Raw genomic sequence first — 114,458 nt, 5'->3', positions numbered from 1 at the left:
CGGTCTCGATCGCATGCACACGGTCCCGGCATCGCCGCAGCAGCGCCTGTCCACTGGGGCTGAGCTCGATATGCTGGATGCGCCCATGTACGGCGTGGGGCTTGCGCAGCAGCGAGCCGGCGCGCTCCAGATTGGTGACGATGACGCTGAGCGTTTGCGGGGTGAGCAGCGCCAGCCGGGCAAGATCGGCGTTGGAGAGGCCGGGATAGGCCGCCAGCATGGTCAGCGTGACGAATTGCGGCTGCGTCACGCCGAGGTCGGCCAGCGCCCGGTCGACCCTCAGCCGATGCGCCCCGGCGGCCTGCCGCAGGAGATAGCCGAGATAGCCTTGCTCGCCGCGTTTGCCTTCGCCCGGAGCCGGAACCGAGGCATGTTGATCTGGCTTGCGCATGATATAAGAGCTCTTATATGTTGTTCGAACCCTGAGATTATAGCAGAGCAAGGACGATGACGATGGCCTATCGGATTTTTCTCGCCGGCGCTTCGGGCGCCATCGGGCAGCGGCTGATCCCGCAACTCCTGGCCGCCGGCCATCAGGTGACGGGCACTACGCGCAATGCCGACAGAGCCGCCAAATTAGGGACCCTTGGCGTCGAGCCAGCGGTTGTGGACGTGTTCGATGCCGACGCACTGTCGCGGGCGATGCGTGCTGCCCGCCCCGACATCGTCGTCCACCAATTGACCGACCTGCCGGCAGGCCTGGACCCGAGCCGCATGGCCGAAGCTGTCGTGGGCAACGCCCGCATCCGCGAGGAGGGCACACGCAATCTGGTCGCCGCGGCCGTCGCATCCGGCGTCAGGCGCATGGTGGCGCAAAGCATCGCCTGGGCCTTCGCGCCAGGCTCCGAGCCGCATGCCGAGGCCGATCCGCTGGATAGCGGCGCGAGCGGCAATCGCGGAATCAGCGTCGGCGGGGTCATCGCGCTCGAAACGGCCGTGCTCAATGCACCATTCGCCGGCATCGTCCTGCGCTATGGCCAGCTCTACGGCCCCGGAACAGGAGCGGACACGCCCGCCGGCGCGTCGCCGCTGCATGTCGATGCGGCTGCCTATGCGGCGCTGCTTGCACTGGACAAGGGCGCGCCAGGCATCTTCAACATTGCGGAACCCAATGAGGCCGTCTCGACGCGAAAGGCGGTCGAGGAACTCGGCTGGCGCGCCGATTTCCGCTTGTCCGCCTGAACCAATCCGCTCGGAGACATCGACATGATCACCCATCAAGCTCGTTTGCGGACCGGCCAGTCCCTGATCGCCGTCAGTGCCGTCGCGGTTCTGTTCGCGCTGGCGGCCAAGTGGACCGGTCCGGGTTTGATGGCTGTCGAGCCGGTCGGCATGGAAACGCACATGAACATGGAAGGCGCTGCCGAGGGTAGCTCCGCCGCACGGCCCAAGACGGTCGTCACGCCTGTCTCCTGTGAAAGGCTACCCAACGTGCCGGGCAAGTCGATCACCACGGTCGTCGTCGCATTTCCTCCAAATGCTTATACGCCCCGCCATCGGCATCCGGGCTCGGTCAGCGCCTTCGTGCTGAAGGGTACGCTGCGTTCACAACTGGCGGGCGGCCCCGTCGGCACCTATGCGCAGGGACAAACATGGTTCGAGCCGCCCGGGGCGATCCATCTCTTCGCCGAGAATGCCAGCACGACGGAGCCGGCCGAACTGCTGGCGACCTTCATTGCCGACGACGATTGCGGCCCGCTGACGATCCCGGATTGACCACCGCGCCGGTGGCTTTCCGATCCAGGGCTGGAAAGGCTGGCGGCATCGCGGCCATATTGGCGCCTTCGATGTCGGCATTGTGGTTGTCACGACGTGCCGCCCGGCGTATCAGGCGGGCCTTCCTTTGCCTTTGATATCGGCGAGCCGCCCCGTGCTTTCCAGAAACCAACCCCAAGTCTACGCCCGCCGGCTGCGCGCGGTGCTTCTGAGGTCAATCCCTCTGCTGGAGGCGCGCGGCATTGCCGTGGTCATCCTGGCGGGCGTTGTCGGCGTCATGGCAGGCATGCTGGTCACCGCGATGAGCCAGATCGTGCAGGATCTGCACGGGCTTCTTTTCGGTGTCCAGCCCGGCGGCCGGCTGTCCGGCATGTTCTCACTTGCCGATCCGATGCAGGCACTGATCCCGGCGATCGGCGGCATCCTGCTCGGGATATCGGTGGTCTGGCTCAGGCTTCGGAAATTCCGCACGCCGGTCGACCCGATCGAGGCCAACGCGCTCTATGGCGGGCGCATGTCACTGACCGATACCTTCATCATCGTCGTCCAGACGATGATTTCCAGCGGCTTCGGCGCTTCGGTCGGCCTGGAGGCCGGCTATACGCAGGTCGGCTCCGGCGTCGCCTCGCGGCTGGCGCGCGCCTTCCGGTTGCGCCGCAACGATGTCCGCATCCTGGTCGGCTGCGGCGCCGCCGGCGCCATAGCCGCCGCCTTCGATGCGCCGCTGACCGGCGCCTTCTACGGTTTCGAACTGGTCATCGGCATCTACTCGGTCGCCAATGTCGCGCCGGTCATGACCGCGGCGATCTCCGCCTCGCTGACGGCGGAAGTGTTCGGCGGCGTGCCGTTTCCGCTCGAGCTCTCAGGGTTGCCGCAACTCACCGCCAGCCAATATGTGCCGTTCCTGCTGCTCGGCCTGCTTGGCGGGGCGGCCTCGATCGCCATCATGCAACTGGTCACGCTGATCGAACGCGGTTTCAACAGGCTGTCGGTCGATGCCTCGCTGCGCCCCGTCATCGGCGGTGTCCTGGTCGGGCTCCTGGGGCTGATCACGCCGCAGGTCCTGTCCAGCGGCCACGGCGCGCTGCATCGCGAGTTCGCCATGAATTACGGGCTGGCGGTGGTGGCGAGCGTCTTCGTGCTGAAACTGGCGGCGTCGGCCATCTCGCTTGGCTCGGGCTTTCGCGGCGGATTGTTCTTCGCCTCGCTGTTCCTCGGCGCGCTGCTCGGCAAGGCGTTTGCCGGTGTCATGGCGCTCGTCTCGCCGGCCACTGGCATCGACCCCTCCGTCGCCGCCGTCGTCGGCATGACGTCGCTTGCCGTCGGTGTCGTCGGCGGTCCGCTGACCATGACCTTTCTGGCGCTGGAATCGACACGCGACCTGACGCTCACCGGCGTGGTGCTGGCCGCCTCGATCATGGCGGCGATCCTGGTGCGCGAGACCTTCGGCTATTCGTTCTCCACCTGGCGCTTCCACCTGCGCGGCGAGACGATCCGCAGCGCCCACGATGTCGGCTGGATGCGCAGCCTGACCGTCGGCTCGATGATGCGCAAGGATATCAAGACCATCGATGCGTCGACGACGCTGGCCGCCTTCCGCAAGGAATTCCCGCTGGGGTCGGCCCAGCGCGTAATCGCCGTCGATCCGGGGGATGAGTATGTCGGCGTGCTGATCGTGGCCGAACTGCACAGCGATCCTTCCGGAGGCGAGGCGACCGTGCGCGATCTTGCCCAGTACAAGGATGCCGTGCTGGTGCCGAGCATGAACGTGCAGGCCGCCGCCGAGACCTTCCAGCGCGCCGGCGCCGAGGAACTGGCCGTGGTCGAGGATTTCGCCGACCACATCGTGCTCGGTCTGCTGACCGAGGGCCATTTGATGCGGCGCTATGCCGAGGAACTCGAAAAGGCGCGCCGGGACCTGTCGGGGGAGGGATAAAGGCGCGGGCCTGTGGATGGCACTCGGATGAATCGTTACCTGAAGATTGTATATCCCATCTCACCTTTGGGATGCTCCTGTGTCCATTGAAGCACCAGCTGGGTTGGCACTATCAAGCTGATCTGCCCCTTAGGATGATAACAGTTCTTGCCGTGCTTCATGTAGAACGCTCCGTGACCTTTCACGTAAACGCGCCCTCGGGCTGGATTGGTCCCCTCGATTTCAGCAACGTGATAAAGGAGACCGTGGCCTTGCGTGTTTCGGACGACGGCGCTCATACCCAGGAGCGCGGTGCGGTAATAGGCTTCGATCTCGGCTTCAGTCTGATCTATACATGGTGACCTAGGCGTTGGGTGAGCGTTCCGATATTCCTCCAATTCTTTTTTGAAAGCCTCTGGAACTCGACGAAGCCGTGGTAGAGGAAGTTTGGTCATCCTGCGTCCTTCAGGGTTTAGCTTTACGTACTTGCGAAAACTGGGACAGGGTTTCAGAACAAACTTCCTTGGGCTTTCTCGGCCCCCGAAAGCTCGTCAAGCCGAAGTACTCCGAGAAGCTGCCATGTTTGCGGACGCTTCGCTTGGTTTCCCACGGCAAAAGCCATACCCCTTGCAGGGTATTCAACGTTAAATGTACGATTCATCCATTCGAGCACATCTGCTTCAGACTTACCGCTGCGGATACCGTTGTAGAACATTGCATGTGCTTCCCAATCACCATCCACATAGGTGTGCTCAGCCTCATCGTCGCGGAACCTGAACCTGAACTCGTATGGGGTGGGTTCCAACGCCTCCAATTCCCTGTCGAGTAACGATCCTTGACGTGCAGCTTTCGCGTAAGCTTCACGCTCCTCTGCCATCGCAGCGTCGGTTTTTCGTTTCCATTGGAAGTTCGGGTCAATTGGCCGGATCAGTGCCAAAGATTGACCGCGACGTGCGGCTTCGGCGACGGAGGGGAGGATCAGTGGATCAAATGCCCGGGATCGCTCTTTACGCGAAAGCTCGCCAAGTATCTCGATACTCTCCTCATGGACGTGACAGCTTTCCTCCCGCTTGTCTCGGCGAGGTTTGGAATAACGAAATCGAACTTGGTCCCATCGTTTGAAACTAGTTTTGCCGGAAAGGTGTCGAAACCGAATGGGGTAGAGGCGCTTCCATTTCCCGTCGGGCGTTACACCTGCGCAGCAAACAGTCTCACCATACAGCTTGCTAGGCTGCGGCAACGCCTTCACGAGGATGGTAACGCGGCATTCTTGGGGCGTTCCGGACATAGCGTTCGGGGCTGTCTCCATAAAGATCGCAGACCTCGAACTCCGCCGACTCCGTCATGGCCCCCGCGACGATGGACCTATGACAGGTCACCGGATCGCGTTCGAAGCATAGCAGGCACGTAGGCTTTTCCCCCGCCACGACCACTAGCTCCCTGAGGGACGATTGAGCATCGTCAGAATCAAGGTGTGCTGAGTATATAGCACGGAATTTGTCAAAAAATCCCGCGCGGGCGGCGTCCCTTCCGGGTTTTGGATCGCCGAGATCAATGAAGTGCAAATATTCGATGCCCTCTGCTTCGAGCCGAGTCGATAAAGCCTTCTTAGAGAATCCCTTCTTGCGGGAGAGCGCAACCGCGCGGACGTCTGCCAGACGCTCTATGCCCACCGCTTTTAAAGTTGCGACAAACCGTTCAATGTCCGTCCCTTCGTATCCAATCGTGTAAACGACGCTCATTGCGATTCCTCAACCTCGGTGTCTCGAATACTTGCATTTAGAGCTGGCGTCGACCTGAGGCGATCACGCATGGCGTCACAGATTGTTTCACTTGCCCCTGAAGAAAACGTTTCAGATCGTCATAGAACCACTGTCAGTGCTCGATCGGTCCCTTGGCCGGCACCAGAGCCGTGCCGGCTGTCGTCGGGCGCTCGATGACGCGGCGCACGCGCGGCGGCTCGTCGCCCGAGTGCAGCGCCCGCAAGCGTTCGCCGACCATGGCATCGGCATGGGTGATGCGGCCGTTATGCCTGACATATTCGAGCCAGGTCGGCGTGTGGTAATGCTCGATCCAGATCGACGGATTTTCGAGATCGCGCGCCAGCGTCCAGTTGCGGGCGCCGTCACGGCGGCGGATGCGGCCGCGCTCGGCCATGGTGGCGAGGAATTCCGCCTCGTCCTCGCGCCGGATCACATATTCGATCATGATGGCGATCGGGCCGCTGCGCGGCTTGAGGTCGAGCGCGAGGTGCGGTTCCTTGAAGCGGTTGAGTGGGTCGAGGTTGAGCACCTGCTGCTGCGGCAGCGGCAGCACGAGGCCGATGGCGCCGCCGGCCAGCATGGCGATGGCCGCGGCGATCAGCGCCGTCTCGGCGCCATGCGCATCGGCAACGACACCCCAGATCCAGCTGCCCAGCGCGATGCCGCCGAAGGTGGCGGTCTGGTAGACAGACAGGACCCGGCCGACCACCCAGCGCGGTGTCGCCATCTGCACGGTGACGTTGAAATGGGACAGCGCGATCACCCAGCAGGCACCGCCGACCAGCAGGCCGAGCGAGGTCTGCCAGGCATGCTGGCTGATGGCGGCGTTGAAGGCGCAGGCAGCGAAGCCGGCGAAGGCACAGCGCACCATCGTCTCGCTGGAGAGCAACTGCCGCAGCCGCACGCTGATCAGCGCGCCGCCGACGGCACCGATGCCGAAGGCGCCCAGCATGATGCCGTAGGTCAGCGCGTCGCCCTTGACGACGTCGCGCGCCACCAGCGGCAGCAGCGCCAGCACCGCGCCGGCGCTGAAGCCAAAGGCCGCGCCCCTGACCAGCACCTTGCCGATGTTGGGCGACATGGCGACGTAACGCAGGCCGGCGCCCATGGCGGCCCCCAATGACTCGCGCGGCAAGGTCGAGACCGGTAGATCCGGTTTCCAGCGTGCCAGCACGACGATGAGGCCGATATAGCTCACCGCGTTCGCCGCGAAGGCGGCGGCCGCGCCGGCGGCCGCGACGATGATGCCGCCGATCGCCGGGCCGACGCTGCGGGTCAGGTTGAACCCCATGGAATTCAGCGCCACGGCGGCAGGCACCTTGTTGCGCGGAACGATGTCGCCGACGGAGGCCTGCCATGACGGGCTGTTGAGCGCCGTGCCGCTGTCGATCAGGAAGGTAAAGGCCAGCAGCGTCCACGGCGTGATCAGGTCCAGATAGGTGAACGCGGTCAGAAGCACCGAAACGACCAGCATGAAGGTCTGGGCGACCAGCATCACCTTGCGGCGGTCGAAGCTGTCGGCGATGGCGCCGGCGACAAGCGCGAACAGCATGATCGGCAAGGTGGTCGAGGCCTGGACCAGGGCGACCTGATAGGGCGAGGTGGCGATGGTGGTCATCATCCAGGCGGCGCCGACGCCCTGGATCAAGCCGCCGAAATTGGAGACGAGACTTGCGCCCCATACGGCGCGGAAGATGCCGTGCCGGAACGGCGCCAGCGCCGAGACGCTTTCGCTATCCGGCTTTTCGTCAATCATCGGTGGGTTCCTGCCACGGCGCGCTGATCCTTGCGGTGATCCGTTTCCCCGCATGATTTGCCGAAACTATGGCATCGCGGCGCAAAGCGCGAATGCCTTGCGGGGAAGATCATGGTCCAACAAGGGGATAGCGAAGGGCCACACGCCTCTGACGTTTCAGCGCGCCTCGGCGACGGCCGCGTGCAGTGCCTCGGTCAGGTGGCCGGTGGATTGGCCGCCGGCATGGAGACGAAGGAAAAGCTCCATTCCCACCAGCCGAAGCCTCGAGGCCTGATCGCGCCTGGCGAGGTCGATCAGGTCCGCGACCGAAGATGCCGGCCACTTCATCGCATCGCGCAGAAAGCCGCCATGCAACAGGGACTCGGTGCCGGCTGTGAAGTTCGCCGATACCTGGAAACCGTTCTTCCTGGCCCTCACGTTCTGAAGTGGAATGTGTTTTTCCGCGACTTTCTTCAAAAGCCATTTTCCTTGCTTCTGGCGGTATTTGTGTCGCCGAGGCAGATGGATCGCGAAGTCGATCAGCCGGTTCTCGAGGAACGGCACCCTGAGCTCAACCGAGGCCGCCATGCTGAGCCGGTCATGCCGGTTCAGCAGATCCTGCAGATGCGAATACATGTCGTGAAGGCAGCATCCGAGGAAGGCGCGGTCGCCAAGCGGCGTCACCGGCTCGAGCCGGTCGAAAATCTTCGCCTGAAGGAAATTCAATTCCGGCGAAAGCGCCCTGAGCACGACGTTGCGATCCCAGGCATGGCCACCCGCGATCGATGTGCGGAACGGGGCATGACGCTGGCGCTCGAATTTGCGGGTCAGGCTTCGCTTCGAAAGAAACAGCCGCCTCGGCCAGGACCAGGGCCGCCACAATTTCAGGCTGGCTTCCTGCCAGTCGTAGCCGCCAAAGAGTTCGTCGGCGCCTTCACCGGTCAGCAGCACCTTGATGCCATCGGCCCGGCACTGCTCGGCGAGCGCGAGCAGGCAGACATGGCTTGCATGCCAACCGTCGCTTTCCAGATGCCAGATGGTCTTCGGCCATAGGTCGAGGAACCGGTCCTTGTCGACCGGCACCCTGTTCAGCGGCACATGGGCTTGGCTGGCGGTGCGCTCGGCGTCATCGGCTTCGCTGTGGCCAATGCCGGGATCGACGACATAGGCCGTCATCTCCGGCCTGAACCGTTTGGCCAGCGTGGTGACGAGACCAGAATCGACACCGCCGCTGCAGGCCGCGGCCAAGCTGGTATCGGCGATGCAATGGAGCTCGACGCTGTCCTTGATCAGCGCTTCCAGCGTTGCCATGTGCTCGGCGTCGCTGGCCGTATCGCCAACGATGCGGGCGGGGTCGAGCGCATCGAGGACATGCCAGAAACAGCGCTTCTCAATGCCGGCATCGTTGATCTTCCACAGGCCTGCCGGCGGCAGCCGCTCTATGCCCTGGAACAGGCTGGAACAGGAGTCACGGCTCTGCCAGGCAAGGCGCAAGGTGATCTCGCGCGCATCCACGCTCCGTGCAACGCCATCGCAGGCCAGGATCGCCTTGTCCTCGGAGGCGAACAGGATTCGCTCGCCCGTCTCGGCCACCGACATCGGCTTGATGCCGAGACGATCGCGCGCGAGCCACAGGGCGCCGGCACGCGCGTCGAAATAGGCGATGGCGAACATGCCGTCGAACATCGGGATCGCCTTGTCCGGCCCCCAGTGATGCAGCGCTTCGAGAACCACCTCTGTATCCGAGACCGTCCGGAACCGCCTGCCATCAGCCTCCAGCGCGTCCCGCAGTGAGCGATAATTGTAGACCTCGCCATTGTAGACCAGCACGCCCTTGCCACAGGCCGTGAGCATGGGCTCGCGCGCCTGCGCGGACAGATCGATGATCGACAGCCGCCGGTGACCGAGCGCCAGCCGGCCGTCGTTCCAGCTGGCATGGTCGTCGGGCCCGCGATGGCCCAGCGCCTGCATCATGCGGGTGACGTCGGCGATGTCGCCGCCGCTGATCGGACCGCGTTTGCGCCAGACGCCGGCTATGCCGCACATGGCGTGCCGGCCGGTCTGGGCTGGTCCGGGGTTCTGCGAGAAGCCATTGGGACAAAACGATCGCCTGGCCGGGAGTGGCCAACACGGCAATCTAGCCGGAACCGGGTCAACCGCAAGCGGGCCACCGCTTTCAGGGCATTCCGAATGGAAGCCGCACCGTCCCGGAAGGTTCTAGATCAGAAACCGTTCTGGATGCGCTCGAAGATGACATTGGTGAAGGCCGATATCTGGCCGCCGATGAAGGGGCCCGTAAGCGCCACCACCAGCATGATGGCAACGATCTTGGGCACGAAGGTCAAGGTGATCTCCTGGACCTGCGTCAGCGCCTGGATGAGCGCGATGCCGATGCCGACCGCCATTGCGACCAGCACCACCGGCGCGGAGGCGGTCAGCACCGTCCACACCGCATACTGGACGATGTCGAGAGCGTCGGCCTCATTCATGTGGCGGTTGGCCTAGCTCGCCGGCTTGATCGATACGCCCGCGCCGACGGGGACCGTGGTGCCATCCTGCAGCACCGCGATCAGTCCGTTGCTGCCAAGCGTCACCGACGCCACCGTGCCCGTGGTCTTGCCATCGGCCGAGGTGATGTTGCGGCCTATGAGAGCGTCGGCCTGCGACAGCGCCGACGACTGCATGATCTGGTCGAGCTTGGTGTTGGTCTGCACCGACTGCTCGACCTGCGAGAAGGTGGCGAGCTGGGCGACGTACTGCGTCGAATCCATCGGCTTGGTCGGATCCTGGTTCTTCATCTCGGCGATCAGAAGTTTCAGGAACGAGTTGTAGTCGACAGCGGTCTTGGCGGTCTGCGTGGTGGTCTGGTTGGCGCCAACCGGTATCGAAGTCGTCATGTCCACGGTCATTGGTATCGTGCTCCCACGGCCAGCGGGCGCGCGGCGCCCGGAACGTCGTCATTGCCGCCAAGCGCGCGGCGTTCGAGAGGATAAAGCGAACGGATCGCCTTCAAGGCCTCGTAGATGTGATCCTCGCCGACCATGCGGTCGACCTGTTTCAGCGCGTTGCCGATCTCGGCGTCTTCGAAGCTTGCAATGAGCAGCGGCAGCGAGTGGCGGAACATCTCGCGCGCTTCATCGGCACCAGCGGGATTCATCAGCATGACCTGCACGATGAAATAGAGCTGCCGCAAAGGCGTCGACGCCTCGTCGGCCTGGATCACGTGGCTCTCGAGCAGGAACTGCACGTCGTTCATCAGCTCGACGGTGACCTTGCGGTCGACGCGGATGACCGCACCGTTGATGTAGATCTTCTCGTTGGGCTTCAGTGATATCTTCAGCGTGTTGGTCATTGAATGCCGTCGCGGATGATCTGGGATACTTCGATCAGCCCCTCGAAATTGTCGGTGCGGCCCTGGCGGATGTCCTCCGCCTCGCGCAGCAGCCACAGGCCGATGGAAATCAGGTTGGCGCGCAATTCCTTGGGGAGCGCATTGTCGCTGGAGCCAAGGTCTTCGACGAAGACGGTCCAGACGCGATTGGTGAAATTCAGTGCCTCCACGGCCTCCATCGAATCCCGGCCGGCCGCCGCCGCGGCCGACAGCATGTCGATCGAGCGGGTCAGCAGCTCGCGCTCGCGGTCCTTGGCGTCCGTGACGGAGGTGCTTTGGACGTCGGCGTAGGAGAATTGGTACATCGTTGGCTCTAACGTTCCGGTTCAGAGTGCTTTCAGGTCAGGTAATTCAACAGGCTGAGCTGCTGCAGGCGCGCCGTCAGAGCAAAGGACGTCTCGATATGCTGCGTCAGGTCGGCGACGCGGGTCGCGGCTTCCGCCGGATCGACTGCTTCGAGATCCAGAATGTGCCGTTCGAACAGGTCGATCTGCGTTTTCATACGGTCGCTGGCGTCGGACACGCGCTTCTGGACGATACCGGTCTGGGATTGGTCCTGCGCGATGCCGCTCAGCGCCTCGCCGACCAGTTTCTGCGAGTGGTCGATGATGCTGTCCTTTGCCGCCTGGCTGATATTGGTGGACATCAGGCTGGAGACCATGGCCGCCGCCATGGCGAGCTTCCTGATGCCGTCGTTGTTGGCGCCGGTCGAGGTCTCGGTTGTTTCGTTGAGCGCGATGCGGCTGACGATCTGCTGGTCGGTGGCATTCGACATGTTGGTCTGCCAGCCCGCGCCGAGGAACTGCGGCGTGACATAGTTGGTGATGAAATCGTCCATCTGGGCCGCGGTGATGTTGGCCGCGAGCGGGTCAGCGGGCGTGAAGCCGAATTTGGCGACGAAGGAGGCGTCGAAGGCAGCCTTGGCGGGAGAGCCGGCGGCGGTGAAATCGTTGATCGGCTTGACGTCGGTGTTGGTGCCAGCGAACAGATATTCGCCGTTGACGCTCGTGTTGAGGATCGACGTAAGCTGCTGGATAGTTGTCTGGCCGGTCGATTGGGTCAGGCTGTCTGAGTTGTCGCCCGACGATGCGGTGGTCAGGCTGGACAGGAAAGTCTGCGCGACGTTGGAGAGCTGGCCGAGCGAGGTCTGGGTCGACGAGAGCCGGGCGGCCACCAGTCCGTTGGAATCGACAATGACGTTGAGCCGGTCGAGGTCGCGCGAAAAGGTAACGGACTGGGCGGTACGTCCACCAAGTGCTAGACCGACATCGGCGACCTTGCCGGTCGAAGACTCCTTCGTGGCTTTGACGAGATCGGCTTGCATGCGCATCTGCTGATAGCGCATGGCATTCGTAAGGGCAGCAGAGGAGACGAAGGTCATGGCTTATCCCACCGCGTTCAACAGCGCCGTCATCATGTCGTCGACGGTCTTCATCATCCGGGCGGATGCCTGATAGGTGTGCTCGAGATCGAGCATCAGCGACATCTCCTGATCGACATTGACGCCGGTTGCGTTGGACAAGGCATCGGCACTGCGCTGTGCCAGGGCTTCCTTGGCGTCGGCTGCGGTCGAAGCCTGCTGACGAATGCCCTGCAACCAGCCGATCGAATTGGCGGCGTAGTCGGCAACGCTGGAGGTTGCCGAAATCCCGGCCGAGGGATCGAACGTCATCGGCTTGTCGAGCTGGTCGCCATAGGCGACCAGAAGATTGGAGTATGAAGCTCCGCCAGTGGTGTTGGCGACGTAGGCGGCGCCGTTGGCGCCCCCATCGCGCAGCAATGTCGGGTTGCCGCCGGCGCTGGGGTCCATCGCGGCATTGATCTTGATCGTTCCAGCAAGGCCATCGACGAGCGTGCCTGCGGCTGGCACCGCCGGTGCGCCCGGCCAGGTGAACAGGCCGGCCGCGTTGGGCATGGACGGTGCGGTTTCGGCAAAGGCGGTGATCAGGCCGCGCGCGGTTTCGTCGAGCTGGCCCTGCATTGTCGAGGCGACGCCGTCACGCAATTGCAGCAGGCCGGCAATCGTGCCGCTGGCGGTGGTGTTGCCGCCGCTGCCCGCCGAGACCGGTACGTTGTCGATATAGACGGTGTTGCCGGCCGCACCCGCGGCATAGCCCGAAGATGGGGCGAAGCTGACGGTGCGTGGGATCGTCTCGAACAATGTCGTGCCGTCACCCGTGGTGATGACCATGTCATTGTCGCCACGCGTGAAGGTCGATACCGGAATGTAATTGGCGATCTTCTTCAACAATGCGTCGCGTTGGTCTAGCGCATCGGAAACGTCGGTGCCGGAACGGGTTCCGGACATGACCGCCGTGTTGGCATCCTGGAACTGGTTGAGCAGCGAGTTGAGATCTTTGACGGCGATATCGATCTGGCCGTCGGTTTGGGTACGAAAGTCCTGAATGGCCTTGGAGCCTTCATTCAGGGACCGCACGACCTGTTTGGCCGCGTCGATGACGCTCGCGCCAAGATTCTGGTTGGACGGCGAGGTCGCGTATAGTTGCAGCGCCTGCTGCAGGTTGCCGATCGCAGTCGAAGGTGAGGAGGCGTTGTCTACGCCATTCACTGAAACGTCGAGCTGATCCATGCCGCTGTAAAGCGCGCTCTGGCCGGCGTAGGCGGACAGGGCGCCGAGGTTCTGGCGAAACAGCAGGTCGTTGGCTGCACGCTGGACATCAACCGAACGTGCGCCGGGGCTCGTGCTGGTGACGAGCGCGATGCGGCGCGAATAGTTCGGATTGTCTGCGTCTGCCACATTGCGCGTGACGACGCTTGTCTGCCGCGAGGTGGCCAGAAGCGCCGATTGGGCGATGCTCAGTGCGGTGGAAAGCGACATGCTGGTCTTTCACGGGCGGAGCCCGGTTATCTCTTCAGGTTGACAAGGACGTCCATCAGATCGGAACCGGTCTGGAAGACTTTCGAATTGGCGGTGTAGCTGCGCTGGGCCGCGATCATGTCGGTCAATTCCTCGGCGATATCGACGTTGGAATTCTCGAGCGCGCCGGAGATGATCGAGCCGGCCTTGCCTTCATTGGCAAAGCCGACACGGACCGCGCCGGACTCAGTGCCTTGCGCGTAGACGTTGCCAGGCAGCGCCTTGAGCTGGTCGGGGCTCTGCACGTCGGCCAGCGGAATCTTGTAGAGCGGCTTGGAGGTGCCATCCTTGTACTGAGCGTAGATGGTGCCATCCTTGCTGATCTGGATCTTGTCGATGGTGCTCGGCGCATTGCCGTTGACCTGGGCATCGGAAACGGTGAATCCGGTCCCGAGCTGGGTCAGCTTCGACAAGTCGAGATTGAGGCTGGCGCCACCCGGCACGGTGAATGAAATGCCTGTGGGTGTGCCGGTCAGCTTGCCCGTCGTGGTATCGAAGGTCAGGTTGGCTGAGCCGAGCGCGCCGCCGACGGCGTAGGGAAAACCGGTTCCGGGCGTTGCCTTCGACTGATCGAAGACTGCTACCTCCCAGGTGCCGGTGCCGGTGTTGGTGAAATAGACGTCAAGCAGCTTCTTGTTGCCGAGATTGTCATAGGCGACCATCGACGTTTTCTGAGTGTACTGTGCGGTGGCGGCGTTGGCGCTGGGCAGGTTGGCGGCAGCGACCGGTGTCGCGCCCGCCGGCAGATTGCCGCTGAAATTACCCTCGGTGCTCGGTGTCGCGGTCAGTCCCTGGTCGGAGATGACGACCGGCTCGAGACCTTCGAAGCCGTTCACCGTCGCTGCCGGCGTGCCGTTGGCGTAGCTGTAGGCCATCAGCTGGAAGCCGGCGGCATTGACCAGCCGGCCCTGTGCGTCGGGCACGAAGGCGCCGGCGCGGGTCAGGAAAGGCGTGCCGCTGGGATCCTGGACGACGAAGAAGCCATCGCCGCTGACGGCAAGGTCGGAAACCGATGTCGTGTATTGAAGCACGCCCGGATCGCTGACCGCCTGGCGGATCGTCGTGGTGACGCCGCCGGAATTATAGGCGCCGCCGGTCGACGGCATGATCAGCGTCGAAAATTCGGCCGAGGACCGCTTGTAGCCGGTGGTGTCGGAGTTGGCGATGTTGTCGGCTGTCGTCGACAGGCGGTTTGCCTGTGCGTTCATGCCGGAAACGCCGGTCCGCATCATTCCGTAGAGGCTCATCGAGATGTCTCCGCAATATCCATGCCACTGGCTTCGAGGCTACGCGTCCTGTCTTGCGCGAGGCTGGCGCGGCGCCGCATCAGAACACGAGCCGGTAGCCGAGGAAGCGCTTGGAATCGATAGGGTCGGTGCCCAGCTTCTCGCGCAGTTTCTTGCGCAACTTGCTGATGTGGCTCTCCACCACGTTCTCCTCGACCTCTTCGTCGAAGATGCCGTAGATGGCGTTGAACACCTGGGTCTTGGTGACGCGGCGGCCGCGGTTGCTCGCCAGATATTCCAGGATACGGCGCTCGCGGCGCGGCAAGGGCAAAGGCTGGCCGTCGATCTCGGGATCGCGGCCGTCCATGAAGATGCGCATGGCGCCGATCTCGGTATAGGCGACGTCTTCGCTGGCGCGTCGGCGGATGGCGGTGATGCGGGCCAGGATTTCACGGATGTGCACCGGCTTGCGGATGACGTCGTCGACGCCGCTCTCGAACAACCGCAGCGTGTTTTCCAGCGAATGCTGCTCGCTGAGCGCAATGACCGGAGCCCCGGTGCGGTCGCGGATCTGGCGCGGCGAGATCGCGCCGTCACGGCAGTCGCCGATCAGGAAGGCCCGGACCGAGCGCAGATCGGTGTCGGCGGCCGAGTTGACCCACTCGCCGAATTCGCCCGGTGCGAAACCGGCGCAGGCGATCCCCTCGCGGTCGAAAAGTGAATTGTAGCCCTCTGTCACGAGCTCTCGCTCGTCAACGATAACGATCATCGGCCCCGCCTCCGAATCAGCACATTTGCCCCGTGGGGAAAGGCGTATCCGCTGCCGGGAATCCTGAACAACCGTCATTTCTTATAACTAGTTTCTTGGGAGTCTGGAATCGGATCGGTTGCATTAGCGTGCAGCCAGATATGCTTGCGGGTGCAAGTCTTGACCAAGTCGTGCCGAACCGCTCCGCAGTCGGGGATTGATGTATTAGAAGCAGAAAATGCGCTTACGGGTTGCAGAAGGTGCGCGCGTTCGTGGTCCATTTGCCAAAGCCGGTGGCAACCATGTTGGCGATCACCCTGCAGACATAGACCTTCTGCGCCGGGTCGTTGTCGGGACCGGCATGATAGCGGGCGACGGCCATCGACCAGGTCTCGTGGCGGGCATGGAGGCTGGCCAGGAAGCGCGCCGCGTAGTCGACGTTCTGGCGTGGGTCGAGCATGTCCTCGACGCTGCGGAAATGCGAGGCGTGGTAGTGATGGTTGATCTGCATGCAGCCGAGATCGATCAGCGTCTTGCCCTCGCGCTGGGCGTTGGCGAAGGCGGCAAGCGCTTCGGTTCGGCTTCTCGGAAAGACTGCTTTTCCTTCTATATTCAATGCGTTGGGCTGAAGACTGCCCTTGTTGCCGGTTTCCGTCAACCCGACGGCATAGAGGATGCCGGCGGGCACGCCATAGCGGTCGGCGGCACGCAGGATCTCGGGTTCGCAGGGATTGGTGGCGGCGCCGGCGCTGCTCGCGAGGCTAGATAAATATATCGCCGCCAGCGCGCTCGCGAGAAGGCGAAGCGACGCGGCCGTGTGTTTGCGCATCATCATGGCTACCCCTTGCGGAATGCTGACCCGACTGCTGGCCACCGGCCCCATTATTGCCGCCGCCGGAGTTTCCGGGCTGGAAGGATGATGGATCGCGGCCGGGTGCCGCGCTCACGGAGGCGGTTGTATCCGTCCGGATTGTGGAGGTGACTGCAATCGATGGTTGCAAGATGGTCACCTTGTCAACCTCGAAACCGAGCCCGCGCAGCGACTTGACGATCGCTTCGCTGTCGCTGGAAAGCCGGCGATAGGCATCGTGTGTTTCGGGCTTCAACTCAATCGACAGTTGTTCTCCGGAGAGCCGAAGATGGGCCGTGACCATGCCCAGTTCGGCCGGGTGAAGTTCGATCTTCAAGACATGTGTCGGAACGGCAACAGAGCCCGTCAGCTGAGCGGTCGCGGACGCCGTGGCGAGCGCCTGGTTCGGGCCGCCGTCGGCTGAAATGGCGCCGATCACGTTGAGGGCCGCCTGGCTCATCGGGGCCTGCGGCGGCGCGGGGAAGCTGCGCTCGGAAACGACGTCGATGCGTGCCGCCGCCGACTGCTGTTTTCCTGGTTCGGACCGCAATGAAGACTGAAGGTCGGCGATGGATTTAAGCTGCGGCGCCGCCTGCTTCGTCTCGACGCCCGGCACCTCCGCGGATGTCTCGGGCAGGGGGCCGGCCTCGATCGTATTGTCGTGTCTTGGCGCGCCGGCGGCATCGCGGACGAGCTGACCGTCGAGTTTGGTCAACGGCCCGTCGACGAGCGACACCCGCTCAGGCTTGGACATGGGGTCGAGACCGTCACTCGGGGCGGCGGATTTCTGCCGATAGGCCTTCGTGGGAAGCTGTCCAACGACAGCCGCGTCCTGTCCTGTTTCGCTCGCGCTCGAGTCGGCCGACTTGGCTGATGTCGAGAAATGGCGCAGGTCATGAAACGCCATCAGCAGCGGCAGATGCTCGTCGAGCGCGGCTGCACCCGGTTCGATGGCCGACGCGTCGGCATCGGCATCCTTGTCCGTCCCGGTGTCCTTGCCGTCCTTCATGGATTTCGCGGCAGATGATCCACTCGGCGTGGTCCTTGCCTTGCCTGCGGGCATCGGCTCATCCTCGCCAGTCTTCGCCGCAAGGTCTGCCGCAAGCCTGCTCCAGCGCGGATCGCGAGAGCCGGCCTCGGCCGGTGGCTGCTTTTCCGAATTGGCAGGGCTCGCGCCGCCGTGCACCATCTTGCCGAAACCGGTGTCGTCCTTCTTTCCAGGCGCGGCCTGCTGCTCGGCCGTGCGCGCGGCGGTAAATCCTGGCAGGGCCGGGCCGAGGCTGGGGGTCATTTTGGGGCGGCTCCAAGCATCTGGTCGATCAGGTCGAGCTGTCGACGGGTTTTTGTCATGGCGGCGTCGGTCGGGTCTGTCGTGTCGGCGCTGGCCGAAGTCGCCGGCGCCGATGCCGGCAGGGCGGTTGCCGCGTCGGTTGCCGGCGCGGATGCGTTCGGCGCAGCAGGCGCGGCGGCCAGGGATGGCGCCACGGCCGGCCGTTCGGAGACGGCGCCCTCGACGGGGGGCAATCCGGCGGCATCAGTGGTCGGCACCGCCGCAGCCTCCGGTTCGGGTGCCGGCACCACTGGTGCGGGCGCCGGGTTTGCGGCCGCAAGTGAGGCAGGCGGCGCCACCACTTCGCCGGCGATGGCCTGGGCCGCGTCGAGCAAGGCGCGGTCGCTGTCCGACAATTTGCCGCGGTCGATCTTGCCCAGTTTGGCGCGCACGTCCTCGATGGTATCGGAGGTCACCGTGGACAGGCTGGAATAGAGCAGGGCGCGCGGATCGCCCTGATTGGTGTTGCCGTCGCGACCCTGTTCGGCCCGTGCCGAGGCGAAGGCCGATAAGTCGCTCATGCCGTCGATCGCGGCGCGGCGGGCGATGCGCAGATAGATCACCTTCTCGCGCTCGGGATCCATCATCGAGGTGATGTCGGCAAGCTTGTCCTGGCTGATCGACATGTGCAGTGCGATGACGCCGGAGACGAAGGAGTCGGCGAACTGGCTGGCGTAAGGCGAATAGAGATAGCGCTCGACATATTGGGTCGAGGCAAGCGCGAACCGTGCCGCGTCGCCTTGCGTCACCGCAATGCCGACCGAGCGCCGCAAAGCCGCTTCCTCGACCAGAGTGCCGGGGCTGAGCAGCTTGGCCTCATCGAGCAGCATCAGCGCGGCGGCCGGCTGGTCCGTGGCGAGCAGTGACCCTTTGACCAAAGCGAGGAACGCGCCGAGATCGCTTGGCTGGGTCATCGGGTCGATCGGCCTCAAGGCTTCGATCGCCTCGCCGGGCCGGCCGTTCAGATAGCCGATCACGCCTTTGGCGATGGCAAGGTTCCGCGGATCGGAGGCGGCGCGCGATACGGCCGCCTCGACGGTCACCGGATTGCCGCCGCTCATGCCGTAGACCAGCAGCGCGCGAAAATTCTTGGGGTCCTTGAAATCCTCGGCATCCGCGGCGCGCAACCGGGCATCGGTCATCTCGAGCAATTTGGCCTGCATCGGCATCGCGGCATGATCGCCGGCCGCGATACGGTCCTGGACGAGCTGCAACGAGCGCACCAGCTGATAGGGCTGCAGCGTATCCTGGGCGAGGCCCGCCGACGGACATGCCGCGGCCAGCAGCAACAGGCCTGTCAGGCGGCTGGTCAGCGCCGCCCGCTTCATCCGCCGGTCGCCATCAGGATCTCGATGCGGCGGTTGGCCGCCGACATCGGGTCCGCCGGATCCTTGGGCTGGCGATCCGCGAAACCGGCAACCTCGGTGATACGGCGTTCATCGACGCCACCACGCACGAGCATGTAATAGGCCGAATGCGCGCGCGCCGTCGACAGCCGCCAATTGTCGTAGCTGTCGCTGCGGAAAGGGCGCGCATCGGTGTGGCCGTTGATGCTGATGGTGCCCTTCTGGCTGTTGACGATGCGGCCGATCTTTTCCATCGCCAGCACCAGTTCACGGCTCGGCACCGCCGATCCGACCTCGAACATGCCGAAGTCGAGCTGATCGGTGATGGAGATGACGACACCCTTGTCAGTGGCTTCGACCGAGACACCGTCATGCAGCTTGTCGCCGGGCTTGAAGGCATCGGCGAGCTGCTGCTTGACGTCGGCAGCCGCCTTCACCGCGGCGGCGGTCGGAGCCCTGTCCGCCGCCTCGGGCTTTGCGGCCTCCTGCTTCGCGACGGCCGTGCCCGCCTTGGCCGTATCCGCGGCCTTGCTGTCTCCAGCCTTGGCGTTGCCCGCCTTGGCATCCCCGGCCTTGGCATCCCCGGCCTTGGCATCCCCGACCTTGGCATCCCCGGCTTTCACATCGCCGGCCTTGGCCATTGCCGCGGCGGCATCCTTGGCATCCCCGGCCAGGGGTTCCAGCGGTGCGTCCTGGACCGGCGGTGCCGGCTGCACGGCCTTGACCTTGGCGATCTGCGTCTCGGCAGCCTTGTCGCCGGGCTTGAGCGGGTCGCCCTCGACCCTGGGGCGCTGGGCACTCGCCTCGGCGCCGGGCGCGGCAACCTGCTGCGACCAGAAGTCAGGCTCGAAGGGATCGCGGTAGGACGCGCCGCCCGAGGCGCCGGTCGCCGGGCCGGAATTCTGCGCGCCGCCATCGCCCTTCTGGCTGACATTCTGCATGACGCCGGTATCAGTGGCGATCTCTGACAGCACCGCATAGGGGTCGGCGAAGAGATGCTCGTCGGACTGTTGCGACTGCTGCGCCTCCTGCTTGTTCTGCTTACGGTTGGATGAGCCCGCTGCGCCGATGCCGTCCTGTCCGGCCTTGGTTGTCGCTTCCTGCGGGTCGTCGGCCGTCAGCCCGACCGCGCGCGGTCCGTTGCCGAGATCCTCGAGGCCCTTGCGGCTCGACTCACGGTCGACCAGCTTGACGGGGTTGAAGTAGCTGGCGACGGCCGCCTTGGTCTGCTCGTTGGCGGCATTGATCAGCCACATGACCAGGAAGAAGCACATCATCGCGGTCATGAAGTCGGCGAAGGCGATCTTCCAGACGCCGCCATGATGACCTTCGTCGTGGTCGTCATGCCCGCGCCGCACGATGATGATCTCGTGCCTGCCGTGATCGGCATCGGCGACGCTCATGACAGGACCTCGGAAAGGGTTGCCGACCATTCGGCCATGCGCGTCTCGAACACGGCCTCGTCGATGGTGACCGTCAGGTCGAAGCCGGGCGCCTCGATGAAGTCGAGATTTTCGGCGCGCGGCCCAAGCGATGCCTTCAGCGTTTCGAACAGCGAGAGTGGCCCGCGGACGGCGATGCGCACGGCTTCGCCATCGCGAACGGCTTCGCGGATCGCGCCGGCGAGCGCTTCAAGCGAGCGCTTGCGCAGATCGTCGCTGACAACGCCGCCGATGACGCGGGCGACCGTGGCGCCGACAAGATCCGTCACGCGCGCCTCCATGGCGTCGAGCCGCGACGAAACCGCCTTACCGACATCGCCACCGAAGCTGTCGAGAAACGCCCTCGCTTCCTCGGCATTTGCCTGGCGTTCCGCTTCCAGCGCTGCTTGATGGGTCGCGGCAAGCCGTTCGCCGAGCGCCGCCTCCGCCTGGGCAACCGCCTCGGCGATCAGCGTGCCGATATCGGCCGGCGGTGCCGCCGCCTCGGGCATGTGCTCGGCGGCGGGCTGGGGCTGGCTGGCGCGTTGCGCGCGCGCGCCGAAGTCCGGAAGAAGATCGAAGAGGGCTGCGGAGGGCATGGTCTACGCCGCGACTTCCTGGGCCGCCCATTTGCGCAGGATCTGCGCGGTGCGTTCCTCGTTGATGTCGACCATGCGGGCAAGCCGCTCCTGCGGGGCCGGCCTGATCTTCTGGCGCAAATCGTCGAGCGGGGTGGCGCCGGCACGCGTGCCGGGCAAGGCGCCGACGGCGGCACCCGCATCGGCGGAAGCGGCTGCCTCCGGGGTCGGCAGAGAGCGTTGGACTTCATCGAAATTGGGGCCTGCTATGGCGGGCGTCGCCTTGGCCGTCAGCGCGGCCGCCATCGGCCGCAAGCCGAAGAAGGCGACCAGGAACACCACGACAATGAAGGCGCCGGCATTGATCAACGTGCCGGCATGCTGGCCGATGGAATCGAGCATTCCCCCCTGCGGGATCGCCTCGCCGTCCAGCCCGTCGATGAACTCGACCGCCGAGACGTCGATGACGTCGCCACGCTTGTCGTCGAAGCCGGTGGCGGAACTCACCATCTTCTGGATTTCGGCGACGCGCTTGGCGATCTGGTCGGGCGTCGCGTCCTTGCCCAGGATCGCCTTCAGCCGGTCCTGGTTGACGACGACTGCGATCGACATCTTGGTGACGCTGTAGCCATTGGAGACGGTGGCGATCTTCTTGGAGTTGATCTCGTAATTGGTGATTTCCTCCTTGCGGTCGTTCGCCGAGGAGGTCTGCGGACCCTCGGTGCTGGTCGCCTGGGTCTCGGGCAGGTTCTGCTCGACGCTGGCCGGGGTGGAGGCCTGTTTCTGATTGCTGTTCTCGTTGGCGCGCACCGACTGCACCGAGCGTTCGACGCGGGACTCCGGATCGAAGATCGTCTCTTCGGTCTGGCGGGTGTCGGTGTTGACGTCGGCCTTGACGCTGGCGCGGAAATTGTCAGGCCCGAGATAGGGCGTCAGCGCGCGGCGGATGTTGTCGCCGATCTGCGCCTCCACGGTCTGCTCGACGCCGAGTGTGCGGGCGGCGCTGGTGTTGGAGGGATCATCGCCCGCGGCCAGCAGATTGCCGTTGGAATCGAGCACCGTCACCTTGTCGGCCGACAGGCCAGGGACGGCGGCGGCGACGAGGTGGCGGATCGACATGGCGCTCTTCTCCGCGTCGATGCCGGAGTAGCGAATGACGACCGAGGCGGATGGCTGCTGTTCATCGCGGCGGAAATTGGCGCGCTCGGACATGACGATGTGGACGCGTGCCGCCTTGATGCCGGCGATGGACTGGATGGTGCGGGCGATCTCGCCTTCGAGCGCACGCACGCGGGTAATCTGCTGCATGAAGGAGGTGAGGCCCATCGCGCCGACATTGTCGAACAGCTCGTAGCCGGCATTGGCGCTGGTCGGCAGGCCCTTCTCGGCAAGCAGCATGCGGGCCTGCGCCGTGGTGCCGGCCGGCACCAGCACGGAGGTTCCGTCGGAGCCGACGTCGAAGCCGATGCCAGCCTCGCCCAGCACGAGGCCGATCTGGTTCACGTCGGAGCGGTCGAGCCCGACATAGAGCGTGTCATAGGCCGGGCGGTTGAGGTAGACCGAGGCAATGCCGATGACGCCCATCACCAGGACAGCGATGCCCGCCAGCATGGCGAGGCGCCTGACGCCAAAGCCGCGGAGATTCGAGATGATGCTCTGGATCTGTTGCGGCACGGTTGAGCGACTCCCAGCATGACTGTCCGCCGGAACACTAAGCCTCGAAGCTTGTGCGAAAATGAAATCGGGCCGCGCTTGCGGCGCGGCCCGTGAATTGGAAGTCGAAGTATCCGTCGGCTAAGGCTGAACTAGCCGTTCTTGAACAGCGACAGGATCGACTGCGAGGAGCTGTTGGCGATAGACAGCGACTGGATGCCGAGCTGCTGCTGCACCTGCAGCGCCTGGAGGCGGGTCGATTCCTTGTTCATGTCGGCATCGACGAGCTGGCCGACGCCGCGGTCGATGGAGTCCATCAGGCTCTGCGTGAAGGTCTTCTGCAGATCGATGCTGCTCTTGGCCGAACCGAGGATGGTGGCCTGGTCGGTCAACTGAGCCATGACGTTGTCGATCTTGCCGATCATCTGGGTGATGATGTCGTCGGTCACGCCGGCCGCGGTGATGTCGAGATTGAACGCGGAGACGTTGTCGATCTTCGTGGCCGTGCTCGCCGCGGCCGCGGTCTGGCCAGCGGTGTTGGCGGCGGCGTCCGTGCCGCCGCCAGCGAGTGCTGTCGCATAGGCGGCGTCGTACAAGGCCTGGGCGGCGGCGGTGGAGTAGACCGAGGTCTGGCGGTCGAGCGTGCCCTGGTTCTTGACGACGGCAGGAAGGCCGGAATCGAACAGCTTGGTGCTCTCCAAATTGATGTCGATCGTTCCGAGCGAGATGGCGCCCGAGGAGGAGCGATTGAAGGACGAGACGATCTTGGCGTCAGATTGGACGCCACCATTGGCGGCGTTGGACGTCACCGAAAGATAATTCGAACCAGAAAAAGTGGCGGCGTCGGCGAAGGACTTCATCTGCGCCTGAAGCGTCGTGATCTCGGTCTGCGTCTTTGCCTTGGCGGCTGCCGTCTGGCCAATGGTCGAAAGCAACTTGGTCTTGATCTTGCCGATCGTATCCAGCGCATTGTTCATGCCAGTATAGGCAATGTCCACTTTCGAGGCGCCGAGGCCGAGCGCGTCCTGCACTGTCGACAGCGCCTGGTTGTCGGAGCGCATCGTCGTGGCGATCGACCAGTAGGCGGCGTTGTCGGATGCTTCGGAGACCCTGTAACCGGTCGAGATCCTGGCCTGGGTCTGCTCGAGCGACTTGTTGGTGGCGTTAAGGCTTTGAAGTGCGGTCAACGCCGCGGCGTTTGTCATGATGCTCGCCAAGAAACTCGCTCCTTTTTTCAGACCGGTCTTTCTCAAAGACCGGCGTTGCCCTCGCGAGCCGCTCGACCCGCCCCTGGATTGCCGCCACCCCGATCGGGCCGATTCGGCAATCCGTTGTAGTCATTGGTTAACCATGACTAGCTCGTTATGGTTAATGGCCTGTTAAAAGCCAGCTTCAGAGGGTTAAGGAACGAGGGTTGCGCGGGGCTGGAGCAAACGCAAAACGGGCCGCGCTTTTGGCGCGGCCCGTTTGCCTGGTTTGGTCGGTCGAGAGGGATCAGCCGCGGAAGAGCGACAGGATCGACTGCGAGGAGCCGTTGGCGATCGACAGCGCCTGGACGCCGAGCTGCTGCTGGACCTGCAGAGCCTGGAGGCGGGTCGATTCCTTGTTCATGTCGGCATCGACGAGCTGGCCGACGCCGCGATCGATGGAGTCCATCAGGCTCTGCGTGAAGGTCTTCTGCAGGTCGATGGAGCTCTTGGCGGCGCCGAGCTTGGTAGCGGCGGTCGTCATGTCCTTGAGCGCGGCGTCGACGACGGTCATCATCTGCGAGATCTGAGCGTCGCTGGCGGCCGTGGTGCCCGAGAAGATGGCCAGGCTGGCGACCGAATAGGTATCGCCGGCAACGATAGGGCCACCAAGGGTCGGGGCCTGTGCTGTGGTGGTTGCAGCGCCAGTGGTGCCAAGGCGGGCTGTGTCGAGGATACCCTTGGCGGTCGGCGCGGCGCCGGAGTCATAGAGCTTGATGCTTTCGACTTTGACGTCGATCGTCGAGATCGAAACCGCGCCGGCGGAGGTGCGGTTGAAAGCCGAAACGACCTTGACGTCGGCTGCCGTGCCCGAGGCGGTGGACACCGACAGCATGTTGGTGCCGGAGAAGGTGGCGGAGTCGGCGTAACCCTTGAGCTGTGCCTGAAGGGCGGCGATTTCGACCTGGGTCTTTTCCTTGGCGGCGTCGGTCTGACCGTAGGACGCGGTCAGCTTCTGCTGGATCGAGTTGATGGTGGTGATCGCGCTGTTCATGCCAGTGTAGGCGGTGTCGACCTTCGAAGCGCCGAGGCCGAGCGAGTCCGAAACGGTGGACATGGCCTGGTTGTCGGAGCGCATCGTGGTGGCGATCGACCAGTAGGCGGCATTGTCCGAAGCCTGGGAGACGCGATAGCCCGTCGAGATGCGGGACTGGGTGGTGTCGAGGCTCTTCTGGGTGGCGTTCAAGCTCTGCAGCGCGGTCAACGCTGCGGCGTTGGTCATGATACTGGCCATGGCTACTCGTACCTTGTTTTTACAGGTGTTTTTTGCATACCGGTTTGTCCGGTATGACGGAGCGGCATCATGCCAATGACCGTTGCGTTTGGGTCACCCGCCATCTGCGAGCGACTATGGCGGCGAGTCCCTACCAAAGGACTAAATCGGACGGTTAATCGAAAATAATTCGGAGAAAATTCGATGATGCTCGCGCCGTCCGATTCCTCGGGCGCGCGATGCCTGATGTCGAGCGCGGACGATCAGGTGAAAGAGCGCACCAGGCTGCCGACGAGCAGGTTCCAGCCGTCGATCAGGACGAAGAACAGGATCTTGAACGGCAGCGACACCACTGTTGGCGGCAGCATCATCATGCCCATCGCCATGGTGATGGTGGCCACGATCAGGTCGATGACCAGGAATGGCAGCACGATCAGGAAGCCAATCTCGAAGCCGCGGCGTATCTCGGAGATCATGAAAGCAGGCACCAGGATGCGCAGGTCGACCGTCTCCTTGGCAACGACCTGGCCGCGCTCGCGGGCGAGGTCGGCGAAAAGGTCGAAGTCCTTGTCGCGCACATTGTGCAGCATGAAGGTGCGGAAGGGATCGGAAATCTTCTCGAAGGCCTCGGTCTGGCTGATCTGGTTGTCCATCAACGGTTTGACGCCGGTGTTCCACGCCTGATCGAAGGTCGGCGCCATGACATAGAAGGTCATGAACAGCGACAGCGAAATGAGGATGAGGTTCGCCGGCGTCGATTGCAGGCCGATGCCGGCACGCAGGATCGAGAAGGCGATGACGAAGCGGGTGAAGCTCGTCACCATGATCAGAAGCCCCGGTGCAACCGACAAGACGGTAAGCAGGCCGAACATCTGGATGATGTAGCCGACGGTGGTGCCATCGGCCTTGCCGATGCCACCGAGGTCGAGTTGCTGGGCCGCCGCGACAGAGGTGGCGGCACCGATCAGTACCGCGGCAAGAAGGAATTTTCTCATTCGAGCAGCAATGTCCTGATAAGAACCTGTTTGACGTGCCCCTGACTGCGGATCGAGGCGCGTTCGTCGAGATCGGCCTTCAGGTGCTGGTAGCCGCTGGCGCCTTCGATCTGGTGCATTTTCAGGGTGCGCACGAAAGCCAGAAGATCCTGTTGAATATCCTCCGCCATGGCCGGCGGCTGCGGCGCGTCATAGACCACGGATACTTCCATCCTGATCCATGTATCGGCAGGCGAGGCGATATTGGTGGTGATCGGCGCCAGTGCGACAAGCGTCGGGCCCGTGCCCGGTTGTTGCGTGGCGGCGGGCTGCGCGACCTTGCCTTCATTTTCAGGCGCAACCGGCACCGATGATGGTGCGCCGACGCCTTTGAGATAGCCACCCGACATCCAGCCCATGCCGATGGCGGCGGCCGTCACCACGAGCAGCATGGCGCCCTGGATGGCAAGGGAAGGACCCTTGCGAGGCTGAACCTGTTCGACATTGGCCACGGTGCTTTGCTCTCCAATCCCCAGAAGGCCAAGACCTAGAACGGCAGAACCTGGTCGAGGACCTGCTGGCCGTAGGCCGGCTGCTGGACCTCACTGACGCGACCGCGGCCGCCATAGGAGATCCGCGCCTCGGCGATACGTTCATAGGAGATGGTGTTCTCCGCGCCGATGTCCGACGGACGCACCATGCCGGCGATGGTGAGCACTCTGAGTTCGTAGTTGACGCGCACTTCCTGTGAACCCCTGATCATCAAATTGCCGTTGGGCAGGACCTCGGTGACGACGGCGGCGACGTTGAGCTCAAGGTTCTCCGAGCGCTTGATTTCGCCGTCGGCGTTGGTCTCGGTGCTGGAGCTCAAGCCGGCGTCGCCCTTGCCGCTCGTGCTGTTGCCTTCCCATCCCAGCGTGACGTCATAGCCCAGCTTGCGCGCGGCAGTCCGGCTCCTGTCGTTCTGGTTCTTGAAGTTGGCCTTGTCGTTGAGCTTGATCCTGACGGTCAGGATGTCGCCTTCGCGCAGCGCCCTGGGATCGGTGAACAGCCGGCTCTGACGATCGTCCCACAGAGAGAACTTCTTGACCGGCGTGGCGGGCGGCTGAGGATAGCTGTAGGGCGCTGCCCCGTCGCTGCCGATGCCCGACCCGACCGGCGACATGGTCGGTTCCCTGCCGATCTCCTTGAAGTTGGTTCCGCAGCCCGACAGCGCTGCGGCCGCGCACAGGATGAGCATTTTGCGGATCATGACGGATCTACCCTTCGGGCTGCGCTGGCCATGATGCCGGTGAGCGTCGCCGCCGCCTTCTGGTCCATTTCGTTGAGGATGACGCCGGCCTTGCGTGAATCGAGCTTCATCAGGATGGCCGCGGCGAGGTCCGCATTGACGATTGCCAGGCGTTCGGCAGCCGCATCGGGCTTCATGCCGGCATAGATCTTGACGACGCCGTCCTCGGCCCTGGCCAGGAACACTTCGCGCCGCTTCAGCCAGGTCTCGTATTCGGCTTTCTTTGCGTCCAGCGCCTTCATGCGCTCGTCAATGCCGGCCTGCAGCTGCTTCAACTCCTCCGCCTGCAAGGCATAGCGGCGGTCGCGGGCGGCGTCGGCGATGTTGGAACAGAAGCGCTCTATCTCGCTTTGGTCCGGTGCTTTCTCCCGCGTCAATTGCTGCGGCGCGACCGTGGGCTGCCCACCGGGCAGAACCTGCCGCACGGCATCGTCCGCGTGTGCGCCGCCAAGGACAGGCATGGCCGCCAGCGCGGCCGCCAACAGGAATATGCGGGAGCGGCGTCTTTCACGAGACGAGAGGGAGGAGATCATCGGCATCGCTATTGGAGAACCAGATCGGCTTGCAGGGCGCCGGCCGACTTGATGCCTTGCAGGATGGCAATGATGCCGTCCGGCTTGACGCCGAGACGATTGAGGCCGGAAACGAGGGTTTGCAGGTCGGGTCCATCGAGCACGGCAACGCGGGCGTCGGGCCGGCTGGCATCGATGGCGGTGAACGGCTCGACGGCGGTTTCACCCTTGGAGAAGGGTTCCGGCTGCACGACGCGCGGCGCTTCCGTGATGCGCACCGTCAGCGTGCCGTGGCTGATGGCGACACGCGAGATCTTGACGTCGTTGCCGATGACGATGGTGCCGGTGCGCTCGTCGATGACGACGCGAGCCGGCGTGTCGGACTCGACCACCAGATTCTCGATCTCGGCATAGAAGCGGGCCGCCGACACGCTCTTCGGCCGCCTGATCTGCACGGTGCGGGAATCGCGCTCGGCCGCCACGCGCATGCCGAAGCGCTGGGCGGTGTAGTCGTTGATCGCATCGGCGATGCGGATGGCGGTCGAAAAATCTGGATTGCGCAATTGCAGCGTCAGCGTCGACTGGTCGTCGAATTCGGCCTTCACCTGCCGCTCGACGATGGCGCCGTTCGGCACGCGGCCGGCGGTCGGCACGCCTTGCGTCAACTGCTCGGCCTGGCCCTGCGCGGTGAAACCGGAAACGATGACCGCGCCCTGGCCGACGGCGTAAATCTCGCCGTCCGCCGCCTTGAGCGGCGTCATGATCAGCGTGCCGCCGGCAAGCGAGGTGGCGTCGCCCATCGAGGAGACGTCGATGTCGATGCGTGCGCCCGACTGCACATAGGGTGGCATGTTGGCGGTGACGATGACGGCGGCGACGTTCTTGGCGCGCGCGCTGCCGCCTTCGGTGGCGATGCCGAGATTTTCGAGCATGGCGCGGATCGACTGTTCGGTGAACGGCGAGTTGCGCAGGCTGTCGCCGGATCCGGCGAGCCCGATGACGAGGCCGTAGCCGACGAGCTGGTTGTCGCGCGAGCTCTGCAGCTGCGCGATGTCCTTGATGCGCGAGGCGACCTGGCCTGGCGGCAGCGAACTCGGCCCGGGCGAAACGCGGAACATGCGCGTGGTGGTGGCCGGATCATATTCCGGATCGTCGTAGACACCGCCATTCTTGGCGGCGAGCTCGCGCTTGGCCTTGGGCGTTAAGCCATCGGCCAGCGCCGGCTGCAGGCCAAGTGCCGCCGCGAGCAGAAGGGCAAACGGCCGCATCATGAAGCGCCGACCTGGATGGTGCCGTCGGCCATCACCGTGCCGGAGAGGATCTTGCCGCTGTCGCTGTTGCGAACCTTGATGAAGTCGCCGGCCGAGCCCGGTTGCAAGGTCACGGCGGTGGCCGTGATCGTCAGCCCGCCGGCGACGAAGAAGACCTGCACGGCCGCACCCTGTTCGACCAGCCAGGCCTCGCGGATGGCGGCGGAAGGAATGTAGCGGCCCGGCAGCAGCGTGCGCTTGGCGATCTTGCCCTGGAGTTCCTCGGAACGGGTCGCTACCGCATCGGGCTTGTGCTTGCCCGTGATGAGGGTGACCTGTTTCAGCGCGGCGAGTTCGATGGTCTCACCGGGATAGATGACGCGGTTGGGAATCAGCACGACCTCGCCGGCGGGCTGATTGGTGGCAATCTGGTTGGCCGACTGGCCCGTCGATTGGCTTGCCGATTGACTCGTCGATTCCTGGGCGAAAGCCGGCATGCCGCCGGCCACCAGCGCAAGGGTCAGCGCGGCGCGGCGGAATGCGGAGCGGGAGATCGGCATGGCCATCCGTTACCTGATGTTCTTGGACACAACGGAGGCCATGTCGTCGGCGGCCTGGATGACCTTGGAATTCATCTCATAGGCGCGCTGCGCCGAGATCAGTTCGGTGATTTCCTTGACCGGATCGACGTTGGAAGCCTCGAGATAGCCTTGCTGGATGGTGGCGAAGCCTGGATCGCCGGGCACGCCGACATTGGCGGGACCGGAGGCTGTCGTTTCCTGGAACAGATTGTCGCCGAGCGGTGCCAGGCCTGCCTCGTTGGCGAAGTTGACGATCTGGAGCTGGCCGAGATTCTGCAGGTCGGTCTGACCGTCGATGCGGGCAAAGACCTGGCCGGTCTTGTTGACGATGACCTCGACCGCGTCGACCGGCACGGTGATGGCCGGAATGACGTTGGCGCCGTCGACCGTCACCAGCTGGCCGGTGGCGTTGGTGTTGAAGGCGCCGGCGCGCGTATAGAGCGTGCCGCCATCCGCACCTTCGATCTGGAACCAGCCCCTGCCGGTGAGCGCCATGTCGAAACTGTTGCCGGTGCTGGTCAGTTCGCCCTGTGTGTGGACGTTGCGCACGGCGGTCGTCTTGACGCCGAGACCGATCGAAACGCCTTCCGGCACCAGCGAGGCGTTGGAACGGTTCGGCACACCTTGCGTGCGATCGACCTGGTAGAGCAGGTCGGAGAATTCGGCGCGCGCGCGTTTGTAGCCGGTGGTGTTGATGTTGGCGATGTTGTTGGCGATGACTTCCAGATTGGTCTGCTGGGCATTCATGCCGGTGGCGGCGATGGCGAGTGCTTTCATGGCCTGCTCCTCAGATGCCCATACGACTGACTTCGAGATAGGCCGAAACGACCTTGTCGCGGATAGCAACGGCGGTCTGCAGCGCCTGCTGGGCGCTCATCACGGCATCGACCACCTGGCGGGTGTCGGCGTCGCCCTTGAGCGCCTGCAGCGACACCTGCTCGGCATTCTGCATGGTGCTGACGGTCTTGGAGGCTGCCTGGCTCACCGCCTCGGCAAAGGAGGTGCCGAGGTTTCCCGATGCCGCCGGCGCAACGCCACCCTGCAGCAGGTCGGTGGCCGTGTCGCCCAGCCCAGGCTTCAGGTTAAGCGCGCCGATGCCGTTGACGATCATTGGTTCCTCATCAGGTCGATGGTCATTGAAATGAGGTCGCGCGCCTGCTTCACGACTTGCAGGTTGGCCTCGTAGGAGCGGTTGGCCTCGGTCATGTCGGCCATTTCGATCAGCACGTTCACATTGGGCATCTTGACATAGCCCTTGTCGTCGGCGGCCTCGTTGCCGGGCTGGAATTCGACGGGAAAGTCGCTCGGGTCGCGGTCGATCGAGTTCACCTCAACGGTCGAACTGCCGGAGGCCCGGTCGAGTTCGGAGACGAAGCTGATGGTCTTGCGGCGATACGGGTCGGCGCCCGGCGTGGTTCCCGTCGACTGGGCGTTGGCGAGGTTTTCCGAAACCACGCGCAAGCGCTCGGACTGGGCGCCGAGGCCTGATGCTGCGACTTTGAGGGCTGCGGTCAGCGCGTCCATGGTCAGCTCTTCACCGCCATCATCATCATTGAATGGAATGCCTTGACGATGGCCGTGTTGAGCTCGAAGGAGCGGCGCACCTCGCCGGCCTTGAGAAGCTGGTCTTCAAGCACGACCGTGTTCTTGGACGGCAAGATCACGCCGTCGTCTTCCTGCGGCTTGATGGCGAAGCCGGCATTGGTGGCAGCGCTGCCGAGATGGCCGGGCTCGGTGATCTCAAGCGACACCGCGGTACGGTCGAGCACCTTCTCGAACGGCTCGACATCGTTTGCCGTGTAGCCCGGCGTGTTGGCATTGGCGATGTTGCCGGCCACGGCCGACTGACGCACGGACAGCCACTGCGCTTGCTTGGCGGCGAGATCGAAAAGGGAAACAGGCTCCATGGGAATCTCCGGGCATGTGCCCAAAGACTAGGCCGCCAGTCTTGCGTGGACCTTGCGGACGGTCGCTAGAGCAGGATGCCGAAAAGTATGAAGCGGTTTTCGGACGATATTCTGCTCTATCTTGGATCCGGCTCTGGGCAAGGCCGAGACGGCATTACCTGGAAAGCTCGATCACCTGGTTGGCGCTGGTGAGCATGACCCATTTGCCGTTGCGCTGTTCGATCGCCGAGACCTTGCTGGAATCCGGCAGCGTCGAACCGCGTTGGACCATCCACAGGCCGGTGTCGTCCTCGATCATGGCGCGGCCGTTGGCGACATGGACCATGCGGAACTTCGCGATATCGGCGGGGAAGGGCTGGTCGCCGGGCGGCTCCGTTTTGGCATCGTCCTGCACCGCGCCGGTGGCGAGCAGGTCGACACCTGCGTTGGGAACGTCCTTGGCGGTCAGCGGCGCGCTGCGTGCCGCGACCACGCCGCCGCCCACGCGTCCTGAATTGGTGCCGGTGCCGCCGAACTTGATCGCCTGGACGCCGAACTGGTCCTGGTTGAAGAAAATGTACCAGGGAAACAGAGCGCAGATCAGGCCGAGCGTGATGCCGAGCGCGGCGATGACGACGTCGCTGCGACGGTCCGCCTTCTTTCGCAATTTTGGAAATTGCGCCTTTGGCGGTTGCGGCCATTCGGCGACCGGAAAAAGGTCTTCGATCAGCAATTCGCGGCTGGCCTGCATCATCTCCGGAGCATCGACGCCGGGAGCCACATGCGTTGATGAAAGGGCGGTCCGGCCCAGAACAGGTTCGGATCTGGGGAGAGCCGGTTTGACGGCCCTGGCCAGAACAGCCGCGGTCCTGGCAGCAATGGCGCCGGCGGCGTTTGCTTTGGCGACCCTGGCCTCCTCCGCTCGAGCCTGTTCCGCGGCGTTCGCCTCGGCGATCATCTCGTTCAGGAGGCGCTCCGTGTACTGGCGTTCAGTCTCCTGGTTCGACATTCTGCTTTCCCTTGAGATGGCGGGCAAGGTCGGAGAACGGATCGGCGGACGGACGGTCCCTGGGTGATTGCGTCAGCGCCTCATAGATCAGGGGCACCTGGCGCACCGCCATGTCGAGTTCGGCGTCGACGCCGCCCTGATAGGCGCCGAGCAGGCGGATGTCGCGGGTGTCCTCGAAGCGGGAGATCATCGACTTCAGCCGCGTCACCAGGGCTCGCTGCTCGATGTTCCAGGCCTTGCCTGCCAGCCGCGATATGGATGACAGCGGATTGACGGGCGGATAGCGGCCCTGTTCGGCGATCGCGCGGTCGAGCACGACATGGCCGTCGAGAATGCCGCGGACGGAATCGGCGACCGGATCATTGTGGTCGTCGCCGTCGACCAGCACGGAAATGATGGCGGTTATAGAGCCTTTACCTTCGGCCCCGGGGCCGGCGCGCTCGAGCAGCTTGGGCAGTTCGGTGAAGACCGAGGCGGGATAGCCGCGCGCGACCGGCGGCTCGCCGGTTCCCGTCGCCACCTCGCGCAGCGCGTGAGCGAAGCGGGTGATCGAATCCAGCACCAGAAGCACACGGTGGCCCTGGTCGCGAAAATGCTCGGCCACACGCATGGCGGTGTCGGGCGCGCGCCGGCGCATCATGGCGCTCTCGTCGCTGGTGGCGACGACGGCGACGGTCTTGGCCATGCTGTCGCCGATCGTGTCCTCGAGGAATTCGCGGACCTCGCGGCCACGTTCCCCGATCAGCGCCACGACGACGGTGTCGAACGCGTCGGCGCCGGCGAGCATGGCTAACAGCGTCGACTTGCCGACGCCGGAGCCGGCGAAAACGCCCATGCGCTGGCCAAAGCAGAGTGGCGTGAAGATGTCGATGACCTTGACGCCGGTCATGAAGGCTGTGCCGACACGCTGCCGCGCCATGGCGCCGGGCGTCGCGGCTATCGCCGCCATGTCGTCGCCCCTCATCAAGGGCGGACCACCATCGATCGCCCGGGTGAGCGCGTCGATGGCGCGGCCGCGCCACGAGGCATGCGGCGCCACCGCGAGCGGACCCCTGCGGAACACGGCATCGCCGATGCCGGCGTCGGCACTGCGTTCGAAGGGGGCGATCACAACCTCGTCACGGCTGATCTTGACGATCTCGCCGCGACGCGCGCCGGCCTGGCCGCGCTGTTCGACAATGTCGCCCAGCCGGGTGAAATCGGAAAGGCCGCGCACCTTGTAGTGCGTGGGCGTGACTTCGGTGACGAGGCCGCCGCGCTTGACCAGCCCGTCACCATCGCCGAAGCGTCTGATGACCCGCTCCAAAGCGGCAAGCCGATCTTTCGGCGCCGGCTGGAGCTGTCTTTCGGGTGCGCGGATGGTTGGCTGCTCTGACGACATGCTACGACTTCGAGCCGAGCGTCTTTATCGCCTCATCGGTGGAGGAATCGGTCTGCCGCATCAGCGCGGCGGTGTTCTCGAAGGCGCGCTGGACCATGATCAGCCGGGTCATTTCCAGCACCGGATTGACGTTGGATTCCTCGACGAAACCTTGCGCTATGCCGACATCGGAACGGTCGGTGACCGGTTCGGGCGTGCGTGCGGGCACAATGCCGGAATTGCCGTAGCGCACGAAATTCTGGCCCGGGTCGAAATTGTAGAGGCCGATCGAGCCGACGAGCTGTTCGTTCTGGCGCAGCGAGCCGTCGGCGCCCGCCTTGGGCGGGCCGTTGCGGGGATCGAGCTGGATCGGCGCGCCGCCGGCGTCGAGCACCGGGTGGCCCTCGACCGACATCAGCTCGCCATTCTCGTTCATGGAGAAGCGGCCGTCGCGAGTCATGATGGTGCCGGCCGGCGTGTCGATGGCGAACCAGGCGTCGCCCTGGATGGCGAAATCGAATGGGTTGCCGGTTTCTGTCATGGCGCCGTGAGCCCCCGACAGATAGGTCTTGCCGGAGGAAGCGAACGATACCGACTTCTGCCCTGCACCCGACACCACATCCTCGAATTTCACGCCGGTGGCGCGAAAGCCGACGGTGCTGGCGTTGGCGACATTGTCGGCGATCGTATCGAGCCGCCGCTCGAGGGCCATCTGCGCGGAGAGGGCGACGTAAAGACTGTCTCGCATGATCAGAACTTCAGTTTCTGCATGGCCATCATCAGGTCGGTGGAGATGCCCGATGTGACCGGTTTGGCGAAGAGCACGCTGATCGATGTCACGGCCGTCGAGGTCGGGTTGTTGATCTCGTACATGCTGGTGAAGCGGGTCAGGAACTTGTTCAGTTTCACGGGATCCGTGAAATCCGAGATGTCGAGCTTCTGCTCGAACAGTTGCGCCTGCTTGTCGATGTCGGCGGTGGCGAAGGAATCAGGCAGCCCCAGCGCGGTGCGCACCACGCTGGCCAGCGCGGTGTCGGCCAACACGTCGTACCAACTGGTGATGTCGGGCGCCTTGCGGTTGAAATAGAGCGCCAGCCGCACGCCCTCATTGGTTTGGCCGGCATCCTCTTCCAGCGTCTGGCGCATGTATTTGTCGACGGTCGGCTGCTGCGCCGGATTGATGGTGGTGGCATTTTCGCCGTATTGTTCGAAGTTGAGGGCCGTGGCCAGTCCCGCGTAAGCCGGGTTCGTCTGCTTGTTGGCGACACTGTTGGGGTCGCGCACGCCACCCTGCAGGACCTGCTTGATAAGGTCCTTGTTCTCCGTCGCCGAATCGAGGCCGTACGCCGCCAGCGCGTAGGTGTAGAGCCGGCTGTTCGACATCAGATCGTCGACCGACTTCACCTTGGTGATGTTGGCAAGATAGTAGGTCGTCTCGCCCTTCACATAGGCGGAATTCGGATCGAGGCCGGCGATTTGCGCCTGCGTGGCGTAGTTCTTCGCCACCAGCTGCTGCGCCTTGTTGTAGATGGTCGCATCGGCACCGTTGGCGGCGAAGTTGAAGGCGGTGACGAATGCGGCGTAGCGCTTGTCGGTGAGCTTGTTGGCGAAACTGTTGGGGTTGGAAACGCCTTCCTTGAGCGCCTTGACCATGAAGGCCTTGGCGTAGTCCATGTCCTCCAGCCCGTAGGCCTTCATGGCATATTTGAACAAGCGGTCGTTGTTGACGAAATCGTCGATCGATTTCACCTTGGTGATGTTGGCGAGATAATATTTGGTATCGCGATCGACCGTCGGCTGTTGCTCGATACGGTCGATCGACTTGTTGATGTCTTTGGTGATCAACTGGTAGCTGGTGTAGGTACTGAGCAAGGACGCGCCTCCGGCCGAAGCTATGCCAGCACAATAAGCTCACTTCCTTGCGCGAAACTGAATCGCCAACATTCGACCCCATGACGGCTCCGATTCAAGCCTCACACAAGGCACGGGGGCTATCCCATGTCCGACGTGAAATGCGGAAGGACCGGTCGTGGGCATTCTGATTGGACTTGTGGTGACGCTCGGCTGCGTCCTTGGCGGCTTCATGGCCATGGGCGGGCATCTGCACGTGCTGGTGCAGCCATGGGAAGCCGTGGTCATATGCGGGGCCGCGCTCGGCACCTTCCTGGTCGCCAATCCGATGAAGACGGTCAAGGATACCGGCAAGGGCATTCTCGAAGCTTTCAAGCAGGCTGTGCCGAAGGAGCAGGACTATCTGGAAACGCTTGGCGTGCTGCACAGCCTGATGCGCGAGCTGCGCTCCAAGTCGCGCAGCGAGGTCGAGGCGCATATCGACAATCCGGAGGAGTCGGCGATCTTCCAGGCCTTTCCAACCGTGCTCAAGAATCACGACCTGATGAATTTCATCTGCGACTACTGCCGCATCATCATCATCGGCAATGCCCGCTCGCACGAGATCGAGGCGCTGATGGACGAGGAAATCCAGACCATCAAGTCCGACAAGATGAAGGCCTATCACGCGCTGGTCGCGGTCGGCGACGGCCTGCCGGCACTCGGCATCGTCGCCGCCGTGCTCGGCGTGGTCAAGGCGATGGGTGCGCTCGACCAGTCGCCGGAAATCCTCGGCGGCCTGATCGGCGCCGCGCTGGTCGGCACCTTCCTCGGCATCTTCCTGTCCTATGCGGTGGTTGGACCTGTCGCCACCAAGATCAAGACGGTGCGCGAGAAGAAGAACCGCCTCTACATCATCGTCAAGCAGACGCTGCTCGCCTACATGAACGGCGCGCTGCCGCAGGTGGCGATCGAGTTCGGCCGCAAGACCATCTCCTCCTATGAGCGGCCGACCATCGACGCCGTCGAGCAGAGCACGATGAACACCGGCAGCGCCGAGAAGAAGGCCGCCTGAGCGATGCGCGACAGACCGGTGCCAAAACTGTCATGACGAGTCCGGGCAGCCCCTCGCAAGCGCGTTCGCTGATCATCGAGCGCCTGGTCGGCGACAGCGGCGAGGCCGACCAGGTCATCGACGCCGGCCGCGCCATGGCCGAACGGGCCGTACCGCTGCTGCAGAAGGCGCTCTCGAGCGAGCTTGGAACTCCCGTGAGCGTCGACCTCAGGACCGTGGAAATCAGCCGTGTCCCCGAGGCGCGTTCGCGCGCCGGCGAGACGTTCGCCATGACCGTTGTCGGCTCACCGGCATCCTCCGATGCGATGACCCTCGTCATCGACGCTGCCGCGATCGCGATCATCGTCTCGACGCTGTTCGGCGGCGACCCGGACATGCCGGTGTCGCCGATCGAGCGCGACCTGTCGCAGATCGAAGCCGATGTCTCGTCCATGGTGTTCCAGGAGGTTGCGCAGGCGCTGAACGGATCGGGGCAGCGCTCGCTCGAACTGCGGCTGCCCGCGCCGCGCGCAATGTCGGGCCTCGAGGCCAGGCGGCACGTGTTGCGCGACGGCGCCGCGATCCGCATCGTCCTCGGCATCTCGACGCCGGTCGACAGCGGCTCGATCACGGTGATGATGCCGCAGCGTATCGTGCTGGCCGGCCGCGACGGTACGGCCGGCGTCAGCGAGGACGATCACGTCACCAGCTGGCGGGCTCGCTTTTCGGAAGAGGTGATGCGCTCGACCGTGGCGCTCGAAGCCACCATGCCGCTGACGCGGCTGACGCTTGGGGACCTCGCCAATCTCGAAGTGGGCCAGGTCATCGATTTCGATGAGACGGCGCAATCACGGGCTCGCCTCGGCGCGCGCGGCCAGACGCTGTTCGTATGCGAGTTCGGCAAACTGGGGCAGAATTACACCGTCCGAATCAGGCATCCTTTCGATGCCGGGCAGGACTTCATCGATGGGCTCATGCCGGCCGGTGCCGGGCGCGCCTGAGCTTTTGGAGACGACGCATGGCCAAGACCAAGGTAGAACCAGAGCTCGATCAGCCGGACGAGCAACTCGATCGCGCCATCGAGGAATTGCGCGGGGTCCTGCATGAGGAAGAGCAGCGCCCCGAGATGGCAGCCAGGGCCGCGGCATCGGCCAATTCCAGCGTCATCATGAATATCCCCGTCGATGTCCAGATCATCCTCGGCAGCACCGAGATGGCGGTTGCCGATCTGATGGCGCTGCAGAAGGGTTCGACGGTCGCGCTCAACCGCCGCATCGGCGAACCGGTCGATGTCGTGGTGAATGGCCGCAAGATAGCGCGCGGCGAGATCACCGTGCTCGAAAGCGACCCTTCGCGCTTCGGCATCAGGCTGACCGAAATCATCGCCGGCACGAAGGGCGCCTAGACATGGCTGGCAGGGCTTGCCGATGGCAGCGGAGGCGAAAGGCATGACAACGCCGCTGACGACCCTGACACGCGCACAGAAGGCGGCCGCCATACTGGTGGCGATGGGCAAACCGTCCGCCAGCCGCCTGCTGAAATTCTTCAAGCAGGAAGAGCTGAAGGCGCTGATCGAGGGCGCCCGGCTGCTCAGGACCATTCCACAGAGCGATCTCGAGCGTATCGTCGCCGAATTCGAGGCCGAATTCACCGAAGGCGCGGGCCTGCTCGATTCCGCCGACAGGATGGACACCATCCTCAACGAGTCGCTCTCGCCCGAAGAGATGAGCGCCATCATGGGCAACAAGAAGCCGGAGGCTGCGCCCGAAGGGCCGCCGCCGATCTGGCCCGATCTCGAAAAGCTCGAACCCGCGCGGCTCGGCGCCTTCCTCGCGGGCGAACATCCGCAGACGGCGGCCATGGTGCTGTCGAAACTGGCGCCGCAGGCGGCGGCAAGCGTGCTTTTGACGCTGACGAAGCCAATGCGCGGCGAAATCATCAAGCGCATGGTGACGATGGCCAACGTTCCGGCCGCCGCCACCAGGATCGTCGAGAACAGGCTGCGCGCCAGCGTGCTGTCGGACACCTCGACCAAGGACACGTCGGCCGGGCAGGCGCGCGTCGCCAGCGTGCTCAACGAGTTGGAAAAGCCCCTGCTCGACGAGGTCATGCAGGATCTCGAAGCCGCCGGCACGCCCGACCTCGACGGTGTTCGGGCCCGGCTGTTCGCTTTCGACGACCTGCCGCTGCTCACCCAGAAGGCGCGCGTGCTTTTGTTCGACGGGCTGTCGACCGAGCTTGTCACGCTGGCGCTGCGCGGCACGTCGGCGGCACTGGCCGAAGCGGTGCTGTCGGCGATCGGCGCCCGCTCCCGGCGCATGATCGAGGCCGAACTCGGGCAAGGGTCGGAGGGTGTCCCCGCCGCCGACATCATGGCGGCACGCAAGACGATCGTGACCACCACCATCCGGCTGTCGCGCGAAGGCGCATTCGAACTTCCCTCGACGCAGAACGCCGCCTAAGGCATGTCCGACGCCGTCGACAAGGATTCGAAAACCGAAGAGGCGACGGAAAAGAAGATCCGCGACACCATCGAACAGGGCAAGTTGCCCCATTCGAGGGAAACCGCGATCCTGGCCTCCTTTGTCGCCATACTGGTGTTTACCGTCTTCTATGCCAAGGACGCCATCGTCGAGCTCGGCATGTTCCTGTCGATGTTTCTCGAGAAGCCCGAGGCCTGGCCGATGGACACCGAGACCGATGTCATCGACCTCTACAAGATCGTGATGCTGGAAGTCGGCCGCGCCGTGCTCAGCCTGCTGGTGCTGCTGACCGTTGCCGGGATCGGCGCCTCGGTGCTGCAGAACATGCCGCAATTCGTCGGCGAGCGGATCAGGCCGCAGATGTCACGCATCTCGATCGTCAAGGGCTGGAACCGGATGTTCGGCGCCCAGGGCTGGGTCGAATTCCTGAAGTCCCTTGCAAAAGTCGGTTTTGCCATCGCCGTGCTCGCCTTCACGCTGTCGGAGGATCACCGCAAGCTGCTTGCCGGGATGATCACCAATCCGGTCGCTTTCGGCCTCGTCATCCGCGGCATCGCCGTCGACATACTGGTGGCGATCGTCTTCGTCATGGGACTGATCGCAGCGGTCGACATCGTCTGGTCGCGCTTCCACTGGAGGCAGGACCTGCGCATGAGCAAGCAGGAGGTCAAGGACGAGTTCAAGCAGTCAGAGGGCGACCCGATCGTCAAGTCGCGGCTGCGTTCATTGGCCCGCGACCGGGCGCGCAAGCGGATGATGACGGCAGTGCCGCGCGCGACGCTTGTCATCGCCAACCCGACCCACTTCTCGATCGCGCTGAAATATGTGCGCGACGAGGATTCGGCGCCGCTGGTGGTGGCGAAGGGGCAGGATCTCGTGGCGCTCAAAATTCGCGAAATCGCCAAGGAACATAACATCCCGATCTTCGAGGACGTGGCGCTCGCCCGCTCCATGTACAAGCAAGTTTCGGTCGATAATGTGATCCCGTCGCAATTCTACCAGGCCGTCGCCGAACTGGTGCGGATCGTCTACTCGAAAAAGGCTGAGCGCAGACAGATTTCATGAACCGCCAACCGCACGCAAAATCCCGCGAGATCATCGTCGCCAGCGCCATCGAACAGGTGGTGGTGGAACTCAGACTGATCGACGTCGCCGACTATATCGCCTTCATCCGGCTGGAGCATTTCGCCTGCCTGTCGGATCTGGTCGATTCAGCGGCGGAGCTGTTCTTCATGCCGGGTACGCTGAGGCTCGGCCATGGCGGCGAAGCGCATGTCGACTGGAGCGGCAGCCCGCGCATCGTGCTCGACCTGGAGCTCAGGCCACCCGGCGTGACCGTCTATTTCCAGCTGACGCTGAGCGAGACCGGCAACACGGTCGTGGTCAACTACGTGTCGTTTGAAAAACCGGGCGAAGACCCCCAGCATAATACGGCGCTGCTGGAGGCTGTGATTGAACAGGCCCGCATCCGCAAGGTCGAAGCTCTTACTCGATAAGCCCCAGCCGCAGCGCCTTGGCGACCGCCTGGTTGCGGTTGACGGCATTGAGCTTCTGGGTCGACTGGGTGAGGTATTGGTTGGCGGTATGCACCGACAGTTTCAGCAGCCGCGCGATCTCCTCGCTGGTGTTGCCGTTGGCGGTCAGCTTCAGGCATTCGAGCTCGCGCTTGGAGATCGAGCGCATTCTGCCGGCATCGCCCGGACGCATGCGCGCGACGGCGGCGAACAGCGAGAAGCAGCGAGCGTGGATTTCGTAGAGCGCATCCTGCGGCAGCGCGATCTCCGATCCCAGGAAGACGACGAGCCCGCATTGGCCGCGATCGGCATGGACGGGAAAGGCAATGCCGCTCGATCCGGGTGTCAGCGGCGCCATCTGTCCGGTCCAGGCGAGACTGCCGAACATGCCGGCCATGGCCGCCACGCCATCATCGGTCCACCAGCGCGGCTCGGTCGAAATCCGGCTATGGCGCACGATCTCCTCGCCATTGGCGCCCGAAATGAACTTCGTCGCCACCGCGGTGCCGGGATAATCGGAATCAAAGCACGGGACCAGCCGGGCGCGCTCGGGCGACGGGCTGACGAAGAACAGGCCGAAGGCCGAGGCGTTGATGTCGACTGATATCCAGCGGCAGCGGCGCACCGCATCGGGAATGGTGACGGCGTGATGCGTTTCGGAGCCAAGCGAGAAGGCGCCGAAAGGGCTGCGCTGCTCGTTGAAAAGGGCTTCCGCGGTGTCCTTGATGTCGGCGTGTTTCAAATGATGCCACTCCTGATCGCCGTGGCGATGGCCATCGCACGGTTCGAGGCCGCGAATTTCTGGATGGCGTGGGTGATGTAGCTGTTGACGGTGTTGGAGGAGACGCCAAGGATGACCGCCACCTCGTCGGTGGTCTTGCCTTCCGAAACCCAGAACAGGCATTCGCGCTCGCGGTCCGACAGCGGATCCTGCATGGCGGCGGCGGCGATCAACTGCGGAATATGCGAGAGCGCGTAGCAGCATTTCAGCTGCGCCCTCATCAGCGCCGGCTGGTCGATCCGGCCGGCGGCCGCCGCCGAGAACAAGGCGAACAGGCGCTGACGGCCGACATTCAGCCGCAGTGAATAGATCTCGGCATGGCCGAGCACGTCGAGGAGCCGGGCTTCTTCGCCCGAGACCAGCCCGTCGGCCTCCGGCGCCTGGGCCGCCACCAGCGGTGTCGGACGGATACCGGGTGCCGCGGTGAGCGGTCCCTGGGCAAGGCCGGCGATCAGCCGCTTGCCGATCAGCTCGATGACGTCGAAGATCCAGTTCGAGGAGACGATACGCGCATCGTTGCGGTCCTGGTCATGGACGATGGCGACCAGCATGTAGCTGTCGGCGCCGATCTCGGCGGTCAGCTCCATGAAGAAGCTGGTGAGATCACCGCGCGACGTCAGGCGCGAGCCTAATGTGTCGGATTGAAGAGGCGCGGCGGGACTGCTCATCTGCTGCTTTTGGCCGGAATCGGTTCTGATGTCCGGTTGCTGGAGAGCCAGCCGCCGAACTCGAAAACGCGTTACTTTTACGAGACACACACGAGGCGCGGGGCCGCGCCCAACCAGACGGAATCCATTCAGGGAACGCGAAGACGTCCGCGTCTGGCGCCGGAAAAATCCGGAACGTGAGACTTTGGGTGGTCGCCGCGCCCCCCGAGGACCGGCTGATTCGGGTCTAATCTACCCGCAGATGAATCTGACATCAAACGCGATTTGACAAAATCGAATCTGGGGGACTCTGCCTGCGACTCAGCGGCCGGTTTCCGTGCCTTTCCATGGCGGGAACGTCGAGCCGCACGGGCCGGCCATGGCGTTTGCGATGGCCTCATGGGGTGCCGGTGGATGCAAAAAAGGGCGGCTGACGCCACCCTTCCTTTGTCCGTCTTCCGCGCAGCCGGCTGCGTTCCCTGGACGACGATCTACCGGTCCTCGAAGCCGGTCAGCACGCCGACGGCATTGATGCCGATCTCCTCGACGGCATAGCCGCCTTCCTGGACGAACAGCGTCGGCAGGCCGAGCTTGGCGATGCGCCGGCCGATCTTGGGATAGTCTGATGTCTTCAGCTTGAACTGGCTGATCGGGTCCTTCTCGAAAGTGTCGACGCCGAGCGAGACGACGACGATGTCGGGCGCGTAGGCGGCGAGCCTGGCGCAGGCGTCTTCCAGTGAGACGTTCCAGGCGTCCCAGCCGGTGCCGAACGGCATGGGATAGTTGATATTGAAGCCTTCGCCGGCGCCGGCGCCACGCTCGTCGGCATGGCCGAGGAAGAACGGGTACTCGACCATCGGATCGCCGTGCAGGTTGATCACCTGCACGTCGGCGCGGTCATAGAAGATCTCCTGCGTCCCGTTGCCGTGGTGATAGTCGACGTCGAGGATCGAGACGCGTTTGGCGCCCTGGTCGCGGAACCATTGCGCGGCGACCGCCGCGTTGTTGATGTAGCAGTAGCCGCCCATGAAGCCGGCCCCGGCATGGTGGCCGGGCGGTCGGCAGAGCGCAAAGGCCGCTCTCTCGCCGTCCTTGACCAGGCCGGCGGCGGTCCGCGCCGCGTCATAGGATGATTTGATCGCGGCCCAGGTGCCCTCGACGAAGGTGGCGCCGCCGTCGAAGGAATAATAGCCGAGCAGGGCGTCGATGCGCTTGGGCGGCACGTCGCCACGCAGGCCGCGCGTCGGCCAGGTGAAGGGCATCGCCGTACCCGTGTGGCCCTCGGCGATCCATTGCGGCCAGACGGTCGGCAGGAAGTCGATATAGTCTGACCTGTGGACGCGCTTGGCCGCGGCAAGGTCGTGCTCGACCGGTGCGATGATCGCGCCGAGCTTCTCGCTTTCGACCCGCGCCTTGATGAACTCCGCCCGCGAGGGCTTCTCGAAGCCGGGCACGATGGCTGAAGTAACCAGTTCCATCTGGCCGGCATGGCCGGCGTGAAGCGGCGAATAGACAGTCTTCATGAAATTCCTCTCGAAGTACAAAATCAGCCAAGATTGAGATAGGGGCTCAGCAGAGCGAGCCACATGGTTTCGACATCGTCCTCGATGAGGTCGAATGTCCTGCGGTCCTTCTTCAGCCCCACGAGCCGGCAGGCATGCCCGACCTCCATCATCACAACGCCGAGCCGGCTGGCGATCTTGCCTTCGAGCGCCGGATTCACATGCTGGAGCCATGCGGCATAGAGGGCGATGATCTGGTCGTCATATTCGTTCTGGATCGGCCGCAGGTCGGCATTGCCCGAAATGGCCTCGATCACCGGCATCAGGGTGGCGTTTTCGAGGTAGAGCTTCGAGGTGTCGATGAAGAGCTTGCGCACTTCACGCCGAAACTCTTCCCGGTTGGTCGGCGGGGCGACCTTGATGCGCCGCGCGATCACTTCGGGAAAGGATGACAGCCAGCGCCTGGCGAGGTCCAGAAGAATGGCTTCCTTGTTGGGAAAGTACTGGTAGACCGAACCGACCGACAGGCCGGCGCGCTGCGCGATGGCGAGCGTCGTCGGCGTCTTGGTTCCTTGCTCCCGCGTCAGGATCAGCGCGGCGTCGAGAATCCTGTCGACCACCTTGCTGGACCGTTGTTGCCGCGGCTGCTTGCGCGGTTCAAGCGCTATCCTGGTTTTGCGGTCGAGACTGCGCTTCACTGCTTGATGCCCTCGTTCCCCCCCTGGTCCCAACACAGGCGGAGCGTGCTGTCCACAATACATTCTAAATCCGGCATGTTGACAAACGCGAATAATCAGTCGCATTCTTTTATCCACACTGTCTCTCGGGATAACAAGGGGAATCTCGAAGACAGCGCGCCGGCATCATTCGTTGTCCGATAGCCCACGCTCCGTGGTGTGGCGGGTCGTTGGGCACGAGCTTTGCCGGTCTCAGTCAGTCGTCAAAAGCGCGGAGTCGCGATGTCGGTCACGGGTGCGGGTCATAGTGCGGATCTGATTGTCCTCAACGGTCGTGTGCTGACCATGGACAATGACAATCCCGCCGCCGAAGCCGTTGCCGTCAAGGACGGCGCCATCATCGCCATCGGCAGCAGCACCTCCATCGAAGAGTTCAAGGGACCGGCTACCAAGGTCATCGATGCGCTTGGCGGATCAGTCCTGCCCGGCTTCATCGAAGCCCACATGCATCTGTTTTCCGGCGCCGCCGAGCTCGCCCATCTGCAACTGGCTGGCGTGCATGGGTTCGAGGCGCTGCAGAAGGCGATCCGCGACTATGCAGCGACGCATCCCGACGCGCGGATGCTGGTTGGGCAGAGCGTCGACTACACCGTGCTCGACGACGAGCGGGTGACGCGCCACCATCTCGACGCGATCCTGCCGGACCGGCCTTTCGTCATGGCCGCCCCCGACCACCATACGATGTGGGCCAACACCAAGGCGCTTGAACTGGCCGGCATCCTCAATGGGCGCACGCTTGGGCCGGGCAATGAAATCGTCATGGGCGACGATGGCCTGGCGGCGGGCGAACTGCGCGAAGGCGAGGCCTTCGGCCCGGTTCTCGACCTCGCCGGCGAAGGCCGCGTGCGGCTGGGCCTGGCGACCGGCGGCGAGCCCGACCCGATGCCGTCGGCGGAAGAACGGGCTTTCGACCGCGACATCATGCGGCGCGGGCTTGCCTGGTGCGCGCGCCACGGCATCACCTCGATCCAGAACATGGACGGCAACCTCTACCAGCTCGAACTGCTGGCCGAGATCGAGGCCGAGGAAGGCCTGCCATGCCGCGTGCAGATGCCTTTCCACTACAAGAATTTCATGACGCTCGACATGCTCGACAAGGCGTCCGTCATGGCCGAACGCTACGACAGCGAGTGGCTGTCATCGGGCATGGTCAAGGTGTTCTACGACGGAGTGCTCGATTCCTGGACGGCGGTCATGATCGAGCCTTATGCCGATCGACCCGACTGGGTCGGCGAGCCATTGTTCACGCCGCAGCAGTTCATCGATCTGGCAGTCGCCATCGACAGGCGCGGGCTGCAGATCGCGGTGCACTCGATCGGTGACGGCGCGGTGCGCGCCGTGCTCGACGGCTACGAGGCGGCGCAGAAGGCCAATGGCAAGCGTGACAGCCGGCATCGCGTCGAACATATCGAGGTCACCACCGCCGCGGACGTGCCGCGTTTTGCCGAACTCGGCGTCATCGCTTCCATGCAGCCGCCGCATCCGCCCGGCGCCATGGATTTCCCGCTGGAGCCGACCGTATCGCGCATCGGGCCGGCCCGCTGGCCGCTCAGCTATGCCTGGCGGACGTTGAAGGATGCCGGCGCCCATGTCGTGTTCGCGTCGGACTGGCCGGTATCGCCGATCGATCCGATCCTGGGCATCAAGGCGGCAGCGCTGCGCAAACCGTGGGCAGAAAACGATCCCGACCAGAGCTTCTCGCTGCATGAATCGATCGCCGCCTACACGGTCGAGGGCGCCTACGCGGAATTCGCCGAGCATCGCAAGGGCATGCTGAAATCAGGCTACATGGCGGATCTGGTGGTGCTGTCGGTCGATATCGAGAAGACGGCGCCGGCCGATCTGCACAAGCTGCGGCCGGTGACGACGATCTGCGGCGGCAAGATCACCTATCAGGCCTGACAATGGCATGAGGCTTGCTGTCTAAGGACTGACTGAACTGTGATTCAATGCCGGGCTTGCCATCCTACCGGCCATGTGGTCACATCCAACAGGGGACAAACTCCGCCAGCAAGAGCGGGGTCAACAGTGAGGCGTAATCGTGCCGGACAAACCGGATCGGAATGCGATTGAAGTAGTAAACGTCAGCAAAATTTTCGGATCGGGTGAAGGGCAGGTTGCTGCCCTCGACAAGGTCTCGGTGTCCATCCGCGAAAACGAGTTCTTCACGCTGCTGGGACCGTCCGGCTGCGGCAAGACCACCTTGCTGCGATTGATCGCCGGCTTCGACTTTCCAACAGCCGGCGAGATCCTGCTCTACGGCCAGGACATCGCGCCATTGCCGCCCTTCAAGCGGCCGGTCAACACCGTCTTCCAGTCCTACGCGCTGTTCCCGCACATGACGGTCGCCGACAATATCGGCTTTGGCCTTGAAATGCTGGGCAAGCCGAGGGCCGAGATCAAGGCGCGCGTCGCCGAGATGTTGAAGCTGGTCAAGATGGAAGCGCTGGCCGGTCGTCGCACCGGCCAAATTTCCGGCGGCCAGCAGCAGCGCGTGGCGCTGGCCCGGGCGCTGGCGCCGCAGCCGAAGGTGCTGTTGCTCGACGAACCACTCTCGGCGCTCGACTACAAGCTGCGCAAGGAGATGCAGATCGAACTGAAGCGGCTTCAGCACGAGACCGGCATCACCTTCATCTTCGTCACCCACGACCAGGAAGAAGCGTTGACCATGTCGGACCGCATCGCGGTGATGTCGTCGGGCAAGATCCTGCAGGTCGGCTCGCCTTGGGACATCTACGACAAGCCGGCGGAACGCTTCGTGGCCGACTTCATCGGCGAAACCAATTTCCTCACCGCCGCCATCTCGGGCGTCGGCAGTGGCAAGGCGCGCGCGACGCTCAAATCCGGTACCACCATCGAGGCGACCGTTGCCGAAGGCTTTCAGCCGAAGGACAACGCCACCGTGGTGGTGAGGCCCGAACATGCCAAGCTGACCAAGGACAAGGGCGACCTGTCGGGCACGGTCGAGAACATCGTTTATTTCGGCACCGACACGCATATCCATGTCCATCTCGACAGCGGCGAGGCCTTCACCGTGCGCCAGCAGAACACGCGCAGCGCGGGCTGCGGTTTCGAGCGCGGCGACAAGGTCGGCATCATCGTCGGCAACGACGCCGCGCAAGTGCTGAGGGACTGATGGCGACCGCGGAAGAAGTCGCCAAGGCAGCGGAACGGCGCGATGTCCGTGACCGCTGGCTTTTGTCAGCGCCGGCGCTGCTGGTCATTCTGTTTGCCGCGACCGGCCCGTTGCTGATCGTGCTGGTCTATTCGTTCCTGACCCCCGGCGCCTATGGCGACGTGAAATGGCAATTCTCGGCCGATGCCTGGACGTCGGTATTCCTGGAACGTGATATTTTCGACGATACGCTGTCGCTCGCGGCGGCGCATGTCACCATCTTCTGGCGCTCGATCAAGCTTGCGGTGGTGACGACGCTCGCCACGCTGGCGCTCGGTTTCCCGACCGCCTATTTCATGGCCACGCGTAGTGAGAAAACACGCGACCTCTGGCTGTTCCTGATCACCATCCCGTTCTGGACGAACCTGTTGATCCGGACCTTCGCCGTGCTGCAGATCATCCGCAACGAAGGCATCGTCAACACCATCCTTCTGAAGCTCGGCATCGTCTCGGCGCCGATCCAGATCCTCTATACCGACACGGCGATCCTCATCGGCATGGCCTATGTCTACCTGCCGCTGATGGTGCTGCCGATCTATGCCAGCATGGAAAAGCTCGACTTCCGGCTGGTCGAGGCGGGGTACGATCTCTACGCGACGCGCTTCAAGGTTTTGCGCAAGATCATTTTCCCGCTGGTCAAACCCGGCGTCATCGCCGGCTCGATCCTGGTCTTCATTCCGGCGCTCGGCGCCTATGTGACGCCGAGCGTCCTCGGCGGCGGCAAGAACATGATGCTGTCCAACCTGATCGAATTGCAGTTCGGACAGGGCCGCAACTGGCCGCTCGGCTCGGCCCTGTCGATCACGGTGATGATCATCGTCATGGCGGCGCTGCTTGCCTATGTGCGCAATGCCGGCAAGTCAGGGGTGCGGCATGGCTAGCAACTTCTCCATCAAGCACCAGCCGGGCTTCACCGCGATCGCGGCGACATGCTTCATCGTGCTCTACCTGCCGATTTTCGTGCTGGTGGTCTATGCCTTCAATGCGGCAAGCTCGACCTCGGAGTGGGGCGGCTTTTCGCTGAAATGGTTCCAGTCGGCATACCAGAACACGCAAGTCATCGATGCGACGCTGCGCTCGTTCCAGATCGGCGCCATCGCGGCGGTGCTGTCGACCATCTTCGCCACCATGGCCGCGCTCGCCACCACGCGCACCGCGTCCTATCCCGGCCTTACCTTCAAATACGCGGCGATCAACCAGCCGCTGATGGTGCCCGAGATCGTCACCGGCGTGGCGCTGCTGATCTTCTTCTCGCGCATCAAGATCTTCACCGGCTATTCCGGCATCGGCTATCTGGTCGCCGCGCATACGGCGTTCTGCATTCCCTTTGCCTATCTGCCGATCCGGGCGCGGCTGGAGAACATGGACCTGACGCTCGAGCGCGCCGCGGCAGATCTCTACGCCACGCCGTGGAAGACCTTCCGCCGCATCACGCTGCCGCTTTTGTGGCCCGGCATCCTGGCCGGGCTGATGCTGGCCTTCGTCATCTCGCTCGACGACGTCGTCATCACCGAATTCGTCAAATCGGGCGGCCAGGACACGCTGCCCACCTACATGCTCGGCCAGATCCGCCGCGGCATCACACCCGAGATCAACGCGATATCGACCGCCTTCCTGCTGCTTTCGGTCGCGATCGTCACGTTGTTTTTCTTCGTCAGCAGGAAACGAGACTGAAACCGATAATGGGAGTTAGAACGATGAACTGGAAAACCACAGCGACCGCCATGGGGTTGGCGCTGCTCGCTTCGACGGGCCTCGCCCGCGCCGATGGCGTGCTCAACATCTACAATTGGGGCAACTACACCAGCCCCGACGTGATCAAGAAGTTCGAAGCCAAATACAACATCAAGGTGACGATCACCGACTACGATTCCAACGACACGGCGCTGGCCAAGGTTCGCCAGGGCGGCACCGGCTTCGACATAGCCGTGCCTTCGCAGACCTACGTGCCGATCTGGATCAAGGAGGGCCTCGTCCAGGAGACCGACCCGGGCCAGATGGAGAACGCCAAGAACATCGCGCCCGAATGGGCCAATCCCGACTTCGACCCCGGCCGTAAATACACTGTTCCGTGGGCTTGGGGCACGATCGGCGTCGTCGTCAATACCGATGCCTACAAGGGCCCGGCCAACACCTGGGGCATCATCTTCAACACGCCTGACGAACTGAAGGGCAAGACCAACGTCGTGCCGGAGATGGGCGACGTGATGTTCGCCGCGATCAAGTATGTCGGCGGCCAGCAGTGCACCAACGACAAGGCGGTGCTGAAGAAGGTGCGTGATCTCCTGGTGGCGGCCAAGCCGAACTGGATCGCCATGGAATACAACACCATCGAGAAGATGGGCGCCGGCGACTTCAAGGCAACCAGCGACTGGAACGGCTCGGCGCTGCGCCAGCGCCTGGCCAATCCGGCCATCCACTTCAACTATCCGAAGGAAGGCTACGGCCTGTGGAGCGACAACGTCGTCGTCCTGAAGGAAGCCAAGAACGTCGAGAACGCCAAGCTGTTCCAGAACTTCATCATGGATCCGGAAAACGCGGCGGGCCTGTCGGCCTTCCACCGTTACGCCAATGCCATCACCGGTTCGGACAAGTATATGCCGGCCGACATGAAGGACGCTCCGGAAGTCGTCATCCCGGCAGACGCCAAGCCGCTTGGTGAACTGCAGCAGATGTGCGCGCCAGAGACGCAGGAGCTCTACACCAAGATCTGGACCGAACTGCAGAAGTAATCGCTGCATGACGAACCCGGCGGCGGATGCCGCCGGGCTTTTTCTTTCCGGGAATGGCCTTTCATGCACTCCTATCGCAACAGCGATCCGCGGCCGCCGATCATGCAGGGCTCGCCGCCCGCCATGGTGCCGCCGAAGCTCGATTGGGACAGGCCGCCATGGAACCGCTGGGCCTTCCAGCACATCAGGGAAATTCTGCCGACCGTTGAAGTCTGGCGCGGCACTGGCCACCGCCGTCGTCTCGAACGCGCCGAGGTCGATCTCGACGGACTGGCGGTCGAGGACAGCGAGGGCAGGCCCTCGACGCTCGCCGGCTTGCTCGACGAGACCTATACGGACGGGTTCCTGGTGCTCAAGCACGGCAAGGTCGCCTATGAGCGTTATTTCAACGGCATGGACGAACGCACGCTGCATCTGTCGCAATCGATGGCCAAGTCCGTCACCGGCTCGGTGTTCGGCATACTGGCCGGCCGCGGCCTGATCGACCCGGCCAGGCCGGTCACCGATTATCTGCCGGAGCTCGGCGCTACCGGCTGGGCCGGGGCCAGCGTCCAGCACGTGCTGGACATGACGACGGGCGTGCGCTTTTCCGAGGAATACACCGACCGCTACTCCGACATCGGCCAGGTCGATGTCGCCACCGGCTGGAAGCCGGTGCCACCGGGCAGCGATCCGGATTTCCGCTGGCCCTCACACATGTTCGAGCTGATCCTGGGCTTGAAAGAGACGGTGCGCCCGCACGGCGCTCAGTTCGAATACCGCTCGATCGAGACGGATGTGCTCGCCTTCATCATGGAACGGGTGACCGGCAAGCGGCTGGCGCAACTGGTTTCCGAGGAACTCTGGCAAAAGCTCGGCGCCGACGAAAGCGCCTGCTTCACCGTCGACAGCGCCGGCTATGCGCTGGCCGATGGCGGCTTCAACGCGACGCTGCGCGACTACGCCCGCTTTGGCCAGCTGATCCTCGACAATGGCGGCGGCATCGTGCCTGCCGACTGGATCGAGGCGACGCGCACTGGCACGCATGGTCCGGATTTCTCCGCCAGCCTGCCCGATGGCAGCTACCGCAACCAGTTCTGGATCGAGAATTCCAGGTCGCGGGCACTGATGTGCCGGGGTGTGTTCGGGCAGTTGATCCACATCGACTGGAACACCGGAATGGTGGTTGTGAAGCTGTCGACCTACCCGGATTTCAGCAACATGGCCTATTCCCTGGCGACGCTGAAGGCCGTGCACGCCATCGCCGCGGCGCTCGCCTGAACCTCAAGAAAGAAATGACTGGGAGGAAACGCCATGACCGGCAAGACCGCGTTCGAGACCCGCTACGGCTTCCGCCGCAACGAGGTGCTGCTCGGCAACTGGCGCGAGAACCCGTTCAACCGCTGGTCATTCCAGAATCTCGGCGAACTGGTGCCGACGGCACGTGTGGCCGCGGCACCGGGCGTCGTCGAAGCTCCTGTGCGGGACTTGGCCGGCTTGCTCGGCGAAAAGGTTTCGGTTGCCGGTGCGCCAGAGACGGTGGCCGAGTTTCTCTTGCGCTCCAGCACCGACGCGCTGACGGTGATGAAAGGCGGCAAGATCATAGGTGACTGGTTCGCCCCGTATATGGATTTCGGCGCCCGCCACATCATCTTCTCGATCAGCAAATCGGTGACCGCCATCATCGCCGGCATACTGGAAGGCGAGGGGGTGTTCGACCCCAAGGCGCCGGTGACGCACTATATCCCCGAAGCCGTCGGTTCGGCCTATGGTGATGCCAGCGCGCGGCATGTGCTCGACATGAGCGTCAGCCTCGATTTCGAGGAGGCCTATCTCGATCCGGAAAGCGCCTTCGCCCGCTATCGCCGCGCGACGCTGTGGAATCCCGGCGGCGGCACCGAAAGCCTGCGCGAATTCATCCTGACCTTGCAGCGGCTTGCCGAGCCGCATGGCCAGACCTTCCGCTACCGCTCGCCCAATTCCGACCTGCTCGGCCTGCTGTTGGAGCGGGCGTCGGGACAGCGCTTCCCCGATCTGATGCGCGAGAAACTGTGGCTGCCGCTCGGCGCCGTCAGCGAAGCCTCGATCGGCGTCGACATGGAAGGCACGGCACGCACCGCAGGCGGCATTTCGGTGACGCCGCGTGACCTGGCGCGCATCGGCGAGATGATGCGGCAAGGCGGCACGGCCAATGGCCGCCGCATCGTGCCCGAGGCCTGGGTGCGCGACACCACGGTCACCGGCGGCAGCTCGGAAGCCTGGCAGCGCGGTGCGATGCTGCCGTTGTTCCCGAAGGGCCGCTACCGCAACAAATGGTATCAGACCGGCTTCGAAAATGGCGCTTATTGCGGCATCGGCATCCATGGCCAGTGGCTTTATGTCGATCCCAGGACCGAAGTGGTGATCGCCAAGATGTCGTCGCAGCCGGAGCCGGTCGACGATCCGCTGGATGTCGAGATCGTCGCGTTCTTCGAGGCGCTGAGCCGGATGATTTGAGTTGGGGGTGGTGAGCCGGTTTATCAAACGGTAGCGCCGCCCCTCATCGCCCTGCCGGGCACTTCTCCCCGTATAGGGACGGGGAGAAGGAGCTGGCAGCAATGTCGGCTCACTTCTTGCGACGTTGGTGATTGGCGAAGCCAGTGAGACAGCGCCCTCTCCCCGTCACTATACGGGGAGAGGGCGCCGGCAGGCAGGTGAGGGGCAACGCTGACGTTCGATAGCAGACATGCTTTCCTGTGGACCTCGCGCACCGGCGAAGCGCTCAGCAGTTGGCGATGTGAACGTCGGCGCCTATGGTCGCCGCTCTTTTCGAAAAGAGTGGGAATAACATGGCATCCGACATCAAGCGCATCGCAGCCATCATCGCGGCCGAAATCAAGGCGCGGCCCGAACAGGCGGCCGCAGCGATCGGACTGCTCGATGAGGGTGCGACGGTGCCGTTCGTGGCGCGCTACCGCAAGGAAGTGACCGGCGGGCTGGACGACACGCAGCTGCGCGACCTTGCCGAGCGGCTCGCCTATCTGCGCGAGCTCGATGCGCGCCGCGCCACCATCCTTGGCTCGATCCGCGAACAGGGCAAGCTGACCGAAGAGCTTGAAACCAAGATCGCGGCGGCGGCCACCAAGGCGGAGCTCGAAGACATCTACCTGCCCTACAAGCCGAAGCGCCGCACCAAGGCCGAAATCGCCAGGGAGCGCGGGCTGGGGCCGCTGGCGGAGGCCATTCTCGGCAATCGCGCCCTGGTGCCCGCCGAATTGGCGCTGGCCTATGTCACCGAGGAGGTGGCCGACGCCAAGGCGGCGCTCGAGGGCGCGCGCGACATCCTGTCGGAGCAGTTCGCGGAAAATGCCGATCTGGTCGGCAAGCTGCGGACCTACATGAAGGAGCGCGCCTTCCTGCGCGCCAGGGTGGTCGATGGCAAGCAGGAAGCCGGCGCGAAATTCTCGGACTATTTCGACCACGTCGAGCGATGGTCCACGGCGCCAAGCCACCGCGCGCTGGCCATGCTGCGCGGCCGCAACGAGGAAGTGCTGTCGCTGGACATCGAGGTCGACGCGGATGACACCTCGCCGGTGAAGCCGGTCGAGCGGATGATCGCCAACGCCTATGCCATCGGCGGCAGCCTGCCGGGCGACCGCTGGCTGATGGAGGTCGCCGGCTGGACCTGGCGGATAAAACTGTCGCTGCACCTGACGCTCGATCTGATGCGCGACCTGCGCGAACGGGCCGAGGAAGAGGCGATCCACGTCTTTGCCCGCAACCTGAAGGATCTGCTGCTGGCAGCACCCGCCGGCTCGCGGCCGACGATGGGGCTCGATCCCGGCATCCGCACCGGCGTCAAGGTGGCGGTGGTGGATGGCACCGGCAAGCTGGTGGCGACGACAACGGTCTATCCGTTCCCGCCGAGGAACGATGTGCGTGGCACGCAGGCCGAGCTTGCCGCGCTGATCCGCCAGCACAAGGTGGAACTGATCTCGATCGGCAACGGCACCGGCAGCAGAGAAACGGAAAAGCTGGTGGCCGACATGCTGTCCGACATGCCCGCGGGGGCAGGTCCGAAGCCGCTCAAGGTGATCGTCAGCGAGGCGGGTGCCTCGGTCTATTCGGCCTCGGCGGCGGCGGCGGCCGAGTTTCCCGGCCTCGACGTGTCGCTGCGCGGCGCGGTGTCGATCGCTCGGCGCCTGCAGGACCCGCTGGCCGAGCTGGTCAAGATCGAGCCGAAATCCATCGGTGTCGGCCAGTATCAGCACGATGTCGACCAGTACCGGCTCGGCCGCTCGCTGGAAGCTGTCGTGGAGGACGCCGTCAACGCGGTCGGCGTTGATCTCAACACCGCCTCGGCGCCGTTGCTGGCGCGCGTCTCGGGCCTCGGCGCGTCGCTCGCCGACGCCATTGTCGCACATCGCGATGCGACCGGACCATTCGCCAGCCGCAAGGAACTGCTCAAGGTGGCGCGGCTTGGACCGCGCGCCTTTGAACAGTCCGCCGGCTTCCTGCGCATTGCCAATGGCAGCGAGCCGCTCGATGCCTCGTCGGTGCATCCGGAAGCTTATGGCGTGGCCAAGAAGATCGTGGCGGCCTGTGGGCGCGACGTGCGTTCGCTGATGGGCGACAGCGCGGCGCTCAAGGCGCTCGATCCCCGTGTCTTCGTCGACGAGCGTTTCGGCCTGCCGACGGTGCGCGATATTCTGGCGGAGTTGGAGAAGCCCGGCCGCGACCCGCGCCCCGGCTTCAAGACCGCGACCTTCGCCGACGGCATCGACGACATCAAGGACCTGAAGCCCGGCATGCTGCTGGAAGGGACGGTGACCAACGTGGCGGCGTTTGGCGCCTTCGTCGATATCGGCGTCCACCAGGACGGGCTGGTGCATGTCTCGCAGCTTGCCGACCGTTTCATCAAGGACGCGCATGAGGTGGTCAAGGCCGGCGACGTGGTCAAGGTGCGCGTCGTCGATGTCGACATCAAGCGCAAGCGCATCGCGCTGTCCATGCGCAGGGATGGCGGCGAGGGCGGCGCATCGAAGGGCGGACCGCGCGACAATGGCGGCGGCAGGCCGGCGCCACGCTCGCCGGCGCCGCAGCGCCAGCCGGAGCGGCCGGCAGAGCAAGGTGCGTTTGGCGCGGCGCTGGCGGACGCGCTGAAGCGGAAGTAGCTACCACGCCAGAACAGCCGGCTCCTTCTCGAGCCGGCCCAGCAGCCAGTCTCGAAAACTGGCAACCGGTGGATAGCCGCGCTTGTCGCGGGGAACGACGAGGTAATAGGCGCTGCGGCTTTGCATCGGCTGGCCGGGCGCTGGCACAAGCTGGCCGCGCTGTAATTCACCCTCGATGAGGAGCAGCGGCAACAGCGCCACGCCGAGCCCCGCCATGCAGGCCTGGGCGGCGGTGCCGAACTGTTCGAACTGCATTCCGGGTCCGGTCGGAGCGCTCAGAGCCTGATGCTCGAACCATTCCGTCCAGGCGCCTGGGCGCGTCGTCATGTGCAGCAGCGGCAAACGGCCGATGTCGGCCGGCGTGGCGATGGCGCGGCCGGCGAGGAATTCGGGCGACACCACCGGCGCCACCGTTTCGCGCACCAGAAGCGTCGAGTCGGCTTCCGGCCAGTCCGGCAGGCCGAAGTGGATGGCCGCATCCAGCCTCTCCCGGGCGAAGTCGAAGCGGCCGACACGGGTGACGAAGTTGATGGTTATGTCGGGGTTGCTTTCGACGAAATCGGGGATCATCGGCATCAGCCAGCGCGTGCCGAAGGTCGGCAGAATGGCGAGGTTCAGGATGCCGCTATGCTGATTGCTCATCAATCCGAGCGCCGCGTCGCGCAATTGGCCAAGGGCCGAACGCACCGTCTCGGCATAGATTTCGCCTGCCGTGGACAGGCGGACGTTGCGGCTGTCGCGCTCGAACAATCGGCGGCCGAACTGATCTTCCAACAGCCGGATCTGCCGGCTGACCGCACCCTGGGTCAAATCCAGCTCCTGGGCAGCGGCGGTGAAGGAGCCGAGCCGGGCCACCGCCTCGAAGGCGGCGAGGGCACTGATGTTGGGCAAAAGGCGACGCTGGACACTCATGATCCATTCCTAACGCTCATTGATCGGTGAAGCAATTTCGTTTGATTTTTTCAAGGCACAGGCCGATAAGCCGGGCTTCACCCTTCGAAGGATCGAAAAGCCATGGCCGCTGACAAGAATGCATTCGTCTGGGAAGACCCGTTCCTGATCGAGGGCCAGCTTTCGGAAGATGAGCGTATGGTGCGCGACGGCGCTGCCGCCTTTGCCGCCGACAAGCTCGCGCCGCGCATCGAGGAAGCGTATCTCAACGAGACTTTCGACACGGCGATCTTCCGCGAGATGGGCGAGGCCGGCCTGCTCGGCATCAACATCCCGGAGGAGTTCGGTGGCCTCGGCGCAAACTATGTCACCTATGGGCTGGTGGCGCGGGAAGTCGAACGTGTCGATTCCGGCTACCGCTCGATGATGTCGGTGCAGTCGTCGCTGGTGATGTATCCAATTTACGCCTATGGCTCGGATGAACAGCGCAAGAAGTACCTGCCGAAGCTCGCCAGTGGCGAATGGATCGGCTGTTTTGGCCTGACCGAGCCGGATGCCGGCTCCGACCCCGGCGGCATGAAGACCCGCGCCGAAAAGACCGCCAACGGTTACAAGCTGACCGGCTCCAAGATGTGGATTTCCAATGCGCCGGTCGCCGACGTGTTCGTCGTCTGGGCGAAGGTGAAGGGCGAGAACGGCAAGGACGAGATCCGCGGTTTCGTGCTGGAAAAGGGCATGAAGGGGCTTTCGGCCCCCAAGATCGGCGGCAAGCTCTCGCTGCGCGCTTCGATCACCGGCGAAGTGGTGATGGAAGGCGTCGAGGTCGGCGAGGACGCGCTGCTGCCCAATGCCAAGGGCCTCGGCGGACCGTTCGGTTGCCTCAACCGGGCCCGCTTCGGCATTTCCTGGGGCTCGATGGGAGCGGCGGAAGATTGCTGGCATCGCGCTCGCCAGTATGGCCTGGACCGCAAGCAGTTCGGCAAGCCGCTGGCCGGCACCCAGCTTTACCAGAAGAAGCTCGCCGACATGCAAACCGAGATCGCGCTTGGGCTGCAGGCATCCTTGCGCGTCGGGCGGCTGCTCGACGAGGGCAAGATGGCGCCGGAGATGATCTCGATCGTCAAGCGCAACAATTGCGGCAAGGCGCTCGATATCGCCCGCCAGGCCCGCGACATGCATGGCGGCAACGGCATCCAGATCGGCTACCACGTGATGCGCCACGCGCAGAACCTCGAGACCGTCAACACCTATGAGGGCACGCATGACGTGCATGCGCTGATCCTTGGACGGGCGCAGACGGGGATACAGGCGTTCTTTTGAGCGACTTTAAGCCGGCAACGGGTTCTTTAGTTTAGGTGCGCCGCAACATCCGCTTGGAGAATGGCGGCCAGATGTGGCAGGGTTCGGCCAGCTAAACGCCGATCCCGGGGCCCCATGGCAATTCTGGCAGCCGTCTATCACCTGACCCACTACAAATATGACCGGCCGGTGGTGCTCGGCCCTCAAATCATCAGGCTTCAGCCTGCACCGCATTCCCGCACCAAGGTGTTGAGCCATTCGCTGAAGGTCGAACCGGCGAACCATTTCGTCAATCTGCAACAGGATCCCTACGGCAATTTCCTCGCCCGGTTCGTCTTTCCCGAGCCGGTGACGGAGCTGAAGATCGAGGTCGACCTCGTCGCCGACATGACCGTCTACAATCCGTTCGACTTCTTCGTCGAACCGTCGGCGGAGGCGTTCCCGTTCGATTATCCCGAGGAAATCAGGGAGGATCTGGCCATCTACCGGACACCGGAGCCGGCGGGGCCGCTTCTCTCGGCTTTCCTGGAATCCGTCGACCGCAGCGCGCCCAACACGGTCAATTTCCTCGTCGACCTCAATGCAAGGCTGCAGCGCGAGATCGCCTATATCGTGCGCATGGAGACCGGCGTCTTCTCACCGGAGGAAACGCTGGCCGCGGGCAAGGGTTCGTGCCGCGATTCAAGCTGGCTGCTGGTGCAGATCCTGCGCAATCTCGGCATCGCCGCGCGCTTCGTCTCGGGCTACCTGATCCAACTCAAGCCCGACCTTGTCGCGCTGGATGGGCCCGCAGGTACATCGGTCGATTTCACCGACCTGCATGCCTGGTGCGAGGTCTATCTTCCCGGCGCCGGCTGGATCGGCTTCGACCCGACCTCCGGCCTGCTCACCGGCGAGAGCCATGTGCCGCTGGCCGCGACACCGCATTTCCGCAATGCGGCACCGATTTCGGGCATGGCGAGCTTTGCCAATGTCGAGTTCGGCTTCGACATGCGGGTCGATCGCATCGCCGAACATCCGCGCATCACCAAGCCGTTCTCGGATGAAAGCTGGCAGGCGCTGGACGCGCTCGGCAACAAGGTCGATGCCGCGCTCGCGGCCGGGGATGTGCGGCTGACGATGGGCGGCGAGCCGACCTTCGTGTCGATCGACGATTTCGAATCCGCCGAGTGGAACACGGCCGCCGTCGGGCCGACCAAGCGCGAAAAGGCCGACGCGCTGATCCGCCGGCTGCGCGAGCGCTTCGCGCCGGGAGGCTTTCTGCACTACGGCCAGGGCAAATGGTATCCCGGCGAAAGCCTGCCGCGCTGGACGTTTTCGCTCTACTGGCGCGCCGACGGCGAGCCGGTATGGAGCGACCCGTCGCTGATCGCGCGGGAGAAAAGCTCGGCCGATATCGGGCCGAAACAGGCCGAAAGCCTGCTGACGGCGATCGCCGGCGAGCTCGGCATCGACACCTCCATGGTCAGCGAAGCCTATGAGGACCCAGCCGAATGGCTGCTCAAGGAAGGCAAGCTGCCCGACAATGTCGACCCGTCCAACTCCAAGCTGGAAGACCCGGAAGAGCGCAGCCGCATGGCGAAGGTGTTCGAGCGCGGGCTGACCAAGCCGTCCGGCTATGTGCTGCCGGTTCAGCGCTGGAACAGCCAGGCGTCCGGCCAGCGCTGGCGGTCGGAAAAATGGACGACGCGGCGCGGCCGGTTGTTCCTGGTGCCCGGCGATTCGCCGGTCGGCTATCGTCTGCCGTTGGGAACGCTGCCCTATGTGCCGCCGGCGCAATTTCCCTACATCGTGCCTGTCGATCCGTCGCTGCCGCGTGGGCCGCTCCCCGTGCGGGAAGCGATCTTGCCGACGGCCGCTCCGGCCGAACTGGAAGGCGCCGACGAAATGGCCCGCCGCCAGCAGGCGGTATCCTTCACCGCTGTCAGTGGCCAGCAGGACCGCGTCGAGCAGGAGATCACCGAAATCGGCGGGGCGGTGCGCACGGCACTTTCGGTCGAACCGCGTGACGGAAGGCTGTGCGTTTTCATGCCGCCGGTCGAGGCGCTGGAAGACTATCTCGAACTCGTGGCCGCTGCCGAGAACGCTGCAAAGGCGATAGGCCTTCCCGTGCATATCGAGGGCTACGGCCCGCCGCACGATCCGCGCCTCAGCGTCATCCGCGTGGCACCCGATCCCGGCGTCATCGAGGTCAACATCCATCCCGCCTCGAACTGGCAGGATTGCGTGGCGACCACGACGGCGATCTACGAGGAGGCGCGGCAGACGCGGCTGGGCGCCGACAAGTTCATGATCGACGGCCGCCACACCGGTACCGGCGGCGGCAACCATGTCGTGGTCGGCGGTGCCACGCCCAACGACAGCCCGTTCCTGCGCCGGCCCGATCTGCTGAAAAGCCTGGTGCTGCAATGGCAGCGGCGTCCCTCGCTGTCCTATCTGTTCTCCGGCCTGTTCATCGGCCCGACCAGCCAGGCGCCGCGCTTCGACGAGGCGCGGCACGATTCGCTCTATGAACTCGAGATCGCGATGGCGCAGGTGCCGCATCCCGACCAGGGTAATCCACCTCTGCCATGGCTGGTCGACCGCCTGTTCCGCAATCTGTTGACCGACGTCACCGGCAATACGCACCGCTCGGAAATCTGTATCGACAAGCTGTTTTCCCCCGATGGCCCAACTGGCCGGCTTGGCCTTGTCGAATTCCGTGGATTCGAGATGCCACCCAATGCGCGCATGTCTCTGGCGCAGCAGTTGCTGGTCAGGGCAATCATCGCACGCGCCTGGAAGAACCCGCTCGACGGGCGCTTCGTGCGCTGGGGCACCTCGCTGCATGACCGCTTCATGCTGCCGCACTATGTCTGGGCGGATTTTCTCGAGGTGCTCGACGACCTCAAGCTCAACGGCTTCGAGTTTCGGCCCGAATGGTTCGACGCCCAGCTCGAATTCCGCTTTCCCTTCTGCGGCGAAGTCCAGCATGCCGGCATCAAGCTGGAGCTTAGGCAGGCGCTGGAGCCGTGGCATGTGATGGGCGAGCAGGGCGCGATCGGCGGCACGGTGCGTTTCGTCGATTCCTCGGTCGAACGGCTGCAGGTCAAGACCGAAGGTCTCAATCCGGAGCGCCACGCGATCGTCTGCAACGGCCGCATCGTGCCGATGAGGGTTACCGACGACAGGGAGGTCGCGGTGGCGGGCGTGCGCTTCAAGGCCTGGCAGCCGGCCTCGGGGCTGCATCCCGCGCTGCCGGTCAACACGCCGCTGGTGTTCGACATCTATGATCGCTGGTCCGGCAGGGCGGTAGGCGGCTGCGTCTACCATGTCGCGCATCCCGGTGGGCGCAACTACGACACGTTTCCGGTCAACGGCAACGAGGCGGAGGCACGGCGGCTCGCCCGCTTCGAACCACGCGGCCATACGCCGTCCGGCTATGTGTTGCGCGAGGAACAGCCGGCGGAAGATTTCCCGATGACCCTTGACCTCAGGCGTCCACCAAGACTGTGATCTGACATGGCAAAGGGGAATCACAAAAGGGTACGCGGCAAGCCGCAGGCCCACAGCCTGCTGGAGCACTACCAGCCGATCGATGGCGTCGTCGACGAGATGGTTGACGCTTCGGGCAATCCCCGTCCGGTCTGGAAGCATTTTGTCGAGGCGCTGGACGAACTCGGGGCCGAAAAGCTCGGTCAGCGCTTCGCCCGCGCCGACCAGTATCTGCGTGATGCCGGTGTTTACTACCGCGTCTATGACAAGGCGGGCGCCAACGAGCGCGAATGGCCGCTGGCGCATATTCCCGTGCTCATCGAGGACAGCGAGTGGCAGGCGATCAGCGCCGGCCTGGTGCAGCGCGCCGACCTGTTCGAGGAAATTGTCGCCGATATCCATGGGCAGAACCGGCTGATCGACAAAGGCATCCTGCCGGCAGGGCTGATCGCGGCGAGCCCCGAATATTTGCGACCCGTGGTTGGCACCACGCCGGCGGGGGGGCATTTCCTGCACTTCTGCGCCTTCGAACTCGGCCGGGGCCCTGACGGCCGCTGGTGGGTGCTGGGCGACCGCACCCAGGCGCCTTCAGGCGCCGGTTTCGCGCTGGAGAACCGCGTCGCCACCACGCGCGCCTTGTCCGACATCTATGGCGAGATGCATGTGCACCGGCTCGCCGGCTTCTTCCGTCGCTTCCGCGATGCGCTGATCGGCATGGCAAAGGAGAGCGACGGCCGCGTCGCCATCCTGACGCCGGGCCCCCTCAACGAAACCTACTACGAACACGCCTATATCGCCCGCTACCTCGGCATCATGCTGCTCGAAGGCGAGGATCTGACCGTTTCCGGCGGCAGGCTGATGGTGCGCACCGTGTCCGGCCTGATGCCGATCAGCGTGCTGTGGCGGCGGCTCGACGCCGCCTTCGCCGATCCGCTCGAACTGCGCCCGGATTCGCAGATCGGCACGCCGGGCCTGGTCGAAGCGATCCGGCAAGGCACGGTGTCCACCGTCAATGCGCTTGGCTCTGGCCTGATGGAGACGCGTGCGCTGCTTGCCTTCCTGCCCAAGATCGCGCGCGAATTGTGGGGCGAGGAGCTGCTTTTGCCCAGTGTGGCGACATGGTGGTGCGGGCAGGAGACGGAGCGCGCCCATGTGCTCGCCAATATCGATCGCATGGTGGTCGGCCCGGCGCTGTCGACAAGACTTGCCTTTGAGGATGACGGACAGACAAAGCTCGGCTCGGCGCTGTCGGTCGGGGAACGGGCGGAGCTGGTGGCGCGCATCGAACGCGATGGCGAGGCCTTCGTTGGCCAGGAAGCGGTGACGCTTTCGACGACGCCCGTCTATGTCGGCGGCTGGCTGGAGCCCCGGCCGGCGAGCCTGCGCGTCTATCTGGCGCGCACGCCCGAGGGCTGGACGGTTATGCCGGGCGGTTTCGCCCGTGTCGGCCTGTCGCTCGACCCGACGGCGATCGCCATGCAGCGCGGCGGCCAGGCGGCCGATGTCTGGGTGGTCAGTGACAAACCGGTCGAGCGCGAGACGCTGCTGCCGCAAGAGGGTGACAGCTTCAACCGCACCAAGCCGGGCAGCCTGCCCAGCCGCGCGGCGGAAAACCTGACCTGGCTCGGCCGCTACATCGAACGTTCGGAAGACACCGTGCGCATCCTGCGCGCCTATCATGTGCGGCTCGCCGAAACATCCGATCCCGATATGCCGCTGTTGGCCGACATCAGGGACTATCTCGAACCGTTCGGCATCGATGTCGAGACGGCGATCCCGTCAGGATTGATCGGTACGCTCGACAGCGCCGTCTACAGCGCCGGCCAGATCCGCGATCGTTTCTCGCCGGATGGCTGGCTGGCGCTCAAGGATTTGTCGAAGACCATCCATCAGTTCGCTACCACCGTGGCGCCCGGCGACGACGCGACGCGGGCCATGACCGTCATCCTGCGCAAGCTTGCCGGATTCTCAGGCCTTTTGCATGAGAACATGTACCGGTTCGCGGGCTGGCGCTTCCTCGAGATCGGCCGGCGGCTGGAGCGCGGCATCCAGATCGCCGGCACGCTGGCCCGACTGACCGGCAGCAAGGCGCCGGATGGCGCGCTGGATATGATGCTGGAGATCGGCGACAGCGTCATGACCCATCGCCGGCAATATCCGGTGCAGGCCGGCCGGCGCACGGTGATCGATCTCCTGGCGCTCGATCCGCTCAATCCACGCTCCATCCTGTTCCAGTTGGAAAGGCTGAAGGCCGAGATCGGGCTGTTGCCGACGACAGGCGGCGAGGGGCATATGTCGGCAGCGGCCAAGGAGATCCTGCAGCTCAACACGGCCATCGCCATCAAGGAACCGGCTGACATGACGACGAAGGCGCTGAACGAACTCGCCAGCGAAATCGGCGGCCTCTACAACAGCCTCGCCAGAGCCTATTTCGGCTAGAAAGCAATGGCCATGCTGTACGACATCCGGCTTCTGCTTCATTACGACTACGCCGCCGCTGCCGGCGGCGGCCGGCATCAGGTGCGGGTGCTGCCGCCGACCATCAGCGGCGTGCAACGGGTCATCGCCGCTTCGCTCTCCTTCGAGCCGGCGCCCAATGAACGATCCGACTTCACCGATTTTTTCGGCAACAACGTCACTTCGATCGCGTTTCGCGACGCGCATGAAGCGCTCGACATAAGGATGAGCGCGCGCGTGGCGGTGTCGCGGCCCGAGCCCGGGCTCGACGTGTCGCCCGATATCGGCCGGCTCAGGCGGGAACTGGCCGCCGTGCGGTCGCTGGCGCCCGCCTCGCCGCACCATTTCCTGGCCGCCAGCAGCCATGCGGGTATCGATGCGGCGATCACCGCATTCGCGCAAGACAGCGTCGGAAACTCGGCCGCTGGGACGGCGACGGACCTGTGTAACCGCATCCATCGCGATTTCACCTATGATGGCGAAGCGACCACGGTGCGGACCCGGGCCAGCGATGCCTTCCGGCTGAAGCGCGGGGTCTGCCAGGATTTCTCCCACATCATGATCGCCGGGCTGCGCGGTCTCGGCATTCCGGCCGGCTATGTCAGCGGCTTCCTGCGCACCATTCCGCCCAAGGGCAAGCCCCGGCTGGAAGGTGCGGATGCCATGCATGCCTGGGTCAAGGTCTGGTGCGGGCGTGATGCCGGCTGGCAGGAGTTCGACCCGACCAACGGCATGCGGGCTTCCAACGACCATATCACTGTCGGTTACGGGCGCGACTATTCGGATGTGGCGCCCATCGTCGGTGTGCTGAAGACGACCGGCGGCCAGGTCGGGGAGCAGGCCGTGGACGTCATCCCGGTGGTGCTCGAAAAGGCGTGAAAACGGGCGCGCCGACTTGCCCGGCGCCGCGAGTGCCCGCGATAGATGGAGTAGACTTCTCAAACATCGATGAGGCCATTGGAGCAGTTCACCGTTTCACGGAAACGGCGAGCCGCTCTAACCCCTTGATTTGGCGCAATTCCGAACGGAAAAACCGTTTCGCACTTTACCTGGAATTGCTTTAGTCTGTATTCGTTCCGAGGGAGAATAGTCTTAAGCGGCTGCGTACAGGTGCGGGTTTGTCATTGAAAACTGTCAGCGTCGTCATACCCGCGCACAATGCGGCGGCAACGATTGCCAAAACGCTGGCGTCGCTTGGCGGAGAGGCCGGGTTTATCGGCGAGATTCTGCTGGTCGACGATCAATCGACCGATGGCACGGCCGATGCTGCGCGGCAGGCGGCCGCGCGATCCTCCCTGCCGCTCCGTGTACTGCCGGCCAATTGCCGCGACGCCGGCGGCGCCCGCAACCTGGCGCTCGATGAGGCGATCCATCCATGGGTCTACCTGATCGATGCCGACGACCTGCATCTTCAGGGTGGCTTGCGCTCCTTGCTGTCGCAAGCGGAAAGCCAGCCCAAGGCCGACATGATCGTCGGCGCCTTCCGGCGCAGGGTGAACGGCGAGGACCGGCAGATCAAGGTGCCAAACGGATATACCGCGGCCTGCCTCACCAATGCCTCCGCCTATGTGAAGGGGGATATACGCTCGGTGGCGGTGGGCAGCGTGCTGGCTTCCCGGCGTCTCATCGGCGAGACCCGGTTCCCAGTCGGGCTCGCCTTCGATGAGGACACGCTGTTCTGGGCGCGGCTGATGAGCAAGGCGTCGCTGGCCATGGTTCAGCGTCCCGTCATGATTTACGAAGTTTCAGCGGAGCGCTCCGATGATCGCTTCACGGTCAACCCGGCGCGCCGCTTCCTGGATTGGCGCCGGGAGTTGCGGATGCTCACCGATTGCGGCATCCCGATTTCGGCACTGAAAGCCAGGGAGGGCCTTGTCGCGCTCAAGATCGCCCGCGTCCACTATGCGCGGGGCGACCTGGAGACCGCGTCGCGCTTCCTGGCGGTGGCCGCGGCCGCACCGAAACGGCGCTCGGAAGCCTGGCGCTGCCTGCGCTACACGCTCAAGCTCAAGGTGCGGCGCCGGCTGTCCTTTCCGCTGACCCAGATGCAGGGCGCGTTGTAGGCCTCGCGCCGCGCCAGGCGCCGACGCCAGCAGGATCGCCTGCTTTGCAGACGGCGTGTGGAACCAGCAGTCAACCAGCAGCTTATCTACGCGTATTTGCGTGGAGCTTACATGCTGCAGAGATCAGGACTGTCGCTCAGCCCGTCGGCGGAGACAGATGCATCGCCGCGGAACGGGGCGCAAAGCTCAGCCAAGCATGCCGCGCTGACCTATGTCAGCGATGCCGAGCCCGGTATCCGCCGGCTGAAGGCGGGCAAGGGATTTACTTACAGAGGACCGGAGGGGAAAGCGGTGTCCGACGCCGCCAGGGCGCGCATCGCTGCGATCGTCATTCCGCCGGCCTGGACGAATGTCTGGATTTCGCCCGATCCGAACGGGCATATCCAGGCGACCGGGAGGGATCAGCGGGGACGCAAGCAGTATCGCTATCATCCGCAATGGGCCGAGGAGCGCGACGGCGCCAAATATTCGAGCCTCATCGCTTTCGCCCAAAGCCTGCCGGACCTTCGGCGCAGGATCGACAGCGACCTGCGCCGTCGCGGCCTGCCGCTCGAACGCGTCGTCGCCGCGGTGGTCTGGCTGCTCGACAACACGATGATCCGCGTCGGCAATGCCGCCTATGCACGCGACAACAAGAGCTTCGGCCTGACGACATTGCGGGACCGGCATGTCGACATCAAGGGATCAAGCCTGCGCTTTGCCTTCAAGGGCAAGTCCGGCAAGGAATGGAGATTGAAGCTGGTCGACCGCCGCATCGCCGGGATCGTTCGGGGCGCGCAGGACCTGCCGGGGCAGAAGCTGTTCCAATATCTCGACGAGGCCGGCAACAGGCGCCCTGTGCGCTCCGACGACGTCAACCACTATATACGCGAAGCGGCCGGCGACGCGTTCAGTTCGAAGCATTTCCGCACGTGGGGCGGCACCATCCACGCCGCGTCGCTGTTTGCGCAGACGGAACTGCCCGAAAGCCAGGCGCAGCAAAAGCGGGTGATGAACAGCGTCATCGACAAGGTGGCCGAGCGGCTGGGCAACACTCGTGCGGTCTGCCGCAAATGCTATATCCATCCGCAGGTTTTCGAGGCCTGGTCGCAGGGACGGCTGCTTGCCGAAATGGCGGAAGCCAACAAGCGCAAGCGGTCCATAGACGGTCTCGATGAGGAGGAGGCGCTTGTGCTGAGATGGCTGGAAACACACGAAAGCTAACCCGGCGCGACTGACGAACACCGAATCCGCAGCTGCCGGATTTTTTTATCGACGCCGTGTCGGGATCGGTCCTACTGTTTCGTCCTTTGATACAGAAAGGACCGATCATGCTCTACGCCATCCTGTGCTATGCTTCCGAAGACGTCGTCAGCTCCTGGAGCAAGGCGCAGGACGACGAAGTGATGGCCAATCTCCTCAACGTCCAGGACAAATATGCCAAGGCCGGCCGGCTCGGCCCGGTGGCGCGGCTTTTGCCGACGACAGCGGCGACGACACTGCGGAAGGTCAAGGGCGAATCCGTTGTCATCGACGGGCCGTTCGCCGAGACCAAGGAACAGTTCCTTGGCTTCTACACGCTCGAATGCGCCGATCTCGACGAGGCCGTGGAATTCGCCCGCGAACTCTCCGAGGTCAACCCGAGCGGCGGCTCGTATGAGATCCGGCCGGTGTCCGTCTTCAATCCCACCGGGGTTGCCGTATGACCGAACTTGCCTGGATAAGCTCGGCCATCAGTGCCGCCCGTCCGCAGGCGATGGGCGCGCTGCTGCGCTATTTCCGCGACCTCGACACCGCGGAAGAAGCTTTCCAGGATGCCTGCCTCAGGGCGCTCAAGAACTGGCCGCAGAATGGACCGCCACGCGATCCAGCGGCCTGGCTGATCTTTGTCGGCCGCAACAGCGGCATCGACGCGGTGCGCAAGCGCGCCAAGCAGGCGCCGATGCCGGAGGAAGACCAGATTTCCGATCTGGAAGACGCCGAGAGCGATATCGCCGAGCGGCTCGATGGCGCGCATTACCGCGACGACATATTGCGGCTGCTGTTCATCTGCTGTCACCCTGATTTGCCCGCGACGCAGCAGATCGCGGTCGCGCTGCGCATCGTCTCCGGCCTCACCGTCAAGCAGATCGCGCGTGCCTTCCTGGTCGGCGAGAGCGCCATGGAACAGCGCATCACCCGCGCCAAGGCGCGCATTGCCGATGCGGGCGTGCCGTTCGAGACGCCGGGCGCGGCCGAGCGCTCCGAACGGCTCGCTGCGGTCGCCGCCATGGTCTACCTGATCTTCAACGAGGGGTACTCGACCAACAGCGGCGAAGCGCCGGCCCGCGCGCCGCTGTGCGAGGAGGCGATCCGGCTGGCCCGGCTGCTGCTGAGGCTATTCCAGACCGAGCCGGAGATCATGGGGCTGACGGCATTGCTTCTGCTGCAGCACGCGCGCGCACCGGCCCGTTTCGACGGCGACGGCGAGATCGTGCTGCTCGAGGACCAGGATCGGCGCCTGTGGAGCCGCAAGATGATCGAGGAAGGGCTGGCGCTGGTCGACAAGGCCCTGCGCCACCGCAAGCCCGGTCCTTATCAGGTGCAAGCGGCGATCGCCGCACTCCATGCGCGGGCGGCGAAAGCCGAGGACACGGACTGGGTGGAGATCGACCTGCTTTACGGCCTGCTCGAACAGATGCAGCCGTCGCCGGTCATCACCCTCAACCGTGCGGTCGCGGTCGCCAAGGTGCGTGGACCGGAAGCGGCACTGGCGATGATCGAGCCGCTCGAGCCGAGGCTTTCCGGCTATTTCCATTTCTTCGGCCTCAAGGGCGGGCTTCTGATGCAGCTCGACCGGGGCGAGGAGGCACGCATTGCCTTCGACCGCGCCATCGCGCTGGCCAACACGGCGGCGGAAGCGGCCCATATCCGCATGCATATCGACCGCCTGATCAAGGACGGCGCCGTGCGCGCGCCGGCGACAAAGGCAAACTGAGCCCCCTCTGCCCGTTCAGCCCAGGCATCGTCTGGCTCAATCGTGCGGCTTGGGCTTGGACCATGCCGGGGTGGCGATTTTCCCCTGAAACAGGTAATGGCACGCCATGACAGCCCCTTCCAGCCGCGACGGCGCCGGGAAGGCATGGCGCAAGGCGTTGACCCCAGCCATATGAGCGGCGGGATCTGAAAGGAACAAAAATGACGATAGCGAAGGAAACGGCCGAGCTTCTGGCGAAACTGGGCGTGGCCAAGGAGGCGCTTGACGGCGGCGACCTGATCGTGCGCAGCCCGGTGACGGGTGAGCAGATCGCGGCGCTGAAGACGATCTCGCCGGCCGATGCGGCAAAGACCATCGACGGAGCGCACAAGGCATTCCAGTCCTGGCGGCTGGTGCCAGGTCCCAAGCGCGGCGAACTGGTGCGGCTGCTGGGCGAGGAACTGCGGGCGCACAAGGCTGAGCTTGGCCGGCTGGTGTCGATCGAGGTCGGCAAGATCCCCTCCGAAGGGCTCGGCGAAGTGCAGGAAATGATCGACATCTGCGATTTCGCCGTCGGTCTGTCCCGTCAATTGTACGGGCTGACCATCGCCACCGAGCGTCCCGGCCACCGTATGATGGAAACCTGGCATCCGCTGGGCGTCGTCGGTGTCATCTCGGCTTTCAACTTCCCGGTCGCGGTGTGGTCGTGGAACGCGGCACTTGCCCTGGTCTGCGGCGATGCCGTGGTATGGAAACCTTCCGAGAAGACGCCGCTGACGGCGCTTGCCTGCGAAGCGATCTTCAAGCGTGCCGTCAAGCGTTTCGGCCCCGACGCACCGCAAGGCCTGGCGCCGGTGCTGATCGGCGACCGCGCGGTCGGCGAGATCCTGGTCGATCATCCCAAGGTGCCGCTGGTTTCGGCCACCGGCTCGACCCGCATGGGCCGGGATGTCGGTCCTCGCCTGGCCAAGCGTTTTGCACGCGCAGTGCTGGAACTGGGCGGCAACAATGCCGGCATCGTCTGCCCGACGGCCGATCTCGACATGGCGCTGCGCGCCATCGCCTTCGGCGCCATGGGCACGGCCGGCCAGCGCTGCACGACGCTGCGCCGCCTGTTCGTCCATGACAGCGTCTACGATGCCTTGGTGCCGCGCCTGAAGAAGGCCTATCAGAGCGTTTCGGTCGGCAATCCGCTGGAGACCTCCTCGCTGGTTGGGCCGTTGATCGACAAGGCCGCGTTCGATGCCATGCAGAAGGCCCTGAGCGAAGCGACCGCCCATGGCGGCAAGGTGACCGGCGGGACGCGTGTCGAGAACGGCCATTCCGATGCCTATTATGTCCATCCGGCGCTGGTCGAAATGCCGAAACAGGTTGCACCGGTGACGGAAGAGACCTTCGCGCCGATCCTCTATGTGATGAAGTATTCCGACTTCGATGCCGTCCTCGACGAGCACAATGCTGTCGGCGCCGGCCTGTCGTCGTCGATCTTCACCCGTGACCTGCAGGAATCCGAGCGTTTCCTCGGTGTGGACGGCTCGGATTGCGGCATCGCCAACGTCAACATCGGCACCTCCGGGGCCGAAATCGGCGGCGCGTTCGGTGGTGAAAAGGAAACCGGGGGCGGCCGCGAGAGCGGCTCCGATGCGTGGAAGGCCTATATGCGCCGCGCCACCAACACGGTGAACTATTCCAAGGCGCTGCCGCTCGCCCAAGGCGTCTCGTTCGACATCGACTGAGAATGTCAGGGGTGCCCCCGTCAGGTCGATCAGCTCCGCGAGCATCAATCGACACAGGTGGAGGGTGTACACGCGGCTGTAACGCTGGACAGCTTCCGACACTTGTCCAGCGTCGGCTTTTCGTAACTGGGCGCTGGCAGAGCCTGCCGACGCTGCCGAGGTCGTCGGCGTCGCGCAGCCACGCAAACGCGGAACCGGTCAATCCACCTGTTCTGGCACAATTCCGGACGGAAAACGTATCACGGCTGAAATGGCTCTCGTGTGCCGCTGCTCAGCCGTCGCCTTGCGAAGGCGGGAAGCAGGCCTTGAAGGCCGTGTCGACGACGGCCAGCTTGGCCGCCTGGACGGTCATGTATTCCTCGTAAAATCGGTGCGACACCCACATCACCGAATGGCCGCGCTGACCAAGCCAGCCAATGCTGCCGAGCTCCTCTGCCGTGCGCAGTTTGCGGCCGAGATGGGTCCGCGACAGCTTAAGCCATTTGGCGAAGTCACCGATCGAAACCACGCTGGTCGGAATCCGCTCCAGGCCGGCGTGGGCGGGGTCGATGCCCGACATCAGCCAGTCCATGACGATGCCGCCATTGTTGAGCCAGATGAACAGGGAAAAGGTCTGGTTGGGTTCGCGCACCGGTTTGGACGCAAGCAGTCCGTCAGCCACCAGGGGCTGCAGCGTGGCAAGCATCTCGGGCCGCTCCAAATATCTGGCCAGCCGGTCGCCGCCATCGATATGGTCAAGCGTGCGCAGATGGGCTGTTACCCAGCCGGTGAATCGCTCGATGGTCGCCGCTGTCGGCTGCAAGGGATGCGTGCGGCCGTCCCCACCCGCCACATACTCGGCGATGTTGTAGTGCAGCATCTCCTTGATGAAGGCGTCCGCCGTATTGCGGCTGGCCACCGCGTTCTTGTGCACGACCTCGATGAAACGTGATACGGTCAGTTCCTTGCGGCGGTCATTCGGGTCGCGCCTGAAGTGCATGGCAAGGCCGACATGACCCAACAGCCAACGCTGCTGGGTGGCAAAGATGGAAGCCAGCCGCGGGCTTTCCTCGTAGATACGGATCAGGGACTGCGACTGTTCCTGAACGTAGCGGTGCAAGGCCGGATGGCCGGCTATGTCTTCCAGATTCAGCGCTGATCTCCCGATGCTTTGAATCAACTCGGATGGCGAGGTTGCGTTCCCCATTTTCCAGTCTTCACCACGCATGTCCAGACGTACCAATCGCGGAGGACAGGGCCAGCCGAGCCCCAGGTCCACGGCAGCGGTTAGATGCGCATTTCGCCAACTGCTCGCTATGGCTTGGAAAACGCCTCTCAACTATGGTCAGCCGAACGGTGGAATCCAGCCAAGCGAGCTGCGTGGTGCGACGGTTGTCCGCAGGGGCATTTCCTTTTGCTGGTCCGTCGCGGCATCTTTCACCCCATCACCCCCGGGCGATTAACTGTTGGACAGGTTCGATCCCACCTTCCGACCGGAGTTCAGGCCGGCCCAGCGGGTCATGTCACCTTCACTCGGCGGCCTGGACCCGATTGGCCGCGATGATCGCCCGGATCTCGGACCGGCAGGAGCCGCAATTGGTGCCCGCCTTCAGCGTGGCGCCGATGGCGTCGACGCTGGTGCAGCCAGCCGCCACGGCAGCCGTGATCTGGTTGACCCCAACGTTGAAACAGGAGCAGACGGTCGCGCCGGCATCTGGCCGCTCGGCACCGGCGCGGCCGGCGACGATCCTGAAACGCTGCCGCTGGCTGGCGTGGACCTCATCGAGTTGCTCGGCCGCCCAGCCGCGCGACACCGCGACCGGACCGGGCGCGATGAACAAGGCACCCACCAGATGCTCGCCGTCGAAGGCGGCGATGCGGTGCTGGCCGGCCTCGCGGTCGTGATAGGCAAGCATTTCGCCATCCGCAGCATCGAAGAGCGAACCGGCGAAGGCCGTCCAGTCGACATCGTCGCGGGCAAAGGCGAGCTCGACCCGCCAGCCGCCCCGGCATCTGGCTACCGCCCAATAGTCGGCCATCGCCACGGGCCTTTTGCGTGTCACGGCAAAGCCGAATGCCCGAGCGGTGAATTTCTCGATGCGGGCCGCGACATGCTTCAGCGCCGGCTGGCCCGACACCGGATCGGTAAGCGATGTGGTGAGCGTGTCGAGCCGACCCCTGGCGGCGAATTGATCGGTCCAGTGCATCGGCGCGAACACGCTGCCCTGACGCTGGCGCGTGGTCACCAGCGCGCGGACCAGCACTTCGCCGCGCGGAGTCGAGACGCGTGCGATGTCAGCATCGCCAACGCCGTGGCGTTGCGCATCCACCGGGTGGATTTCGACGAAGGGCTCGGCGATGTGCTGGGACAGGCGCGGGCTTTTGCCGGTGCGGGTCATGGTATGCCAGTGGTCGCGGATGCGGCCAGTGTTGAGGATGAGCGGGAAGTCGGGGGCGGTGCGGGTTTCGACGGTCGGGCGGATGGCGATGAAGCGCGCCTTGCGGTCGGGCGTGTAGAAGTTGCCGTTGGCGAAGAAGCGAGTGGGCTGGTGCCCGGTCGAGTTGACCGCGTCGGGCGGAGGTTCAGCTTGAGTACTTCCGCCTGGCTGAAGTGCTGGCCACTGAAACGGCGCAAGCGCTTCATACCCATCGGGGTCAACATCAGCATAGGCCCCGATGTCAAAATCCCGCGCGCCGTCATTCTCGAATCCTGACAACGCGGCGTGCTCAGCAAAAATCTCCGCTGGCGTCTCATGCGCAAACGCGTCGTCAAAGCCCATGCGCCGCGCCACCTCGGCAATGATCCACCAGTCGGGCCGCGCCTCGCCGGGGGCCGGCAAGAACGCGCGCTGGCGCGAGATGCAGCGCTCGGAATTGGTGACGGTGCCGTCCTTCTCGCCCCAGGCCGTCGCCGGCAGCCGGACATGGGCATGGCGGACCGTGTCGGTCTCGGCCAGCACGTCCGACACCACGACGAAGGGGCAGGCCTTGATCGCCGCTTCGACGGCGCCTGCATCCGGCATCGAATCGACCGGGTTGGTGGCCATGATCCACAGTGCTTTCACGCGCCCGTCGGCAACCGCCTTGAACATCTCGACCGCCTTGAGGCCGGGCTTGCCTGCAATCTCCGGTGTCTTCCAGAAGCGACGCACGCGTTCGCGATGCTCGAGATTTTCGATCTCCATATGGGCGGCGAGCATGTTGGCCATGCCGCCGACCTCGCGGCCGCCCATGGCATTGGGCTGGCCGGTGACCGAGAACGGTCCGGCGGCGGGCTTTCCGATACGGCCAGTGGCAAGATGGCAGTTGATGATGGCGTTGACCTTGTCGGTGCCCTGGGACGACTGGTTGACGCCCTGGCTGTAGACGGTGACGGTCTTTTCGGTCCTGGCAAACAGGCTGTAGAAACGGCCGAGCTCGTCTTCGCTGAGCCCCGTGGCGGCAGCGACGCCGGCAAGGTCGAGCGCGGAGGCGGCGAACAGTGCCTGTCCAAAGCCGGACGTATGCGCCGTGATATAGGCACGGTCGAGCGCATTGTGCTGACCGAGCCATGCCAGCAGGCCGGTGAACAGGGCGACGTCGCCATCCGGCGCGATCGCCAGGTGCATGTCGGCGATATCAGATGTCATGGTGCGGCGCGGGTCGACCAGCACCACCTTCATCTCGGGCCGTTTTTCGCGGGCAGCCGCGATGCGCTGATAAAGCACCGGATGGCACCAGGCGAGGTTGGATCCGACCAGCACGATCAGATCAGCCAGTTCCAGATCCTCGTAGCTTCCCGGCACCGTGTCGGAGCCGAAGGCGCGGCGGTGGCCGGCGACGGACGAAGCCATGCAGAGACGCGAATTGGTGTCGATGTTGGCCGAGCCGACAAAGCCCTTCATCAGCTTGTTGGCGAGGTAGTAGTCCTCGGTCAGCAACTGGCCGGAGACGTAGAAGGCGACCGCGTCGGGACCATGCTCGGAAATGACTTGCGAGAAGGTCGAGGCGACGAGGTCGAGCGCCTCGTCCCAAGAGGAGCCCCGGCCGTGGATTTGCGGACGGAGCAACCGGCCGTCGAGGCCGATGGTCTCGGCGAGCGCGGAGCCCTTCGAGCAGAGCCGGCCGAAATTCGCCGGATGATCGGGGTCGCCACGGACGGACACCTGCCCGTCCGTGGCGACCTTTGCCAGCACGCCGCAGCCCACCCCGCAATAGGGGCAGGTGGTCCTCACCTCTCGCGCTTCAACGATCTCCATGTCAGGCGGCGCGGCTGGCCAGCGCTTCCAGCGCGATGAACAGGCGCTCGCCTTCCCGCTTCACGGGAATGGTGCGCACGGCGCCTTCGTCGGCGCCAAGCGCCTTGCCCGTCTCCAGCGAGATGACCCAATTGTGCAGAGGGCACGTCACGGCCGCGCCATGGATGATGCCCTGGCTCAGCGGTCCGCCCTTGTGAGGGCAGTGGTCCTCGATGGCGAAGACCGCGTCGTCCGCTGTGCGGAAGACGGCGATCTTGCCTTGTGGTGTGGCGACGCAACGCGCGCCCCGCCGGGGAATGTCGGAGAGGGTGCCGATGGCGATCCAGTTCATAGCACTGCCTTTGCTTGATAGGATCGCGCCCAGGCGCCCCCCTCTGTCCTGCCGGACATCTCCCCCTCAAGGGGGGAGATTGGCAGCTTCAGGCTCACCGCCCATTCTGCAACGTCGACAATTGGCGAAGGCCGCCATGGTGATCGATCTCCCCCCTTGAGGGGGAGATGGCCGGCAGGCCAGAGGGGGGTGGCTCGCGCTGACATCTCCATCACTCCGCCGCCTGCGCAAACCCGACCGAAGCCATCGGCCGGAACTCGTGCTTGTCCTTGCCGGAGACGCGCTCGGACCACGGATCGACCTGGGCAAACTTCTGCGAAAAGACGAAGCGCTCGTAATAGGCTCGACGCTTCTCGCCATCGTCCATGATCTGGCGCTTGACCTCGGCTATGCCGATGCGCTTGGCCCATTTGTAGATGCGCTCGAGGTATCGGCCTTGCTCGCGATACATCTGCGTCAGCGCCACGATGTGCTCCAGCGCCTCGTCCTCGGTCCTGACCAGGCCGAGCACTTCCGTGCCCTTGATATCGAGACCGGCGGCACCGGCGAAGTGGATCTCGTAGCCGCTGTCGACGCAGATCACGCCGACATCCTTGCACGTCGCCTCGGCGCAGTTGCGCGGACAACCCGACACCGCCATCTTGACCTTGGCGGGGGTCCACGAGCCCCACATGAATTTCTCGATGCGAATGCCGAGACCGGTCGAATCCTGCGTGCCGAAGCGGCACCAGTCCGAGCCGACGCAGGTCTTCACCGTGCGCAGCCCCTTGGCGTAAGCATGGCCGGAAACGAAGCCGGCCTGGCCGAGATCGGCCCACACCGCCGGCAAATCCTCCTTGCGGATGCCGAGCATGTCGATGCGCTGGCCGCCAGTGACCTTGACCATCGGGATCTCGAACTTGTCGACGACGTCGGCGATGGCGCGCAGTTCGGCGGCGTTGGTCACGCCGCCCCACATGCGCGGCACCACCGAATAGGTGCCGTCCTTCTGGATGTTGGCGTGGACGCGCTCGTTGATGAAGCGCGACTGGTAGTCGTCGGCGTAGTCGTCAGGCCAGTCGCAGACGAGGTAGTAGTTGAGCGCCGGCCGGCATTTGGCGCAGCCGCAGGAGGTCTTCCACTCCAGTTCCTGCATGACCGCCGGAATGGTCTTCAGCGCCTTGGCCTTGATCAGCCGGCGCACCTCGTCATGGCCGAACGTGGTGCAGGAGCACATGGGCTGTACGGCGGCCGGGTTGTAGGTGTCGCCGAGGGTCAACACCATCAGCTTTTCGACCAGCCCGGTGCAGGAGCCGCAGGAGGCCGACGCCTTGGTGTGGGCGCGCACGTCGTCGAGCGAAGTCAGGCCCTTGCCCGTGATCGCGCCCGTGATCTTGCCCTTGCAAACGCCGTTGCAGCCGCAGATTTCCGCATCATCCGGCAAGGCTGCAACGGCCGCCATAGGGTCCAGCGGGGTACCCCCCTGGTAGGACTGGCCGAAGATCAACGTATCGCGCATTTGCGATATGTCGGTTTGTTTCTTCTTCAGGTCGTTGAACCAGGCGCCGTCCGATGTCTCGCCATAAAGCACCGTGCCGATGATGCGGTCGTCCTTGAGCACCAGGCGTTTGTAGACGCCGGCGGAAGCATCGCGCAGCACGATCTCCTGGCGGTCGTCGCCGTCGGCGAAGTCGCCGAGCGAAAAGAGGTCGATGCCGGTGACCTTGAGCTTGGTCGGCGTGTCCATGTGGACGAAGGCAGCTGTCTCGTCGCCGGCAAGCTGATGAGCGGCAACACGCGCCATCTCGTAGAGCGGCGCCACCAGCCCATAAACCATGCCGCCCACCTCGGCGCATTCGCCGAGCGCGAAGATGTCGGGGTCGTTGCTGCGCATGCCGGCATCGACAACGATGCCTCTGTTGACGGCAACGCCTGCATCCTTGGCCAGCGCGGCGTTGGGCCTGATGCCGACCGCCATCACCACCAGCGTCGCCGGGATGATGGTGCCGTCGGCGAGTTCCACCTGCTCGACCTTGCCATTGCCCGTAATCGCCTGGGTGTTGGCCTTGGTGATGACCTTGATGCCGCGCTCCTCCACCGCGCGCTGCAGGAGATAGCCGGCGGCCGGATCGAGTTGGCGCTCCATCAGCGTCGGCATGACATGCAGCACGGTGACGTCCATGCCTTGCGCGTTGAGGCCGGCCGCCGCCTCCAATCCGAGCAGGCCGCCGCCGATGACCACGGCCTTGGCCCGCGACTGGGCGGCGAGCATCATTGCCTGGACGTCGTCCAGGTCGCGATAGGTCAGTACGCCCGGCAGATTGTGGCCCGGCACCGGGATGATGAACGGCACCGAGCCGGTGGCGATGACGAGCTTGTCGTAGGGCTCGGTGACGCCATGGTCGGAGGTGATCGTCTTCGCCGTGCGGTCGATGGCCACGATCTTGTGGCCCTTGTAGAGGGTGATGCCGTGCTTGATGTACCAGCCGTCGCCATGGATGATGATTTCCTCATAGGCCTTCTCGCCTGAGAGAACCGGCGACAGCATGATGCGGTCGTAGTTCACGCGCGGCTCGGCGTTGAAGATGGTGACGGCGTAGCGGCCCGGCGCCTGCTCCAGCAGATGCTCCAGCATGCGCCCGGGGGCCATGCCGTTGCCGATGATGACGAGTTTTTCGGTCATGGCGTTACTCCGCGGCTTCGACGAAGCGGTGGCGTTCGTAGAGGAATTTCAGCACCGCCTCGCGGCAGCGCAGGAAGGTGCGGTCGGAAGCAAGTTCGATGCGCCGGCGTGGCCGCGCCAGCGGCACGGGAAGCACTTCGCCGATGGTCGCGGCCGGACCGTTGGTCATCATGACGATGCGGTCGGACAGCAGCACCGCCTCGTCGACGTCATGGGTGATCATGATCGTCGTCGAGCCGAGTCTGGAATGGATATCCATCACGGCGTCCTGCAGATGGGCGCGCGTCAGCGCGTCGAGAGCTCCGAACGGCTCGTCGAGCAGCAGGATCTTGGGCTCCATGGCCAACGCCCGTGCGATGCCGACGCGCTGCTTCATGCCGCCGGAGATTTCGGCCGGGCGCTTGTCGCTTGCATGCGCCATCTGCACGAGGTCGAGATTGCGCATGATCCAGTCATGCCGCTCGGCCTTGCTCTTCGAACGGCCGAAGACTTTCGACACCGCCAGGTTGATGTTTTCGTAGACGGTCAGCCACGGCAACAGCGAATGGTTCTGGAACACTACGGCACGTTCGGGGCCGGGGCTGTCGACTTCCTTGTCTTCCAAAAGCACGGCGCCGGCGGAAATCTTGGTCAAGCCGGCGATCAGGTTGAGCAAGGTCGACTTGCCGCAACCCGAATGACCTATGATGGAGACGAATTCACCCTTGTGGATGGTCAGCCTGATGTCCCTCAGCACCTCGCTGACCTGGCCGCCACGCGCGAAGGATTTGTCGATGTGGTCGAGTTTGAGATAGGCGGTCATGGCGCTGTCCTCACTTTGCCGTCGTGCCGCGGGTGACAAAGGCGCCGACCGCCGCGACCAGGCGGTCGAGGCAGAAGCCGGTGACGCCGATATAGGCGAGCGCGACGATGATGTCGGGCAGCCGTGACGAGTTCCACGCGTCCCAGATGAAGAAGCCGATGCCGACGCCGCCGGTCAGCATTTCGGCTGCGACGATGGCAAGCCAGGATAGGCCGATGCCGATCCTCAAGCCGGTGAAGATGTAAGGCGCCGCGGCCGGCACCATGATCTTGACGAAGAATTCGAGCTGGTTCAGCCGCAGGATGCGGGCGACGTTGCGGTAGTCCTGCGGGATGTTGCGCACGCCGACGGCGGTGTTGATGATGACCGGCCAGATCGAGGTGATGAAGATCACGAACAGCGCCGATGGATTGGAGTCGCGGAAGGCGGCGAGCGACAGTGGCAGCCAGGCGAGCGGCGGCACGGTGCGCAGGATCTGGAACACCGGATCGAGGCCGCGCATCGCCCAGACCGACTGACCGACCAGCGCGCCGAGCGCGACGCCGACCACCGCCGCCATGCCGAAGCCGATGGCGACGCGCTGCAGCGAGATCAGCACCCGCCAGGCAAGACCGATGTCCTGGGGGCCGTTGTCGAAGAACGGATGCGCGATCAGGTCATAGGCTTCGTTCCATACCTGGCTCGGCGGCGGCAGGCTTGCCGTCGGCGACGAGCAGGCGACCTGCCAGACGACGAGCAGAAGGGCGATGACGATGGCGGGCGGGACGAGGGCGCTGGCGACCTTGCCTGCGATCGATACCAGATCAATGCGCCGCCGCGTCTTGGCGGTGAAGGCGACCACCTCGGCCGGCTTGGCCGGGAATGCTTTTACCTTGGTGTCCTCGATGGCTTGGATGGACATGTCCTGGGAAAACTCCGTGGCGTCTGGTCGAACTGAACGAGAGACGGCGAAATGCCGTTTGGCCTGACTAGGCCGATGCCTTGATCGTCAGGCTGTCGAGATAAGCCGAGGGGTTGGCCGGATCGAAAGTCTTGCCGTCGAAGAAAGTCTCGACGCCGCGCGAAGACGAGGCCGGGATGTCGCTTGCCGCGACACCGAGTTCCTTGGCCGCCTCGCGCCAGATATCCTCGCGGTTGACCTGGTCGACCAGCGCCTTGATGTCGGTGGTCGGCGCGAACTTGCCCCAGCGGATGTTCTCGGCGAGGAACCAGCTGTCGTGGCTCTTGAATGGGTAGGAGACGCCGCCCTTCCAGAATTTCATGTAGAGGTCGGTGGCGGTGGCGACCCGGCCGTTGCCGTAGTTGATGTCGCCCTTGAGGCGGCCGACGATGTCGGCGACAGGCACGTTCATCCATTGCCGCTTGCCGATGATGGCGGCCATCTCGTCCTTGTTCTCCTTGGCGTCGCACCATTGCTGTGCCGCCATCACCGCCATGACGATCGCCTTGGTGGCGTTCGGGTATTTCTCGATGAAGGCGGCGCGCAGGCCGAGCGCCTTTTCCGGATGACCCTTCCAGATCTCGCCGGTCGTGGCGGCGGTGAAGCCGACGCCCTGGTGGACGAGCTGTTCGTTCCACGGTTCGCCGACGCAGAACACGTCCATGTTGCCGACCTTCATGTTGGCCACCATCTGCGGCGGCGGCACGACGATGGTCGAGACGTCCTTGTCGGGGTTGATGCCGCCGGCGGCCAGCCAGTAGCGCAGCCACAGATCATGTGTGCCGCCCGGGAAGGTCATGGCGGCCTTGACCTCCTTGCCTGCCGCCTTCTTGGCGGCGAAGGCGTCCTTCAGCTTGGAGGCATCGAGGCCGACGCCGGTGGCGGCATACTCCTGGGCTACTGAAATGCCCTGGCAATCGTAGTTGAGGCGAGCGACGACTGCCATCGGCAGCGGCTGGTTGTTCTGCGTCACCTTGCCGGTGTGCATGAGATAAGGCATCGGCGTCAGGATGTGGGCGCCGTCGATGCCGTTGGCTTCGCCGCCGAGCATCAGATTGTCTCGCGTCGCCCCCCAGGAGGCCTGCTTGAGCACCTCGACATCAGGCATGCCGAATTTCGCGAACAGGCCCTTCTCCTTGGCGATGATCAGAGGCGCGGCATCGGTCAGCGCGATGAAGCCGAGCTTGGCGCCGGTCACTTCGGGACCTTTGCCTTCGGCATGGGCGCCCGCAGGAAACAATGACCTTGCGGCAATAAACAGTCCCGCCGTCAGCGCGCTGCTGGCCAGAAAATCACGGCGGGTGAAATCCTTGAGGGATGTGCCAGTTCCGATCCGTTTCGTCATCGTCGTCTCCGGTTGAGCGCCTTGGAAGCGCCGTCGATTGCGTGTTCGGCCAAAAACAAAAAAGCCGCCGTCCAGGCCTTCGCGCATCCCTGGGGATTGCGCAGTGGCCTGAGCGGCAGCTTTGCCTGTGGCGCCCGCCATTGGACGCCTGTTCCGTTGCCCGAGAAGGGCTCGCTCATTTCAATGCAGGAACCGTGCCAGTTTCCTTCTGGAAGAAAACATCAAATGAATTCAGTGGGATCGGAGCATCACGCGGCAACTCGATCCACCGCGATTGGGGTCAAACATTGATCACCTTGCCTACAGGGGCGCATAATTTTTGTGCAATGCACAAGGATGGCGCAGAAATGATCAGGCTTCTCCGAGGGTCGTTTTTTGGCTGTCGACATAGGCGTCGATCTCGTCCGGATCGAAGATCTGGCCGTTGAAGAAGCCGTCCGGGCCGAGCACCAGGCTGGCGCCCGCCGAGCCCACCGGCGTCGCCACCTTCAGCGCACCCTCGACCTTGGCATTGGCGCCCGGCAGCGCGACGCCGAGCGGCTTCAGCGCCGACCGGTAAAGGTCGGGCCGGTAGCAGTCGCGGGCGATGGCGAGATTCTCCGGCGTGTGCGCGACATGACCCCAGCGCACCATCTGGGTGTAGAACCACAGCGCATGGCTCTTCCAGGGGAAATTGGCGGCCTTGTCGAAAGGCACGAAGAAGTCCTCGACGGCCCGCTGTGCGCCGCCGCCGAGCTGCAGATGCCCGGTCAGGATCGGCATCTGAACGGCCGCCTCCTGGCCAAGGAAGCCGGGCTGCGCCATCAGCGCCGCCAGTTCGGCGCGATTTGCAGGGTCCTGGCACCAGCGCGCCGAGTGATGCAATGCGCGCAGCAGTGCAGCCAGGGCCTCGGGATTTTGCTCGGCCCAGGCCTTGCGCGCGCCGATGACCTTTTCCGGGCTGTTGCGCCAGAGCAGCGCCTTCACGGTGACGATATGGCCGGTGCCGGCCGCCACCGCGGCGCTGTTCCAGGGTTCGCCGACGCAATAGCCGTCGATGCGCCCAGTGGCCAGCGCGTCGGCCATGAAGGGCGGCGGCACAATCACGATCTCGATCTGCCGCTCTGGATCGATGCCGCAGGCGGCAAGCCAGTAGCGCAGTTCGTAATTGTGCCCGGAATGCGGGTGCACGACGGCAAAGCGCAGCGCCTCGCGGCCGGCGGCCGCCCGCTCGCGGATGAACGCACCGAGGGCCGCGCCGGCGCGAGCCGGATCGAGATCGGGTACGGCGCCGTGCGCCGCCATGCCGGCCCAGACGGCGTTGGAGATGGTGACGCAGTTGCCACCGAGCCCCAGCGAAAAGGGCACGATGGTCTCGGAGGCGAGGGGGGTGAGGCCAAGATTGCAGGCAAGCGGCATCGGTCCCAGCATGTGCGCAAGGTCGAAATGGCCGATGGCGATGCGGTCGCGGATGTTGGCCCAGGAGGTCTCGCGGTGCAGCGCCAGATCGATGCCTTCGCGCGCGGCAAAGCCCAGTTCGCCGGCTGCCACCAGGACGGCGCTATCGAAAAGCGGCATGAAGCCGGCGGTGATCTGATGCTCGGCGCCCATGTCTATTCGTCCCCCGGTCCGAGAAGCCCGGCGGCAGTCACCAGGCTCTGGGCGATATCGCTGATCTTGCGGTTCTGGTTCATCGCCGTCTTGCGCAGCAGCATATAGGCGGCCTCTTCGCTCAGGCCGCGCGATTTCATCAGGATGCCCTTGGCGCGGTCGATCACCTTGCGGCTCTCGAGCTCGCTGCGCGCCTCGTCCAGTTCGCGCGCCATGCGCGAGAAAGCGTTGAAGCGGCTCACCGCCATGTCGAGGATCGGCTTGACGCGCTCCTGCCTCAACCCGTCGACGACATAGGCCGAAACGCCGGCATCGACCGCGGCCTCGATCGAGGCCTGGTCGGAGCGGTCGACGAACATGGCGATCGGCCGCTTTACCGCACGTGACAGCTGGAACATGTTTTCCAGCATGTCGCGGTTGGGGTTTTCCAGATCGATGACGATGACGTCGGGCTCGATCTCGGCGATGCGGCGCGCAATGCCACTGACGTCATGGATGACGGTGACCCGCTGATGGCCCGCCTCGCGCAAGCCAGCCTCGATTATCGAGGCACGGATGCGGTTTTCGTCGATCACCAAGACGGCGAGTGAAGTTCGGATCATGCCCGCATTGTGGGCACGCTCGGAAATTTGTGCAATGCGGCAATGGCGGCGTCGGCGGGAGGCGACGGCTGTCAACGGCTATCCTTGGCGGCAACCCGCCAAGGGTTGGATCAGGAGACGGTTGGATCAGGAGACGGAGCGACCTCAGCCGCAGACGCGAACGTCCTCGAACACTCTGTGGTGGTGGCGCCAATGCACAATCGTTTCCGTGTGGCAGCGGTGATGGTGGTGGCGCCAGCGGTAGCCGCCATTGTCGTAGTCATCGTACTGAGCGTTCTGGTCGCCGTCATACTCGTTGTCATAGTGGCGCATATGATGACGGCGAACGACGATTCCGGAATCGTCATCCGAGGAATATTGGCCGCCGTCGTCGGACTGGATAGTCAGGCTGGCGGCTTGGGTTGGCGCCATCGCTGCCGCTGTCGCGGCGAATGCCAGCACCGAGGCCAAAATCAACTTTTTCATTCCATCCTCCTGTATATTCAACACATAAACTCGCTGAAGAACCGGGTGTTCCGCTCGAATCCACACGCTTTGCGACGCCGGCGACATCAAGGTGTTATCGGCCACATGCTACAGGCGAACGAAGGCGGTCAGCGGCAGATGGTCGGAGGCCACGCGCGACAGCGGCGTGTCATGCGCTTCGACGGTCGCGATCATGCCGTGCCGGTTGGCCATGATCCGGTCGAGTGCCAGCAGCGGCAGGTTGGACGGGAAGGTGGGGACTGCTGGCGGCTGCGGGCCGAAGGTTGCGTGCAGCGTGTTCAGCGCGGAGCGGTTTCCGAGCCGCCATTCGTTCAGATCGCCGAGCAGGAGCGTCGGCTTCTCGTCGGGGCTGTTCATGATATCAAGCACGACCTGGGCCTGCTGCGAGCGGGAGCGGCGCAGCAACCCCAGATGGGCCGCGATGATGCGCAAGGACTGGTTCCCGTCGAGATCGATCTCGGCCACCACGGCACCGCGGGGTTCGAGACCTGGAAGCCTGATCTGATGCACGTCGCGAACGACGCCCCTTTTGAACAGCAGGACATTGCCGTGCCAGCCATGGCCTTTGCCCGTTGCGGAAATGGGCACAGGCACGAGGCCGGTTTCCAGTTCAAGACGGTGCAGGTCGAGGAGCCCGTCGCGGTCGCCGAAGCGATTGTCGGCCTCCTGCAGGGCGATGACGTCGGGGGCGATCTCGCGGATGACGCGGCTGGTGCGGTCGGGATCGAACTTGCGGTCGACGCCGATGCATTTGTGGACGTTGTAGGAGGCGACCAGCGTCCCGGTGACGCCGTCCTTCTTCGGCGACAAGGCGTTGGCCTTGCGCATCCGCCTGTCGCGAATGGACAGGAGCATGCTGGCCGGCAGGCTGCGCCCATTCATTCGCATAGCGTGCCCATCATCCCTGCCGTTCTCATCATGCACCTAGAAATAGAGTCATTCGGCCGATGTTCCATGGTTGGCGACACGCTATCGGGCAAACACGTCATTTTGTTAAAGACAGGATTTCTCAGAGATAGGGCGATCCCAGCCAGAGGATGCGGTCAAACAGGCGGATGATGAAGGGCCGCGCGCGCAAGGAGGCCAGCGTCACTGGAACGGCCGTTTCGATCGCCGATCCGATCCGGGTCTCGATCTCGGTGGCAAAACCCGCGTCGAGGACCTCCAGATCGATCTCGAAGTTGAGCCGCAGCGAACGTGCATCGAGGTTGGAGGACCCGACATAAGCCCATACGCCGTCGATCGAAAGCAGCTTGGAATGATCGAAGGGGCCTTCCGTGCGCCATATGCGGCAATAATTCTTCAGGATCTGGTCGAATTGGGCGGTCATGGCGCGGTCGACGAGGAAGAGGTTGTTCACCGCCGGCACCACGACATCGATCTCGACGCCGCGCCTGGCCGCGGTAACCAGGGCGCTGATCAGTTCCCGGTCCGGCAGGAAATAGGGCGACATCAGGCGTATCGACTTGCGCGCGACCGAGAAGGCGCCGATCATCAGTTTGTGGTTGGTTTCGTTGCTGGCGTCCGGCCCGGATGCAACCGCACGCACCAGCATCGGCTGGCCAGCGGGCGGTGAAACCGGTGTGATCCGCCAGGCATCGCCCTTCAGCGCCTCCTTGGTGGCGAAGCGCCAGTCTTCCGCGGCGACCGAGAAGAGATCGGCGACAACGGGTCCGGTGACCTGGAAATGCGTGTCCTGGGCGCTGTTCGACCCGGCGAACTCCGCTGAAAAACCCTTGCGGATGTTCATGCCGCCGGTAAAGGCAACCGTGCCGTCGACCACCAGGATCTTGCGGTGGGTCCGCAGATTGGCATAGGGCAAGCGCAGGCCCATGACGATGTTGCCGTTGAAAACATCCGCCGTGATGTTGGCGCGACGCAGATGCCCCAGGATGCTGGGGACGGAGTAGCGGGCGCCGACGGCATCGATCAGCACACGCACGGTGACGCCGCGCTGGACAGCGCCGGCCAGCGCTTCGACGAAAAGCAGGCCGACCGCGTCATTGTCGAAAATATAGGTCTCGAGCAGGACGCTGCGCTCGGCCCCGTCGATCGCCGCGCACATGGCGGGGTAGGCCTCGTCGCCGCTTTCCAGCACGTCGATTGCATTTCCCGGGTTGAGCGCGCGCCGCGCCACCCTGTCGCCCAGCGTTCTGAGGCCGGTGAACCGCTGTCCATAGCGCTCGATGATCAGCGCCTCTTCGGCGGCGACGTCGCGCTCATGCTTGGCCGACACCAGGCCCTCGGCAAGCGGGCGCTGCGCGCTGATCGTGGCGCGGCGGATGCGGTTGATGCCGGCCACGGCATAGATCAGCACGCCGAGAATCGGCGACAGCACCATGATGCCGACCCAGCCGGTGGCGGCGCGGACGTCCTCCTTGGTCATGACGGCATGGGCAATGCCGATGGTCGCCATCACCACCGAGATGATCGCCAGTATTTGGGGCCAGTGAATCGCCAGGGTCTCGAACATTGCCAGGACTATCCAGCGAGCGCCCGCGGAAGGCAATGCAGCCGGCGATTTCCACACTCACCCATTGGGCTCCGCCGGTGAGAGAACGGCCGGCGCACGGTTATTTGAGCAAGCCAACCAGGACATTGAAAGCGGCGTCGATATCGGCGCGCACCGCGGCCTTGACGGCGTCGCCGTCGTGATCACACAGGGCCGCGAACATCTCCTGATGATGTTCGTTGGCGGTCGAATAGTTTCCCGAATCGTGCAGCATGTTGAAATAGGGGCTGATCTGCAGCCACAGGTTCTCGATGGGAAGGACGGACGATGAGCACAAAGGCACCTGAAACGGCGGCGGAATTTCTGGCCGGCCTCAATGGACAGCGCGTGCTGGTGACAGCAGGCGCCGGCGGCATTGGTTTCGCCATCGCCGACACGCTGTCGCGGCTCGGGGCGCGCATCGTCGTCTGCGACGTGTCCGACGAGGCGCTGGCTGCCGCTCCCGGCAAGATCGATCTGGTGGCCGCGGTCAAGGCCGACGTCTCACACGAAGACGACGTCGACCGGCTGTTCGAGACGGTCGCCGAAAAGCTCGGCGGGCTCGATGCCCTGATCAACAATGCCGGCATTGCCGGCCCGACCGGCGGCGTCGACGAGATCGAGCCGAACGACTGGCGGCGCTGTCTCGATGTCTGCCTGACCGGCCAGTTCCTGTGCGCGCGGCGCGCCGTGCCGATGATCAAGGCGGCGGGAGGCGGCTCGATCGTCTCGATGTCGTCGGCCGCCGGCCGCCACGGCTATGCTTTCCGCACGCCTTACTCGGCCGCCAAGTTCGGCGTGATCGGCTTCACACAGAGCCTTGCCAAGGAGCTCGGGCCGCACGGCATCAGGGTCAATGCCATCCTGCCCGGCATCATCGAGGGTCCCCGCATCGAGGGCGTCATCTCGGCGCGCGCCAGGCAGATCGGCATCAGCCACGAAGAAATGACCGGGCGCTATCTGCAGAACATCTCGCTGCGCCGCATGACCAGCCCTTATGATGTCGCCTCGATGGTCGCCTTCCTGCTTTCGGATGCGGGGATAAACATTTCCGGCCAGTCGCTCGGCGTCGACGGCAATGTCGAAACACTTTGAGGGCAAGATCCATGGCACAGGTTGCGATCGTCGGCAGCGGATTCATCGGGCGGGCCTGGGCGATCAGTTTCGCGCGCGCCGGTCATGACGTCCGCATGTGGGACCAGTCCCGCGCCGCGACCGGCGGCGCGCGCGACTACATAGCCGGTGTGCTCGGCGATCTCGCTGCCAACGACCTGCTGCGGGGACAGTCCGCCGCCACCGTGCTCGATCGCATCACTGTTGCCGCCGAACTCGGCGAGGCGCTGGCCGGCGCGATCCATGTCCAGGAGAACACGCCGGAAAATCTCGAGGTCAAGCGTGAGGTGTTTTCGCTGATCGACTCTGCTGCCGATCCGCGAGCGGTGATCGCCAGTTCCAGCTCGGCGCTGTTGCCGTCGAAATTCACCGACCATTTGCAAGGGCGGCATCGCTGCCTTGTCGTGCATCCGATCAATCCGCCCTACCTCATTCCCGCCGCCGAGGTCGTGCCAGCGCCGTGGACATCGGCCGAGACGCTCGAAAGAACACGCGCCTTCCTCATCGAGGCCGGCCATGCGCCGCTGGTGATGAAGCGCGAACTCGACGGGTTCATCATGAACCGCCTGCAGGGCGCGTTGCTGGAGGAAGCGTTCCGGCTCGTCGCCGACGGCTATGCCAGCGTCGAGGACGTCGATATCGGCATCCGCGACGGGCTGGCGCTGCGCTGGTCCTTCATGGGACCGTTCGAGACCATCGACCTCAACGCGCCCGGCGGCGTGCGCGACTATGTCGAGCGTTACCAGGGCATCTATTCCAACATCTTCCCGCAGATGTTGCGCCGGATCGACTGGGCGGGCGAGGTGATGGAGACGGTCGAGGCCGAGCGCGGCAAACGCCTGCCGAGGGAAAAACTAGGCGAGCGGCAAGTGTGGCGCGATCGCCGGCTGATGGCGCTGGCGGCGCACAAGAAGAAATCGGATCAGGAGTTCGGACAATGAAAGAAACCAGCCGCAAGCCCGGCGCCACGGTGGCCAGGGGCAAGGTCATCATCACCTGCGCGGTGACCGGAGCGATCCACACGCCGACCATGTCGCCCTATCTGCCGATCACGCCGGACCAGATCGCGTCGGAAGCGATCGCGGCGGCCGAGGCGGGAGCGGCAATCCTGCACCTGCATGCCCGCGATCCCGAGACCGGCAGGCCCGACCAGACGCCGGAGGCGTTTGCCCGCTTCCTGCCGCGCGTCAAGCAAGGCACCAATGCCGCCATCAACATCACCACCGGCGGCAGTCCCTACATGAAGGTCGAGGAGCGGGTGAAGCCGGCCGCTCAGTTCAAACCGGAAGTGGCCTCGCTCAACATGGGTTCGATCAATTTCGGGCTCTACCATCTCGCCGACAAATACGAGACCTTCAAATTCGACTGGGAAAAGCCGCATCTGGAAGCGACGCGCGATCTCGTCTTCCGCAATTCGTTCAAGGACATCGAATACATTCTGGCGACTTGCTACGACAACGGCACGCGCTTCGAGTTCGAGTGCTACGACATCGCGCATCTCTACAACCTTTCCCATTTCGCCGATCGCGGGCTGGTGAAGCCGCCCTTCTTCGTGCAGTCGGTGTTCGGCCTGCTTGGGGGCATCGGCACGCATCCGGAGGATGTCGCCCATATGAAGCGCACCGCCGACCGCTTGTTTGGCGACCAGTTTCGCTGGTCGGTGCTCGGCGCCGGCGCCAGCCAGTTGCGCATCGCCGCGCAGTCGGCGGCGCTTGGCGGCAACATCCGCGTCGGGCTGGAGGACAGCCTGTGGGCCGGCAAGGGCAAACTCGCCAAATCGAATGCCGAGCAGGTCGTGCTGGCGCGCAAGATCATCGAAGGGCTTGGCATGGAAGTGGCGACACCGGACGAGGCGCGCGAAATCCTGTCATTGAAGGGCGGCGACCAGGTCGCCTTCTGACGCGGCCCGCTGCCGCGCTTTCCCGGGACGGCGTGGCGTCGTCAACCGTCACGAGGCGACGCGCGGCAGCAAGCGCGCCGTCGACCGCGAGAGCCTCCGCCGCGAAGCATTGCTGCCCTGTTGGCGGCGGGCGGTCGTTCGAGCGCTGAGCAGTTGCTCGATCACGCTTCGATGGAGTCCCCTTTGGGAAAGCCCACCCTGACCCAGAGGAAAGCTTAGAGCCGGTGTGATCCGGCATCGTCCTGTGCTGCTTTGGTCCTCCGGGGTTTCCTGTTCTTTGGTGCTACATCTATTGTATATCAGAGGGAATGAAATTACCGATGTAACACTTCGATTGAAGGCGAGGGGGGCGCCGAATGATGACTTTCAACTTCCGGGGGCCACCCGCGGGCGACGGCGATATGTCGGCCGAATGCCAGGAGCAGTTGCTGCCTCTCATCAATGAGATCGTCCAGGCGGCGGTGGCGGCCGGCTGGAATCGGGACGACGTTCTTCTGGCTTTCGTGGAACTCGCCTGGGATCTGTACGAGAAACGGCGCGGTGATCTGTAGCAGCGGCCGCCGATAACCGGATCCACACCGCAGGCGTCGATCTCGCGGACAGGTTATGATCCGCGCAGGCTGCGCCAACGGCCTCAATCAGTCGTTGACCAGAATACAGAATCGCATGACCGGTCGTGTCAGGACCGATCGGCGAAACTCCGGATGACGAGGCCTCGCGCCAGACGAAAATGAACGCTCGTCAACTCCTATTCGCTGGCCATTTTTTTCTTTCTCGAATAAAGATTTTTCTTTGCGCGTGGGAGTTCTTCCCAAGCCAAGGTGTGTGCGTTACGCTGCGTTCGGGTCGGGAAAAGGGTATTCGAAGTAGCGTCGATACGGCTGAGGCAGCGCGAATGAACAATGCGGACGAGGCTCGGGAAAGCGGCGTTTCCCGAGGCATCGATCGGGAGCGGACAGCTCGATACGTCCTGGACATCATTCCTGAAAGTGCCGGTCCGCGAAGGGCCACCGCGCAAGGAAGCGTGATCTATTCCGTTCGCGGGCCAGGCTCGCAGGCATTCCCGGCCAAGGAACACTCCGTAGGCATCGTGCTTGCGCCCATACGCAAGTTGAGGGCCTCGCTCGGCAGCGACAAGCTCCAGCAATACGATGCGCCGGTCGGGTGTCTCGTCATCAATCCCGCCGGCGTGGACAGCAATCTTGCCTGGTCCGTGACCAGGGAAAATGCCCTGGTCTCCATCTCTTCCGAAGCACCGTCGGCTTTGGCTGCTCATGAGTTCGACATCGGCAATCCTCGCCGGGTTTTCGGATCAAAGTCATTTAGCCGCCGCCATGAAGAAACACAGGGGAAGGACACCAACCGGTTATGCTTCCGCCAGAAACTGAGGCGCTTCTGCGCCTGCAACCGGAAACGATTACGGCCAGGAGTCCAAGAGAAAACCGGACGGCTTCGCCGGGAGAGCCGCGCCGCGCGGTATGGCAAAGCCGCCCCATCAGGTGCCCGGGGCTCGGAGACCGGGATTTCCTGCAAGGAAATCGGTGTTCTGCAAAATACGTCCATCGCGAATGCGCCCATGGTCGAGGCGAGAAATTGATCGATGCGCCCGGATGCTTCGAGGATTGCCACCGGCATGGATGTCGAGGGGAGTGGGATATCTCTTGCCGGCTCGCCCTCACCACCGTCCGTCCGGCTTGTTCGAACAATTCCACCGGCCCGGACAATTCCCCCGGTAATGGCGGTCCAGACTGGTCCATCACGATTTATTTTTCCGGGAACCGCGTGGACGCCGCCAAGGTTTGGCTTGCGCAGGGACCCCTCAGGAGGCCGAAACGGTGCGGCGCGATGATGCCCCCCCAAGATGGATTGCGGATGTGGTGAGACAGCCGCTGGCGAATGTAAAAGGCGGGCTTTCCGCCAGCAGTGCGGGCAAGGTGCGGGACTTCCTGGATGAGAACTTCTCGCGCAAGCTGGCGATTTCCGAGATGGCCGCGGTCTGCGGGCTTTCATCCTATCACTTCGTGCGGGCCTTCTCGCGGACGTTCGGGATGCCGCCGCATCAGTATATTCTCGATCTGCGGCTGGATTTTGCGGAGAGACTGCTTGCCGAGAGCAGCCTGGCGATCGCCGACATTGCCCATCTCAGCGGTTTCTCGAGCCAGAGCCATTTCACCACCATGATGAAGAAATACCGGCATGTAACGCCACTGCGGTCGCGCTCGAACAAGCTTATCTCGAAGACCAGGTGACGGATAGGCTGCGGCATATCTTGGAAATATAGGTGATACCTATTAAAGTTCCGGCTAAAGTAATAAGCCGTTAACCTCTGCCGAGTTGTTCCGCGATTTTTTCTTACGACACAGCAAGATCGTGAAATACCGCGCACAAGAATCATGTCTTTCTGCCGCTTGGGGGAATTGTCTGACATTTTCATGCCGACTGGCGCGCTGAGAGGGACCATGACCGACAATTGCATCTCACGTCACTCGTTTGTCCAGCATCGCGCCGCGCTTTTCGCCAGTCACTGGATCGCGAATGCCGATCCTCGCTCCCGCTCGGCCCGGCGCCGCCTGATGGCTGTACTGCGCATGGCGTCCCGCGTTCTAGGCATGCGTCGTAAAGATCGGGGTATCGGTGCGATTGGGGCTGTTTTCGGCGTCTTGGGGCTGGTTATTGCGCCTCAGGCATTTGGCCAAGTTATTCCAGGCGGTAACTATACAGCGGGCGCCGGAACGGCGAGTGGTGCCAACGGCATCGCGATCGGTTGCACAGGATATACGGCCACCGTCGGAGCGCCGACGGGAGGCATGGCCATCGGCTGCCGAGCGATTTCCAACGGGAATAATTCAGTTGCGATCGGAGTCGATGCGCAAACCCAAGGCGGCGGGGCTGTCGCCATGGGTCAAGGATCCGCGGCGACCGCGCAGAATTCGACTGCCGTAGGCAACTTCGCTGCTGCGAGCGGGCTGCGCGCGAGCGCTTTCGGCACAAACACCGTTGCGTCCGGATTGGATTCTCTCGCCCAAGGCAGCTTCGCCGCCGCTGGCGCCCAGAACGCAGTGGCTCTCGGCTTCCAGGCACAAGCCACGCAGCTAAATTCGGTCTATCTCGGTTCGCGCACCGTTGCTGGAACAGGAGCGCTGGCACAGAGCGCCATCGGCATCGGCACGGATGTTACAGCATCCCAGGTCGACGCCATCGCGGTCGGACGTTCATCCGTTGCGTCGGCTCAATATTCGGTGGCTCTCGGCCTGAGCGCAAAAGCCACCGGCGCCGGCGGCGCGATGGCGCTGGGCCAGGGCACGATCTCAAGCGGCACCAATTCGGTAGCGCTCGGCGTTCAGGCCAGTGCCACGTTGGCCGGCGCCAATGCTTTGGGTACCTTCTCGGTCGCTTCGGGAGGTAACTCCACGGCGGTCGGCACCAGTTCCACCGCCAGCGGCGCCAATTCGTTCGCCGGAGGCTGGGGATCTGTCGCCAGCGGTGCCAATTCCACTGCCGTAGGACGTCAGGCCGCCGCGATCGGCACAAGCGCCACGGCGATGGGTGATGCAGCCAAGGCCTGGGGCAACCAGTCCATCGCATTCGGCGTGAACGCGCAGGCAGGCGTTCAGGCCAACACGGCCTTGCCTAACAGCATCGCGATTGGCACCAATTCGCTTGCTTCCGGCGGCTTCGGCGTCGCGCTCGGCCAGGCCACTCAGGCCACTGCCGATTTTAGCACGGCAGTCGGTAATGGGGCCGTTGCCAGCGGCGCAAACGCCTCCTCATTCGGCGTCCTGGCCAGCGCGACGGCAAATAATACCCTCGCCGCCGGCGTCAACGCCGGTGCCAGCGGAGCCGGCAGTACCGCTCTCGGCAGTGGTGCCCGAACCACCGCCGTGAATGCCGTCGCTGTCGGCGCTGGGACGAGCGCGTCCGGGATAAACTCCGTCTATATCGGCCAGACCAGTTTTGCGACGAGCGCCAGCGGACAGAGCGCCATCGCCGTCGGCACGGACGTGACGTCATCCGGGGACGACGCCCTTGCGATGGGGCGTGAAAGCGCGGCGACTGCAACCAACGCCATCGCGGTCGGTCTCCAGTCTTCCGCTGATACCGCCGACTCCGTCGCCATCGGCACCAGGGCGATCGCGACCGGGGGGAAGGCTGTCGCAATCGGCGCAGACAACGTTGCTTACGGCGACGGCGCGGTGGCCATCGGCGATCCTAGCTTCGCCAGCGGCACCGGCGCCTTTACCGGCGGCGCCAACAACATCGCCAACAGCGACGGCACGGCAACCGCCACCGCGGCCAATACGGCCAACGGTGCTGTCGCCATCGGCAACAACAACAAGGCGATCGGGCAAGGCTCCGTGGCGCTGGGCAACGGCTCCACAGCGGGTGCCGCCGGCCTCGCCGGCAATGTCGCGCTCGGCAACGGTGCGGCGGCGGCGGCAAGCTCCGGCGACGTGGCGCTCGGCTCGGGTTCGGTGACCGCCGTAGCGGTCGGCACGCCCAACGCGGTGATCAACGGCACCACCTACGCCTTCCAGGGCACCAACCCGACCTCGACGGTCAGCATCGGCGCGCCCGGCGCGGAACGCACTATCACCAATGTCGCCGCGGGGCGGATCAGCTCGACGTCGACCGATGCCATCAACGGTTCGCAGCTCGCCGCCACCAACCAGGCCGTCGATGCCATCGGCACCACGCTCAGCACCATCGGCAGCGGCGTGACCAATCTCGGCAACACGATCAACAACATCGCCGGCGATACCTCGACCGCCTATACCGATGCCAACGGCATCGGTATCCGCTACGCCCGCACCAACGAGGCCGGGCTGGCGCAAACGGACTCCTTCGCACAGGGCGTCGGCTCCACGGCCGTCGGCTACCAGGCGACCGCGACCGGCGTCAGCGGGCTGGCGCTCGGCCGCGACAGCGCGGCCAGCATCGACGGCAGCGTGGCACTCGGTTCGGGCTCGGTGTCCGATCGCGCGATCGCTCCCGCTTCCGGGCAGATCGCCGCAGGTCCGTCGAACTTCATCCAGTACAACACCACCGACAAGGCGCTGCTCGGCGCGGTTTCGGTCGGTACCGCCACATCTTACCGGCAGATCACCAACGTCGCCGACGGCACGCAGGACCAGGACGCCGTGACGGTGCGCCAGCTGGCGGGGGCGATCGCGGCGGTCTCTGCCACCTCGACGAAATATTTCCATGCCAATTCGACAGCTGGCGATTCGCTCGCGGTCGGAGCGGAATCGGTCGCGGTCGGCCCGACCACGGTCGTCAACGGCGACAATGGCGTCGGCATCGGCAATGGCGCCATCGTCGACCAGACGGCGCCTGGCGGCACCGCCATTGGCCAGAACGCTCATGTGATGCTGGCCGACGGTATCGCGCTCGGCACCGACTCGACCGCATCGGGCATCCAGTCGGTGGCGCTCGGCGCCGGCGCCCAGAGCACCTTCGCCAACAGCGTCGCACTGGGTGCGTCGTCAACCACCACGGTTGGCGCGCAGGCTGGCTACGCCGCCTTTGGCCTGACCGCTCCGCAGACCTCGGCCGGCGAAGTGTCGATCGGCGCCGCGGGCGCCGAGCGCAAGCTCACCAATGTCGCGGCGGGCTCGGCCGGGACCGATGCCGTCAACGTCTCGCAGTTGCGCGGCGTCTCGCAAAACGTTTCCAACCTGTTCGGCGGCGGCACCACGGTCAATCCCGACGGCTCGATCACCGGCCCGACCTACACCATCCAGGGCAACAATTATTCGACCGTCTTTGATGGTTTCACTGCCGTCGACAATGCGCTGACCAACATCAACAATGGCGGTGGCATCAAGTATTTCCACGCCAATTCGACGCTGGCCGACTCCACCGCCAGCGGCACCGACAGCGTCGCGATCGGGCCGGCCAGCGTGGCCAGCGGTACCAACAGCCTTGCCGCCGGCAATGGCTCGACAGCCACGGGGCAGGGCGCCGTCGCGCTCGGCCAAGGCGCCAAGGCCAACAACGCCAGCGATGTGGCGCTCGGTTCGGGTTCGGTGTCGCAGACCGCCGTCGGCACGTCCAGCACGGTCATCAACGGCAAGACCTACGCCTTCGCCGGCACGACCCCGACCGGGACCGTCAGCGTCGGCGATGCCGGAACCGAGCGGACGATCACCAATGTCGCCGCCGGGCGCGTTTCCTCCGGCAGCACCGATGCGATCAACGGGTCGCAGCTCTACGCCACCAACACGGCGATCGAGGACCTGACCAAGACGATCGGCGGCATCGGCGGCACCGTCCAGAACACCGTGCAATACGACACCGTCAACAATCCGGACGGATCGACGACCAGGACCAACAAGATAACGCTGCAGGGCGGCGACCCGAATGCGCCTGTCGTCATCTCCAATGTCGGCCCCGGCGTTACCGGCACCGACGCGGTCAACGTCAACCAGCTGAACCTGAACCTGGCTCAGAGCAAGACCTATACCGACCAGGTGGCGGTCACGACGTTGCAGCAGGCCAACAATTATACCGACCAGAAGCTCAGCCAGCTGAATTCCGACATCAGCGGCATCAGGGACGAAGCACGGCAGGCGGCGGCAATCGGACTGGCGGCAGCCTCGCTGCGCTATGACGACCGTCCCGGCAAGCTGAGCGTGGCGGCGGGCGGCGGCTTCTGGCGGGATTCGAGCGCCTTTGCCTTCGGCGCTGGCTACACCAGCGAGGATGGCCGCATCCGTGGCAATTTGTCGGGCACGGCGGCGGGTGGAGATGTCGGTGTCGGCGCCGGCCTGAGCTTCACCTTGAACTGAGGCGGGCAACTGGCGGCAATGAAAAGGCGAACCGGCCATGACAGGCTAGACGCAGACTCGGGAAAGCCGTTTGGCTTTCCCGGATTTGCCATGGCATGCCTGACCTGCCTGGCGCTTGCCGGCGGGCTGGCGCCGGCTGCCGGGCAGGTGGCTTCGCCCTACAGGATCAAGCCCTCCGAGGTGGTCGTGCCTCCCGACGTGAAGCTCGGACAATACCAGCGCACCATCCGTCCTTTCGAGAACTGGACGCTGATCTGCGACGAGAACCTCAAGGCGCGCAAGAAGGTCTGCAATGTCTCGCAGGTGATCGAGGACGGCGCCGGCAAGATGGCGTTCAGCTGGTCGCTCGCCGCCACCCAGGACGGCAAGCCCTACATGATCCTGCGCACCGCGCCGAACGCCAGGAGCGATGGGCTGGTGTCGCTGAAGTTCGATGGGCGCGCCGAGCCGATCGACGTGCATCTGAACGGCTGCAACGAAATGGTCTGCGTCGGCATGCTGCCGGTGGGACCCCTGATGCGCCAGGAGATAGCGCAGAAGGCGACGCCGGCTATTTCCTATCCGACCACCGATGGCCAGACCATTACCGTCACCGCAACGCTCAAGGGGCTGTCCGAGGCCCTTGCGCCAATCAAATAACCGAGGCAGCACCGTGAGCCAGCAAGACCCGTTCATCTCCGCGACGCGCAGCAACCCGACCGTCGAGCCGGATCGGCGACGGGTCGTCGAGCCGGACCGCAAGAGAACCGTCGAGCCGCCGCGGCGGTGGCCGCGAGTCATTGGATTTTCGCTGCTGGGGCTGGCCATGATGGGCATTGGCTTTGCCGGCGCGAACTATGCCGCGATCGCCGGCCTGGTCGGCAGCCCGACGGCCGCTCAGGCCGAGGCGGCCGCCCCTCCCGCGCTGCCGGACACGCCCTTCCTCCAGCACGTCAAGCAGGCTGGCGTGCAGGCCTGCTCGACCGTCTTTCCGGTGCTCGGACAGCTTTTGACGACGGGCTCGAAATACAGCGTCAAATCCCTGTGGAACGACCAGGCCGCCGACAAGCACGCCGTGCAGGCCTTTGTCGGCATGGACTATGCCACCGACCGTTACAGCGGGCCGGCTGCCGGCGTGGTCTTCGTGTCACCCACCGCTTCGGGTTGCGAGGGCGCGATGGTGCGGGTGGCGCCGTTCGCCAGTCCGTGCGCCGACATTCCGTCCGTTCTTCCGCAAGGCAGCAAGATCACGGATCATCTCGGACAGGTCGAAGTGTACGAGCTTGGCGGCAACACGGGCGAAGCCCTTCTGCTGCCGACGGGCAACACATGCGTGGTGATTTCCATCGCATCGGCGGCCAAGTGAGGATGTCAGGCGAATGGGCGAGACGCCCTGGAAAGGATTGCGGACCATGAAGTCGCGACGTTTGACAGTCTTGTGCATGGCCTTGCTGTGGAGCGGGCAGGTCGTCTCGGCCGATCTGGTGGAGCCGTCCGAGCCGCCACAGGAGGAGAAAGGCATCTGGGCGGCAATCGCCTATTCCCAGACCGACACCAAGTACGGCTTCTTCTGGGGCGCCGATAAGCGGCAGGAAGCGAAGGACATTGCGCAGAAATATTGCGAGAACGCCGGTGGAAAAGCCTGCAATGTCGTTGCCGTGTTCCGCAATCACCGCCATTGGACGGACGACGACGAGACCGGATTTCCCTACAAGCATTGCGGCGCGCTCGCCGTGGCCGACAAGGTGGATCACCGGTTCACTCCCTGGGGCGTGAACTCGGCCGAGACCCGCCGGGAGGCGGAGGACCTCGCGCTGCAGGCCTGCGAGGCAGGGGGGATCCAATGCAAGATCCGCGAATGGGTCTGTACGTGACCGTTGCCGTGGGGCCCCGAAGCCGACACTTTGGGCATTTGCCCGGCACCGAAGAGAAGGCCGCATTCATTGGTTCGTAGACATTTTTCGCTGAAGGCAGCCGTCATCTGCGCGGCGACCTTCTCCGCTTCGCTACCGGCTGCTTTCGCGCAACAGCAGCAGGCTGCGTCGCTTCCGAATGGCGCGTCGTCGCTCCAGGAAACCTATCAGGACTGGCAGCTGGCCTGCGTCATACAGGACAATGCCCGGGTCTGCACGGTCTCGCAGGACCAGACGCAGAAAAACGGCCAGAGGCTTCTGGCCGTGGAGTTGCGCGCGGCGCAGAAGGGCGGATTGATCGGAACCTTGCTGCTGCCCTTCGGCATCCTGTTCGATCCCGGCGTGGCGGCCCAGATCGACGACCAGCCGCCCGTCGGGCCGTTGAAGTTCAGGACCTGCCTGCCGAATGGCTGCGTGGCGCTGTTTCCGATCGACCGGGCGCTGATGCAGAAGCTCAAGGCAGGCAGCGAGCTCAAGCTCGACGTCACCACAGCGGCCGAGACCACGCTGAGTTTTCCGGTGTCGCTGAAAGGCCTTGGCGCTGCCCTTGACCGCATGGTCGCGCTCAGCGCGCGTTGAGGAGCATGGCGACAGCGGCCCGAGCCTTGTAGCGAAGGAACGAACGCGCAGCCCTCGGATCAAGACAGCAGGATTTTCCGGCGAGCGAAGGTCTCGGCGATGGCGAGAACCGCGGCGTGTATCGGCCCCGCGGTCAGACTGGGCATGACCGACGCGTCAACGACAAAAAGATTGTCGAGCGCCTTGAGCTTGAGATTCGCATCGACGACGGCGTCCGGGTCCTTGCCCATCCTGCAAGTGCCGCAGGGATGGTGGTGTGTAATGACCGACCGCGCGATGAAGTCGTCCATTTGAGCCGCACCGTTCAAGGTGCCTGGCAGGAGCTCGCGCTCTCGCCAGCCGGCGAGTTCATCTCGATGTCCGACTGTCCGGGCTGCCTCGAGCGCCTGGCGAAACAGCGCGCGGTCCCGATCGCTTTGCAGGTATGCGGGGTCAATGATCAATCGATCGTCGAGTTCCGGCCCGCTTATGCGCAGGCTGCCGCGGCTCGTCGGATGGGTGATCCCGAACAGCAGCGAATATGCCGTGCCAGCGGCAGGCGCCTGAAAGCGTTCGGACACGATCGGCGCGACGCCGCAACCAACGGCAATTTCGGGCTGGCCGGTGCCGGTAAACCCGTCGGCCCGCATATAGGCCATCGACTCCGAGTGCTGGAGGCGCGAGGGGGGAACGGGCTTGCGGGCCGCATAGAGGTTGCCGGCACCAAGCAGGTGGTCCTGAAGGTTTCGACCGATCTCCGGCATATCGATCAGGCAGCTGACGCCCGCGGCGCCGAGTACATCGTGCGGACCGATGCCCGAGCGCATCAGCAAGGCCGGACTTTCCAGCGCGCCGGCGCAAAGCACGATTTGATCGGCAAGGATTTCGACCCGACCCTGCCGCCCCACGACCTCGAGGCCGCGGACCTGATTGCCCTCCAACTTGAGCCGCCGCCCCCGCGATCCCGTAAGAATGGTCAGGTTCTTGCGGCTTCGAACCGCCGGCGTGAGCCAGGCGTCGGCCACCGTGACCCGCCGACCGTCTCGAATGTTCAAGGAGTTCGGGGTGACGCCGATCATCTGCCCGCTGTTGTGACCTTCGAGACGCGGCAGGCCGAGCGAAGCGCCGGCTTCGATGAACGCGCGTGCGACCGGACTTACCTCGTCCGTTGGCAAATGGACGGGCATCGGCCCGCCCTTGCCGTAAAGGCCGTTGCCACCGAGCGGGTGATCCTCGATAGCCTGAAACGCGGGCAGCAATTCATCCCAGCTCCATCTGTCATCGCCGGTCGCGTCGACCCATGCCTGGAAGTCGAGGGGATGGCCACGCATGTAGCCCATCGCATGCAGGCAGCTCGAGCCGCCCACCAACCGCCCGCGCGCCCAGTGATGCACCCGGCCCTCAGTCCCGGTTTGCGGGTCCGTGCGATAGTCCCAATCGTAGCCGCGCCCCTGAAGCGCCGGCCAGGCGGCGGGGTTCCAGATGTCGGGGTCCGCCGCCTCTTCGCCCGCCTCGATCAGCAGAACGCGACTGTCCGGCTCTTCACTCAGTCGTGCTGCAAGCAACGCGCCAGCCGACCCGCCGCCGACGATGACGATATCGGCATCCGCTCTGCGCTCGACATTGGCACTGGTCATCATCACTCCATCTGCCGGCTTCGACGGCCGGCATGTCTAACCCCGACGGGGTGAGCCCCGCCTGATTCGCGTTCGGCGGACCCTCGATCCGCAACGTCATGAAGGATTTCGAGTTTTCAGACGGAGCAACCGCCTTCCGAAAAACTCAAATCGCGCTGTCCATGGACATCTTCGCTGCCGCTTTCGCCTTCAACAGGTGATTCTTCGAGGCTTTGCGCGCGGCCTTCTCATCGCCGGCGGCGATGGATTCGAATATCTCCTTCATCTCCGCCAGGCTGCTTTGTGCCCGGCCTTCCAATGACATCGATCGTCCTCGAAAGAAGCTGATCCTGGCCACCAGGCCGCGATGGACTTCCTCAAGAATGGGATTCCCGCAATTCGAGAGTATGATCGAATAGAAGTCCGCGGCGGTCATGACCTGCGCCAGGCTGTCATTGCTGGATGCCGCCTCTTCGAACGCGGAAAGAGACTTCTCGAGTTCAAGCAACTGCTCCGGGGAAATTCTCGACGCGCATCGTCCCGCCGCCTCGACTTCCAGCAGCTCTCGAACCTCGTAGATGGCGGTTGCCACCTCCCACGAAAGTGACGGAATTGATGGCCCGCGGTTGGGTACAATCTCGATCAGGCGCTCGGCCTCGAGACTGCGCAAAGCTTCCCTCAGCGACGGGCGACTGATGCCGAGCTGTGTGCACAGCTGACTTTCGATGAGGCGGCTTCCCGGCTGGAACACTCCGGAGAAGATGGCGAGCCGTAACTTGTCGACGGTCTCCCGCTGCACCGTCCGTGGCGAAATCCGCAAATTCAAATCTGGAGGCATGGGCAACGTCTCATAGGTTTGAGTCGCAATCTCCGCGGCACCATACGCGACGCGGTGGAAAATAGCCAGATTGTCAAATCTGAAGATTGCAAGAATGTCAGACAATCTTCTTGACGCGCTCCCGGCTGTATGATCCTTTTGAATGAGACGGGCAGTGATGGTGAGGATCATGAACATGGCGGCAGAGATAGCTTGCGACCCATTTGGCTCGCGACGCATCGACACCGGCAGCATCGCCTTGAACGTGCGCGAGACTGGCAACGGCCCGTTGATGCTGTTTTTCCACGGCATAACCTCCAACTCGGCGGTCTTCACGCCGTTGATGGCTCGGCTCTCGGATCGTTTCACGACCGTAGCTGTTGACCAGAGGGGGCATGGCCTCAGCGACAAGCCGGACAGCGGCTACGAGGCGAATGACTATGCTGACGACATTGCCGGCCTGATCCGCACGCTCGACCGGGGGCCTGCCATCCTCGTCGGACATTCCCTTGGCGCGAGAAACTCCGTCACCGCCGCCGTGAGATATCCGGATCTGGTACGGTCGGTCGTCGCAATCGATTTCACGCCATACATCGAAACCGAGGCGCTGGATGCGCTGGAAGCCCGCGTGAACGCGGGAAGCCAGCTTTTCCAGGATATCGAGGCCGTCGAAGCCTATCTTGCCGGCCGCTATACCAACATTCCCGCCGCTGCCATCAAGATCCGAGCCGAGAGCGGCTATCATCGGGTCGACGGCGGGCTGCGGCCATTGGCGTCGCCCGAGGCCATGGCCCAGACAGCCAAGGGCCTGCGATCAGACCTGGCGCCCGCCTATCGGGACGTGACGAAGCCCGTCCTCATCGTTCGGGGCGAGGCGAGCAAATTGGTTTCGGCGGCGGCGCTTGCAAAAACAAGCCGGTTGCGGCCGGATCTGGCCGTGGTCGTCGTTCCGGGCGCCGACCATTACGTCAACGAGGTTTCTCCCGAGATCACGCTGAAAGCCATCACGAATTTCATCGACGCCTGACGGCCCAACACGCCGTCTTCTTGCACGCAGCATCAGGATAGAAAATGGCCAATGTAAACAGAACCCAGGGTAAGGCGCGCCGTGCCGAGGTCGCTGGCGGCGGCTTTGCCGGCCTGACAGCCGCCATCGCTCTCAGGCAAAACGGCTGGGACGTCAGGCTGCACGAAAAGAGCTCGGATCTGCGGGCCTTCGGCGCGGGTATCTATCTCTGGCACAATGGCCTGCGTGTCCTCGAGGGACTGGGCGCCCTGGATGATGTTCTCCAAGGTTCGCACACGCCTCCCACCTACGAGACCTGGATGCACAACAAGTCGGTTTCCAAGGAGACGTTCAACGGTCTTCCCTGGCGCATCATGACCCGCAGCCACCTGCACGATGCCTTGGTCAACCGCGCCCGTGCGCTGGGTGTCGACATATCGGTCAACTCCGAAGCGGTCGCCGCAGATCCGGAAGGCCGCCTGACGCTTCAGACCGGAGAGGTTCTCGAGGCCGACCTGATCGTCGGCGCCGACGGCGTCGGCTCCAAGGTCAGGGATTCCATCGGCTTCAAGCAGGACCGATGGGTTTCCAAAGACGGTCTCATCCGACTGATTGTCCCTCGCAAGAAGAAGGAACTCGGTCACGGCGAGTGGGACAACACCATTGACATGTGGAACTTCTGGCCACGGGTTCAGCGCATCCTCTACTCGCCCTGCAACGAGAATGAGCTCTATCTCGGCCTCATGGCTCCGGCCGCCGATCCGCGGGGGTCGCAGGTTCCGATCGACCTCGAGGTTTGGGTCGAGATGTTTCCTTTCCTGGAGCCCTGCCTGATCGAGGCGGCGAAGCTGAAAACCGCCAGGTACGACAAGTACGAAACGACCAAGCTGGACAGCTGGACAAGAGGCAAGGTCGCCCTCGTGGGCGATGCCGCGCATGCGATGTGCCCGGCTCTTGCCCAGGGCGCCGGTTGCGCGATGGTCAATGCCTTCAGCCTGTCGCAGGACCTGGAGGCGGGCTCTTCGGTCGAGGACGCGCTCGTCGCGTGGGAAAAGCGCATTCGCCCGATCACCGATCGCTGCCAGGCGCTGTCCGGCGACTACGCGGCGAACCGCTCGCTCTCGAAGGGAAACATGTTCACGCCGGCAGCTCTGGAAGCAGCCCGCTACGACCCGCTACGCGGCGTCTTCTCATGGCCGCAGTAAGCTCGGACCGGCGGTCAACGAATTAATCGGCGCGTGCGGAAACTGCGCGCACCCTTCAGGAGATAAAGATGAACTATTCCAGTGAAGTCGAACGGGACTATGACGTCAGGGGTTGGTACGCCTCGGTCCAGGAAAGCCGGCATGACGGCGGCCAGCCTGGCGAGACCCTCGTCAAAGTCGCGACTGGCGTCGTCATACGCAATCCGTATGCCGGAAAGTTCGTCGCCGAACTGTCCGAGCTGACGAATCCGAGCTCAGCCATCGGTCATGCGCTCGGTGAGCGGGCCGTGGCGCTGCTCGGCAACAGGCCGGTCGAAAGCTATGGCAAGGGCGGTATCGCGGGCACATCAGGCGAACAGGAGCATGTCGTCGCCTGCATCACCACGGTGTTCGGAGATCCGCTGCGGCAGCAGGTCGGGGGCGGCAAGGCCTGGATTTCGTCGGTCAGCAAGGTCGCCGCCGCCGGCACATCCATCGATATCCCGCTTGCCCACAAGGACGAGCTCTACATCCGTTCCCACTATGATGCGGTCACCTTTTCCGTGCCGGATGGCCCGCGCCCCGATGAGCTTTTGATCTGCGTCGCCGTCGCATCGGGTCCGCGCGTGCATCAGCGCGTCGGAGGCAAAACCGTCGCCGACCTCAAGGTCGGTGTCTAGTTCGATCGAAATTGGCGAAGGACGAATTCCATGCCCCTGAACATCAAGGACCTCAAGATCACATCGGCTGATTTCAAGCCGCTCGGAAAATTGCGCGACGAGCATGCCGGCGACAAAGGCAATGTGTTGCCCAGGCTTACGGTCAGCGGCGTGCCGGCAGGCGCGAAGGAACTCGCGGTCATCTGCCATGATCCCGACGCGCCGTTGCCCAACGGCTTCACGCACTGGGTCGTCTACGGCATCGATCCGTCGACCACCGATCTTTCGGACGCGCAGGAAAAATTCCGCGTCGGCCCCAACGGCGCCGGCGGCAAGCAGTATTACGGGCCTCAGCCGCCCGCTGGCCATGGCGAACATCACTACTACTTCTGGGTCTATGCCTTGGACACCCACGTCGAAGGGACACCCACCAGGGAGGAGTTCCTGCAGAAATATGCCGGCAACATCATCGAGCAGAATCGGATCGTCGGCATCTACGAAAACAAGTGAAATCCGCGGCGCCGGCGACCGATAACAACAACAAGAATGGTCGCTGTCACCGCAATGGGAGAATTGGAAATGAGAGACAACGGCCCCGTGCACCAGAAGGTCTTCGAAGAGCTGGTCACAGCGACGAAGATCCTTCTGAACGAAGGCATTATGGATACGTTCGGGCACATCAGCGCCCGTGACCCGGAGGATCCCGAAAGCTTCTTCCTGGCCCAGAAGCTTGCTCCGAGCCTGATTACCGTCGACGACATCCAGCGTTTCAATCTCGACGGCGAGACGTCGGATAACAGACCCTCCTATCTTGAGCGCTACATCCACAGCGAGATCTATAAGGCGCGGCCCGACGTTCAGTGTGTGCTCCACACCCATTCTCCGGCTGTCCTGCCGTACTGCTTCGTCGATACGCCGCTTCGGCCGGTCACCCACATGGGCGCATTCATCGGCGAGTCGGTCCCGGTCTACGAGATTCGCGACAAGAATGGCGACGAGACGGATCTCTTCGGCGGCAGCCCCGGGGTCTGCGCGGATATCGCCGAAAGTCTCGGCAACCAGACCGTGGTCCTCATGGCGCGGCATGGCGTCGTCAATGTCGGCAACTCAGTGCGGGAGGTCGTCTTCCGCGCCTTCTATCTCGAACAGGAAGCGGCAGCGCTCACGGCCGGCCTGCGGATCGGCAATGTCAAATATCTGTCGCCGGGCGAGATAAAGACCGCAGGAAAACTCGTCGGTGCCCAGATCGATCGAGGATGGAATCACTGGTCGCAGCGTCTCAGGCAAGTGGGCCTTGCCTGATCCTTGAACATGGCCTGGAAGAGCTTGGTCCGAGCCAAGCTCTCCGGTCTCGATCTCGATAATTCTCTGGCGCCCGAGCGTCAGGCGAAAGCAACAAAACCATGCCGCATGCGGAAAGTTACGACTACATCATCGTTGGGGCCGGATCGGCCGGTTGCGTGCTCGCCAACCGGCTGAGCGCCGACCCCGGATGTTCGGTGCTGTTGCTGGAGGCCGGCGGCTGGGATCGCGACCCCATGATCCACATACCGCTTGGCTGGGGTAAGATCCTGACGGAGCGCCGCCATGACTGGATGTATTTCTGCGAGCCGGAAGACAATGTCGGAGGCCGCAGGGTCGAGTGCGCGCGCGGCAAGGTGATCGGCGGGTCGTCGTCGACCAACGCCATGGCCTATGTGCGGGGCAATCGCGGCGACTACGACCGTTGGGCGGCCAGCGGGCTCCAAGACTGGTCGTACGATAAAGTCCTGCCGTATTTCCAGAAGCAGGAAAGCTGGGAAGGGGGCGGCAACCGTTTTCGTGGTGGCAATGGTCCAGTCAGCACCCAGTTCTGCCGCTACAAGGACCCGCTGATCGACGCCTTTGCGCAAGCCAGCGTCGAGGCGGGTTATCCGCAGACGGACGACTACAATGGTGAGCGGCAGGAAGGGTTCGGCCGCCTGCAGATGACGATTTCGAAAGGCCGGCGCAGCTCGACCGCGTCCGCCTATCTGCGGCCGGCCCTGAAGCGGCCCAACCTGACCGTCCTGACCGGAGCGACGGCGACGAAGATCATCCTGCAGGGCACGCGCGCCACCGGGGTGGTGATGAACCACGGCGGCGGCGAACGGACGGTCGTCGCCCGCAAGGAAGTCCTGCTCTCGGGCGGCGTCATCAACACGCCGCAACTCCTGATGCTGTCCGGCATCGGGGCGCCGGAGGAACTGGCGGCGCACGGTATCCAGACGCGGGTCGACCTGCCGGCGGTCGGCAAGAACCTGCAGGATCACGTCTCGGTCATCCTCATGTACCGACGCCGGGCTCCGGGCGGCCCTTTCCTTCGCAACATGCGTGCCGATCGGATCGGGTTCGATTTCGCCAAGACCTACTTCACGGGTCGGGGTTTCTCGGGCGATGTCCCCGGCGGCGTTGTCGCCTTCCTGAAAAGCGGTCCGGAACGGCCGTTACCCGATGTGCAACTGCTGTTCACGGCGGCTCCGCTTGCCGCGTGGCCATACCTCAAGCCGTTCAAGGCGCCATTTCCGGACGGTTTCGCCACGCGGATCGTGGCGACGCAGCCTGAAAGCCGGGGGGCGGTGAAACTGCCCTCGGCCGATCCTCTCGCGGCGCCGCTGATCCATCAGAATTTCCTCGCTTCGCCGAAAGACTGGGAGTCCCTTCGGGCCGGTTTCCGGGTGGCGAGGGATCTCGCGGCGCAGCCCTCCATGCAGCCCTTCATCGAGGCGGAGTTCTTTCCCGGTCCCAAATGCCAGAGCGACGAGGAGATCGACGAGCATATCCGCAAGACCTCCATCACCGTGCATCATCCGGCCGGGACATGCCGCATGGGGGCCGATACGGCCTCGGTCGTCGACCCGCAATTGCGCCTTCGCGGCGTCGACGGCCTTAGGGTGGTGGACGCGTCCGTCATGCCCGACCTGGTCTGCGGAAACATCAATGCGGCGGTGATCATGATTGCCGAGAAAGCCGCCGACCTCATCGCGGCATCAAAAGCAGCAACGGAAAGCAGGGCAGCGTGATGATCCAACGTATCGCCATCATCGGTCTGGGTACGATGGGGCCAGGCATGGCCGCCCGGCTTGCCAGGGGCGGCCTGCAGGTCGTCGCCTACGATGTTGCCCCGGCGGCGATCGAGCGCGCGGGGGCCATGCTGGGCGTCGCCGAGACCGTTCTGGATTCCCTGGGTATCGCGGTGCCTCCGGCCGGCGCCGGAACGGTCCGCTTCACGGATGATATCGCGGACGCGGTATCGGGCGCCGACCTCGTCATCGAGAACGTTCCTGAAAATATCTCGATCAAGGCCGATGTCTATCGCACGATCGACAGCCTGATCGCGTCGGACACGATCGTCGCGTCCGACACGTCGGGCATCCCGATCACCAAGCTGCAGGCGCATATCTCGCATCCGGAGCGGATGGTGGGCATGCACTGGTCGAACCCGCCGCACATCATTCCGATGATCGAGATGATCGCAGGCGAGAAGACCGCGCCGCGGACCGTGACTGTTATCCGCGACCTGATCCGCTCGATCGGCCTGTTGCCGGTGGTGGTCAAGAAGGACGTTCCGGGCTTCGTCGAGAACCGCGTGCTCTATGCGCTGCTGCGCGAGGCGGTCGACCTCGTCGAGCGCGGTGTCATCGAGCCGGAAGATCTCGACACCTGCGTGTCCTGGGGCATCGGTTACAAGATCGCCGTGATCGGGCCGATGGCGCTGCTCGATATGGCGGGCCTCGATATCTACAAGTCCGTCTCGTCTTTCCTCAACGCCGATCTCTCCAATCGCGACGACGTCGCGCCGATGGTGCTGGAAAAGACGAATGCGTCGAAGCTCGGCATCAAGTCGGGGGAGGGCATGTTCTCCTATACGCCTGAGCAGATAAAGGCGCTGCAAGGGGAGCGGGCGCGCAAACTCGTCGCGGTGCGGCGCATCCTGGAAGGCCGGGAGTAGCCAATGACACATCGTGCTCACAAGGCCGGTCGGATTTTGGCGCCGCATGGAGGATCAAACCATGCGTGTTGAGACCATTCGGGCAGCCGGCGGCCGGCCGGCCCATATCCGTCACGACGACCTGATCTCCGCCAAGGGCGTTTCGGTGGTCATGGCCAGGCAACTGGTTCTGCAGAACATCGATCTTTCGGTGCCGAAGGGATCGTTTGTTTCTCTCATCGGTCCTTCCGGTTGCGGCAAGAGTACCTTGCTCAAGGTTCTGGCCGGGCTGGTAAATCCGACAAGCGGCAGCGTTTCGATCGCCGGGCTTTCGCCAGTCGAGGCGGCGCGCAAGCGCATGATCGGCCTCGTCTTCCAGGACGCCAACCTGCTGCCGTGGAAGAATGCCGTCGACAACGCATCCATGCTGCTCGGCATCGCCGACAAGTCGCTGTCGCGCGCGGAGCTGCGGGCACGCGGACAGGAGATGCTTGAGCTGGTTGGCTTGGGCGATTCCGCCCACAAGCGTCCAAACGAATTGTCGGGCGGCATGCGCCAGCGCGTCGCCATCGCGCGGGCCCTGGCGCTCGATCCGGCGGTGCTGCTGATGGACGAGCCGTTCGGCGCGCTCGACGCCATTACCCGCGATTCGATGGGCCAGTCGCTGCTGGAGATCTGGCAGCGCACCGGCAAGACCATCGTTCTCGTCACGCACTCCATCGACGAGGCCATTCATTTGTCGCGCCATGTCCACGTGCTGGGGATCAAGCCCGGCCGGATCACCGAGAGCCTCGACATTGGCCTGCCCTATCCACGCGATCTGTCGGTGACGGAAGATCCGGAGTTCGTCAGGCTGGTGGTTCAACTGCGCACCATGCTGCGCGCCAGCCATCAACCGGGAGGCGCGTCATGAGCGATCAACCCATCCCCAATCTCTCCGACTCGCGGCTTGCCTCGAACTGGGCGGCCGCGACCGGCAGCTGGCTCCCAGCGGTCATACTTCTGCTGGCGACGATCATCGTTTGGGAAGCCGTGGTGCGGACCTTCGCCATCTCCGCCTTCATCATTCCCGCCCCGTCCGAGATCGCGCAATCGCTGGTCGCGCAATGGGAAACGCTGATGCAGGCGACCCTGGTGACCGCGGGCGAGATCCTGTTCGGGTTCCTTGTCTCCGTCGTGGTCGGCGTCGCCATTGCGCTGGTCATCGTGCGCTTCGACTGGCTGGGGCGAGCGCTCTACCCGCTGGTGGTGCTGTTCCAGAACGTGCCCAAGGTGGCGCTGGCGCCGATCTTCATCCTCTGGTTCGGCTACGGGCTCGCGCCCAAGATCGGCCTGATCCTGGTCATCGCCTTCTTCCCGGTGACATTGTCGATGCTGGCCGGCATGCAATCGGTCGATCGCTCGCTGCTGTCGCTGATGAATTCGGTCGGCGCCAGCCCGACGCAGATCCTGTTCAGGATCCGCGTCCCGCATTCGCTGCCGAACCTGATGGCGGGAACCAAGATCGCGGCCACGCTAAGCGTGATCGGCGCCATCGTCGGCGAATTCGCCGGCGCCTCGGACGGGTTGGGCTACGTCATCCAGTTCGCCTCGACCCAGCTCGACACCGCGCTGGTCTTCGCGGCGCTGCTGCTCGTCTCCGTGCTCGGCATCGCCTTCTACTACGCGGCCGAAATCCTCGAACGCATCGTGGTGCCGTGGGCACCCAAATTCAGCCAGGCCTAGGCCTCTCGATCAACCACCGACAATAAAAGGGAACAAAAATGCTGAGACACTCACTTATCAAGGTAGCCACGCTTGCGGCATTTGCCGGGGCGCTTGGCTTCTCGAACGCGGCGCTGGCGGCGGACAAGGTCACTGTCCAGCTCGACTGGGTCGTTCGTGGCAACCACGCCATGTTCTTCGTCGGCAAGGAAAAAGGCTTCTTCGCCAAGAACGACATCGACGTCGCCGAAATCCGCAAGGGTTCGGGTTCGCCGGATGCCATGCGGCTGGTGGGCAACGGGAACGCGGATTTCGGTTTCGGCGATCTCCCCACGCTTGCCGTCGCGCGCTCGCAGAACGTTCCGGTGGTGGCGGTGGCCGCCGTCAACCAGCACTCGCCGCTGGCGATCATGTCGCTCGCAAAGACGGTGAAGCTCGCCAAGCCGGCTGATCTCAAGGGCCTGACCATCGGCATCCATCCGGCGGGCTCGACATACATCTTCTTCAAGGGCTTCCTGGCGGCCAATGGCCTGACCGAAAAGGACATGACGCTGAACAGCGTCTCGCCGCCCTATGAGAGCTATCTGCTTCTGGGCCGGGTGCAGACGGTGGTCGGCTATGTCGACGCCGAGGTGCCCGAACTGGAGGCCAAGGCGGGCGGTCCGGGTTCGCTCAGCATCATGATGGGCGCCGACCATCGCTGGAAGGCTTATGGCTCTGGCCTGTTCACCTCGGAGGCGATGATCAAGGACAAGCCCGACGTCGCCGCCCGCTTCGTCAAGGCTTACAGGGAAGCCTTCGACTATGTCGTCGCCCATCCGGAAGAAGCTGCCGAGATCACGGCAAAGGCTGCTCCGGGCTATGCGGACAAGAAGGATGTGCTGCTGGCGCAAATCAACGCCGACATCGCCTCGACCTTCACCAGCCCCGACACCAAGGACCATGGCCTCGGCTGGATGACGAAGACGCAGTGGGAGGAAACCCTGAAGACGCTCACCGACCAGGGCGTACTCAAGGCGGCGCTGTCGGCCGACGACGTCTTCACCGACAAGTTCCTGGCGAAGGAATAAGGCACGATGTTCCGGGCGGACGCATCAATGAGCGCCTACCGGCACGCCAGGCCGTCCTGCAGCATGCTGCAGGACACCGCGCGCGCGCCCTTGGCGGCGTCGGTCCGGTCGAGCGTGATCTGCGCGCGGGTGGCGTATGCGCGGCCAGACAGGCCGCACCACAGCCGCTCGACCGGCAGGTTCTCGCGCTTGTCGTTGAGAATGGTGAAGGTGCCGGTCTTGGGGTCGAACCAGAGTTCGATGCGAGCGCTCTTGCCCGGCTCGATCGTGGCGATCCCCTCCGAATACCAGTGGGCAAAGTCGGCGTTGCAGGACACGCCTTCCGTGCCCGCATTCGAAATCGTCAACGGCACCATGTCGAGCCCGTCGGTGCCCTTGCGGACAATCACATGGTGCAACTCAACCGCGTTGGCGAGCGATGTGAACGCCAAAATCACGGGAAGGGCATAACGGATTTTCACTTTGCCTGAGCTCCATGGGGTAGTTTTCTCAGGCAGTCTATCTCGCTTCGGCGCAATAACAACAAGAATATTGATTGGAAAATCAAACAGAGAGGGTAATATGTTTAAGATCCTTAAGAGCAGTGTAAGTGCATTTATATTGTGCGGTGTCTTGATGGGCGGCGCGCTTGCCGGCGAAGTCAAGTCGATCGCCATCCTGACGCCCGAAGAGGGCACGGATTATGGCTGGAACCAGCAGGGCATCGACGCCGCCAAGGCAGCCGGCAAGGCCGCCGGCGTCGAGGTGGTCGTGGCCCAAGGCCTCGGCTATGGAGATGTCCGTCCGACGCTTCGCGAGCTCGCGTCCGACGGCGCCAGCCTGCTGATCGCGCATGCCAGCGGCTACAACACCTCGGCGCCCGAGATCGCCAAGGAACTGAAGGTTCCGGTGGCGATCGTCGACACGCCGAACGGCCTGGAGAAGGGCCTCGTCGCCGACTACACGCTGAGCGGTCACCAGGGCGCTTATCTGGCCGGCCGTCTCGCCGCCAAGATGTCGCGCTCGAAGTCGGTCGGCATCGTCGTCTCCGGCGAACCGCCATCGTGGAACTCGCAGTCGGCGGCGTTCGCGCAGGGCGTGAAGGCGGAGAACCCGGACGTCAAGATCACCTATGCGGTGATCGGGCCGGCCGCCTACAGTGACGCCGCAGGCGGCAAGCGCGTCACCGAAAGCGTTATCGCCTCGGGCGCCGACATCATCTTCGGCCAGGGCAACGGCTCCAGCTTCGGCATGCTGCAGGCGGTCGAGACGACCAAGGCCGCCGATGGCGGCAAGGTCTATTTCATCGACGTCATCGGCGACAAGTCGCCGATCGACAAGGGCTTCCTGCTGTCGTCGGTGGTGTGGAACATCGAACCGGTCTACGCGGCGATGATCGCCGACCTGAAGGCCGACACGTTCGGTACCAAGCACTATTCGATCGAACTCAAGGACAACTCGGTGCAGCTGCTGAAGACCGCCGCCATCCCGGACAAGGTCTGGGGCGAAATCCAGGCGCTGCGCGAGGACGTCATTTCCGGCAAGATCAAGGTCGAGCCGGTCTATGACGCGGCCGCCGTCAGGGCGCTGATGACAAGCGTCGCCCAGTAAGGCGATCAAAGTCGGCTGCCGGAGGGGCGATCGGTTCGCTCCTCCGGACCATTCCCGTTTTCTGGTGCTGGGCTTTCATGAGCAGTCTTTCTTCATCGCCCGTCGATATCAGCGACATCGTTGCGCTTGAAGGCGTGACCAAACGCTTTCCCGGCATTGTCGCCAATGACGGCATCGACCTGTCGATCCGCCCTGGCGAGGTGCATGTGCTGCTCGGCGAGAACGGCGCGGGAAAATCCACCTTGATCGGCATGCTGTCGGGCCTGCAGCAGCCGGACGAGGGGCGCATCCTTGTCGACGGCAAGCCGACGCCGATCACATCGCCGCGCCATGCGCTGGCGCTCGGCATTGGCACGGTGTTCCAGCACATGATGCTGGTACCCACCCTGACGGTCGCCGAGAACCTGCTTCTTGGCGGGCCGTGGTGGCAGCGTCCCAGGACCGAGGAGCTCGAGGCCCGCGTGGCCGAGATCACCCGCAGCCTCGGCATCACGGTGAAATTGCATGCCAGGGTTTCGGAACTCTCGCTCGGCGAGCAGCAGCAGGTCGAGATCCTGCGCGCCATGGTGCGCAACAGCCGCCTGCTGATCCTCGACGAATCCACCTCGATGCTGACACCGACGGGCATCGAGGAACTTGGCGCACTGATGCGCCGCCTCGTCGAGCAAGGATTGGCGATCGTCTTCATCACCCACAAGCTCAAGGAAGCGGCCGCCTTTGGCGACCGCATCTCGGTGTTGAAGCTCGGCCGCAAGGTCGGCGAAATACCACCCGAGCGGTTTCGCGCGCTTGGCGAACAGGAGATCATTTCCGAGATCGTGGAGTTGATGTTCGGCAAGCAGAAGGATGATCCCGAAGCGATCGAACGCCCGGCCCGCGCGGTCGATGCGCAAGCCGCGCCGCTGCTTCAGGTCGCGGATCTCACGGTCGCGCCGACCGACAACGCGCCCGGCCTGTCGTCGATCTCCTTCGACATCCGTCCGGGCGAGATACTCGGCATCGCCGGCATCGACGGCAACGGCCAGAAGCAGCTGGCGGAGGCCTTGGCCGGCCAGCGTGTGGCGACCGGTGGTTCGGTACGGCTGGAGGGCGTCTCCATCGAGACCCTGAGTGTCGGCGAACGCCGCCAGCGCGGTCTTCGCTACCTGACCGACGACCGGCTGGGCGAGGGCACTGTCGGCACGTTCCCGGTCTCCATCAATTTCTTCCTCAAGCAGGTCGGCGCGGCGCCCTTCTGGCGCGGCGGCGTCGAGCAGCGCGCCGAGATCGACAAGCGCGCCGCCGAGCTCGTGCGCGAATACGATGTGCGCACGCCAAGCCTGAAGACGCCGGTGGCGCGGCTTTCGGGGGGCAACATCCAGAAGGTGCTACTGGCGCGCGAACTGGCCGAGGGCGCGAAGGTGGTGATCTTCAACAAGCCGACCTACGGGCTCGATCTCGCCAACACGCTGGCCTCGCGCCAGCGCATCCGCGACACGGCGGCACGCGGCCTCGCCGTACTCCTGATCTCCACCGACCTCGAGGAACTGCTCAGCATGTGCGACCGTATCGCGGTGATCGCCAATGGCGCGCTGGTCGGCACCGTCGCCAATGCCAACGACGCCCGCACCAGGGTCGGCCGCCTGATGATCGGACTTGCCGCATGAGCATCGACACCGCACCCGCCGCCAGCGCCACCGCACTCGATGCCACGAGCGGGGCGGCCACGCGCCGTGACATTCTGCATCGGCTGCTGATGACGATTGGGCCGATCCTTGCCGCTCTCGTCATCGCCGGCTGCATCCTGCTTGCCGTGGGCGTCGACCCGCTCGCCTACTATGGCTATGTGCTGGAAAAGGGCCTGTTCTCGCCGCTCGGCATCCAGCAGACGCTGACGCGCATGGCGCCGCTGCTGTTTCTCGCCGCCGGCCTGATCGTGGCCTTTCGCGCCGGCATGTGGAATCTGGGCGGCGACGGCCAGTTCCTGCTCGGCGCGGTCACCGCGGCCGCAAGCGCTCCGGTGCTGGTGCAGATATTGCCCGCCTGGCTGGCGCTCTTCTGTTCGTTCCTGATCGCCATGCTGGTGGCCATCATCTGGTCGCTGGTGCCGGCGCTGCTGCGCGCCTATCAGGGCGTCAACGAGATCATCACCACGCTGATGATGACGTTCCTCGGCACGTCGCTCGCCAATGTGCTGGTCAAGCTGGTGTTTCGCGATCCAGGCACGACCGTGCCACAGACCCGCACGCTGCCGGTGGAAGACCGGCTGCCGCGCCTGTTTGAAACCACGATCACCAGTGGCCTGCTGCTCGGCCTGGCGGCAATCATCATCGTGCATCTGGTGATGACGCGCACGGCATTCGGGCTGAAATTGCGGATCGTCGGCGCCAACCCGCGCGCCGCGGTTCATGCGGGGCTGGGCGTGCCCGGGCTCACCATTGCGGTCTTTGCCATTTCGGCCGGACTCGCGGGTCTTGCCGGCGCTGTCGACATCATCGGCGTGCAGGGCAATGTCCGCGCCGACTGGAACCCCGCCTATGGGCTGGCGGTCATTCCGGCCGTGTTTCTCGCCCGCATGAACGGCTTTGCCGCGATAGGCTTCGTGTTCCTGCTTTCGGTGCTGTCGATCGGCGGCGAGAGCGCGGCGCGGCGACTTGGCGTGCCCAATCATTTCACGCTGGTGCTGGTCTCCATCGTGCTGATCGTGCTCGCTCTCGCCGAGTATGTCGACCACCGCTATCACCAGTCGAGAAAGGCCTGACATGACCGGGCTGTTCAGCGAAGTCTTTCTCAGCGCGTTGCTGTTTGGCGCCGTCACGGCGGCCATCCCGTTGTTGCTTGCCGGCCTCGGC

General features: G+C 64.1%; 107 protein-coding genes (2 of these 107 running past the window's edge). 51 read left to right on the top strand and 56 right to left on the bottom strand.

Annotated features, from left to right (window positions below; genetic code table 11):
* A protein-coding gene (locus EN861_RS22130) for a MarR family transcriptional regulator (RefSeq protein WP_127281171.1) crosses the window boundary here: on the bottom strand, positions 1-391 show its 5' portion. 89 nt of this gene lie to the left of the window's left edge; the window shows 391 of its 480 coding nt (coding positions 1-391); its start codon is at positions 389-391; its stop codon lies off the left edge, out of view.
* Between the two features lie 62 nt (positions 392-453).
* On the opposite strand from EN861_RS22130, the gene EN861_RS22125 reads away from it, so the two are divergent.
* From EN861_RS22125 to EN861_RS22115, 3 genes are all read left to right on the top strand, one after another.
* A complete protein-coding gene (locus EN861_RS22125; RefSeq protein WP_135865580.1) occupies positions 454-1,182 on the top strand; it encodes an NAD(P)-dependent oxidoreductase in 729 nt (242 codons plus the stop codon).
* A 24-nt stretch (positions 1,183-1,206) separates the two neighbouring features.
* Positions 1,207-1,716: a cupin domain-containing protein gene (locus tag EN861_RS22120; RefSeq protein ID WP_127869884.1), complete on the top strand. Its 510-nt coding sequence runs from the start codon at positions 1,207-1,209 to the stop codon at positions 1,714-1,716.
* Positions 1,717-1,870: 154 nt separating this feature from the next.
* Positions 1,871-3,652, top strand: a complete 1,782-nt coding sequence (locus EN861_RS22115) for a chloride channel protein (RefSeq protein WP_135865577.1) — start codon at positions 1,871-1,873, stop codon at positions 3,650-3,652.
* Positions 3,653-4,139: 487 nt separating this feature from the next.
* On the opposite strand, the gene EN861_RS22105 is transcribed toward EN861_RS22115, so the two are convergent.
* From EN861_RS22105 to EN861_RS21940, 34 genes are all read right to left on the bottom strand, one after another.
* The gene (locus tag EN861_RS22105) at positions 4,140-4,919 is read right to left on the bottom strand and encodes a hypothetical protein (RefSeq protein WP_245512083.1); all 780 of its coding nucleotides are present in this window, start codon (positions 4,917-4,919) and stop codon (positions 4,140-4,142) included.
* On the bottom strand, positions 4,858-5,373 hold the full coding sequence (locus EN861_RS22100; RefSeq protein ID WP_135865575.1) for a DUF488 domain-containing protein: 516 nt from the start codon (positions 5,371-5,373) through the stop codon (positions 4,858-4,860). Before EN861_RS22100 ends, EN861_RS22105 begins: the two co-directional genes overlap by 62 nt.
* Before the next feature lie 133 nt (positions 5,374-5,506).
* Positions 5,507-7,150, bottom strand: coding sequence for an MFS transporter (locus tag EN861_RS22095; protein ID WP_135865573.1), 1,644 nt, complete (start codon positions 7,148-7,150; stop codon positions 5,507-5,509).
* A 156-nt stretch (positions 7,151-7,306) separates the two neighbouring features.
* Entirely contained in the window at positions 7,307-9,175 is a 1,869-nt protein-coding gene (asnB, locus tag EN861_RS22090) for an asparagine synthase (glutamine-hydrolyzing) (RefSeq protein WP_135865571.1), read from the bottom strand.
* Positions 9,176-9,351: 176 nt separating this feature from the next.
* Complete coding sequence (gene fliQ, locus EN861_RS22085; protein ID WP_013893193.1) at positions 9,352-9,618, bottom strand: flagellar biosynthesis protein FliQ; 267 nt, start codon at positions 9,616-9,618, stop codon at positions 9,352-9,354.
* A 12-nt stretch (positions 9,619-9,630) separates the two neighbouring features.
* The gene (gene flgD / locus EN861_RS22080) at positions 9,631-10,038 is read right to left on the bottom strand and encodes a flagellar hook assembly protein FlgD (protein WP_127280391.1); all 408 of its coding nucleotides are present in this window, start codon (positions 10,036-10,038) and stop codon (positions 9,631-9,633) included.
* Complete coding sequence (flbT, locus tag EN861_RS22075; RefSeq protein WP_135865569.1) at positions 10,035-10,481, bottom strand: flagellar biosynthesis repressor FlbT; 447 nt, start codon at positions 10,479-10,481, stop codon at positions 10,035-10,037. The genes flgD and flbT overlap by 4 nt, the downstream gene beginning before the upstream one ends.
* Positions 10,478-10,825: a flagellar biosynthesis regulator FlaF gene (flaF, locus tag EN861_RS22070; protein ID WP_127280389.1), complete on the bottom strand. Its 348-nt coding sequence runs from the start codon at positions 10,823-10,825 to the stop codon at positions 10,478-10,480. Before flaF ends, flbT begins: the two co-directional genes overlap by 4 nt.
* A gap of 32 nt (positions 10,826-10,857) precedes the next feature.
* Positions 10,858-11,901 carry a flagellar hook-associated family protein gene (locus tag EN861_RS22065; protein ID WP_135865567.1) on the bottom strand — a complete coding sequence of 348 codons (1,044 nt, stop codon included), beginning with the start codon at positions 11,899-11,901 and terminating at the stop codon, positions 10,858-10,860.
* Between the two features lie 3 nt (positions 11,902-11,904).
* The gene (flgK, locus tag EN861_RS22060) at positions 11,905-13,359 is read right to left on the bottom strand and encodes a flagellar hook-associated protein FlgK (RefSeq protein WP_135865565.1); all 1,455 of its coding nucleotides are present in this window, start codon (positions 13,357-13,359) and stop codon (positions 11,905-11,907) included.
* Positions 13,360-13,385: 26 nt separating this feature from the next.
* A complete protein-coding gene (locus EN861_RS22055) occupies positions 13,386-14,645 on the bottom strand; it encodes a flagellar hook protein FlgE (protein ID WP_127277938.1) in 1,260 nt (419 codons plus the stop codon).
* 79 nt (positions 14,646-14,724) lie between these two features.
* On the bottom strand, positions 14,725-15,393 hold the full coding sequence (locus EN861_RS22050) for a response regulator transcription factor (RefSeq protein ID WP_015315897.1): 669 nt from the start codon (positions 15,391-15,393) through the stop codon (positions 14,725-14,727).
* A gap of 223 nt (positions 15,394-15,616) precedes the next feature.
* Positions 15,617-16,204 (bottom strand): transglycosylase SLT domain-containing protein, encoded by a 588-nt coding sequence (locus EN861_RS22045; RefSeq protein WP_167531313.1) that lies wholly within the window; start codon positions 16,202-16,204, stop codon positions 15,617-15,619.
* On the bottom strand, positions 16,134-17,513 hold the full coding sequence (locus EN861_RS22040; RefSeq protein ID WP_127277939.1) for a flagellar hook-length control protein FliK: 1,380 nt from the start codon (positions 17,511-17,513) through the stop codon (positions 16,134-16,136). The genes EN861_RS22045 and EN861_RS22040 overlap by 71 nt, the downstream gene beginning before the upstream one ends.
* Positions 17,510-18,880: a chemotaxis protein MotC gene (locus EN861_RS22035; protein WP_127277940.1), complete on the bottom strand. Its 1,371-nt coding sequence runs from the start codon at positions 18,878-18,880 to the stop codon at positions 17,510-17,512. The genes EN861_RS22040 and EN861_RS22035 overlap by 4 nt, the downstream gene beginning before the upstream one ends.
* Entirely contained in the window at positions 18,877-20,301 is a 1,425-nt protein-coding gene (locus tag EN861_RS22030; protein ID WP_135865563.1) for a MotB family protein, read from the bottom strand. Before EN861_RS22030 ends, EN861_RS22035 begins: the two co-directional genes overlap by 4 nt.
* Positions 20,298-20,918: a hypothetical protein gene (locus tag EN861_RS22025; RefSeq protein ID WP_135865561.1), complete on the bottom strand. Its 621-nt coding sequence runs from the start codon at positions 20,916-20,918 to the stop codon at positions 20,298-20,300. The genes EN861_RS22030 and EN861_RS22025 overlap by 4 nt, the downstream gene beginning before the upstream one ends.
* Positions 20,919-20,921: 3 nt before the next feature.
* Positions 20,922-22,571 carry a flagellar basal-body MS-ring/collar protein FliF gene (gene fliF, locus EN861_RS22020; protein WP_135865559.1) on the bottom strand — a complete coding sequence of 550 codons (1,650 nt, stop codon included), beginning with the start codon at positions 22,569-22,571 and terminating at the stop codon, positions 20,922-20,924.
* Between the two features lie 131 nt (positions 22,572-22,702).
* A complete protein-coding gene (locus EN861_RS22015) occupies positions 22,703-23,767 on the bottom strand; it encodes a flagellin (RefSeq protein ID WP_127277944.1) in 1,065 nt (354 codons plus the stop codon).
* A gap of 277 nt (positions 23,768-24,044) precedes the next feature.
* The gene (locus tag EN861_RS22010) at positions 24,045-25,031 is read right to left on the bottom strand and encodes a flagellin (protein ID WP_127869874.1); all 987 of its coding nucleotides are present in this window, start codon (positions 25,029-25,031) and stop codon (positions 24,045-24,047) included.
* Positions 25,032-25,273: 242 nt separating this feature from the next.
* Complete coding sequence (fliP, locus tag EN861_RS22005; protein WP_027144757.1) at positions 25,274-26,005, bottom strand: flagellar type III secretion system pore protein FliP; 732 nt, start codon at positions 26,003-26,005, stop codon at positions 25,274-25,276.
* The gene (locus tag EN861_RS22000; protein WP_127869873.1) at positions 26,002-26,496 is read right to left on the bottom strand and encodes a flagellar basal body-associated FliL family protein; all 495 of its coding nucleotides are present in this window, start codon (positions 26,494-26,496) and stop codon (positions 26,002-26,004) included. The genes fliP and EN861_RS22000 overlap by 4 nt, the downstream gene beginning before the upstream one ends.
* A gap of 35 nt (positions 26,497-26,531) precedes the next feature.
* Positions 26,532-27,236, bottom strand: coding sequence for a flagellar basal body L-ring protein FlgH (gene flgH, locus EN861_RS21995; protein WP_127281130.1), 705 nt, complete (start codon positions 27,234-27,236; stop codon positions 26,532-26,534).
* Positions 27,233-27,814: a MotE family protein gene (locus EN861_RS21990; protein ID WP_167531302.1), complete on the bottom strand. Its 582-nt coding sequence runs from the start codon at positions 27,812-27,814 to the stop codon at positions 27,233-27,235. The genes flgH and EN861_RS21990 overlap by 4 nt, the downstream gene beginning before the upstream one ends.
* 2 nt (positions 27,815-27,816) lie before the next feature.
* A complete protein-coding gene (locus tag EN861_RS21985) occupies positions 27,817-29,058 on the bottom strand; it encodes a flagellar basal body P-ring protein FlgI (RefSeq protein ID WP_127275718.1) in 1,242 nt (413 codons plus the stop codon).
* Positions 29,055-29,603 carry a flagellar basal body P-ring formation chaperone FlgA gene (flgA, locus tag EN861_RS21980; RefSeq protein ID WP_135865557.1) on the bottom strand — a complete coding sequence of 183 codons (549 nt, stop codon included), beginning with the start codon at positions 29,601-29,603 and terminating at the stop codon, positions 29,055-29,057. Before flgA ends, EN861_RS21985 begins: the two co-directional genes overlap by 4 nt.
* Positions 29,604-29,606: 3 nt before the next feature.
* On the bottom strand, positions 29,607-30,395 hold the full coding sequence (gene flgG, locus EN861_RS21975) for a flagellar basal-body rod protein FlgG (protein WP_127275716.1): 789 nt from the start codon (positions 30,393-30,395) through the stop codon (positions 29,607-29,609).
* 10 nt (positions 30,396-30,405) lie between these two features.
* The gene (locus tag EN861_RS21970; RefSeq protein WP_189343701.1) at positions 30,406-30,729 is read right to left on the bottom strand and encodes a flagellar hook-basal body complex protein FliE; all 324 of its coding nucleotides are present in this window, start codon (positions 30,727-30,729) and stop codon (positions 30,406-30,408) included.
* Entirely contained in the window at positions 30,726-31,142 is a 417-nt protein-coding gene (gene flgC / locus EN861_RS21965; protein WP_127275715.1) for a flagellar basal body rod protein FlgC, read from the bottom strand. The genes EN861_RS21970 and flgC overlap by 4 nt, the downstream gene beginning before the upstream one ends.
* Positions 31,143-31,144: 2 nt before the next feature.
* Positions 31,145-31,525 carry a flagellar basal body rod protein FlgB gene (flgB, locus tag EN861_RS21960; protein ID WP_127275714.1) on the bottom strand — a complete coding sequence of 127 codons (381 nt, stop codon included), beginning with the start codon at positions 31,523-31,525 and terminating at the stop codon, positions 31,145-31,147.
* Positions 31,526-31,679: 154 nt separating this feature from the next.
* On the bottom strand, positions 31,680-32,513 hold the full coding sequence (locus EN861_RS21955; RefSeq protein WP_127275713.1) for a hypothetical protein: 834 nt from the start codon (positions 32,511-32,513) through the stop codon (positions 31,680-31,682).
* Positions 32,494-33,894 carry a flagellar protein export ATPase FliI gene (gene fliI / locus EN861_RS21950; protein WP_127275712.1) on the bottom strand — a complete coding sequence of 467 codons (1,401 nt, stop codon included), beginning with the start codon at positions 33,892-33,894 and terminating at the stop codon, positions 32,494-32,496. The genes EN861_RS21955 and fliI overlap by 20 nt, the downstream gene beginning before the upstream one ends.
* A 1-nt stretch (position 33,895) precedes the next feature.
* The gene (flgF, locus tag EN861_RS21945) at positions 33,896-34,621 is read right to left on the bottom strand and encodes a flagellar basal-body rod protein FlgF (protein ID WP_135865555.1); all 726 of its coding nucleotides are present in this window, start codon (positions 34,619-34,621) and stop codon (positions 33,896-33,898) included.
* A gap of 2 nt (positions 34,622-34,623) precedes the next feature.
* Entirely contained in the window at positions 34,624-35,745 is a 1,122-nt protein-coding gene (locus EN861_RS21940) for a DUF1217 domain-containing protein (protein WP_135865553.1), read from the bottom strand.
* Between the two features lie 157 nt (positions 35,746-35,902).
* Here EN861_RS21940 and motA point away from each other — a divergent pair, with 157 nt between their 5' ends.
* The 6 genes from motA to EN861_RS21910 are packed head-to-tail and all read left to right on the top strand — an operon-like array spanning position 35,903 to position 40,736.
* Positions 35,903-36,778 (top strand): flagellar motor stator protein MotA, encoded by an 876-nt coding sequence (gene motA / locus EN861_RS21935; protein ID WP_015315920.1) that lies wholly within the window; start codon positions 35,903-35,905, stop codon positions 36,776-36,778.
* Between the two features lie 32 nt (positions 36,779-36,810).
* Positions 36,811-37,758, top strand: a complete 948-nt coding sequence (locus tag EN861_RS21930) for a FliM/FliN family flagellar motor switch protein (RefSeq protein ID WP_135865551.1) — start codon at positions 36,811-36,813, stop codon at positions 37,756-37,758.
* 17 nt (positions 37,759-37,775) lie between these two features.
* Positions 37,776-38,162, top strand: a complete 387-nt coding sequence (gene fliN, locus EN861_RS21925) for a flagellar motor switch protein FliN (RefSeq protein WP_127275709.1) — start codon at positions 37,776-37,778, stop codon at positions 38,160-38,162.
* Positions 38,163-38,205: 43 nt separating this feature from the next.
* Entirely contained in the window at positions 38,206-39,219 is a 1,014-nt protein-coding gene (locus EN861_RS21920; RefSeq protein WP_127275708.1) for a flagellar motor switch protein FliG, read from the top strand.
* Positions 39,220-39,222: 3 nt separating this feature from the next.
* Entirely contained in the window at positions 39,223-40,305 is a 1,083-nt protein-coding gene (gene flhB / locus EN861_RS21915; RefSeq protein WP_135865549.1) for a flagellar biosynthesis protein FlhB, read from the top strand.
* Entirely contained in the window at positions 40,302-40,736 is a 435-nt protein-coding gene (locus tag EN861_RS21910; RefSeq protein ID WP_127275706.1) for a hypothetical protein, read from the top strand. The genes flhB and EN861_RS21910 overlap by 4 nt, the downstream gene beginning before the upstream one ends.
* On the opposite strand, the gene EN861_RS21905 is transcribed toward EN861_RS21910, so the two are convergent.
* From EN861_RS21905 to EN861_RS21890, 4 genes are all read right to left on the bottom strand, one after another.
* Positions 40,726-41,496, bottom strand: a complete 771-nt coding sequence (locus EN861_RS21905; RefSeq protein WP_135865547.1) for a helix-turn-helix transcriptional regulator — start codon at positions 41,494-41,496, stop codon at positions 40,726-40,728. The two genes, EN861_RS21910 and EN861_RS21905, sit on opposite strands and share 11 nt — an antisense overlap.
* Entirely contained in the window at positions 41,493-42,203 is a 711-nt protein-coding gene (locus tag EN861_RS21900) for a helix-turn-helix transcriptional regulator (protein WP_135865545.1), read from the bottom strand. The genes EN861_RS21905 and EN861_RS21900 overlap by 4 nt, the downstream gene beginning before the upstream one ends.
* Before the next feature lie 470 nt (positions 42,204-42,673).
* Positions 42,674-43,705, bottom strand: a complete 1,032-nt coding sequence (locus EN861_RS21895) for a histone deacetylase family protein (protein WP_135865543.1) — start codon at positions 43,703-43,705, stop codon at positions 42,674-42,676.
* 23 nt (positions 43,706-43,728) lie between these two features.
* Positions 43,729-44,382: a TetR/AcrR family transcriptional regulator gene (locus EN861_RS21890; RefSeq protein WP_127869864.1), complete on the bottom strand. Its 654-nt coding sequence runs from the start codon at positions 44,380-44,382 to the stop codon at positions 43,729-43,731.
* Positions 44,383-44,643: 261 nt separating this feature from the next.
* Between EN861_RS21890 and EN861_RS21885 the strand changes: the two genes are divergently transcribed.
* The 8 genes from EN861_RS21885 (at position 44,644) to EN861_RS21845 (ending at position 55,460) form a co-directional block, all read left to right on the top strand.
* Positions 44,644-46,323, top strand: coding sequence for an amidohydrolase (locus EN861_RS21885; RefSeq protein WP_135865541.1), 1,680 nt, complete (start codon positions 44,644-44,646; stop codon positions 46,321-46,323).
* Positions 46,324-46,462: 139 nt separating this feature from the next.
* The gene (locus tag EN861_RS21880) at positions 46,463-47,557 is read left to right on the top strand and encodes an ABC transporter ATP-binding protein (protein WP_127869862.1); all 1,095 of its coding nucleotides are present in this window, start codon (positions 46,463-46,465) and stop codon (positions 47,555-47,557) included.
* Complete coding sequence (locus EN861_RS21875; protein WP_127275699.1) at positions 47,557-48,477, top strand: ABC transporter permease; 921 nt, start codon at positions 47,557-47,559, stop codon at positions 48,475-48,477. Before EN861_RS21880 ends, EN861_RS21875 begins: the two co-directional genes overlap by 1 nt.
* A complete protein-coding gene (locus tag EN861_RS21870; protein WP_127275698.1) occupies positions 48,470-49,270 on the top strand; it encodes an ABC transporter permease in 801 nt (266 codons plus the stop codon). The genes EN861_RS21875 and EN861_RS21870 overlap by 8 nt, the downstream gene beginning before the upstream one ends.
* Positions 49,271-49,293: 23 nt before the next feature.
* A complete protein-coding gene (locus EN861_RS21865) occupies positions 49,294-50,328 on the top strand; it encodes an extracellular solute-binding protein (RefSeq protein WP_135865539.1) in 1,035 nt (344 codons plus the stop codon).
* A 63-nt stretch (positions 50,329-50,391) separates the two neighbouring features.
* Positions 50,392-51,588 (top strand): serine hydrolase, encoded by a 1,197-nt coding sequence (locus tag EN861_RS21860; RefSeq protein WP_135865537.1) that lies wholly within the window; start codon positions 50,392-50,394, stop codon positions 51,586-51,588.
* Between the two features lie 33 nt (positions 51,589-51,621).
* A complete protein-coding gene (locus EN861_RS21855; RefSeq protein ID WP_135865533.1) occupies positions 51,622-52,803 on the top strand; it encodes a serine hydrolase in 1,182 nt (393 codons plus the stop codon).
* Positions 52,804-53,135: 332 nt separating this feature from the next.
* Positions 53,136-55,460 (top strand): Tex family protein, encoded by a 2,325-nt coding sequence (locus EN861_RS21845; RefSeq protein ID WP_135865529.1) that lies wholly within the window; start codon positions 53,136-53,138, stop codon positions 55,458-55,460.
* Here the strand turns inward: EN861_RS21845 and EN861_RS21840 are convergent, their stop codons facing one another.
* On the bottom strand, positions 55,461-56,372 hold the full coding sequence (locus EN861_RS21840) for a LysR family transcriptional regulator (RefSeq protein ID WP_135865527.1): 912 nt from the start codon (positions 56,370-56,372) through the stop codon (positions 55,461-55,463).
* 102 nt (positions 56,373-56,474) lie between these two features.
* On the opposite strand from EN861_RS21840, the gene EN861_RS21835 reads away from it, so the two are divergent.
* The 9 genes from EN861_RS21835 to EN861_RS21795 all read left to right on the top strand — a co-directional run bounded on the left by EN861_RS21835 (position 56,475) and on the right by EN861_RS21795 (position 70,315).
* Positions 56,475-57,671 carry an acyl-CoA dehydrogenase gene (locus tag EN861_RS21835; protein WP_127279617.1) on the top strand — a complete coding sequence of 399 codons (1,197 nt, stop codon included), beginning with the start codon at positions 56,475-56,477 and terminating at the stop codon, positions 57,669-57,671.
* Positions 57,672-57,785: 114 nt separating this feature from the next.
* Positions 57,786-61,145, top strand: a complete 3,360-nt coding sequence (locus tag EN861_RS21830) for a transglutaminase family protein (RefSeq protein ID WP_135865525.1) — start codon at positions 57,786-57,788, stop codon at positions 61,143-61,145.
* 6 nt (positions 61,146-61,151) lie between these two features.
* Entirely contained in the window at positions 61,152-63,563 is a 2,412-nt protein-coding gene (locus tag EN861_RS21825) for a circularly permuted type 2 ATP-grasp protein (RefSeq protein WP_127869855.1), read from the top strand.
* A 12-nt stretch (positions 63,564-63,575) separates the two neighbouring features.
* Positions 63,576-64,460 (top strand): transglutaminase family protein, encoded by an 885-nt coding sequence (locus EN861_RS21820; protein ID WP_127275605.1) that lies wholly within the window; start codon positions 63,576-63,578, stop codon positions 64,458-64,460.
* A 245-nt stretch (positions 64,461-64,705) separates the two neighbouring features.
* Positions 64,706-65,644, top strand: a complete 939-nt coding sequence (locus EN861_RS21815; RefSeq protein WP_127869854.1) for a glycosyltransferase family A protein — start codon at positions 64,706-64,708, stop codon at positions 65,642-65,644.
* Positions 65,645-65,755: 111 nt separating this feature from the next.
* Complete coding sequence (locus tag EN861_RS21810; RefSeq protein WP_135865523.1) at positions 65,756-66,847, top strand: DNA topoisomerase IB; 1,092 nt, start codon at positions 65,756-65,758, stop codon at positions 66,845-66,847.
* A gap of 107 nt (positions 66,848-66,954) precedes the next feature.
* On the top strand, positions 66,955-67,329 hold the full coding sequence (locus EN861_RS21805; protein ID WP_127275602.1) for a YciI family protein: 375 nt from the start codon (positions 66,955-66,957) through the stop codon (positions 67,327-67,329).
* On the top strand, positions 67,326-68,600 hold the full coding sequence (locus EN861_RS21800) for an RNA polymerase sigma factor (protein WP_127275601.1): 1,275 nt from the start codon (positions 67,326-67,328) through the stop codon (positions 68,598-68,600). The genes EN861_RS21805 and EN861_RS21800 overlap by 4 nt, the downstream gene beginning before the upstream one ends.
* 200 nt (positions 68,601-68,800) lie before the next feature.
* Positions 68,801-70,315 (top strand): aldehyde dehydrogenase family protein, encoded by a 1,515-nt coding sequence (locus EN861_RS21795; protein ID WP_127869851.1) that lies wholly within the window; start codon positions 68,801-68,803, stop codon positions 70,313-70,315.
* 271 nt (positions 70,316-70,586) lie between these two features.
* On the opposite strand, the gene EN861_RS21790 is transcribed toward EN861_RS21795, so the two are convergent.
* The 13 genes from EN861_RS21790 to EN861_RS21725 form a co-directional block, all read right to left on the bottom strand.
* Positions 70,587-71,501 carry a hypothetical protein gene (locus tag EN861_RS21790; protein WP_127275599.1) on the bottom strand — a complete coding sequence of 305 codons (915 nt, stop codon included), beginning with the start codon at positions 71,499-71,501 and terminating at the stop codon, positions 70,587-70,589.
* A gap of 322 nt (positions 71,502-71,823) precedes the next feature.
* A complete protein-coding gene (locus EN861_RS21785; protein ID WP_127275598.1) occupies positions 71,824-74,532 on the bottom strand; it encodes a nitrate reductase in 2,709 nt (902 codons plus the stop codon).
* A 1-nt stretch (position 74,533) separates the two neighbouring features.
* Positions 74,534-74,863, bottom strand: coding sequence for a nitrite reductase small subunit NirD (nirD, locus tag EN861_RS21780; protein ID WP_127275597.1), 330 nt, complete (start codon positions 74,861-74,863; stop codon positions 74,534-74,536).
* 211 nt (positions 74,864-75,074) lie between these two features.
* Entirely contained in the window at positions 75,075-77,525 is a 2,451-nt protein-coding gene (nirB, locus tag EN861_RS21770; RefSeq protein WP_127275596.1) for a nitrite reductase large subunit NirB, read from the bottom strand.
* A 4-nt stretch (positions 77,526-77,529) separates the two neighbouring features.
* The gene (locus tag EN861_RS21765) at positions 77,530-78,327 is read right to left on the bottom strand and encodes an ABC transporter ATP-binding protein (RefSeq protein WP_127275595.1); all 798 of its coding nucleotides are present in this window, start codon (positions 78,325-78,327) and stop codon (positions 77,530-77,532) included.
* Between the two features lie 10 nt (positions 78,328-78,337).
* Positions 78,338-79,228: a nitrate ABC transporter permease gene (gene ntrB / locus EN861_RS21760; protein WP_127275594.1), complete on the bottom strand. Its 891-nt coding sequence runs from the start codon at positions 79,226-79,228 to the stop codon at positions 78,338-78,340.
* 67 nt (positions 79,229-79,295) lie between these two features.
* Positions 79,296-80,612, bottom strand: coding sequence for a CmpA/NrtA family ABC transporter substrate-binding protein (locus EN861_RS21755; protein WP_135865521.1), 1,317 nt, complete (start codon positions 80,610-80,612; stop codon positions 79,296-79,298).
* A 351-nt stretch (positions 80,613-80,963) separates the two neighbouring features.
* Complete coding sequence (locus EN861_RS21750; protein ID WP_167531304.1) at positions 80,964-82,202, bottom strand: CmpA/NrtA family ABC transporter substrate-binding protein; 1,239 nt, start codon at positions 82,200-82,202, stop codon at positions 80,964-80,966.
* A gap of 2 nt (positions 82,203-82,204) precedes the next feature.
* The gene (locus EN861_RS21745; protein ID WP_127275591.1) at positions 82,205-82,804 is read right to left on the bottom strand and encodes an ANTAR domain-containing response regulator; all 600 of its coding nucleotides are present in this window, start codon (positions 82,802-82,804) and stop codon (positions 82,205-82,207) included.
* Positions 82,805-82,948: 144 nt separating this feature from the next.
* On the bottom strand, positions 82,949-83,269 hold the full coding sequence (locus EN861_RS21740) for a hypothetical protein (protein WP_127275590.1): 321 nt from the start codon (positions 83,267-83,269) through the stop codon (positions 82,949-82,951).
* Between the two features lie 108 nt (positions 83,270-83,377).
* The gene (locus EN861_RS21735) at positions 83,378-84,178 is read right to left on the bottom strand and encodes an endonuclease/exonuclease/phosphatase family protein (protein ID WP_127275589.1); all 801 of its coding nucleotides are present in this window, start codon (positions 84,176-84,178) and stop codon (positions 83,378-83,380) included.
* Between the two features lie 121 nt (positions 84,179-84,299).
* Entirely contained in the window at positions 84,300-85,763 is a 1,464-nt protein-coding gene (locus EN861_RS21730; protein WP_127275588.1) for a phosphatidylserine/phosphatidylglycerophosphate/cardiolipin synthase family protein, read from the bottom strand.
* A 100-nt stretch (positions 85,764-85,863) separates the two neighbouring features.
* Complete coding sequence (locus EN861_RS21725; protein ID WP_245512082.1) at positions 85,864-86,079, bottom strand: FCD domain-containing protein; 216 nt, start codon at positions 86,077-86,079, stop codon at positions 85,864-85,866.
* Here EN861_RS21725 and EN861_RS21720 point away from each other — a divergent pair.
* From EN861_RS21720 to EN861_RS21670, 11 genes are all read left to right on the top strand, one after another.
* Positions 86,070-86,876 carry an SDR family oxidoreductase gene (locus EN861_RS21720; protein ID WP_127275587.1) on the top strand — a complete coding sequence of 269 codons (807 nt, stop codon included), beginning with the start codon at positions 86,070-86,072 and terminating at the stop codon, positions 86,874-86,876. The genes EN861_RS21725 and EN861_RS21720 overlap by 10 nt on opposite strands.
* Positions 86,877-86,887: 11 nt before the next feature.
* On the top strand, positions 86,888-87,835 hold the full coding sequence (locus EN861_RS21715; protein ID WP_127275586.1) for a 3-hydroxyacyl-CoA dehydrogenase: 948 nt from the start codon (positions 86,888-86,890) through the stop codon (positions 87,833-87,835).
* Complete coding sequence (locus EN861_RS21710; protein WP_127869839.1) at positions 87,832-88,794, top strand: 3-keto-5-aminohexanoate cleavage protein; 963 nt, start codon at positions 87,832-87,834, stop codon at positions 88,792-88,794. Before EN861_RS21715 ends, EN861_RS21710 begins: the two co-directional genes overlap by 4 nt.
* Before the next feature lie 356 nt (positions 88,795-89,150).
* On the top strand, positions 89,151-89,345 hold the full coding sequence (locus tag EN861_RS21705) for a hypothetical protein (RefSeq protein ID WP_127280931.1): 195 nt from the start codon (positions 89,151-89,153) through the stop codon (positions 89,343-89,345).
* Positions 89,346-89,689: 344 nt separating this feature from the next.
* Entirely contained in the window at positions 89,690-90,391 is a 702-nt protein-coding gene (locus EN861_RS35520) for a hypothetical protein (RefSeq protein WP_189343700.1), read from the top strand.
* Between the two features lie 238 nt (positions 90,392-90,629).
* Positions 90,630-91,043, top strand: a complete 414-nt coding sequence (locus EN861_RS21695) for an AraC family transcriptional regulator (RefSeq protein ID WP_245511693.1) — start codon at positions 90,630-90,632, stop codon at positions 91,041-91,043.
* Between the two features lie 210 nt (positions 91,044-91,253).
* On the top strand, positions 91,254-95,582 hold the full coding sequence (locus EN861_RS21690) for a YadA-like family protein (protein WP_135865519.1): 4,329 nt from the start codon (positions 91,254-91,256) through the stop codon (positions 95,580-95,582).
* Positions 95,583-95,672: 90 nt separating this feature from the next.
* Positions 95,673-96,221: an invasion associated locus B family protein gene (locus EN861_RS21685; RefSeq protein WP_135865517.1), complete on the top strand. Its 549-nt coding sequence runs from the start codon at positions 95,673-95,675 to the stop codon at positions 96,219-96,221.
* 13 nt (positions 96,222-96,234) lie between these two features.
* On the top strand, positions 96,235-96,927 hold the full coding sequence (locus tag EN861_RS21680) for a hypothetical protein (RefSeq protein WP_135865515.1): 693 nt from the start codon (positions 96,235-96,237) through the stop codon (positions 96,925-96,927).
* Positions 96,928-96,973: 46 nt separating this feature from the next.
* Positions 96,974-97,435 carry a DUF4189 domain-containing protein gene (locus tag EN861_RS21675; protein ID WP_135865513.1) on the top strand — a complete coding sequence of 154 codons (462 nt, stop codon included), beginning with the start codon at positions 96,974-96,976 and terminating at the stop codon, positions 97,433-97,435.
* Between the two features lie 69 nt (positions 97,436-97,504).
* On the top strand, positions 97,505-98,053 hold the full coding sequence (locus EN861_RS21670; RefSeq protein WP_135865511.1) for an invasion associated locus B family protein: 549 nt from the start codon (positions 97,505-97,507) through the stop codon (positions 98,051-98,053).
* 59 nt (positions 98,054-98,112) lie between these two features.
* On the opposite strand, the gene EN861_RS21665 is transcribed toward EN861_RS21670, so the two are convergent.
* Both EN861_RS21665 and EN861_RS21660 read right to left on the bottom strand, forming a co-directional pair.
* Positions 98,113-99,669 carry a GMC family oxidoreductase gene (locus EN861_RS21665; RefSeq protein ID WP_135865510.1) on the bottom strand — a complete coding sequence of 519 codons (1,557 nt, stop codon included), beginning with the start codon at positions 99,667-99,669 and terminating at the stop codon, positions 98,113-98,115.
* Between the two features lie 145 nt (positions 99,670-99,814).
* A complete protein-coding gene (locus EN861_RS21660) occupies positions 99,815-100,777 on the bottom strand; it encodes a GntR family transcriptional regulator (RefSeq protein ID WP_245512080.1) in 963 nt (320 codons plus the stop codon).
* Between EN861_RS21660 and EN861_RS21655 the strand changes: the two genes are divergently transcribed.
* The 10 genes from EN861_RS21655 to EN861_RS21610 all read left to right on the top strand — a co-directional run bounded on the left by EN861_RS21655 (position 100,662) and on the right by EN861_RS21610 (position 110,037).
* Positions 100,662-101,492, top strand: coding sequence for an alpha/beta hydrolase (locus EN861_RS21655; protein ID WP_245512079.1), 831 nt, complete (start codon positions 100,662-100,664; stop codon positions 101,490-101,492). The genes EN861_RS21660 and EN861_RS21655 overlap by 116 nt on opposite strands.
* Positions 101,493-101,536: 44 nt before the next feature.
* Positions 101,537-102,676, top strand: coding sequence for an NAD(P)/FAD-dependent oxidoreductase (locus EN861_RS21650; protein ID WP_135865506.1), 1,140 nt, complete (start codon positions 101,537-101,539; stop codon positions 102,674-102,676).
* Between the two features lie 68 nt (positions 102,677-102,744).
* Positions 102,745-103,335, top strand: coding sequence for an amino acid synthesis family protein (locus tag EN861_RS21645; RefSeq protein ID WP_127275691.1), 591 nt, complete (start codon positions 102,745-102,747; stop codon positions 103,333-103,335).
* A 30-nt stretch (positions 103,336-103,365) separates the two neighbouring features.
* Complete coding sequence (locus EN861_RS21640) at positions 103,366-103,824, top strand: YbhB/YbcL family Raf kinase inhibitor-like protein (RefSeq protein ID WP_127275690.1); 459 nt, start codon at positions 103,366-103,368, stop codon at positions 103,822-103,824.
* 36 nt (positions 103,825-103,860) lie between these two features.
* Positions 103,861-104,616: a class II aldolase/adducin family protein gene (locus EN861_RS21635; RefSeq protein WP_245464240.1), complete on the top strand. Its 756-nt coding sequence runs from the start codon at positions 103,861-103,863 to the stop codon at positions 104,614-104,616.
* 101 nt (positions 104,617-104,717) lie between these two features.
* Positions 104,718-106,355, top strand: a complete 1,638-nt coding sequence (locus tag EN861_RS21630) for a choline dehydrogenase (protein WP_127869831.1) — start codon at positions 104,718-104,720, stop codon at positions 106,353-106,355.
* A complete protein-coding gene (fhmpcd1, locus tag EN861_RS21625) occupies positions 106,355-107,284 on the top strand; it encodes a 5-formyl-3-hydroxy-2-methylpyridine 4-carboxylate 5-dehydrogenase (RefSeq protein WP_135865503.1) in 930 nt (309 codons plus the stop codon). The genes EN861_RS21630 and fhmpcd1 overlap by 1 nt, the downstream gene beginning before the upstream one ends.
* Before the next feature lie 61 nt (positions 107,285-107,345).
* Positions 107,346-108,176: an ABC transporter ATP-binding protein gene (locus EN861_RS21620; RefSeq protein ID WP_135865500.1), complete on the top strand. Its 831-nt coding sequence runs from the start codon at positions 107,346-107,348 to the stop codon at positions 108,174-108,176.
* Positions 108,173-108,988, top strand: coding sequence for an ABC transporter permease (locus tag EN861_RS21615; RefSeq protein ID WP_127869828.1), 816 nt, complete (start codon positions 108,173-108,175; stop codon positions 108,986-108,988). Before EN861_RS21620 ends, EN861_RS21615 begins: the two co-directional genes overlap by 4 nt.
* 38 nt (positions 108,989-109,026) lie before the next feature.
* Complete coding sequence (locus EN861_RS21610; RefSeq protein ID WP_135865496.1) at positions 109,027-110,037, top strand: ABC transporter substrate-binding protein; 1,011 nt, start codon at positions 109,027-109,029, stop codon at positions 110,035-110,037.
* 35 nt (positions 110,038-110,072) lie between these two features.
* On the opposite strand, the gene EN861_RS21605 is transcribed toward EN861_RS21610, so the two are convergent.
* Positions 110,073-110,498 (bottom strand): hypothetical protein, encoded by a 426-nt coding sequence (locus EN861_RS21605; protein ID WP_135865494.1) that lies wholly within the window; start codon positions 110,496-110,498, stop codon positions 110,073-110,075.
* A gap of 100 nt (positions 110,499-110,598) precedes the next feature.
* Here EN861_RS21605 and EN861_RS21600 point away from each other — a divergent pair, with 100 nt between their 5' ends.
* The 4 genes from EN861_RS21600 to EN861_RS21585 all read left to right on the top strand — a co-directional run.
* Positions 110,599-111,627: a BMP family protein gene (locus EN861_RS21600; protein ID WP_135865492.1), complete on the top strand. Its 1,029-nt coding sequence runs from the start codon at positions 110,599-110,601 to the stop codon at positions 111,625-111,627.
* A gap of 77 nt (positions 111,628-111,704) precedes the next feature.
* Positions 111,705-113,273, top strand: a complete 1,569-nt coding sequence (locus EN861_RS21595; RefSeq protein ID WP_135865490.1) for an ABC transporter ATP-binding protein — start codon at positions 111,705-111,707, stop codon at positions 113,271-113,273.
* Positions 113,270-114,367, top strand: coding sequence for an ABC transporter permease (locus tag EN861_RS21590; RefSeq protein WP_135865488.1), 1,098 nt, complete (start codon positions 113,270-113,272; stop codon positions 114,365-114,367). Before EN861_RS21595 ends, EN861_RS21590 begins: the two co-directional genes overlap by 4 nt.
* A gap of 1 nt (position 114,368) precedes the next feature.
* Positions 114,369-114,458, top strand: partial view of an ABC transporter permease gene (locus EN861_RS21585; protein WP_127275680.1) — the start only. It continues 846 nt past the right edge of the window; 90 of the gene's 936 nt are visible here — the first part of the coding sequence; it begins with the start codon at positions 114,369-114,371; its stop codon lies off the right edge, out of view.

Origin of the sequence: Mesorhizobium sp. M8A.F.Ca.ET.218.01.1.1, assembly GCF_004791165.1 — a bacterium.
Taxonomy (GTDB): domain Bacteria; phylum Pseudomonadota; class Alphaproteobacteria; order Rhizobiales; family Rhizobiaceae; genus Mesorhizobium.
This window is presented reverse-complemented; position numbering and strand designations above follow the sequence as displayed.

What these genes read in the sequence shown, in the direction of transcription:
- EN861_RS22125 (WP_135865580.1), top strand. Translation starts at nt 454, where the DNA reads ATGGCCTATCGGATTTTTCTCGCCGGCGCTTCGGGCGCCATCGGGCAG.
- EN861_RS22120 (WP_127869884.1), top strand. Translation starts at nt 1,207, where the DNA reads ATGATCACCCATCAAGCTCGTTTGCGGACCGGCCAGTCCCTGATCGCC.
- EN861_RS22105 (WP_245512083.1), bottom strand. Translation starts at nt 4,919, where the DNA reads ATGTCCGGAACGCCCCAAGAATGCCGCGTTACCATCCTCGTGAAGGCG.
- EN861_RS22100 (WP_135865575.1), bottom strand. Translation starts at nt 5,373, where the DNA reads ATGAGCGTCGTTTACACGATTGGATACGAAGGGACGGACATTGAACGG.
- EN861_RS22095 (WP_135865573.1), bottom strand. Translation starts at nt 7,150, where the DNA reads ATGATTGACGAAAAGCCGGATAGCGAAAGCGTCTCGGCGCTGGCGCCG.
- asnB (WP_135865571.1), bottom strand. Translation starts at nt 9,175, where the DNA reads ATGTGCGGCATAGCCGGCGTCTGGCGCAAACGCGGTCCGATCAGCGGC.
- fliQ (WP_013893193.1), bottom strand. Translation starts at nt 9,618, where the DNA reads ATGAATGAGGCCGACGCTCTCGACATCGTCCAGTATGCGGTGTGGACG.
- flgD (WP_127280391.1), bottom strand. Translation starts at nt 10,038, where the DNA reads ATGACCGTGGACATGACGACTTCGATACCGGTTGGCGCCAACCAGACC.
- flbT (WP_135865569.1), bottom strand. Translation starts at nt 10,481, where the DNA reads ATGACCAACACGCTGAAGATATCACTGAAGCCCAACGAGAAGATCTAC.
- flaF (WP_127280389.1), bottom strand. Translation starts at nt 10,825, where the DNA reads ATGTACCAATTCTCCTACGCCGACGTCCAAAGCACCTCCGTCACGGAC.
- EN861_RS22065 (WP_135865567.1), bottom strand. Translation starts at nt 11,901, where the DNA reads ATGACCTTCGTCTCCTCTGCTGCCCTTACGAATGCCATGCGCTATCAG.
- flgK (WP_135865565.1), bottom strand. Translation starts at nt 13,359, where the DNA reads ATGTCGCTTTCCACCGCACTGAGCATCGCCCAATCGGCGCTTCTGGCC.
- EN861_RS22055 (WP_127277938.1), bottom strand. Translation starts at nt 14,645, where the DNA reads ATGAGCCTCTACGGAATGATGCGGACCGGCGTTTCCGGCATGAACGCA.
- EN861_RS22050 (WP_015315897.1), bottom strand. Translation starts at nt 15,393, where the DNA reads ATGATCGTTATCGTTGACGAGCGAGAGCTCGTGACAGAGGGCTACAAT.
- EN861_RS22045 (WP_167531313.1), bottom strand. Translation starts at nt 16,204, where the DNA reads ATGATGCGCAAACACACGGCCGCGTCGCTTCGCCTTCTCGCGAGCGCG.
- EN861_RS22040 (WP_127277939.1), bottom strand. Translation starts at nt 17,513, where the DNA reads ATGACCCCCAGCCTCGGCCCGGCCCTGCCAGGATTTACCGCCGCGCGC.
- EN861_RS22035 (WP_127277940.1), bottom strand. Translation starts at nt 18,880, where the DNA reads ATGAAGCGGGCGGCGCTGACCAGCCGCCTGACAGGCCTGTTGCTGCTG.
- EN861_RS22030 (WP_135865563.1), bottom strand. Translation starts at nt 20,301, where the DNA reads ATGAGCGTCGCCGATGCCGATCACGGCAGGCACGAGATCATCATCGTG.
- EN861_RS22025 (WP_135865561.1), bottom strand. Translation starts at nt 20,918, where the DNA reads ATGCCCTCCGCAGCCCTCTTCGATCTTCTTCCGGACTTCGGCGCGCGC.
- EN861_RS22010 (WP_127869874.1), bottom strand. Translation starts at nt 25,031, where the DNA reads ATGGCCAGTATCATGACCAACGCCGCAGCGTTGACCGCGCTGCAGAGC.
- fliP (WP_027144757.1), bottom strand. Translation starts at nt 26,005, where the DNA reads ATGAGAAAATTCCTTCTTGCCGCGGTACTGATCGGTGCCGCCACCTCT.
- flgH (WP_127281130.1), bottom strand. Translation starts at nt 27,236, where the DNA reads ATGATCCGCAAAATGCTCATCCTGTGCGCGGCCGCAGCGCTGTCGGGC.
- EN861_RS21990 (WP_167531302.1), bottom strand. Translation starts at nt 27,814, where the DNA reads ATGCCGATGATCTCCTCCCTCTCGTCTCGTGAAAGACGCCGCTCCCGC.
- EN861_RS21985 (WP_127275718.1), bottom strand. Translation starts at nt 29,058, where the DNA reads ATGATGCGGCCGTTTGCCCTTCTGCTCGCGGCGGCACTTGGCCTGCAG.
- flgA (WP_135865557.1), bottom strand. Translation starts at nt 29,603, where the DNA reads ATGGCCATGCCGATCTCCCGCTCCGCATTCCGCCGCGCCGCGCTGACC.
- flgG (WP_127275716.1), bottom strand. Translation starts at nt 30,395, where the DNA reads ATGAAAGCACTCGCCATCGCCGCCACCGGCATGAATGCCCAGCAGACC.
- EN861_RS21970 (WP_189343701.1), bottom strand. Translation starts at nt 30,729, where the DNA reads ATGATCGTCAACGGCATCGGCGCGCTTAACCTGAAGCCTGGGCTGGGC.
- flgC (WP_127275715.1), bottom strand. Translation starts at nt 31,142, where the DNA reads ATGGACGCGCTGACCGCAGCCCTCAAAGTCGCAGCATCAGGCCTCGGC.
- flgB (WP_127275714.1), bottom strand. Translation starts at nt 31,525, where the DNA reads ATGGAGCCTGTTTCCCTTTTCGATCTCGCCGCCAAGCAAGCGCAGTGG.
- EN861_RS21955 (WP_127275713.1), bottom strand. Translation starts at nt 32,513, where the DNA reads ATGTCGAACCAGGAGACTGAACGCCAGTACACGGAGCGCCTCCTGAAC.
- fliI (WP_127275712.1), bottom strand. Translation starts at nt 33,894, where the DNA reads ATGTCGTCAGAGCAGCCAACCATCCGCGCACCCGAAAGACAGCTCCAG.
- flgF (WP_135865555.1), bottom strand. Translation starts at nt 34,621, where the DNA reads ATGCGAGACAGTCTTTACGTCGCCCTCTCCGCGCAGATGGCCCTCGAG.
- EN861_RS21930 (WP_135865551.1), top strand. Translation starts at nt 36,811, where the DNA reads ATGACGAGTCCGGGCAGCCCCTCGCAAGCGCGTTCGCTGATCATCGAG.
- fliN (WP_127275709.1), top strand. Translation starts at nt 37,776, where the DNA reads ATGGCCAAGACCAAGGTAGAACCAGAGCTCGATCAGCCGGACGAGCAA.
- EN861_RS21920 (WP_127275708.1), top strand. Translation starts at nt 38,206, where the DNA reads ATGACAACGCCGCTGACGACCCTGACACGCGCACAGAAGGCGGCCGCC.
- flhB (WP_135865549.1), top strand. Translation starts at nt 39,223, where the DNA reads ATGTCCGACGCCGTCGACAAGGATTCGAAAACCGAAGAGGCGACGGAA.
- EN861_RS21910 (WP_127275706.1), top strand. Translation starts at nt 40,302, where the DNA reads ATGAACCGCCAACCGCACGCAAAATCCCGCGAGATCATCGTCGCCAGC.
- EN861_RS21900 (WP_135865545.1), bottom strand. Translation starts at nt 42,203, where the DNA reads ATGAGCAGTCCCGCCGCGCCTCTTCAATCCGACACATTAGGCTCGCGC.
- EN861_RS21895 (WP_135865543.1), bottom strand. Translation starts at nt 43,705, where the DNA reads ATGAAGACTGTCTATTCGCCGCTTCACGCCGGCCATGCCGGCCAGATG.
- EN861_RS21885 (WP_135865541.1), top strand. Translation starts at nt 44,644, where the DNA reads ATGTCGGTCACGGGTGCGGGTCATAGTGCGGATCTGATTGTCCTCAAC.
- EN861_RS21875 (WP_127275699.1), top strand. Translation starts at nt 47,557, where the DNA reads ATGGCGACCGCGGAAGAAGTCGCCAAGGCAGCGGAACGGCGCGATGTC.
- EN861_RS21870 (WP_127275698.1), top strand. Translation starts at nt 48,470, where the DNA reads ATGGCTAGCAACTTCTCCATCAAGCACCAGCCGGGCTTCACCGCGATC.
- EN861_RS21865 (WP_135865539.1), top strand. Translation starts at nt 49,294, where the DNA reads ATGAACTGGAAAACCACAGCGACCGCCATGGGGTTGGCGCTGCTCGCT.
- EN861_RS21860 (WP_135865537.1), top strand. Translation starts at nt 50,392, where the DNA reads ATGCACTCCTATCGCAACAGCGATCCGCGGCCGCCGATCATGCAGGGC.
- EN861_RS21855 (WP_135865533.1), top strand. Translation starts at nt 51,622, where the DNA reads ATGACCGGCAAGACCGCGTTCGAGACCCGCTACGGCTTCCGCCGCAAC.
- EN861_RS21845 (WP_135865529.1), top strand. Translation starts at nt 53,136, where the DNA reads ATGGCATCCGACATCAAGCGCATCGCAGCCATCATCGCGGCCGAAATC.
- EN861_RS21840 (WP_135865527.1), bottom strand. Translation starts at nt 56,372, where the DNA reads ATGAGTGTCCAGCGTCGCCTTTTGCCCAACATCAGTGCCCTCGCCGCC.
- EN861_RS21835 (WP_127279617.1), top strand. Translation starts at nt 56,475, where the DNA reads ATGGCCGCTGACAAGAATGCATTCGTCTGGGAAGACCCGTTCCTGATC.
- EN861_RS21830 (WP_135865525.1), top strand. Translation starts at nt 57,786, where the DNA reads ATGGCAATTCTGGCAGCCGTCTATCACCTGACCCACTACAAATATGAC.
- EN861_RS21825 (WP_127869855.1), top strand. Translation starts at nt 61,152, where the DNA reads ATGGCAAAGGGGAATCACAAAAGGGTACGCGGCAAGCCGCAGGCCCAC.
- EN861_RS21820 (WP_127275605.1), top strand. Translation starts at nt 63,576, where the DNA reads ATGCTGTACGACATCCGGCTTCTGCTTCATTACGACTACGCCGCCGCT.
- EN861_RS21810 (WP_135865523.1), top strand. Translation starts at nt 65,756, where the DNA reads ATGCTGCAGAGATCAGGACTGTCGCTCAGCCCGTCGGCGGAGACAGAT.
- EN861_RS21805 (WP_127275602.1), top strand. Translation starts at nt 66,955, where the DNA reads ATGCTCTACGCCATCCTGTGCTATGCTTCCGAAGACGTCGTCAGCTCC.
- EN861_RS21800 (WP_127275601.1), top strand. Translation starts at nt 67,326, where the DNA reads ATGACCGAACTTGCCTGGATAAGCTCGGCCATCAGTGCCGCCCGTCCG.
- EN861_RS21795 (WP_127869851.1), top strand. Translation starts at nt 68,801, where the DNA reads ATGACGATAGCGAAGGAAACGGCCGAGCTTCTGGCGAAACTGGGCGTG.
- EN861_RS21790 (WP_127275599.1), bottom strand. Translation starts at nt 71,501, where the DNA reads ATGGGGAACGCAACCTCGCCATCCGAGTTGATTCAAAGCATCGGGAGA.
- EN861_RS21785 (WP_127275598.1), bottom strand. Translation starts at nt 74,532, where the DNA reads ATGGAGATCGTTGAAGCGCGAGAGGTGAGGACCACCTGCCCCTATTGC.
- nirD (WP_127275597.1), bottom strand. Translation starts at nt 74,863, where the DNA reads ATGAACTGGATCGCCATCGGCACCCTCTCCGACATTCCCCGGCGGGGC.
- nirB (WP_127275596.1), bottom strand. Translation starts at nt 77,525, where the DNA reads ATGACCGAAAAACTCGTCATCATCGGCAACGGCATGGCCCCCGGGCGC.
- EN861_RS21765 (WP_127275595.1), bottom strand. Translation starts at nt 78,327, where the DNA reads ATGACCGCCTATCTCAAACTCGACCACATCGACAAATCCTTCGCGCGT.
- ntrB (WP_127275594.1), bottom strand. Translation starts at nt 79,228, where the DNA reads ATGTCCATCCAAGCCATCGAGGACACCAAGGTAAAAGCATTCCCGGCC.
- EN861_RS21755 (WP_135865521.1), bottom strand. Translation starts at nt 80,612, where the DNA reads ATGACGAAACGGATCGGAACTGGCACATCCCTCAAGGATTTCACCCGC.
- EN861_RS21750 (WP_167531304.1), bottom strand. Translation starts at nt 82,202, where the DNA reads ATGGGCGCCGAGCATCAGATCACCGCCGGCTTCATGCCGCTTTTCGAT.
- EN861_RS21745 (WP_127275591.1), bottom strand. Translation starts at nt 82,804, where the DNA reads ATGATCCGAACTTCACTCGCCGTCTTGGTGATCGACGAAAACCGCATC.
- EN861_RS21740 (WP_127275590.1), bottom strand. Translation starts at nt 83,269, where the DNA reads ATGAAAAAGTTGATTTTGGCCTCGGTGCTGGCATTCGCCGCGACAGCG.
- EN861_RS21735 (WP_127275589.1), bottom strand. Translation starts at nt 84,178, where the DNA reads ATGCGAATGAATGGGCGCAGCCTGCCGGCCAGCATGCTCCTGTCCATT.
- EN861_RS21730 (WP_127275588.1), bottom strand. Translation starts at nt 85,763, where the DNA reads ATGTTCGAGACCCTGGCGATTCACTGGCCCCAAATACTGGCGATCATC.
- EN861_RS21720 (WP_127275587.1), top strand. Translation starts at nt 86,070, where the DNA reads ATGAGCACAAAGGCACCTGAAACGGCGGCGGAATTTCTGGCCGGCCTC.
- EN861_RS21715 (WP_127275586.1), top strand. Translation starts at nt 86,888, where the DNA reads ATGGCACAGGTTGCGATCGTCGGCAGCGGATTCATCGGGCGGGCCTGG.
- EN861_RS21710 (WP_127869839.1), top strand. Translation starts at nt 87,832, where the DNA reads ATGAAAGAAACCAGCCGCAAGCCCGGCGCCACGGTGGCCAGGGGCAAG.
- EN861_RS21705 (WP_127280931.1), top strand. Translation starts at nt 89,151, where the DNA reads ATGATGACTTTCAACTTCCGGGGGCCACCCGCGGGCGACGGCGATATG.
- EN861_RS35520 (WP_189343700.1), top strand. Translation starts at nt 89,690, where the DNA reads ATGAACAATGCGGACGAGGCTCGGGAAAGCGGCGTTTCCCGAGGCATC.
- EN861_RS21690 (WP_135865519.1), top strand. Translation starts at nt 91,254, where the DNA reads ATGACCGACAATTGCATCTCACGTCACTCGTTTGTCCAGCATCGCGCC.
- EN861_RS21685 (WP_135865517.1), top strand. Translation starts at nt 95,673, where the DNA reads ATGGCATGCCTGACCTGCCTGGCGCTTGCCGGCGGGCTGGCGCCGGCT.
- EN861_RS21675 (WP_135865513.1), top strand. Translation starts at nt 96,974, where the DNA reads ATGAAGTCGCGACGTTTGACAGTCTTGTGCATGGCCTTGCTGTGGAGC.
- EN861_RS21665 (WP_135865510.1), bottom strand. Translation starts at nt 99,669, where the DNA reads ATGACCAGTGCCAATGTCGAGCGCAGAGCGGATGCCGATATCGTCATC.
- EN861_RS21655 (WP_245512079.1), top strand. Translation starts at nt 100,662, where the DNA reads ATGGCGGCAGAGATAGCTTGCGACCCATTTGGCTCGCGACGCATCGAC.
- EN861_RS21660 (WP_245512080.1), bottom strand. Translation starts at nt 100,777, where the DNA reads ATGCCGTGGAAAAACAGCATCAACGGGCCGTTGCCAGTCTCGCGCACG.
- EN861_RS21650 (WP_135865506.1), top strand. Translation starts at nt 101,537, where the DNA reads ATGGCCAATGTAAACAGAACCCAGGGTAAGGCGCGCCGTGCCGAGGTC.
- EN861_RS21645 (WP_127275691.1), top strand. Translation starts at nt 102,745, where the DNA reads ATGAACTATTCCAGTGAAGTCGAACGGGACTATGACGTCAGGGGTTGG.
- EN861_RS21640 (WP_127275690.1), top strand. Translation starts at nt 103,366, where the DNA reads ATGCCCCTGAACATCAAGGACCTCAAGATCACATCGGCTGATTTCAAG.
- EN861_RS21635 (WP_245464240.1), top strand. Translation starts at nt 103,861, where the DNA reads ATGGTCGCTGTCACCGCAATGGGAGAATTGGAAATGAGAGACAACGGC.
- EN861_RS21630 (WP_127869831.1), top strand. Translation starts at nt 104,718, where the DNA reads ATGCCGCATGCGGAAAGTTACGACTACATCATCGTTGGGGCCGGATCG.
- fhmpcd1 (WP_135865503.1), top strand. Translation starts at nt 106,355, where the DNA reads ATGATCCAACGTATCGCCATCATCGGTCTGGGTACGATGGGGCCAGGC.
- EN861_RS21620 (WP_135865500.1), top strand. Translation starts at nt 107,346, where the DNA reads ATGCGTGTTGAGACCATTCGGGCAGCCGGCGGCCGGCCGGCCCATATC.
- EN861_RS21615 (WP_127869828.1), top strand. Translation starts at nt 108,173, where the DNA reads ATGAGCGATCAACCCATCCCCAATCTCTCCGACTCGCGGCTTGCCTCG.
- EN861_RS21610 (WP_135865496.1), top strand. Translation starts at nt 109,027, where the DNA reads ATGCTGAGACACTCACTTATCAAGGTAGCCACGCTTGCGGCATTTGCC.
- EN861_RS21600 (WP_135865492.1), top strand. Translation starts at nt 110,599, where the DNA reads ATGTTTAAGATCCTTAAGAGCAGTGTAAGTGCATTTATATTGTGCGGT.
- EN861_RS21595 (WP_135865490.1), top strand. Translation starts at nt 111,705, where the DNA reads ATGAGCAGTCTTTCTTCATCGCCCGTCGATATCAGCGACATCGTTGCG.
- EN861_RS21590 (WP_135865488.1), top strand. Translation starts at nt 113,270, where the DNA reads ATGAGCATCGACACCGCACCCGCCGCCAGCGCCACCGCACTCGATGCC.